At 67.1% G+C, this 110,292-nt stretch carries 114 protein-coding genes (1 of these 114 cut by a window edge); 56 read left to right on the top strand and 58 right to left on the bottom strand.

All coding sequences use genetic code 11. The features are described from left to right. The 6 genes from H7F16_RS04510 to H7F16_RS04535 form a co-directional block, all read left to right on the top strand. A protein-coding gene (locus H7F16_RS04510; protein WP_185796329.1) for a flagellar basal body P-ring protein FlgI crosses the window boundary here: on the top strand, nucleotides 1-60 show its final stretch. Its footprint begins 1,059 nt before the window's first position; the window shows 60 of its 1,119 coding nt (coding positions 1,060-1,119); its start codon lies beyond the left edge, outside the window; it ends in the stop codon at nucleotides 58-60. Continuing rightward, nucleotides 60-338 carry a rod-binding protein gene (locus tag H7F16_RS04515; protein ID WP_185796330.1) on the top strand — a complete coding sequence of 93 codons (279 nt, stop codon included), beginning with the start codon at nucleotides 60-62 and terminating at the stop codon, nucleotides 336-338. Before H7F16_RS04510 ends, H7F16_RS04515 begins: the two co-directional genes overlap by 1 nt. 6 nt (nucleotides 339-344) lie before the next feature. After that, nucleotides 345-4,424: a FlgK family flagellar hook-associated protein gene (locus H7F16_RS04520; RefSeq protein ID WP_185796331.1), complete on the top strand. Its 4,080-nt coding sequence runs from the start codon at nucleotides 345-347 to the stop codon at nucleotides 4,422-4,424. A gap of 12 nt (nucleotides 4,425-4,436) precedes the next feature. Next, on the top strand, nucleotides 4,437-5,702 hold the full coding sequence (gene flgL / locus H7F16_RS04525; RefSeq protein WP_185796332.1) for a flagellar hook-associated protein FlgL: 1,266 nt from the start codon (nucleotides 4,437-4,439) through the stop codon (nucleotides 5,700-5,702). A 31-nt stretch (nucleotides 5,703-5,733) separates the two neighbouring features. After that, complete coding sequence (locus H7F16_RS04530) at nucleotides 5,734-6,612, top strand: transglycosylase SLT domain-containing protein (RefSeq protein ID WP_185796333.1); 879 nt, start codon at nucleotides 5,734-5,736, stop codon at nucleotides 6,610-6,612. A 184-nt stretch (nucleotides 6,613-6,796) separates the two neighbouring features. Further along, the gene (locus H7F16_RS04535; RefSeq protein WP_185796334.1) at nucleotides 6,797-7,897 is read left to right on the top strand and encodes a sigma-54 interaction domain-containing protein; all 1,101 of its coding nucleotides are present in this window, start codon (nucleotides 6,797-6,799) and stop codon (nucleotides 7,895-7,897) included. A gap of 18 nt (nucleotides 7,898-7,915) precedes the next feature. Here the strand turns inward: H7F16_RS04535 and fliD are convergent, their stop codons facing one another. After that, complete coding sequence (fliD, locus tag H7F16_RS04540; RefSeq protein WP_185796335.1) at nucleotides 7,916-9,556, bottom strand: flagellar filament capping protein FliD; 1,641 nt, start codon at nucleotides 9,554-9,556, stop codon at nucleotides 7,916-7,918. Nucleotides 9,557-9,962: 406 nt separating this feature from the next. On the opposite strand from fliD, the gene H7F16_RS04545 reads away from it, so the two are divergent. Further along, nucleotides 9,963-11,420, top strand: coding sequence for a flagellin N-terminal helical domain-containing protein (locus tag H7F16_RS04545; RefSeq protein WP_185796336.1), 1,458 nt, complete (start codon nucleotides 9,963-9,965; stop codon nucleotides 11,418-11,420). A gap of 184 nt (nucleotides 11,421-11,604) precedes the next feature. Then, nucleotides 11,605-12,942 carry an RNA polymerase factor sigma-54 gene (gene rpoN / locus H7F16_RS04550; protein ID WP_185796337.1) on the top strand — a complete coding sequence of 446 codons (1,338 nt, stop codon included), beginning with the start codon at nucleotides 11,605-11,607 and terminating at the stop codon, nucleotides 12,940-12,942. 159 nt (nucleotides 12,943-13,101) lie between these two features. Here the strand turns inward: rpoN and H7F16_RS04555 are convergent, their stop codons facing one another. The 19 genes from H7F16_RS04555 to H7F16_RS04645 form a co-directional block, all read right to left on the bottom strand. Then, a complete protein-coding gene (locus H7F16_RS04555) occupies nucleotides 13,102-13,791 on the bottom strand; it encodes a PDZ domain-containing protein (protein ID WP_185796338.1) in 690 nt (229 codons plus the stop codon). A 4-nt stretch (nucleotides 13,792-13,795) separates the two neighbouring features. After that, complete coding sequence (locus H7F16_RS04560) at nucleotides 13,796-14,503, bottom strand: hypothetical protein (protein WP_185796339.1); 708 nt, start codon at nucleotides 14,501-14,503, stop codon at nucleotides 13,796-13,798. Nucleotides 14,504-14,554: 51 nt separating this feature from the next. Continuing rightward, nucleotides 14,555-14,746, bottom strand: coding sequence for a hypothetical protein (locus H7F16_RS04565; RefSeq protein WP_185796340.1), 192 nt, complete (start codon nucleotides 14,744-14,746; stop codon nucleotides 14,555-14,557). Continuing rightward, complete coding sequence (locus H7F16_RS04570; protein ID WP_185796341.1) at nucleotides 14,743-15,891, bottom strand: EscU/YscU/HrcU family type III secretion system export apparatus switch protein; 1,149 nt, start codon at nucleotides 15,889-15,891, stop codon at nucleotides 14,743-14,745. Before H7F16_RS04570 ends, H7F16_RS04565 begins: the two co-directional genes overlap by 4 nt. Then, nucleotides 15,878-16,696: a flagellar biosynthetic protein FliR gene (fliR, locus tag H7F16_RS04575; RefSeq protein WP_185796342.1), complete on the bottom strand. Its 819-nt coding sequence runs from the start codon at nucleotides 16,694-16,696 to the stop codon at nucleotides 15,878-15,880. Before fliR ends, H7F16_RS04570 begins: the two co-directional genes overlap by 14 nt. Then, nucleotides 16,696-16,962: a flagellar biosynthesis protein FliQ gene (gene fliQ, locus H7F16_RS04580; protein ID WP_185796343.1), complete on the bottom strand. Its 267-nt coding sequence runs from the start codon at nucleotides 16,960-16,962 to the stop codon at nucleotides 16,696-16,698. The genes fliR and fliQ overlap by 1 nt, the downstream gene beginning before the upstream one ends. Before the next feature lie 4 nt (nucleotides 16,963-16,966). Continuing rightward, nucleotides 16,967-17,704: a flagellar type III secretion system pore protein FliP gene (fliP, locus tag H7F16_RS04585; protein WP_185796344.1), complete on the bottom strand. Its 738-nt coding sequence runs from the start codon at nucleotides 17,702-17,704 to the stop codon at nucleotides 16,967-16,969. Further along, nucleotides 17,701-17,970 carry a flagellar biosynthetic protein FliO gene (locus H7F16_RS04590; protein WP_185796345.1) on the bottom strand — a complete coding sequence of 90 codons (270 nt, stop codon included), beginning with the start codon at nucleotides 17,968-17,970 and terminating at the stop codon, nucleotides 17,701-17,703. The genes fliP and H7F16_RS04590 overlap by 4 nt, the downstream gene beginning before the upstream one ends. A 177-nt stretch (nucleotides 17,971-18,147) precedes the next feature. Beyond that, on the bottom strand, nucleotides 18,148-18,429 hold the full coding sequence (gene fliN / locus H7F16_RS04595) for a flagellar motor switch protein FliN (protein ID WP_185796346.1): 282 nt from the start codon (nucleotides 18,427-18,429) through the stop codon (nucleotides 18,148-18,150). A gap of 4 nt (nucleotides 18,430-18,433) precedes the next feature. Then, complete coding sequence (gene fliM / locus H7F16_RS04600; protein WP_185796347.1) at nucleotides 18,434-19,405, bottom strand: flagellar motor switch protein FliM; 972 nt, start codon at nucleotides 19,403-19,405, stop codon at nucleotides 18,434-18,436. 11 nt (nucleotides 19,406-19,416) lie between these two features. Beyond that, nucleotides 19,417-19,995, bottom strand: coding sequence for a flagellar basal body-associated FliL family protein (locus H7F16_RS04605; protein ID WP_185796348.1), 579 nt, complete (start codon nucleotides 19,993-19,995; stop codon nucleotides 19,417-19,419). A gap of 10 nt (nucleotides 19,996-20,005) precedes the next feature. After that, the gene (locus tag H7F16_RS04610) at nucleotides 20,006-21,541 is read right to left on the bottom strand and encodes a flagellar hook-length control protein FliK (protein ID WP_185796349.1); all 1,536 of its coding nucleotides are present in this window, start codon (nucleotides 21,539-21,541) and stop codon (nucleotides 20,006-20,008) included. A 53-nt stretch (nucleotides 21,542-21,594) separates the two neighbouring features. After that, the gene (locus H7F16_RS04615; protein WP_185796350.1) at nucleotides 21,595-22,005 is read right to left on the bottom strand and encodes a hypothetical protein; all 411 of its coding nucleotides are present in this window, start codon (nucleotides 22,003-22,005) and stop codon (nucleotides 21,595-21,597) included. Next, the gene (locus tag H7F16_RS04620) at nucleotides 22,002-23,330 is read right to left on the bottom strand and encodes a FliI/YscN family ATPase (RefSeq protein WP_185796351.1); all 1,329 of its coding nucleotides are present in this window, start codon (nucleotides 23,328-23,330) and stop codon (nucleotides 22,002-22,004) included. Before H7F16_RS04620 ends, H7F16_RS04615 begins: the two co-directional genes overlap by 4 nt. Continuing rightward, nucleotides 23,327-24,043 (bottom strand): FliH/SctL family protein, encoded by a 717-nt coding sequence (locus tag H7F16_RS04625; RefSeq protein WP_185796352.1) that lies wholly within the window; start codon nucleotides 24,041-24,043, stop codon nucleotides 23,327-23,329. Before H7F16_RS04625 ends, H7F16_RS04620 begins: the two co-directional genes overlap by 4 nt. A 3-nt stretch (nucleotides 24,044-24,046) precedes the next feature. Continuing rightward, complete coding sequence (gene fliG / locus H7F16_RS04630; protein ID WP_241741316.1) at nucleotides 24,047-25,036, bottom strand: flagellar motor switch protein FliG; 990 nt, start codon at nucleotides 25,034-25,036, stop codon at nucleotides 24,047-24,049. A 96-nt stretch (nucleotides 25,037-25,132) separates the two neighbouring features. Then, a complete protein-coding gene (gene fliF / locus H7F16_RS04635) occupies nucleotides 25,133-26,857 on the bottom strand; it encodes a flagellar basal-body MS-ring/collar protein FliF (protein ID WP_185796354.1) in 1,725 nt (574 codons plus the stop codon). Nucleotides 26,858-26,861: 4 nt separating this feature from the next. Next, entirely contained in the window at nucleotides 26,862-27,161 is a 300-nt protein-coding gene (fliE, locus tag H7F16_RS04640; RefSeq protein ID WP_185796355.1) for a flagellar hook-basal body complex protein FliE, read from the bottom strand. A 9-nt stretch (nucleotides 27,162-27,170) separates the two neighbouring features. Further along, complete coding sequence (locus tag H7F16_RS04645; protein WP_185796356.1) at nucleotides 27,171-28,307, bottom strand: sigma 54-interacting transcriptional regulator; 1,137 nt, start codon at nucleotides 28,305-28,307, stop codon at nucleotides 27,171-27,173. A 397-nt stretch (nucleotides 28,308-28,704) separates the two neighbouring features. Here H7F16_RS04645 and H7F16_RS04650 point away from each other — a divergent pair, with 397 nt between their 5' ends. From H7F16_RS04650 to H7F16_RS04700, 11 genes are all read left to right on the top strand, one after another. After that, nucleotides 28,705-29,010: a hypothetical protein gene (locus tag H7F16_RS04650; RefSeq protein ID WP_185796357.1), complete on the top strand. Its 306-nt coding sequence runs from the start codon at nucleotides 28,705-28,707 to the stop codon at nucleotides 29,008-29,010. Between the two features lie 160 nt (nucleotides 29,011-29,170). After that, nucleotides 29,171-30,373 (top strand): chemotaxis protein CheA, encoded by a 1,203-nt coding sequence (locus tag H7F16_RS04655; RefSeq protein WP_185796358.1) that lies wholly within the window; start codon nucleotides 29,171-29,173, stop codon nucleotides 30,371-30,373. Beyond that, nucleotides 30,370-31,179, top strand: a complete 810-nt coding sequence (locus H7F16_RS04660) for a CheR family methyltransferase (RefSeq protein ID WP_185796359.1) — start codon at nucleotides 30,370-30,372, stop codon at nucleotides 31,177-31,179. The genes H7F16_RS04655 and H7F16_RS04660 overlap by 4 nt, the downstream gene beginning before the upstream one ends. Continuing rightward, nucleotides 31,179-32,288 carry a protein-glutamate methylesterase/protein-glutamine glutaminase gene (locus tag H7F16_RS04665; RefSeq protein WP_185796360.1) on the top strand — a complete coding sequence of 370 codons (1,110 nt, stop codon included), beginning with the start codon at nucleotides 31,179-31,181 and terminating at the stop codon, nucleotides 32,286-32,288. The genes H7F16_RS04660 and H7F16_RS04665 overlap by 1 nt, the downstream gene beginning before the upstream one ends. A gap of 20 nt (nucleotides 32,289-32,308) precedes the next feature. Further along, nucleotides 32,309-32,839 carry a chemotaxis protein CheW gene (locus H7F16_RS04670; RefSeq protein ID WP_185796361.1) on the top strand — a complete coding sequence of 177 codons (531 nt, stop codon included), beginning with the start codon at nucleotides 32,309-32,311 and terminating at the stop codon, nucleotides 32,837-32,839. Between the two features lie 26 nt (nucleotides 32,840-32,865). Next, complete coding sequence (locus H7F16_RS04675) at nucleotides 32,866-34,797, top strand: methyl-accepting chemotaxis protein (RefSeq protein WP_185796362.1); 1,932 nt, start codon at nucleotides 32,866-32,868, stop codon at nucleotides 34,795-34,797. Nucleotides 34,798-34,856: 59 nt separating this feature from the next. Then, nucleotides 34,857-35,261: a response regulator gene (locus tag H7F16_RS04680; RefSeq protein WP_185796363.1), complete on the top strand. Its 405-nt coding sequence runs from the start codon at nucleotides 34,857-34,859 to the stop codon at nucleotides 35,259-35,261. A gap of 51 nt (nucleotides 35,262-35,312) precedes the next feature. After that, the gene (locus H7F16_RS04685; RefSeq protein WP_185796364.1) at nucleotides 35,313-38,519 is read left to right on the top strand and encodes an Hpt domain-containing protein; all 3,207 of its coding nucleotides are present in this window, start codon (nucleotides 35,313-35,315) and stop codon (nucleotides 38,517-38,519) included. 164 nt (nucleotides 38,520-38,683) lie between these two features. Further along, a complete protein-coding gene (locus H7F16_RS04690; protein ID WP_185796365.1) occupies nucleotides 38,684-39,160 on the top strand; it encodes a hypothetical protein in 477 nt (158 codons plus the stop codon). Nucleotides 39,161-39,309: 149 nt separating this feature from the next. Then, nucleotides 39,310-39,714, top strand: coding sequence for a flagellar export chaperone FliS (locus H7F16_RS04695; protein WP_185796366.1), 405 nt, complete (start codon nucleotides 39,310-39,312; stop codon nucleotides 39,712-39,714). After that, on the top strand, nucleotides 39,711-40,010 hold the full coding sequence (locus tag H7F16_RS04700; RefSeq protein WP_185796367.1) for a hypothetical protein: 300 nt from the start codon (nucleotides 39,711-39,713) through the stop codon (nucleotides 40,008-40,010). The genes H7F16_RS04695 and H7F16_RS04700 overlap by 4 nt, the downstream gene beginning before the upstream one ends. A gap of 75 nt (nucleotides 40,011-40,085) precedes the next feature. Here the strand turns inward: H7F16_RS04700 and H7F16_RS04705 are convergent, their stop codons facing one another. Beyond that, nucleotides 40,086-40,259 (bottom strand): hypothetical protein, encoded by a 174-nt coding sequence (locus H7F16_RS04705; RefSeq protein WP_185796368.1) that lies wholly within the window; start codon nucleotides 40,257-40,259, stop codon nucleotides 40,086-40,088. A gap of 48 nt (nucleotides 40,260-40,307) precedes the next feature. After that, a complete protein-coding gene (locus tag H7F16_RS04710) occupies nucleotides 40,308-40,784 on the bottom strand; it encodes a hypothetical protein (RefSeq protein WP_185796369.1) in 477 nt (158 codons plus the stop codon). Nucleotides 40,785-40,909: 125 nt separating this feature from the next. Between H7F16_RS04710 and H7F16_RS04715 the strand changes: the two genes are divergently transcribed. Further along, complete coding sequence (locus tag H7F16_RS04715; RefSeq protein WP_241741174.1) at nucleotides 40,910-41,323, top strand: hypothetical protein; 414 nt, start codon at nucleotides 40,910-40,912, stop codon at nucleotides 41,321-41,323. Then, nucleotides 41,320-42,054, top strand: a complete 735-nt coding sequence (locus tag H7F16_RS04720; protein WP_185796371.1) for a sel1 repeat family protein — start codon at nucleotides 41,320-41,322, stop codon at nucleotides 42,052-42,054. Before H7F16_RS04715 ends, H7F16_RS04720 begins: the two co-directional genes overlap by 4 nt. Before the next feature lie 286 nt (nucleotides 42,055-42,340). Here H7F16_RS04720 and H7F16_RS04725 read toward each other — a convergent pair whose 3' ends face one another. Genes H7F16_RS04725 through H7F16_RS04745 form a run of 5 tightly spaced genes read right to left on the bottom strand, consistent with a single transcriptional unit; the run spans nucleotide 42,341 to nucleotide 45,552 of the window. Further along, complete coding sequence (locus tag H7F16_RS04725; RefSeq protein WP_185796372.1) at nucleotides 42,341-42,790, bottom strand: hypothetical protein; 450 nt, start codon at nucleotides 42,788-42,790, stop codon at nucleotides 42,341-42,343. A 46-nt stretch (nucleotides 42,791-42,836) separates the two neighbouring features. Beyond that, nucleotides 42,837-43,145 (bottom strand): flagellar biosynthesis anti-sigma factor FlgM, encoded by a 309-nt coding sequence (gene flgM / locus H7F16_RS04730; protein ID WP_241741176.1) that lies wholly within the window; start codon nucleotides 43,143-43,145, stop codon nucleotides 42,837-42,839. Nucleotides 43,146-43,181: 36 nt separating this feature from the next. Next, entirely contained in the window at nucleotides 43,182-43,886 is a 705-nt protein-coding gene (gene flgA / locus H7F16_RS04735; protein ID WP_338401960.1) for a flagellar basal body P-ring formation chaperone FlgA, read from the bottom strand. A gap of 2 nt (nucleotides 43,887-43,888) precedes the next feature. Next, nucleotides 43,889-44,977, bottom strand: coding sequence for a flagellar assembly protein T N-terminal domain-containing protein (locus H7F16_RS04740; RefSeq protein ID WP_185796373.1), 1,089 nt, complete (start codon nucleotides 44,975-44,977; stop codon nucleotides 43,889-43,891). After that, nucleotides 44,977-45,552 carry an LPP20 family lipoprotein gene (locus H7F16_RS04745; protein WP_185796374.1) on the bottom strand — a complete coding sequence of 192 codons (576 nt, stop codon included), beginning with the start codon at nucleotides 45,550-45,552 and terminating at the stop codon, nucleotides 44,977-44,979. The genes H7F16_RS04740 and H7F16_RS04745 overlap by 1 nt, the downstream gene beginning before the upstream one ends. Before the next feature lie 365 nt (nucleotides 45,553-45,917). On the opposite strand from H7F16_RS04745, the gene flhA reads away from it, so the two are divergent. The 3 genes from flhA to H7F16_RS04760 all read left to right on the top strand — a co-directional run bounded on the left by flhA (nucleotide 45,918) and on the right by H7F16_RS04760 (nucleotide 49,791). Next, nucleotides 45,918-48,026 carry a flagellar biosynthesis protein FlhA gene (gene flhA, locus H7F16_RS04750; protein WP_185796375.1) on the top strand — a complete coding sequence of 703 codons (2,109 nt, stop codon included), beginning with the start codon at nucleotides 45,918-45,920 and terminating at the stop codon, nucleotides 48,024-48,026. 3 nt (nucleotides 48,027-48,029) lie between these two features. Continuing rightward, entirely contained in the window at nucleotides 48,030-48,998 is a 969-nt protein-coding gene (locus tag H7F16_RS04755; RefSeq protein ID WP_185796376.1) for a hypothetical protein, read from the top strand. Between the two features lie 73 nt (nucleotides 48,999-49,071). Continuing rightward, nucleotides 49,072-49,791: a sigma-70 family RNA polymerase sigma factor gene (locus H7F16_RS04760; RefSeq protein WP_185796377.1), complete on the top strand. Its 720-nt coding sequence runs from the start codon at nucleotides 49,072-49,074 to the stop codon at nucleotides 49,789-49,791. Between the two features lie 15 nt (nucleotides 49,792-49,806). On the opposite strand, the gene H7F16_RS04765 is transcribed toward H7F16_RS04760, so the two are convergent. Beyond that, a complete protein-coding gene (locus tag H7F16_RS04765; protein ID WP_185796647.1) occupies nucleotides 49,807-50,616 on the bottom strand; it encodes a glycosyl transferase in 810 nt (269 codons plus the stop codon). Nucleotides 50,617-50,779: 163 nt separating this feature from the next. On the opposite strand from H7F16_RS04765, the gene H7F16_RS04770 reads away from it, so the two are divergent. Beyond that, nucleotides 50,780-51,967 (top strand): capsular polysaccharide export protein, LipB/KpsS family, encoded by a 1,188-nt coding sequence (locus tag H7F16_RS04770; RefSeq protein WP_185796378.1) that lies wholly within the window; start codon nucleotides 50,780-50,782, stop codon nucleotides 51,965-51,967. Here H7F16_RS04770 and H7F16_RS04775 read toward each other — a convergent pair. The 8 genes from H7F16_RS04775 to H7F16_RS04810 form a co-directional block, all read right to left on the bottom strand. Next, nucleotides 51,903-52,535: a sulfotransferase family 2 domain-containing protein gene (locus H7F16_RS04775; protein ID WP_185796379.1), complete on the bottom strand. Its 633-nt coding sequence runs from the start codon at nucleotides 52,533-52,535 to the stop codon at nucleotides 51,903-51,905. The genes H7F16_RS04770 and H7F16_RS04775 overlap by 65 nt on opposite strands. A 9-nt stretch (nucleotides 52,536-52,544) precedes the next feature. Continuing rightward, nucleotides 52,545-53,342 (bottom strand): sulfotransferase family 2 domain-containing protein, encoded by a 798-nt coding sequence (locus H7F16_RS04780; RefSeq protein WP_185796380.1) that lies wholly within the window; start codon nucleotides 53,340-53,342, stop codon nucleotides 52,545-52,547. Nucleotides 53,343-53,454: 112 nt separating this feature from the next. After that, nucleotides 53,455-53,754 carry a GIY-YIG nuclease family protein gene (locus H7F16_RS19820; protein WP_206682572.1) on the bottom strand — a complete coding sequence of 100 codons (300 nt, stop codon included), beginning with the start codon at nucleotides 53,752-53,754 and terminating at the stop codon, nucleotides 53,455-53,457. Between the two features lie 51 nt (nucleotides 53,755-53,805). Further along, nucleotides 53,806-54,123 carry an ArsR/SmtB family transcription factor gene (locus tag H7F16_RS19825; RefSeq protein WP_338401961.1) on the bottom strand — a complete coding sequence of 106 codons (318 nt, stop codon included), beginning with the start codon at nucleotides 54,121-54,123 and terminating at the stop codon, nucleotides 53,806-53,808. Further along, entirely contained in the window at nucleotides 54,120-54,323 is a 204-nt protein-coding gene (locus tag H7F16_RS04795) for a YgaP family membrane protein (RefSeq protein WP_185796381.1), read from the bottom strand. Before H7F16_RS04795 ends, H7F16_RS19825 begins: the two co-directional genes overlap by 4 nt. Nucleotides 54,324-54,413: 90 nt before the next feature. Then, nucleotides 54,414-55,697 (bottom strand): NAD(P)/FAD-dependent oxidoreductase, encoded by a 1,284-nt coding sequence (locus H7F16_RS04800; protein ID WP_185796382.1) that lies wholly within the window; start codon nucleotides 55,695-55,697, stop codon nucleotides 54,414-54,416. 20 nt (nucleotides 55,698-55,717) lie between these two features. After that, nucleotides 55,718-58,879, bottom strand: coding sequence for an efflux RND transporter permease subunit (locus H7F16_RS04805; protein WP_185796383.1), 3,162 nt, complete (start codon nucleotides 58,877-58,879; stop codon nucleotides 55,718-55,720). Then, complete coding sequence (locus tag H7F16_RS04810) at nucleotides 58,872-59,816, bottom strand: efflux RND transporter periplasmic adaptor subunit (RefSeq protein WP_422121105.1); 945 nt, start codon at nucleotides 59,814-59,816, stop codon at nucleotides 58,872-58,874. Before H7F16_RS04810 ends, H7F16_RS04805 begins: the two co-directional genes overlap by 8 nt. 254 nt (nucleotides 59,817-60,070) lie before the next feature. Between H7F16_RS04810 and H7F16_RS04815 the strand changes: the two genes are divergently transcribed. Together H7F16_RS04815 and H7F16_RS04820 are read left to right on the top strand one after the other, a co-directional pair. Then, on the top strand, nucleotides 60,071-61,327 hold the full coding sequence (locus H7F16_RS04815; RefSeq protein ID WP_185796385.1) for an imelysin family protein: 1,257 nt from the start codon (nucleotides 60,071-60,073) through the stop codon (nucleotides 61,325-61,327). After that, nucleotides 61,324-62,823 (top strand): di-heme oxidoreductase family protein, encoded by a 1,500-nt coding sequence (locus H7F16_RS04820; RefSeq protein ID WP_185796386.1) that lies wholly within the window; start codon nucleotides 61,324-61,326, stop codon nucleotides 62,821-62,823. The genes H7F16_RS04815 and H7F16_RS04820 overlap by 4 nt, the downstream gene beginning before the upstream one ends. Here H7F16_RS04820 and H7F16_RS04825 read toward each other — a convergent pair. Next, nucleotides 62,820-64,034 (bottom strand): hypothetical protein, encoded by a 1,215-nt coding sequence (locus H7F16_RS04825; RefSeq protein ID WP_185796387.1) that lies wholly within the window; start codon nucleotides 64,032-64,034, stop codon nucleotides 62,820-62,822. The genes H7F16_RS04820 and H7F16_RS04825 overlap by 4 nt on opposite strands. 99 nt (nucleotides 64,035-64,133) lie before the next feature. Here H7F16_RS04825 and zapE point away from each other — a divergent pair, with 99 nt between their 5' ends. After that, nucleotides 64,134-65,213, top strand: a complete 1,080-nt coding sequence (gene zapE / locus H7F16_RS04830; RefSeq protein ID WP_185796388.1) for a cell division protein ZapE — start codon at nucleotides 64,134-64,136, stop codon at nucleotides 65,211-65,213. Nucleotides 65,214-65,337: 124 nt separating this feature from the next. On the opposite strand, the gene H7F16_RS04835 is transcribed toward zapE, so the two are convergent. After that, nucleotides 65,338-66,102, bottom strand: a complete 765-nt coding sequence (locus H7F16_RS04835) for a TSUP family transporter (protein WP_185796389.1) — start codon at nucleotides 66,100-66,102, stop codon at nucleotides 65,338-65,340. 54 nt (nucleotides 66,103-66,156) lie between these two features. Continuing rightward, nucleotides 66,157-67,032, bottom strand: a complete 876-nt coding sequence (serB, locus tag H7F16_RS04840) for a phosphoserine phosphatase SerB (protein WP_185796390.1) — start codon at nucleotides 67,030-67,032, stop codon at nucleotides 66,157-66,159. A gap of 153 nt (nucleotides 67,033-67,185) precedes the next feature. Here serB and H7F16_RS04845 point away from each other — a divergent pair, with 153 nt between their 5' ends. From H7F16_RS04845 to H7F16_RS04855, 3 genes are all read left to right on the top strand, one after another. Then, nucleotides 67,186-68,343 (top strand): phosphoserine transaminase, encoded by a 1,158-nt coding sequence (locus H7F16_RS04845; protein ID WP_185796391.1) that lies wholly within the window; start codon nucleotides 67,186-67,188, stop codon nucleotides 68,341-68,343. A gap of 70 nt (nucleotides 68,344-68,413) precedes the next feature. After that, a complete protein-coding gene (gene serA, locus H7F16_RS04850) occupies nucleotides 68,414-70,009 on the top strand; it encodes a phosphoglycerate dehydrogenase (RefSeq protein ID WP_185796392.1) in 1,596 nt (531 codons plus the stop codon). Between the two features lie 141 nt (nucleotides 70,010-70,150). Next, nucleotides 70,151-70,885, top strand: coding sequence for a metallophosphoesterase (locus H7F16_RS04855; RefSeq protein ID WP_185796393.1), 735 nt, complete (start codon nucleotides 70,151-70,153; stop codon nucleotides 70,883-70,885). Here the strand turns inward: H7F16_RS04855 and H7F16_RS04860 are convergent. Then, on the bottom strand, nucleotides 70,851-71,072 hold the full coding sequence (locus H7F16_RS04860; protein ID WP_185796394.1) for a hypothetical protein: 222 nt from the start codon (nucleotides 71,070-71,072) through the stop codon (nucleotides 70,851-70,853). The genes H7F16_RS04855 and H7F16_RS04860 overlap by 35 nt on opposite strands. Nucleotides 71,073-71,150: 78 nt before the next feature. On the opposite strand from H7F16_RS04860, the gene H7F16_RS04865 reads away from it, so the two are divergent. Beyond that, nucleotides 71,151-71,711: a DUF2585 domain-containing protein gene (locus H7F16_RS04865; protein WP_185796395.1), complete on the top strand. Its 561-nt coding sequence runs from the start codon at nucleotides 71,151-71,153 to the stop codon at nucleotides 71,709-71,711. Here H7F16_RS04865 and H7F16_RS04870 read toward each other — a convergent pair. The 3 genes from H7F16_RS04870 to H7F16_RS04880 form a co-directional block, all read right to left on the bottom strand. Next, complete coding sequence (locus H7F16_RS04870) at nucleotides 71,708-73,012, bottom strand: MATE family efflux transporter (protein ID WP_185796396.1); 1,305 nt, start codon at nucleotides 73,010-73,012, stop codon at nucleotides 71,708-71,710. The genes H7F16_RS04865 and H7F16_RS04870 overlap by 4 nt on opposite strands. 281 nt (nucleotides 73,013-73,293) lie before the next feature. Beyond that, nucleotides 73,294-73,800 carry a hotdog domain-containing protein gene (locus H7F16_RS04875; RefSeq protein ID WP_185796397.1) on the bottom strand — a complete coding sequence of 169 codons (507 nt, stop codon included), beginning with the start codon at nucleotides 73,798-73,800 and terminating at the stop codon, nucleotides 73,294-73,296. Beyond that, nucleotides 73,797-74,231: a PaaI family thioesterase gene (locus tag H7F16_RS04880; protein ID WP_185796398.1), complete on the bottom strand. Its 435-nt coding sequence runs from the start codon at nucleotides 74,229-74,231 to the stop codon at nucleotides 73,797-73,799. Before H7F16_RS04880 ends, H7F16_RS04875 begins: the two co-directional genes overlap by 4 nt. A 211-nt stretch (nucleotides 74,232-74,442) precedes the next feature. Here H7F16_RS04880 and H7F16_RS04885 point away from each other — a divergent pair, with 211 nt between their 5' ends. From H7F16_RS04885 to H7F16_RS04920, 8 genes are all read left to right on the top strand, one after another. Then, complete coding sequence (locus H7F16_RS04885) at nucleotides 74,443-74,853, top strand: MerR family transcriptional regulator (RefSeq protein ID WP_185796399.1); 411 nt, start codon at nucleotides 74,443-74,445, stop codon at nucleotides 74,851-74,853. 8 nt (nucleotides 74,854-74,861) lie between these two features. Next, nucleotides 74,862-76,637: an acyl-CoA dehydrogenase gene (locus H7F16_RS04890; protein WP_185796400.1), complete on the top strand. Its 1,776-nt coding sequence runs from the start codon at nucleotides 74,862-74,864 to the stop codon at nucleotides 76,635-76,637. A gap of 58 nt (nucleotides 76,638-76,695) precedes the next feature. Next, entirely contained in the window at nucleotides 76,696-76,908 is a 213-nt protein-coding gene (locus H7F16_RS04895) for a hypothetical protein (RefSeq protein WP_185796401.1), read from the top strand. 273 nt (nucleotides 76,909-77,181) lie between these two features. Continuing rightward, on the top strand, nucleotides 77,182-77,817 hold the full coding sequence (locus tag H7F16_RS04900; protein ID WP_185796402.1) for a glutathione binding-like protein: 636 nt from the start codon (nucleotides 77,182-77,184) through the stop codon (nucleotides 77,815-77,817). 25 nt (nucleotides 77,818-77,842) lie between these two features. Further along, nucleotides 77,843-79,054, top strand: a complete 1,212-nt coding sequence (locus tag H7F16_RS04905; protein WP_185796403.1) for an acetyl-CoA C-acetyltransferase — start codon at nucleotides 77,843-77,845, stop codon at nucleotides 79,052-79,054. Then, on the top strand, nucleotides 79,054-79,527 hold the full coding sequence (locus H7F16_RS04910; protein ID WP_185796404.1) for a cupin domain-containing protein: 474 nt from the start codon (nucleotides 79,054-79,056) through the stop codon (nucleotides 79,525-79,527). The genes H7F16_RS04905 and H7F16_RS04910 overlap by 1 nt, the downstream gene beginning before the upstream one ends. Before the next feature lie 154 nt (nucleotides 79,528-79,681). Further along, a complete protein-coding gene (locus tag H7F16_RS04915) occupies nucleotides 79,682-80,143 on the top strand; it encodes a cupin domain-containing protein (protein ID WP_185796405.1) in 462 nt (153 codons plus the stop codon). A gap of 88 nt (nucleotides 80,144-80,231) precedes the next feature. Continuing rightward, a complete protein-coding gene (locus H7F16_RS04920) occupies nucleotides 80,232-82,406 on the top strand; it encodes a 3-hydroxyacyl-CoA dehydrogenase NAD-binding domain-containing protein (RefSeq protein WP_185796406.1) in 2,175 nt (724 codons plus the stop codon). On the opposite strand, the gene H7F16_RS04925 is transcribed toward H7F16_RS04920, so the two are convergent. The 6 genes from H7F16_RS04925 to H7F16_RS04950 all read right to left on the bottom strand — a co-directional run bounded on the left by H7F16_RS04925 (nucleotide 82,379) and on the right by H7F16_RS04950 (nucleotide 86,397). After that, nucleotides 82,379-82,945, bottom strand: a complete 567-nt coding sequence (locus H7F16_RS04925) for a Hint domain-containing protein (protein WP_185796407.1) — start codon at nucleotides 82,943-82,945, stop codon at nucleotides 82,379-82,381. The two genes, H7F16_RS04920 and H7F16_RS04925, sit on opposite strands and share 28 nt — an antisense overlap. Before the next feature lie 90 nt (nucleotides 82,946-83,035). Beyond that, nucleotides 83,036-83,692, bottom strand: a complete 657-nt coding sequence (locus tag H7F16_RS04930) for a sulfotransferase family 2 domain-containing protein (protein WP_185796408.1) — start codon at nucleotides 83,690-83,692, stop codon at nucleotides 83,036-83,038. 82 nt (nucleotides 83,693-83,774) lie between these two features. Continuing rightward, nucleotides 83,775-84,722, bottom strand: a complete 948-nt coding sequence (locus H7F16_RS04935; protein WP_185796409.1) for a 2-hydroxyacid dehydrogenase — start codon at nucleotides 84,720-84,722, stop codon at nucleotides 83,775-83,777. Next, a complete protein-coding gene (locus H7F16_RS04940) occupies nucleotides 84,722-85,057 on the bottom strand; it encodes a tRNA-binding protein (RefSeq protein WP_185796410.1) in 336 nt (111 codons plus the stop codon). Before H7F16_RS04940 ends, H7F16_RS04935 begins: the two co-directional genes overlap by 1 nt. Continuing rightward, complete coding sequence (gene proC, locus H7F16_RS04945; RefSeq protein WP_185796411.1) at nucleotides 85,054-85,863, bottom strand: pyrroline-5-carboxylate reductase; 810 nt, start codon at nucleotides 85,861-85,863, stop codon at nucleotides 85,054-85,056. Before proC ends, H7F16_RS04940 begins: the two co-directional genes overlap by 4 nt. Nucleotides 85,864-85,893: 30 nt before the next feature. Next, the gene (locus H7F16_RS04950; RefSeq protein WP_185796412.1) at nucleotides 85,894-86,397 is read right to left on the bottom strand and encodes a type III secretion system chaperone family protein; all 504 of its coding nucleotides are present in this window, start codon (nucleotides 86,395-86,397) and stop codon (nucleotides 85,894-85,896) included. A 440-nt stretch (nucleotides 86,398-86,837) separates the two neighbouring features. Here H7F16_RS04950 and H7F16_RS04955 point away from each other — a divergent pair, with 440 nt between their 5' ends. After that, nucleotides 86,838-89,384, top strand: coding sequence for a hybrid sensor histidine kinase/response regulator (locus tag H7F16_RS04955; RefSeq protein WP_185796413.1), 2,547 nt, complete (start codon nucleotides 86,838-86,840; stop codon nucleotides 89,382-89,384). A gap of 78 nt (nucleotides 89,385-89,462) precedes the next feature. Here H7F16_RS04955 and H7F16_RS04960 read toward each other — a convergent pair whose 3' ends face one another. Beyond that, complete coding sequence (locus H7F16_RS04960; protein WP_185796414.1) at nucleotides 89,463-89,741, bottom strand: accessory factor UbiK family protein; 279 nt, start codon at nucleotides 89,739-89,741, stop codon at nucleotides 89,463-89,465. Between the two features lie 254 nt (nucleotides 89,742-89,995). Here H7F16_RS04960 and lgt point away from each other — a divergent pair, with 254 nt between their 5' ends. From lgt to H7F16_RS04980, 4 genes are all read left to right on the top strand, one after another. Next, entirely contained in the window at nucleotides 89,996-90,883 is an 888-nt protein-coding gene (gene lgt, locus H7F16_RS04965; RefSeq protein WP_185796415.1) for a prolipoprotein diacylglyceryl transferase, read from the top strand. Continuing rightward, a complete protein-coding gene (locus tag H7F16_RS04970) occupies nucleotides 90,880-91,947 on the top strand; it encodes a class I SAM-dependent methyltransferase (protein WP_185796416.1) in 1,068 nt (355 codons plus the stop codon). Before lgt ends, H7F16_RS04970 begins: the two co-directional genes overlap by 4 nt. Continuing rightward, nucleotides 91,940-92,689 (top strand): peptidoglycan editing factor PgeF, encoded by a 750-nt coding sequence (gene pgeF, locus H7F16_RS04975; protein WP_185796417.1) that lies wholly within the window; start codon nucleotides 91,940-91,942, stop codon nucleotides 92,687-92,689. Before H7F16_RS04970 ends, pgeF begins: the two co-directional genes overlap by 8 nt. Nucleotides 92,690-92,897: 208 nt before the next feature. Further along, nucleotides 92,898-93,044 (top strand): hypothetical protein, encoded by a 147-nt coding sequence (locus tag H7F16_RS04980; protein ID WP_185796418.1) that lies wholly within the window; start codon nucleotides 92,898-92,900, stop codon nucleotides 93,042-93,044. A gap of 329 nt (nucleotides 93,045-93,373) precedes the next feature. Here the strand turns inward: H7F16_RS04980 and H7F16_RS04985 are convergent, their stop codons facing one another. Continuing rightward, on the bottom strand, nucleotides 93,374-93,874 hold the full coding sequence (locus H7F16_RS04985) for an Lrp/AsnC family transcriptional regulator (RefSeq protein WP_185796419.1): 501 nt from the start codon (nucleotides 93,872-93,874) through the stop codon (nucleotides 93,374-93,376). Nucleotides 93,875-94,128: 254 nt separating this feature from the next. Here H7F16_RS04985 and trxB point away from each other — a divergent pair, with 254 nt between their 5' ends. Together trxB and H7F16_RS04995 are read left to right on the top strand one after the other, a co-directional pair. Further along, on the top strand, nucleotides 94,129-95,067 hold the full coding sequence (trxB, locus tag H7F16_RS04990) for a thioredoxin-disulfide reductase (protein WP_185796420.1): 939 nt from the start codon (nucleotides 94,129-94,131) through the stop codon (nucleotides 95,065-95,067). Nucleotides 95,068-95,333: 266 nt separating this feature from the next. Further along, a complete protein-coding gene (locus H7F16_RS04995; protein ID WP_185796421.1) occupies nucleotides 95,334-97,040 on the top strand; it encodes a bifunctional sulfate adenylyltransferase/adenylylsulfate kinase in 1,707 nt (568 codons plus the stop codon). A gap of 116 nt (nucleotides 97,041-97,156) precedes the next feature. Here H7F16_RS04995 and H7F16_RS05000 read toward each other — a convergent pair whose 3' ends face one another. The 3 genes from H7F16_RS05000 to H7F16_RS05010 form a co-directional block, all read right to left on the bottom strand. Then, nucleotides 97,157-97,777, bottom strand: coding sequence for a YdeI/OmpD-associated family protein (locus tag H7F16_RS05000; protein WP_185796422.1), 621 nt, complete (start codon nucleotides 97,775-97,777; stop codon nucleotides 97,157-97,159). Between the two features lie 185 nt (nucleotides 97,778-97,962). Next, entirely contained in the window at nucleotides 97,963-98,190 is a 228-nt protein-coding gene (locus H7F16_RS05005) for a DUF1150 family protein (protein WP_185796423.1), read from the bottom strand. Nucleotides 98,191-98,197: 7 nt separating this feature from the next. After that, nucleotides 98,198-98,614: an Hsp20 family protein gene (locus H7F16_RS05010; protein WP_185796424.1), complete on the bottom strand. Its 417-nt coding sequence runs from the start codon at nucleotides 98,612-98,614 to the stop codon at nucleotides 98,198-98,200. A gap of 241 nt (nucleotides 98,615-98,855) precedes the next feature. Here H7F16_RS05010 and H7F16_RS05015 point away from each other — a divergent pair, with 241 nt between their 5' ends. From H7F16_RS05015 to H7F16_RS05025, 3 genes are all read left to right on the top strand, one after another. Beyond that, nucleotides 98,856-99,074 carry a YdcH family protein gene (locus tag H7F16_RS05015; protein ID WP_108436596.1) on the top strand — a complete coding sequence of 73 codons (219 nt, stop codon included), beginning with the start codon at nucleotides 98,856-98,858 and terminating at the stop codon, nucleotides 99,072-99,074. Between the two features lie 290 nt (nucleotides 99,075-99,364). Then, a complete protein-coding gene (purE, locus tag H7F16_RS05020) occupies nucleotides 99,365-99,850 on the top strand; it encodes a 5-(carboxyamino)imidazole ribonucleotide mutase (protein ID WP_185796425.1) in 486 nt (161 codons plus the stop codon). Then, nucleotides 99,843-100,910, top strand: a complete 1,068-nt coding sequence (locus tag H7F16_RS05025; RefSeq protein ID WP_185796426.1) for a 5-(carboxyamino)imidazole ribonucleotide synthase — start codon at nucleotides 99,843-99,845, stop codon at nucleotides 100,908-100,910. The genes purE and H7F16_RS05025 overlap by 8 nt, the downstream gene beginning before the upstream one ends. Before the next feature lie 130 nt (nucleotides 100,911-101,040). Here H7F16_RS05025 and H7F16_RS05030 read toward each other — a convergent pair whose 3' ends face one another. Next, a complete protein-coding gene (locus H7F16_RS05030) occupies nucleotides 101,041-101,763 on the bottom strand; it encodes an esterase/lipase family protein (protein WP_422121106.1) in 723 nt (240 codons plus the stop codon). A gap of 66 nt (nucleotides 101,764-101,829) precedes the next feature. Between H7F16_RS05030 and H7F16_RS05035 the strand changes: the two genes are divergently transcribed. Genes H7F16_RS05035 through H7F16_RS05045 form a run of 3 tightly spaced genes read left to right on the top strand, consistent with a single transcriptional unit; the run spans nucleotide 101,830 to nucleotide 103,237 of the window. Next, the gene (locus H7F16_RS05035; RefSeq protein ID WP_185796428.1) at nucleotides 101,830-102,276 is read left to right on the top strand and encodes an NUDIX domain-containing protein; all 447 of its coding nucleotides are present in this window, start codon (nucleotides 101,830-101,832) and stop codon (nucleotides 102,274-102,276) included. Beyond that, the gene (locus tag H7F16_RS05040; RefSeq protein WP_185796429.1) at nucleotides 102,273-102,764 is read left to right on the top strand and encodes a GreA/GreB family elongation factor; all 492 of its coding nucleotides are present in this window, start codon (nucleotides 102,273-102,275) and stop codon (nucleotides 102,762-102,764) included. The genes H7F16_RS05035 and H7F16_RS05040 overlap by 4 nt, the downstream gene beginning before the upstream one ends. Continuing rightward, nucleotides 102,761-103,237 carry a GNAT family N-acetyltransferase gene (locus tag H7F16_RS05045; protein ID WP_185796430.1) on the top strand — a complete coding sequence of 159 codons (477 nt, stop codon included), beginning with the start codon at nucleotides 102,761-102,763 and terminating at the stop codon, nucleotides 103,235-103,237. The genes H7F16_RS05040 and H7F16_RS05045 overlap by 4 nt, the downstream gene beginning before the upstream one ends. A 9-nt stretch (nucleotides 103,238-103,246) precedes the next feature. Here H7F16_RS05045 and H7F16_RS05050 read toward each other — a convergent pair whose 3' ends face one another. The 3 genes from H7F16_RS05050 to H7F16_RS05060 all read right to left on the bottom strand — a co-directional run bounded on the left by H7F16_RS05050 (nucleotide 103,247) and on the right by H7F16_RS05060 (nucleotide 106,784). Beyond that, nucleotides 103,247-104,137, bottom strand: coding sequence for a DMT family transporter (locus H7F16_RS05050; RefSeq protein ID WP_185796431.1), 891 nt, complete (start codon nucleotides 104,135-104,137; stop codon nucleotides 103,247-103,249). A 643-nt stretch (nucleotides 104,138-104,780) separates the two neighbouring features. Then, complete coding sequence (gene groL, locus H7F16_RS05055; RefSeq protein ID WP_185796432.1) at nucleotides 104,781-106,427, bottom strand: chaperonin GroEL; 1,647 nt, start codon at nucleotides 106,425-106,427, stop codon at nucleotides 104,781-104,783. A 69-nt stretch (nucleotides 106,428-106,496) separates the two neighbouring features. After that, nucleotides 106,497-106,784: a co-chaperone GroES gene (locus tag H7F16_RS05060; protein WP_185796433.1), complete on the bottom strand. Its 288-nt coding sequence runs from the start codon at nucleotides 106,782-106,784 to the stop codon at nucleotides 106,497-106,499. Between the two features lie 197 nt (nucleotides 106,785-106,981). Between H7F16_RS05060 and H7F16_RS05065 the strand changes: the two genes are divergently transcribed. The 3 genes from H7F16_RS05065 (at nucleotide 106,982) to H7F16_RS05075 (ending at nucleotide 110,191) form a co-directional block, all read left to right on the top strand. Beyond that, nucleotides 106,982-107,977 carry a TraB/GumN family protein gene (locus H7F16_RS05065; protein WP_185796434.1) on the top strand — a complete coding sequence of 332 codons (996 nt, stop codon included), beginning with the start codon at nucleotides 106,982-106,984 and terminating at the stop codon, nucleotides 107,975-107,977. A gap of 214 nt (nucleotides 107,978-108,191) precedes the next feature. After that, a complete protein-coding gene (locus H7F16_RS05070) occupies nucleotides 108,192-109,109 on the top strand; it encodes a manganese-dependent inorganic pyrophosphatase (protein WP_185796435.1) in 918 nt (305 codons plus the stop codon). Nucleotides 109,110-109,303: 194 nt separating this feature from the next. Continuing rightward, nucleotides 109,304-110,191, top strand: coding sequence for a TIGR01459 family HAD-type hydrolase (locus H7F16_RS05075; RefSeq protein ID WP_185796436.1), 888 nt, complete (start codon nucleotides 109,304-109,306; stop codon nucleotides 110,189-110,191). Nucleotides 110,192-110,292 lie beyond the last annotated feature (101 nt).

Raw genomic sequence — 110,292 nt, forward strand, 5'->3', positions numbered from 1 at the left:
GCCATCCTCGAATCCCTGCGCGAAGCGGGCGCGCTGCGCGCCGAACTCGTGGTGATCTGATGGATGTCAAAGCCGCCCCCGCGCTTTCGCTGAAACCCGAACCCGACAAGCCCGCCATGTTGCGGCAGGCGGCCGAGGGGTTCGAGGAACTCTTCCTCACCCAACTTCTCAAAGCCGCGCGCGCGGGCCATCTGGGAGAGGACATCATGGGTTCCTCGGCGGTCGACAGCACCCGCGACATGTTCGACGCCCAGATCGCGAAATCCTCGTCGGGTCGCACCGGTTTCGGCATCGCGGATGCGGTCGAACGGCAATTCCAGCGCTTCACGAAAGGCTGACGCCCCATGTCGAACATCATGGACATCGCCCGTTCCTCGATCGCCGCCTATCGCACGGCGCTCGGGATCACGGGCGAGAACATCGCCAACGTGAACACCGAAGGCTACCGCCGCCGCGATGTGACGACCAGCCAGATCGGCGGCGCACAGACCACGGTGACCACGCTTGCCACGGGCGGGCAGGGCGTGCAGGTCAACCAGATCCGCCGCGCCTTCGACCAGCTTCTCGCCGACCGCCTGCGCACCGCCACGGGCGACATGTCGGCCTCGACCGTCTCGGTCGACGCCGCCAAGGCCGTCGAGGCGCAGCTGCTTCCCAATTCCGGCGGCATCGACGCGGCGCTCGAGGATTTCTTCGCCGCGATGGGCAGCCTTGCCTCCTCGCCCGCCGATACCGCCCTGCGCCGCGTCGCCATCGAAAGCGGCAACACCCTCGCCTCGGCGTTCCAGAATGTCGCGGGCGGGCTGATGCGCCTGCGCGACGACACGATGGCCGAAGCCGGCATGGCCGCCGCCTCGCTGACCGACGATCTGAACGCGCTGAACGAACTCCAGCAGCGCTTCACCTCGAACACCGGCAGCGTCGGCGCGCTGAACCCGCTGCATGACGAACGCGACCGCCTGCTTGCCAGCATTGCCGACAAGGTCGGCATTTCCGTCGAACTCGACAAGATCGGCCGCGCCCGCATCACCCTTGGCACGGGCGGCGGCGGGCCCGAGCTTCTGGGCCTGAACGGTCCCGCCATCGTCACAGCCAGCGCCGACCCCGACCTTGCGCTGCAAATCAAGCTGAACGGCACGGTCCGCGAAACCCGCCTCATCGGCTCGGGCGCGCTTGGCGGCTACCGCGCCGCCCTCGGCGGCATCGACGATGCCTTGGCCGAGGTGGACAGCCTCGCCCGCAAGATGGCCGGAGAGATGAACGCCGTCCACCGCGTCGGCCTCGACATGACGGGTGCGCCGGGCGGCGACATGTTCTCGCTCGACGGCTGGACCGTCACCCGCGCCGCCGGAAACCAGGGCTTCGCCCGCGCCACCGTCACCCCCGACGGCCCCGACCTGACCGGCCCGATCACCCTGACCCGCGACGCCGCCGCAGGGGTCTGGAACGCAACCGATTCCGCCGGAAACCTGCTCGCCAGCGCCGACAAACTGCTCGTTCTGCCCAACCTCACCATCACGGTCGAGGGCGACCCCGCCAACGGCGACCGCTTCACCATCGACCCGACCTCGGGCAAGGCCGCGAACATGCGCTTCCTGCCGCAGATCCCCGCACGCCTCGCCGCCGCCGTGGCAAGCCTCGTCGCACCCGCGCCGGGCAACACCGGTTCGGGCAGCGTGGCAATGGCCCCCACCACCGTCGCGGCCCCCGCGCTTCCGCTTCTGCCCGACCTTCTGGCCACCGCCCCCGATGCCGCATCGGCCATCACGCTGCGCAACGCGGGCGTCGTGGGCTACATCCCCGCCGGAAGCACCGACTTCACCCTGGCAAGCCTTGGCCAGCAGGCCACCGCCGACCTGACCGCAGCGGCCAGTCCGGCGGCGCTGTCGGTCACCGCGGGCGGCGTCACCACCGCGTTCGACCTGACCACGCTTGCCGACGGCAGCGCCCGCCCCGCAGGCTGGACCCTTGCCGACATCGCCACCGCCCTGAACGACGGGCGTCTGGCAGGCCCCGCAGGCGAAACCCTCGCCAGCCTCGGCATCTCGGCCGCCGCCACGGGCAACACCCTGTCCCTGTCGCTGAACGCGGGCACCTTTGCCGCCGCCAGCCTCGACGGTGTGGCGGCCACCCTCTCGCCCCCGGCCCCGCAGGGCGGCACGCTGCAAATCTTCACGCGCGAGGGCCGCCAGATCGCGGGCACCCCCATGTCCGCCGCCGAAGTCGCCCTGCTCTTCACCCCGCAGAACGGCTTCCTGCCCGGCGCGCAATATGTGACCGACTACCTCAACGCGGCTGCGGGCACAGGCTACCGTGGCCTCACCCTCGACGCGACGCAAGGCAGCGGCCTCCAAGGGCTTGCCCTCTCGCCCTCGGCAATCACCGGCTGGACCGGCCTGACCCCGGCCCCCGCCGCAGCCCCGCAGGCCATCGCCATCGACACCGGCCTCGGCCTGCCCGTCAGCCTCACCCTGCCCGAAGGCGGCACGGCCAAGCGCCTTGCATCCATGATCGCCGACGCCATCCCCGGCATGCAGGCCACGGCGCAAACCTCGGTCGCGCTCACCGCCTCGGCCGACGGGCGCGTCAGCTTCAAACTCGCAGGGCTGAACATCCAGCCCTTCACCGTCACCGGAGACGTCGCGGGCGGCAGGCTCGACGCGCTGGCCCTTTCGGTCAACGCCCTGACCGGATCGACCGGCATCGCGGCCCAGCTCTCGCCCGACGGCACCCGCCTCATGCTCACACAGGACAGCGGCGAAGATATCCGCATCACCGCCCTGACCCATGCCGCAGGCGGCACCGTCACCCTGCAACGCGCCGATGTCCAAGGCGTGGCCCTCGGCAGCCCGACGATCCTCGGTGCAGGCGTCGAAAACGCCCGCGTCACCGGACAGGTGCTTCTCCACCGCGAGCAGGGCTTCTCGGTCACCATGCGCGGCCAGCGCAACGACAGCGCCGCCGATGCCACCGCAGGCGGCCTGATCGCATCGACCACTTCCGCCGCAGGCGCCGTCACCGCGCTGACCTTCGCGCTCGACCCTGCCTTCGACGCCGCAAGCCCCGCCCTCGCCGGACCGACCCGCTATTCCCTCACCCTCGGCGGGCGCAGCGTCACGCTCGACACCGCCACCTCCGGCGCGTCCAGCCCCGAACAGGTGGCCAGCGGTCTGGCCGCCCTTCTGCGCGACGGCATGCCACAGGCGGCGCTCACCGGCGGCGCGGTCACGCAATTGCCCAGCGACGGCGCGACCACGGTCGTCCGGCTCGACGGTCAGGACTACGTCCTGCGCATGCAGAACGGTGCCGTCAGCGTCAGCGGACCCGAGCAGGGCCGACTGTCCGCCACCTTCGGCCCCGACATGCGCCTGCGCCTTGCCGTCAACGGCGGCAGCACCGACGGCGGCATGATCTCGCTTCCCGCAGGGGCCAACGGCGCGCCCTTCGGCCTGTCTCCGGCGCAGGGGCCGACAGGCACGCTGAAAGGCCAGCCCGCCACCGGCCCCTTCCCCGCCACGCTTGACGTGGAAATCGCCGGAACCCGCCACAGCCTGACCGTCACCGCAGGCCCGAACGTCACCCTGCCCGCAGGCTTTCCGGGCTTTGCGGCACCCGATGCCACGGGTGCCATCACCCTGACCATCCCCGCAGGCGCGGGCGCGGTGCGCATCCTGCCGGGGGCCGATGCCGCGGGCTTCTCCAGCCTCGGCGCATCCACCACCGTCGCCGGCGCGACCCTGACCGCCACGGCATCGGACGGCACGCCGCTCGGCCTGACCACCGCCACCTCGGCACTGGCAGGCCAGCGCCTGCACCTCTCGAACCTCCCGCCCGAGGATCTGATCGTGGTGATGACAGGCTCGGGCGCGCTGCGCATGGCGGGCAGCGTCACCACCGGCCCCGCGCCGACGACCGTGCCCGATGTCGAACTGCGCGTCCTTGACGCCACCACCCGTCAGGTCGAACTGGTCGACCTCAGGACCGGCCATTCCATCGGCACCCGCACGCTCGACGCCAGCGGCGGCACGGTCGTGGGCGGGCTGTCCGTCTCGGTCTCGGGCAACCCCGCCACGGGCGATGCCTTCCGCCTGACAGCCAACCGCGACGGGCGCAACGACGGCCGCGCGCTCGATGCCATCCTTGCCCTGCGCTTCCCCGATGTGGCCTCGGGCAAGGGCGGCTTCGCCCGCATCCTGTCAGACCTGCAATCCGAAGTCGGCACCCGCGCCTCGGCGGCAGAAACCAAACTGCAATCCGACACGGCGATCCACGATACCGTCCGCCGCGCCGATGCCGCACAGGGCGCGGTCGACCTCGACCGCGAAGCCGCCCGCCTCCTCGAACTGCAACAGGCCTATCAGGCCTCGGCCCAGATCATGACCGTGGCGAAAGACCTCTTCGACACCCTCCTCCGCTCGCTCTGAAAGGGCTGATCCATGACCTCCATCGGCAACGCCCTGTTTGGCCGCATCGCAATGGAAAGCTTCAACCGCCTTTCGGGCGACATCAGCGACCTGCAAGCGCGCATCTCCTCGGGCAAGAACGACCCGCGCCCCTCGGTCGACCCGATGCGCGCGGCCAAACTCTCTGCCGTCACCGAACAGCGCGGCGCGATCGACCGCTTCACCGAAAACACCAGCCTTGCCGCCGACCGGCTGTCGCATGCCGACCTCGCCATGACCGAGGTGCAGAAGATCGCCACCTCCTACCAGCAGATCGCCCTCCGCGCCGCCTCGGACACCCTGACCGAGGAAGGCATCGCAGGCCTGCGCGCCGAAGCCCTCTCGCTGCGCACCGCCCTTCTGTCCGCCGCCAACAGCCGCGATACGATGGGCCTGCCCCTCTTTGCGGGTTTCGGCAGCGAACAGCCCTTCACCGACGGGCCGAACGGCGTCACCTACAACGGCGACGGCGGCCGTCCGACGCTGCGCCTCAACGAGACATCGACCCTCGCCACCGGCCTGAACGGGGCCGAGGTTTTCGGATCGGTCCCGAGCGAGGGCGAAAGCCGCAACATGTTCGACATGGTCGATGACCTCATCGCCACCCTGTCGCTGCCGCTGCAACCCAGCCGCCCCTTCCACAGCGTCAAGGAAAGCGCCCTCTTCACCCCCGTCGCGGGCCGCGACCCCTCGACCCTGTCCTTCACCCTCACCGGCCCTGCGGGCAAGGCGACGATCTCGGCCGAACTGGTCAAGGGCGCACCCGGTCCGCTGCTCGATGCGGTCAACGCCCAATCCATCGTCACGGGCATCACCGCCACCCTTGCCCCCGATGGCGAAAGCCTGATCCTCGCCTCCAAGGGCACGATCAGGATCGGTGACCTCGCGGGCAGCGCCACAGACCGCAAACCCCTCGCCACCCTCGCCCCCGCCGATGCCAATGGCGAGGTGCGGGGCACCATCCAGATGCTGCGCGACACCCGCCTTTCCGCCGACCGCATGGTCGGGGCCTTCAACGATGCCATCAGCCACATCGCCAGCCAGCACGCCGAAGTAGGCTCGCTCGCCGCTCTGGCCGACAGCCATGCCGAGGTGCTTTCGGCCCGCCGCCTGCGCATCGACCAAGCGGTCGCAGGGCTCGAAGACCTCGACGTCGCCGCCGCCATCACCAAGTTGCAGGGGCTGCTGCTCACCGAACAGGCCGCGCAGCAAAGCTTCGTCAAGATCAACGGCACCTCGCTTTTCGACTACCTGCGCTAGGCGGTTGGCGCGGCGCTTGCAAAGCGGTCCCATGCTGCGCCGTCTCGCCCTGCTTCTTCTGCTTCTGCTGCCATCCCTCGCCTCGGCGCAGGATTGCACCACGCTTGCCGCACAGGCAGGCGCCGCCGAAGGCCTGCCCGACGGGCTTCTTCCCGCCATCGCAATGGTTGAATCCGGTCACACCGATGCCAACGGCACCCGGGCCCCCTGGCCGTGGACGCTCAACCAGGGCGGCAAGTCCATGTTCTTCGACACCAAGGCCGAGGCGCTCGATTACCTGCAAAGCGCGGTGTCGAGCGGCGTCACCAACATCGACGTGGGCTGCATGCAACTGAACTGGAAATGGCACGCGGCGGCCTTTTCCTCGCTCGACCAGATGTTCGATCCCGTAGCCAACACCCGCTACGCCGCCCGCTTCATGCGCGAATTGCAATCCCGCCTCGGCTCGTGGGAGGTGGCGACCGCCGCCTATCACTCGACCGACCCCGCCCGCGGTCAGGACTATCTGCAAAAGGTCATCGCGGCGCAGGGCGCCTTGCCGCCCGGCCCGCAGGGCGAAACCACGCTCCTTGCCTCGGCCCCGATCCAGCTCGACGGCATCCTCGCCTTTTCCGGCAACCCGCTGGTGCAACTCGCCGCCGCCGAGGCCGCCGCCCTGCCAGACGCGGGCGGGGACATGGCTGACCCGTCCGCCGACCCGTCCGCCGCTCCTGCCGCTGCGCTGATCGCCACCGCCGATGCCGCCCCCCCGTCGCGTCCGGCGGCCCATCTGGCACCGCCGCCCGACCTGCCCCTTGTCGCGGCGGCCACCCGTTCCACCCTGTTTACGGCCGAGAATCTCCCCCTCCGCCTGCGCGGCAACTGGGCGGAAATCGAAGCCATGCGGAAAATTCTTATCGATACACCCTGACCAAAGGCAGCAGGTTCATCGAAAGACACATCCCTTAGCAACGAAACACCCATCCCAAAGTCTGTGTCACATCCCGACAAAGGGTTCTCTCCCCTCCGTTCCGTTAACTAAAACCCTCCCTCGGTAACCATAATTTTCACTTCAGAGTGCTAAAACGAAAATGTGAAGACAGGGAGAGATTGTCATGACCAGTGAATGGCTTGCCCGCGACGTAGCCGCTCGCCCGCTGCCCGTTGCCCCGGAAACCATCGACCGCATCATCGTCGGTGACTCTGCCCCCATCCGCCAGCTCAAGCGTCTGATCGCCGCCGTCGCCGTCAGCGATGCCGCCGTGGTCGTCACCGGACCGACCGGCGCGGGCAAGGAACTCGTGGCCGAAGCCCTGCACCGCGCATCGGGCCGTTCGGGCCCGCTCGTCGCAGTGAACTGCGCCGCCATCCCTGCCGAACTGCTTGAATCCGAACTTTTCGGCCACGAGAAAGGCGCCTTCACCGGGGCCGACCGCGCCCGCATCGGCCGCATCGAACAGGCCAACGGCGGCACGCTCTTTCTGGACGAGATCGGCGACATGCCCCCCGCCCTGCAAGCCAAACTGCTGCGCGTTCTGGAAACCCGCCGCGTGCAGCGCCTCGGCTCCAACTGCGACACGCCGGTCGATTTCCGCCTTGTGACCGCGACGCACCGCGACCTGTGCCAGGCCATCGAACGCGGCGATTTCCGCTCGGACCTCTACTACCGCATCAACGTCTTTACGCTTTGCGTGCCCAGCCTTGCCGAACGCACCTGCGACATCCCGATGATCCTTGCACGGATGATCTCGGACCACCTGTGCCAGAACCCCGCCGCCGATGCGCCGCACTTCGACCTGTCGGCCATCCGCGCCCTCGCCGCCCACAGCTGGCCGGGCAACATCCGCGAGCTGAAGAACGTGCTGCAACGCGCCTTCGTCATGCTTCCCGGCCGCATGGTCACCGCGCGCCACGTGCGCGACAACCTGCTCGGCATGGCGATGCCCGATCCCGAAGGCGACGATTACGCCCTGCCCGAAGCCGCTCCTCTGGGCGGCGACATGCCCGATCCCTCGGCCTTTCACGAAGCCCTCGGCAAACTGGGCGACATCGACCTGCGCGGCTACATCCGCGACATCGAAGTCGCCATGATCGAAGCCGCCCTCGACAAGCGCTGCGGCAATGTCGCACAGGCCGCCGACATGCTGCGCCTGCGCCGCACCACGCTGATCGAAAAGATGAAGAAGTTCGGCATCCGCCGCGGCCTCGACGCCTGAACCGTCAGGCGTCGGGGATCACCCCGACTTGTTCCACTGCGCGACAAGGTTGGTCAGGTAGTTCCCCGTGCTTTTCATGGTCGAGATCGAAGCCTCCATCGCCGTGAACCGCGACAGGTAACGCTTTTCCAGCTTGGCCGCCCGCACGTCAAGCTCGGCCAGCTTCGTATTCGCCTCGGTGATGCGGCTGCCCAACTGGTCCTCGCGCGTCCCGATCCCGCCGCCGGTCAGCGCCGCCGTCATCAGCCCGTCGATCGACGACAGGAAACTGCGCCCGAACAACACCTTGGTTTCGGTCACATCGGCAGGTGCGTTGACGATCAACCCCGAAAGCGGCCCGTCCAGCACCGCAAATTGCTTGCGCCCGTCCGAAAGCGTCATGCCCAGCGTGCGGTATCCGTCCAGCGTGGCGCTGCCCGTGTCGGGGTTCACCACCAGATCATAGGCCCCCGATTTCGCCTCGGCCCCCACAAGCCCCCGCACCTCGACCCCTGCGGTCGAAGCGCCGAGCCGGTTGGCAAAGACCGCGTCGAACTTCGCGGGGTCCGCCTTGAACGCCGTCTCGAAATCCAGCGCCTTCAGCTTCAGCGTCCCGTCCCGCTGCGTCGTGACCCCAAGGTCCGACAGATAGACCGGCTGCGCGCCGAACCCCGTGATCGGGGCCGCGATCAGGCGCGAAAGCTGCTGCTTCATCGCCTCGATCACCTGATCCCCCGCCAGCGCACCGGCGGTCGACCCGTTGACCGACCGCGCCGACACCTCGTTCAGCTTGGCCCGCGTCGCGTTCACCTGCTCGACAAGATAGCTCAGGTTGCCTCGCGCCGTCTCGATATCGCGGCTGAAACCGATGGTCGTCTTGGTCCCCGCAGGCGCGCTGATATCAAGCGTGGCACCGGGGATCAGATCGTCGATCGTGTTGCCGGGACGGAACACGGCGATTCCGTCGACCTCCAGCACCGCATCCTGCGCGGCCTGAATCTGCACCGTGTCATTGGTCAGCGTCGTGTCAAAGGCCGAAAGCCCCGCCACAGTCTCGCTCGCCGTGAAACGCAGCGCCGATCCTGCCCCCGCCTCGCTGACGACCCCAAGCGAGAAGGTGCCGTTCCCCTTGTCGATCACCCGCGCCGAAACCCCGTCAAGCGCATCCAGCGTCTCGGCAAGCTGGCTCAGGGTGACACCGTCGGGGATCGTCATGGTGTTGACGGTGCTGTCGGGGTTCACGGCAAAACTCTTCCCCCCGTTCGCATCCTCGAACCAGGCTCCGGTCTCCATCTGCAACTGCCCCGCACCGACAAGCGTGTCGGCGCTGGCAAACCCCTTGAACTCCAGCACCTGCCGCGATGCGGTCTGCACCACGCCGATGCTGCGGGTCGTGTTCACGATCTTGCCGGGGTCGGTCACCGTGACCGCCACCCCCGAATGCCCCGAGGTCGCCTTCAGGATCGGCGTCGAGTTCAGCGCCGTAAGCGCCCCCTGCAACGATTGGAACTGCGCCCGCACCTGCCCCAGCGTGGAAATCGACAGGTTCGCCGTGTCGATCTTGCCTTGCTGCGACTTCTGCTGCGGCGTGATCTCGGCCGCCACCAGCGAAGCCGTCAGACCGGTCAGGCTCAACCCCGATCCGTTCTTGTTCAAAGTGCTGAGGATATCGACGGCCATGAAGGGCGCTCCTTTGTCCCGTCCAATTACGACCCGAACCCCGTTCCCTTTAGCGTTCCGGCCCCCATCCCAAGGCAAATCGCATGCCAGCCCGCGCGCGCCCGCGTGAAAGGGCGCCGCCCCGCCGCCTTGCCCGCCGGATGACAGGCCCCGCAACAGCCGCCGCACCCAAGCTGCCCGCCCCCGCCCCGTGGCGGCAACAGGCCCCCAACCGCGCGGAAACGGGCCGCCCGGATCGCGCCTTTTGCCCGAAAACCCGCAGCCGTCCGCAACAGGACCCGGCCTAACCCATTGAATCCTATCGCTCTTGGGTGAATCTTTGCCACCCCGCTAAACATCCCCCAATCGGGTCGTTGTGATTGCCAGGCGCTTAGCGGCGCAAACGGTAACTCAGGAGGCTGACACCATGACGACGATCAATACCAACATCGGGGCCATCGCCGCTCAGGCGAACATGTCCAAGGTCAACGACGACTTCAACCAGGCCATGACGCGCCTCTCCTCGGGCCTGCGCATCAACGCAGCCAAGGACGACGCCGCCGGCATGGCCATCGCCGAAAAGATGACCGCACAGGTCATGGGCATCAACCAGGCGGTCCGCAACGCGACCGACGGCAAGAACCTGCTCGACACGACGGAAAGCGCGCATGTCGAAGTTTCGAACATGCTCCAGCGCATGCGCGAACTGGCCGTCCAGTCGGCCAACGACACGAACACCGGTTCGGACCGTGGCAACATCACCGCTGAATCGCGCCAGCTCGTGGCCGAAATCAACCGCATCGCCGAAAACACCACCTTCAACGGCATGAAGGTCATGGACGGCTCGTTCAACGGCAAGCAGTTCCAGATCGGTGCCGACCTCGGCCAGACGCTGAACATCTCGATCGACTCGGCCGCCGCAACCTCGATCGGCGCCTACAAGGTCAAGTCCGAAGTGCTGACCAGCACCACCGGCGGCACCGCGGGCAGCGAAAACCTGATCATCTCGGGCCATGCCGGCAACACCGAAATCGACACCTCGGCCAACATGTCGGCCAAGGATCTCGCCGCCAAGGTCAACGCGGCTTCCGCCCAGACCGGCGTGCAGGCTTCGGCCGTCTCCAAGGCCAAACTCTCGGGCCTGAGCGATGAGGCCAAGATCTCGTTCAAGGTGAACGGCGCGTCGATCGGCACCGTCGCCATCTCGAACAAGAACGACCTGCGTTCGCTCCGCGATGCGATCAACACCAAGACCACCTCGACCGGTGTGACCGCTTCGATGGGCTCGACCAACGGCGAAATCGTCCTGACCGACTCGACCGGCAAGAACATCGAAATCAGCGACTACGCCTCGACCGACTCGGCCGGCGGCGCGGGTGCCGACCTCGACATGACCGGCCTGAACACCGACGGCACCGCCGCTTCGGGCCCCGAAACGCTCGACTCGACCAACGCTGCGGCAACCGTGACCGGTCAGGTGACCTTCACCTCGACGCAGACCTTCTCGGTCAACTCCTCGGCCCCGACGGACGGCTTCTTCTCCAACAACGCCAATGCCGCCGAACTGAGCCAGGTCGCTGAAATCGACCTCTCGACCGCCGAAGGCGCCTCCGAAGCCATCACCGTGATCGACGTCGCGCTGCAAAAGATCAGCCAGGCGCGCGGCAACCTCGGTGCCATGTCGAACCGCCTCGACTCGACGATCTCGAACCTGACCAACATCTCGGTCTCGGTCCAGGCCGCCAAATCGCAGGTCGTCGACGCCGACTTCGCGGCCGAATCGACCCAGCTCGCCCGTGGCCAGATCCTGTCGCAGGCCGCCACCGCGATGCTCGCGCAAGCGAACTCCTCGAAGCAGAACGTGATGTCCCTGCTCCGCGGCTGACGTAAAGCCGACATACGAAAGATAGCCCCGGCGTCCAAACGCCGGGGTTACCATATTTTCCAATGACTTAGCCGGTCAAAAACCCGCGTTCCCGTCGGGTTCTCCGCATTTTAGGGGTGTCAAACGGTTATTTTGCATGCCGCGCCCCGCCTTGGCAGTTTGCACGCCAAGGGAGAATCCTCACATGCAACTTTTCGCAAGCCAGACCGTCGGACAGCGTCAATCGCTCGTCGTCACTGCCCAACTCCAGCAGGCGATCCAGCTTCTGCAAATGGGCAATTCCGACCTGCAATCCTTCATCGAAGGACAGGCGGAAGAGAACCCTTTCCTCGAACTCGGCCTTCCCAGGGCCCCCGCCCCGCGCGAGATGTCCCTGCCCTCGCAGGCCCGCGCCGGCGGCGATGACGACTGGGACCGCATCGGCCAGCTCGCCGCCGACCCCGGCCCCTCGCTCTATGCCCATGCCAGCGCCGAAGTGGCGCGGCTCGACCTGTCCTCCGCCGACCGGATGCTCGCGGGCCTGTTCCTCGACGCGCTCGAACCTTCGGGCTGGCTCGGCCAGCCGGTCAGCGCCATCGCCGAACGCGCAGGCGTCGACGAAGAACACGCCACCCATCTGCTGCGGATCCTGCAACGCATCGAACCCGCTGGCCTTTTCGCGCGCAACCTTGCCGAATGCCTGCGCCTGCAAGCGGCCGAACAGGGGCTTCTGACCCCCGCCTTCGACAAGCTTCTGGCCAACCTGCCCATGCTCGCAAGCGCCGACCTGCGCGGCCTGACCCGCGCCTGCGGCGTCGATCTCGACACGCTGAAGGCCATGCTGCGCCAGATCCGCAGCCTGAACCCCAAACCGGGCGCAACCTTCGACGCCGCCCCCTCGCCGCAGCGCCCGCCGGATCTGATCGTCACCGCCAGCGCCGAAGGCTGGCGCGTCGATCTCAACCGCTCGACCCTGCCCAGCGTCGTCGTCCGCGCCGATGCCGCCCGCGACATGGGCACCCGTCGCACCGAGGCGAACGCCTATGTCGCCGAACGCCTCTCGGTCGCCCGCTGGCTGGCCCGCGCCGTCGAACACCGCAACCAGACCACGCTCAAGGTCGGGGCGGAAGTGGTGCGCCGTCAGGCCGATTTCCTTCAGGGCGGCCTGTCCCGGATGCACCCGATGATCCTGCGCGAGGTGGCCGAAGCCATCGGCGTGCATGAAAGCACCGTCAGCCGCGTCTGCGCGGGCATCCTCATCGCCACGCCGCAGGGCACCTTCCCGCTGAAAAGCTTTTTCAGCGCCGCCCTCGGCAGCAGCACCGGCGACGCGCCCGGCTCGGCCTCGGCCGTCCGCCACCGCATCGGCAAGATGATCGCCGCCGAAAATCCCGAAGACCCGCTGTCCGATGACACCATCGCCCGCATCATCAAGGACGAGGATGGCATCCACCTCGCCCGCCGCACGGTCGCCAAATACCGCGACCAGCTGCGCATCCCCTCGTCCGTCGACCGCCGCCGCCGCGCGGTGATGAACGGCTAGGCACAGCGCGCGGGGCAAGGCACTTCCGCCCCCTCCGCCCCCTCCGGCCCTTGCGCAGGCTGAACACGGGGCAAAAGCGCCCCTGCGTTCAGCCTTGTCCAAATACTCTCAGGGGGGGGGTCGCGCCTGCGCGACGGGGGGCGGAACGCCCCCCTTTTCTCAGACCGTCACAGGCTCGGCGCTGCGGGGTTTTGCGGCAAAGAGGTAATGGTCCTCGGGCTGCAAGCGCAGATAGGTGGCATGGGCCTCGGCCTCGCTGCGCGCGGCCAGAACCGCGCCGAACCCCAGACCCCGCGCGCGGCGGTCCATACGCAGATACAGCGCGAAGGCATGGCGCAGATGCACCGCCCCCGCCGCCTGCACGACCAGCGCCAGCAGCGGATGCACGATGCCCCCCGCCACCACGGCCGCAACCAGCATGGCAAAGGGCAGCCATAGCCGCATCTGCGCCAGCCAAAGCTGCGGCGCGATCAGCGCAAGGCTCGGCAGCGACAGCGGGTAAAGGTCATAGCTGCCATCCGCCGCACGCAGCACCTCCCAGTTGCGCAAAAGCGCAGGGTCGATCCGGCGCCGCGCTCCGTCCTCGGGCAGGGCGGGCACAGCCTCCCACAGGCCCAGATCGGCGCGCGTGGCCAGAACCGTCAGTTCGGCCGCGCCACGCTGGAAGGTCAGCGCAACGGGCTTGCCGCCGCCCTCGGCCATGCGCCGCGCAAGCAGCGCCGCATCGCCCTGAAAGGCCCGCCCGTTGATCGCCGCCAGCACATCGCCCGCCCGCAGGCCAAGGGCGCGCCCGCCGCTTGCCGCAGGCAGGTCTTTCAGGCGCAGGGTCAAAGGCGTGGTCTCGGTCATGGTCTCACGGGTAAACGAAAGGATCGGGTTCGGCGGGCTTTGCGGGCCGCGCCGCGGGTCTGGCTGCGGGCTTCGGGGCCGCCGCAGGCGCTTGCGTCGGGGCAGGCGTCGCCACCCGATCCGCCGCCATGCCCTGCGCCAGAGTCTGCAACTCTTCCAGCAGCGCCTTCACCTCGGGGCTTTCGGTGGCCGCCCCCGCCGCAGGTCCGGCCGCCAGCGCCGCCAGCACCTCGGCCTTGGCCGCGTCGACATCTTCCTTCACGCCCTCGCGGATCGTGGTGGCGACCTCGGCCCCCATCGGTTGCTGCGACCGGCCCAGCTTGGCCAGATCGCGCCCGACCTGCGCGGTCATCTCGTCCAGTTTCGCGGCGATCTTGCCCTCGCGCTCTTCGGTGGTGTCGAGCAATTCCTTGAACCGCGTCACCTGCTCGACCAGCAGTTCCGCCGCCGTGGCCTGCACCTCGCCCGCCTCGCGCAGATCGGCGACCGACCTGAACCAGACCAGCCCGCCAAGCGCCAGCCCCAGCAGCGCGCCGACAGCCGCCCCGCCGGCAAGCGCGGCCGACCGTTTCTGTCCCCGCGCCACGCCCTCGGCAAAGCTGCGATGCGCCGCCGACAGGCGCGAGATGTCCTCGGCCGCGAAATTCGCCGCCTCTGCCGCGTCGAGCGCGCGTTTGACGGCTTCTGTGATCTGGTCGGGCTCGGTTGCCATGCCATGCTCCTGATGGGTCGGTTTTCCTTGGCAAGTTCCATGCCAAGCGGCCTAGCGCCGCCGCTGCACCCATGCGGCAATCTGGAAGCGAAAGGCCGCGCACCCGGTGCCCAGCGCGCAGATGCCCAGCACCGCCCGCTCGGCCCAGCCCCGCGCCGGATCGGTCGCGGCCAGCAGGAAATAGACCCCCGCCCCGCCGAACACCGCGCTCGAGACCGCCTCGCCCGCCGTCATGCGTTTCATGCCAGTCCCTCCGCCCGTCCGAATTCGTCAAAACGCAGGCCTTCGGGCAGGTCGACCTCGGGCAGCGACGACCCTTCGCCCCGCTCCAGCCGGTAGACATGCGCCAGAATGGCCGCCACCGCGCCGAACAACTGCTCGTCGATCTCGGCCCCGATATCGCCCGTGAAATAAAGCGCCCGCGCAAGGATCGGCACCTGCAACGGCGCCAGCCCCACCTTGCGCCCCCGCGCCATCACCTCATGCGCCATCGGCCCCTTGCCCATGGCAAGGATGACCGGCGCCCGCGTCTCGCCCGGCACGTAGCGGATCGCCACCGCGAAATGCGTCGGGTTGGTGATGATCGCCGTGGCGCGCGGCACATCGTCAAGCGCGCGGCGCTGCTTGGCGGCGCGGCGGCTCGCCTCCATCTGCAACTGCCGCATCCGGCCCTTGACCTCGGGCGAGCCGTTCTGCTCCTTGCCCTCTTCCTTGACCTCTTGCAGCGTCATCATCATCTTCTTGCGCATCGACAGGATCTGCCAGGCAAGGTCCGCCGCCCCGATCGCCGCAAGCCCCAGCGTCAGCGCCGAAACCAGCTTCAGGATCGCCCCGCCCAGCACCGACAGCGCCGTGCCCGCCGACTGGCTCCACAGCCGCCCCAGTTGCGGCAGCATGCCCTGCACCACCAGCCAGCCGATTCCGCACAGCACCGCGACCTTGACCACCGCCTTGGCCAGCTCGACCAGCGCATTGACCGAAACCATCCGCCCCAGCCCCGCCGCCGGATTGATCCGGCCGGGGTTGAAACCCATCGCCTTGGGCGACCAGTGCAATCCCCCCAGCACAACCTGCAAGCCGATGATCGCGGCCATCAGCGGCAGGGCCACCGCCACGGCCGCGCCCAGAATGTGCCAGAACGCCTCGGCGATACGGATATTGGTCAGATCGCCCAGCGCCTCGGCCCGACCCAGACGGAAGTAATCCGCCCAGACCGGCACGAATTGCGGCAAGACCTTCGGCCCCATCGACAAAAGCCCCGTCGCCACCGCAAAGCCCGCAAAGACCATCGCCTCTTTCGAGGTCAGGACCTGCCCTTCCTCGCGCGCGTCGTCCTTGCGTTTCTGCGTCGGCTCCTGTGAGCGTTCGGCGCCTTCATCTTCCGCCATCGTCGCCCTCCAGCATCTGGCCAACCGCGGCGATGCCTTCGGTCACCACATCGTCAAGCGCCGATCCGGTCACGGGGGCGGTCACGTAAAGCAGGACCAGCGTCGCCGCCATGGTGATCGGAAAGCCGAAAGAGAACAGGTTCAGCGACGGGGCCGAACGCGTGACGATCCCCACCGCGATGTTGAGAAGCAGCAGGCAGGCCACCACCGGCAGCATCGCCCCCATGCCCAGCGCGAACATCCGGCTTCCCGCCGTCAGCCCGGTCGCGACGATGCGGGTGAAATCGACAGGCGCGCCGGGCGGCACGGACTGGTAGCTTTCCAGCACGATCCGGATCGCCGCCAGATGCCCGTCCGCCCCGAGGAACAGCATCAGCATGAACAGGCCGAACAGCTGCGCCACCACCGGCGTCTGCCCGCCCGCCGCCGGGTCGAACTGCGCGGCGAAGCCAAGCCCCGCCGTCGCCGCGATCCGGTCACCTGCCAGCGCCGCCGCCCCGAACAGGATGGTCAGCACCATGCCCGCCACCAGCCCCAGCGTGATCTCGGTGAACAGGATGCGCAGCGCGCCCAATCCGGCCATCGCTTCGGGCGCGGGCAGGGCAACGCCCCCCGCGATCCCGCCTGCCATCACCGGAAGCGCCATCACCACCACCGCCATCAGCCGCACCTGCACCGGCACGAACCGCCCCCCGAACCCCGGCGAGGCGATCAGGAACGACCCGATCCGCAACATGGCAAAGCCATATTGCGCCAGCCACCCCGTGACCGCGCCAAGCTCCAATCCGGGCAGCATCGGCTCCATCAGTGAATCGCCGCGATGGTCTGGAACACGTAGGCGAAGTAATCCGTCATCCGCGTCAGCATGAAGCCCGAAGCCAGCGCCAGCGTCCCCATCGTGATGGCAAGCTTGGGCACAAAGGACAGCGTCTGTTCGTTGATCGACGTCGCCGCCTGCAACACCCCGATCACAAGCCCCACGACCAGCGCCACGCCCAGCACGGGGCCGGCCACCACCAGAATGTTCCAATAGGCGATCTGCAAATTCTCGATATTGCTGTCGAAATCCATCGCCTCAGCCCCCCAGCCCGTAGGTGGCCGCCAACGACCCCACCGTCAGCGCCCAGCCATCGACCAGCACGAAAAGAAGCAGCTTCAGCGGCAGCGACACCAGCATGGGCGACAGCATCATCATGCCCAGCGCCATCAGGATCGAGGCCACGACCATGTCGATCACCAGAAACGGCAGATAGATCAGGAACCCGATCTGGAACGCCGTCTTCAGCTCTGACGTCATATAGGCCGGCAGCAGGACCGGCAGCGGTACGGCATCGTTGTTCGCATAGGGCGCGTCCCCCGCCAGATGCTGGAACATCAGCAGATCGTTCTGCCGCGTGTTCTCGATCAGAAAGCCCTTCACGATATGGCTTGCCGCATCAAAGGCCGGCTGCGCCTCCATCTGCCCGTCAAGATAGGGCGACAACGCCTGGTCATAGACCTGCGTAAAGGTGGGCTGCATGATGAAAAAGGTCAGGAACAGCGCCAGCGCCACCAGCACCTGGTTGGGCGGGGTCTGCTGCGTGCCAAGGGCCTGACGCAGGATCGACAGCACGATGATGATGCGGGTGAACGCCGTCATCCCGAGCAGGATCGACGGCAGCACCGTCAGCGCCGTCATCAGCGCCACGATCTGCAAGGACAGCGAATAGCTCGTGCCCTCCGGCCCCTCGGTCAGGCTGATCGCGGGCAGGCCCTGCGCATGGGCGGCAAGCGGCAGCAGCAACAAAAGCGCGGCAAGCAACAGGCGTTTCATGCCACGCCCTCCCGCTTCGGCAGGGGCTGCATCACAGGGGCCGCCCCCTTGGCCTTCAGCACCAGGAACTCCTGCCCGTCGACCGCAAGGATCATCGCCCGATCCGTCGGAGACAGCGCCGCCGATTCCACCAGCCTCACCCGCCGGTCGCCCGCGATGCGGCGGGACATCCCGCCCTTGTTGATCTGCACCACCAGCCAGCCAAGGCCAAGCACGGCCATGAACAGGCCAAGGGTGATAAGTTGGTCAGGTCTGATCGCGTCCAAGTGTCGGCACTCCGGCAATTACACCGGATGCGTGCAAAGCCCGTGCCGCGACGCCGATTTCTGACACAGAAATCGGAACGAAATCTGACCCAGATTTCGTGCGCCCCCCTTGGCAGCGGGGAGAAGGCGGAATTCGCGTCGGATTCCGGCGCGATTGCCGCGCCGGAAATCGCCCCCTCAGACGGTCTCGGCCCGCTTTTCCGGGTCGATGATCTGCCCGAAGCGGATGCCGAAGCGTTCGCCCACCATCACCACCTCGCCCTTGGCGATCAGCGTGCCGTTGACCAGCACATCCAGCGGGTCCCCCGCCAGCCGGTCCAGCTCGATCACCGAACCCTCGTTCAGGCGCAGCAGGTCGCGGATCGTCAGCTCCGCCCGCCCGACCTCGACCGTCAGCTTGACGCCCACGTTTTCCAGCAGCCGCAGCCCGTCATGGCCGCCCTTCAATGCCTCGTTCATATCCTTACCCCTTGATCTGTTTCGTGATGCTCAGCGCCGCCTTGCCCGCCACATCGCCCGGCACGGCCTCGAAATAGGCCTTGCCGCCGATCAGAAGCTGCACCGTATCGGCCAGCTTGGCGGGGATCACGTCGCCCTCTTTCAGCGCGGTCAACTGGCGCAGCGCGATTTCCGGCTCGCAAAGCCGCGCCTGCACCTCGAGCGGAATCGACATCACCGCCCGCTCCAGCCGGTCGCGCCATGACTGGTCGTCGTCGAGGAAGTCCGACTGCATCCGGCTGCGCAACTGGCTCGCGATCGGCTTCAGCGTCTGGAGCGGATAGAGAATGTCGAAACTCGCGGGTTCCGCATCGGGCAACTGCACCATGAAGGAACAGTTCACCACCATGTCGTCACCATCGACGAAGGCCGCGAATTGCATGTTCTCCTCGCGGCTGACCACGTTGAAGGTCAGCCCCATCAGATCGCGCCACGCCAGTTGCAGCGCCGAATTCAGACGGTCGGTCACGATCTCGATCACCCGCTGTTCGGTCGCGGTGAATTCGTTGCGGTGGCTTTTCACATAGCGCACCTGCCCGCCGTAATAGGCATCGGTCAGCAGACTGATGAAGGGCGGCGGAATCACGATCAGATGGTTGCCGCGCAGCTCCTCGATCTTGGTATTCGTCAGGCTGACGAAATTGTCCTGGCTGTTGCGGTAATCGTCAAAGCTCCGCGTCTCGGCCGGAAAGGCCGAAATCCGCGGCTGTATCCGCAGCATCGGCAGAAAGACCGACCGCGCGATGCGGCAGAAGCGTTCGTTGATCATCCGCAACGCATGGTAATCGCCCATCAGCGACAGGTCGTTCGACCCGAAGACATAGGGACGGACCTCGGCACCGCTGAGCGATGTCTCCATATCCCCCGGCGCATCCATCAGCCCGCCCACAAGGGCGGCGACTTCACCTGCGGAAAGCTTGCGCGGCTTGGCGGCCATCTTCACGGCCCTTACTGCAACACGAAGGACGGGAAGAACACGTCCTCGACACCGCCGAAACCCTCGGCCTTCTCGAGCCGCGCGTTGATCGCCTCCTTCAGCGCATCGGCCAGATGGCCGCGCCCTTCGGGGCCTGCGATATCCTCTTCGGAAAAGGTCGACAGCACCGCCAGCATGTCCGATTGCAGCGCCAGCTTGTGGGTTTCCACATTCTTGATCACCGACTCGTCATATTGCGTCGAAACCCCGATCTCGACCTGCAGGAACCGCCGCGACTCGCGCAGGTTCGAGGTGATGGGATCGGGAAAGGTGAAATAGCTGGTCTGGAACAATTCCTCTTCCGGCACGGGCTTGGGCACCTTGTGCAAGGCCCCCTCCTCGCCATGCGCGGCGGCGTCGCCCTCGGCGGGTGCGGCGGCTTCGGGGTCGATCAGCTTGAGCATGTCCTGCGCCGGCGACAGCGGATTGGCGAAATAGAACCAGCCCCCGCCGAAACCCGCGCCCAGCAGCACCACCGCGAAAAGCAGCGTTTTCAACAGGCGCAGCACGCCCCCCTTGCGCTTCGGCGCGTCGATCGCTTCCATCGTCATCTTTCGTTCCTCAGGCCATCAGGTTGACAAGACCCGCCCCCGCGCTGCGCGGGATGGCGATGCTGCCCCCCTCGCTGCGTCGGGTTTGGGCCAGAAATTCCGTTGCGCGCGGCCCCCTCGGGGCTTGGCGTTCATCACGCGGCTGGCGGCTCTCCGCGCTTTGCCCGCCCAGGTCGACTCCGGCCCGCGACAGGCTTTCCGACAGCCGGTGCTGGCTTTCGGTGAACAGCTTCGCCGCTTCCGGCGTGGCGGTCACGATCTTGACCTGCGCCTGCCCGTCCGACAGCTCCAGCTTGATCCGCAGCGGCCCCAGCTTTTCGGGGCTCAGCGACAGTTCGATCTCTTGCCCGTCATCCGACAGGTCGGCCGCGATACGGTCGGCCAGCACCTGCTCCCAACCCGGAAGGTCGGTGCGCAGCGGCGGCGCGGCCAGCCGCAGCTCGGGCAGAGCGGCGCTTGCCACCTGCGCCTGAAGCTGCGCCGCTCCGGTCGCGGGGTCCAAGGTCGCATCCACGGCGATTTCGGGCTTCCGCGCCTTGCCCTCGGGCGTCACCTCGGCGCGCGCAGCCACCGTCACGACCTGCAAGGCCGCATCCTGAACCGGCATCCGAAGGGCATCGGCGGGTTTGTCCTTGGCCGCAGCCTCCTTCGGCGCTTCGGCGGCCAAAGCTGCCGCAGGCAGGGCGGCGGGCAGGGTGGCAAAGGCTTCGATCTTCACCTGCACCGCGCGTTCGGCCATCGCGGGCGCGGCTTGCGCCAGTTCCAGCGCGGGGGCCATCACAGCCTGCGCCAAGGCACTGTCGAGCGCCTGCGCCACTTCGGCATGGTCCAGCGCTTCGGGCGCGGTCTCGTCCTCATCCGCGCGGGCGTCGCTGGCGGGTTCGGCCACCTCGGCGGCAACGGGCAGCGGCACCGCAGGAACCGCAACGGTCAAAGCTTCCAGCGGCGCGGGCAGCGCATCTTCGGCCTCCGGCGCGGTATCGGCTTCTGCCGTGGCAGGCTCGATCGCCGCGCCATCAGCCGACCCGTCGCCCGCGCCAACCGCAAGCTGCGGCTCGGGCAGAATGTCTTGCGCGCCCGGGGGCGGTTCCGCCCCGTCCTCCGCCGCCTGCCCCTGTTGCGCGGCAGGCTCCGGCAGGGCCACGGCCTCGCCCTGCCCCCCCGCCCCGCCGCCAAGGCGCGCCGCGTCACCCGCCACGGGCACCACATCGGCAACAGCCCCCCCCGCCGCCAGCGCAGCGCCAAGGGCAGAGCCACCCATCAATCCGGCAAGCAGGGCCTTGGTCGCCGCCGCAGCCCCGCCAGCGGCAACCCCGCCAACCGAAGCCTTAACAGCCACATCCCCGCCAACCACATCCCCGAAAGGCGCAGTCTCCGCAGGTGCCGCAGCCGTGACCTTTGCGGCATCGGCACTGTCTGGCGCATCGCCCAGCGCCTTTGCCAGATCGCCCGCAAAATCACCGCCACCCGCCGCCACCGCAGCAGGCTGCACCGCACCCGCGACGGGTTCGGTCATGGCCAAGGCGGGAAGGATCACAGGCGTCATAGGATCGGGTTCCTGAAAGAGGTCTCGCCCCCTGTTGCAACTTCGGTGCCAAGTCAGCGGCGACGCGGCGGCATTGCGGCATCGCGCAGGGCTTGCCGCGCCTCGGCCTCGCCCTGCCGCGCGGCTTTCGCCTTGTCGGTCAGCAGCGAAAGGCGGTGTTCCTCTTTGGCCAGCTTCGCCTGCGCCTCGGCCAAAGCCTGCGCCAGCGCCGCCTCGCGCGCACACTGGCGGTCGATCTCGGTCAGGATCTGCCCCACCATCCCGCGCTCGGCCCGCAGCGTCGCCATGCTTTGCACCGCCCCCTGCGACACCCGCCGCTCGGCCAGTGCCGCCGCCAGCCGCTCGGCCGTCCGCGCGGCCTCGGCCTTCTGCACCGCCACCTCGCGCACCTCGCCAAGGGTCAGCGCCATCCGCGCCCGTTCCTTCAGCGCCATCAGCGACAGGGTTTTCGACCGTTCGTTCACATACCACCCCGTGCCAGCGCAACCAGCGCGTCACGGCTCTCGGCGAAGGGGGCCGCCTCATGCGCGCCTTGCCGGATGAACCCCTCGATCTGCGGCCAAAGCCGGATCGCCTCGTCAAGGTCGGTGTCCTGACCGGGCACATAGCCGCCCATCAGCATCAGGTCGCGGTTGTCCATGTAAAGCGAGATCATCCGCCGCAGCTTCTGCGCCGCCGCCCTGTGTTCGGGGTCGGTGATGTCGCCCATCACGCGGCTGGCCGATTGCGGCAGGTCCACCGCCGGATAGATGCCCATCTGCGTCTGCCGCCGCGACAGCACCATATGCCCGTCAAGGATCGCCCGCGCCGTATCGACCACCGGATCGTTCGTCGTGTCATCGCCGTCGGCCAGCACCGTGTAGATCGCGGTGATCGCCCCTTCGCCCGGCAAGCCCGGCCCGGTGCGTTCGATCAGCCCCGGTATCAGCGACACCACCGAAGGCGGATAGCCCTTGGCCGTCGGCTGCTCGCCCAGCGCCAGACCGATCTCGCGCTGCGCATGGGCGACACGGGTCAGGCTGTCCATGATCAGCAGAACCTGCTTGCCCTGCGCCCTGAAATGCTCGGCAATCGCCGTGGCCCGCCGCGCCGCGCGCAGGCGCAGCAGGGGCGAGCGGTCGGCGGGAACGGCGACCATGCAGATCCGCCTCGCCGCCTCGCCCTGCATGACCGACCGCACAAAGGCGCCGACTTCCCGCGCCCGTTCCCCGATCAGCCCCACCACGATCACATCGGCGGTGGTGAAACGCGCCATCATCTCCATCAGCACCGATTTGCCGACACCCGACCCCGCGATGATCCCGATCCGCTGCCCCTGCCCGATGGTCAGCGCGGCATTCAGGATGCGCACGCCCACATCCAGCGGCTTGTCGACAGGCGTCCGCGCAAGCGGGTTCATCTGCCGCCCCGCAAGGGGCCAGACCGCGTCGCAGCGCGGGCTTGGCAGCCCGTCGAGCGGATGCCCCTCGGCATCGACCACGCGCCCCAGCAGGGCATCGCCCACCTCGGCCATCTGGCCGCCACCGATCACCCGCACCCGCGCTCCGGCGATCACCGCCGCGCCGGGCTGGTTCAGGAACAGCATCACATGCCCGCGCGCAAAGCCGATCACCTCGCCCTGCACGCAATCGCCCGTCTCGGTGTCAATCTCGCACATCGTGCCGGGGCTGGCGGGAAAGCCCGTCGCCTCCATGATCAACCCGTCATAGCGCAGCACCCGCCCCTCGACACGCGGGGCAACCACGGCATGGCGCGACACATCCGCGACCAGTTGCGAAAGCAGGCTCATGCCGCCCCCCCGATCAGATCCGACAGCACGATCCCCTCGGCGCGCACGACCACATCGCCGCGATGCAGGCGCGCATCGGCAGCGACCGTGGCCCCGTTCAGCTCCGACCCCGGCAGATAGGGCGTGATCGCCGCAAGGTCATCGGGATGCAAAGCCACCGTCACCGCCCGCACGCCCTGCGCCACACGGTCGGCCAAAGCCTCGATCCGCCTGACGAAAGGCGCGGGAAGCGCGTCGATCACCTGCCCCGCGCGGGCCGAGGCCATGTCCCGCACCGCCGCCGTCAGCGCCGCCGAAAGTTCGGCCCCGCCTTCGGCCCCCGTCACCCCCAACCGCGCCACAAGCGCGACAAAGGCATCCCGCGCCGCGACGACACCCGCCTCGGCCTCGGCCAGCCCCTGCGCGCGGCCCTCGTTCAGGCCCTTGGTCAGCCCCGCCGCATGCCCTTCGGCAAAGGCCGCAGCCCGCGCCTCGGCCAGAATTTCCTCGGGCGAGGGCGGCACGATCTCCGGCTCGGCGACGATCTCGGCCTCAATCGGCGCATCTTCCTCGACCACCGCAGGCTCGATCCGCGCAAGCGCCTCCATCCGCACCGCGCGGAAACTGCCGTCCACGGGGCCACGCGCCGCGCCCGAAAATCCCTTGCCGGCATTGGCGCGGATCAGCGCCATCACCTCGGCCGTGCCCATCGTCTGCGCCCGTGCTTCGGCCATCGCTTACACCATCTGCTCGCCGCCGCGTCCGGCCAGCACGATCGTCCCCTCGTCCGACAGGCGCCGCGCCGTGGCGACGATGCCCTTCTGCGCCTCTTGCACATCGGTCAGGCGCACGGGGCCCATCGCCTCCATCTCGTCGCGCAGGTTCGCCGCCGCACGGGTCGACATGCAGCCCAGCAGCTTGTCGCGCAGAACCTCGTCGGCCCCCTTCAGCGCCAGCACCAACTGGTCGTTGTCGACGTTGCGCAGCAGCGTCTGCAAACTGCGGTCGTCCGATTTCACCAGATTGTCGAAGATGAACATATTCTCCTGAATCGCCATCATCAGGTCTTTGTCGTCCTTGCGGACATCGCGCAGGATCCGCTGCTCGGTTGCGGTCTTGGTAAAGTTCATGATCCGCGCCGCCGCCTTCACGCCTCCGATCTGGCTGGCCCGCGTGGTCGAGCTTGCCTTGAACTTGCGCTGCATCACCTGCTCCAGATCGCGCAGCGCCTCGGGCTGGATCGTGTTCAACTCGGCGATACGGCGCACGATATCGGGCTGCACCCCTTCGGGCAGCATGGTCAGCACTTCCGCCGCCAGCCCGTATTCCAGACAGGCGATCACCAGCGCGATGATCTGCGGATGCTCGTCGATGATCAGCTCCGCAATCGACCGCGCATCCATCCAGTCGAGAATCTCGATGGGCCGCTCGGCCGACGACGGGTTGATCCGGCTGATGATCGACTGCGCCTTGTCCTCGCCCAAAGCCTCGGTCATCACCGACCGGATATAGACCGGCGCGCCATGCCCCAGCCCCGTCTCGCCCGACAGCCCCACCAGAAACTCCTCGACCACATCTTCCAGCGAGGCCTGGTCGACATCGCCGATGGCATACATGGCCGCGCCAAGGTTCTGCACCTCGACAGGCGACAGGTTCTTCAGCACGGCCGCAGCCGCCCGTTCCCCGAACAGCAGCATCAGCACGGCGGCCTTCTGCAACTTGGTCATCTCGACCGAGGCACGCGGACGCGACGCCGCATCGGCGCCAACGGGGCGCGCGGCAGGATTGGGGGCAGGACGGGGCGCAGGCATGGTCAAACCCTCTCAGGAAGCCGTGGTGTCAAGTTCGTCTTTCATCATCCGCTGCAAGACGGATGCGATGCGGGCGGGGTCCTCGGCGGCGATCTGGCGCAGCACGGCGAATTTCTCCTCGCGCGTCGCACTCGACCCGAGCGCCGCCTGCGTCAGCTTCGACCGCCGCGCCTCGAGCCGCGCCTGCACATCGTCAAGGCTGTCGCCCTCGGCCACCTCCACCCCTTGCACCCCGCCAAGCGACACTGTCGCCTGACCGTTCGGCAAGGCTTCCGCCGCCATCGGGCTGCGCGTCAGAAGCGGACGGATGATGCCCAGCGCCACAATCGCGATCAGTGCGATCATGCCGAACTGGCGGCTTGCATCGGGCAGCCACGACCAGTCGGTCGGCGCATCGGCGATGATCGCCTCTTCCATGAAGGGTTGCGCCATCACGACCACGCTGTCGCCGCGGGTCGCGTCAAAGCCGATGGCACTTTGCGCCAGCCGTTCCAGATCCGCCTTCAGCGCCTCGGGCAGGGCCGGCGGAACGGGTTCGCCCTCGGCCACAGCGGCCTGCGGCAGCGCGCGCATCAGGATCGCGGCGCTCACCTTGCGGATCACCGCCGTGGCGGGCTGCGTGGTCTGCACCGTGCGGCTGACCTCGAAGCTGCGCGTCGTGCCTGCGGTCCGGTTCGTCGGCACCGGCTTGGCCCCGTTGACCGGCTGGTTCACCGGCGCCGTCTGCGCCGGCTGAAGCTGCCCCTGATTGGGCGGCGCATTCGACACGGCACCCGGAATCCCCCGCGCGCCGGAATCGGTGCTTTCGGTCTCTTCCGTCTGCTCGGTCTTGATCGCCGATCCGTTCGGGTCCACCCGCTCCTCGGTGATCGAGCTTTGGGTGAAATCCATATCCACCGTCACCTGTACCGAAAGGTTCCCCGCGCCCGCGATCGGGGTCAGCAGCGACTCGATGCGCTGGCGATACAGCTTCTCGACCTCGAGCCGCTGCTGCAACTGGCGGTCCGTCACCAGCGAAGCCGCATCGTCCGACCCGCGCGACAAAAGCCGCCCCATCTGGTCAACCACCGTCACATCGCCCCGCGCCATTCCGGGCACGCTCGAGGACACAAGGTTCACCACCGCCTCGACCTGCGCCTGTTCCATCACGCGCCCTGCGGCAAGTTGCAGGAACACCGACGCGCGCGGCGGTTCCTGGTCACGCAGGAAGGCCGATTTCTCGGGCAGGGCCAGATGCACCCGCGCGCCCTGCACGCTTGCAATCTCGGTGATCGACCGCGCCAGTTCCATTTCTTGCACCTGCCGCAGCCGGGCCGCCTCGACCGACCGGCTCGCGCCCATCGGCAGATCGGCCAGCACCGTATCGCCATCGGGCATCGCCTCGGGCAGGCCCTGGCTTGCAAGCTGCATCTTCGCGCGGTGGAAATCGGCGGTCGCCACTTCGACCTCGCCGGTCAGCTGGTTCACCGTGGCGTCGATCTGCGCCGCCGTCAGCGCCTCGTAGACGCGGCTCTTCTCGGCCTCGGGCAGGCCCGGATACAGCACCATCCGCGACGGTTCGCGCAGCAGCAGCCATCCGGCCAGCGCAAGGCCGGTCGCCACCATGATCATCACGGCAGGCATGGCACGGCGCAGCGCGGGCTGGTCGCCCATGCGCATCACATTGCTCAGCGCGTTGCGCGCCTGCGCCACCAGCGGATTCGCCGCCAGCGATTGGGGAGAGGGGGTCATAGCCATCTGGTCACACCGGCATGTTCATGATGTCGCGGTAGGCGCTCAGCGCCTTGTTCCGCACGTTCAGCGCGAACTGGAAGCCAAGCGAGGAAATCTGCTGGTCCACCATCACGCTGGCAAGATCGCTGGTCTTGCCCAATTCAAAGGCCTTGGCCGATTCCGCCGCCTTGTTCTGCGACGCCGCAAGGTCCTCGACCGCGTTGCCCACCCGCTCGGCAAAGCCTGCGCCGGCAGATTGGGACGGTTCGGGCCTGTGGATCTGCGTCGGCTGGAACGGCTGAAAGCCGCTGATAGGTCCGATTGCCATGTCCTACCCTCAGACCGCGCGGGCCAGCGCCAGCATCGCACTCGGCGCGCTGGCGTTGATCAACAGGTCGGCGGCTTCGATCACGCCACCGTCCTGCATGACAAGGGCGCGCTGGATCACGTTCTCCAGCTCGCGCACATTGCCCGGCCAGTCATGGGCCATCAGCGTGGCGATGGCCTCGGCCGACAGCATCGGCAGCGCCGTGCCCTCGGGCGTGTGGCGGCGCACCATCGCGGCGGCCAGCACCGGAATGTCGTCGGGCCGCTCGCACAGCGCGCGCGTCGCCAGCGGGAACACGTTCAGACGGTAGAACAGGTCCTCGCGGAACCGCCGCGCCCGCACCTCTTCCGGCATGTCGCGGTTCGACGTGGCGATGATGCGGATATCCACCGCCACCTCGGTCTGCGACCCGATCGGGGTCAGGCTGCGTTCCTGCAACACGCGCAAAAGCTTCGACTGCAGGCCCATCGGCATCTCGGACACCTCGTCCAGCATCAGCGTCCCGCCCTCGGCCGCACGGATGATGCCCTTGTTGGCGGTCGAGGCACCGGTAAAGGCACCCTTCTCGTGGCCGAACAGAATGGCCTCCAGCATGTTTTCCGGAATCGCCGCGCAGTTGATGGCGACAAAGGGCGCATTCGCACGGCGGCTCGCGGCATGGACCTGACGGGCCAGCACTTCCTTGCCCGATCCGGTCGGCCCGTTGATGAAAACCGTCACATCCGTCCGTGCCACGCGCGCGGCAAGGTCGATCAACTGCCCCGTCGCAGGGTCCGCCGCCACCATCGCCTGCACCTGCCCGCCGATGATATCGGCCAGCATCAGCAACCCGCTGTCACGCAGCGCCACGGTCGCGGTTTTCGGCAGCGCCACGCGCAGCATCCGCCCGCCCATCTCGGACAGCAGCCCGAAAGCCGCAGCCCCTTCGGTCACCACGATCACGCATTTCGCACCGCAGCCCCGCGCCAGATCGGTCAGGCCACGCGGCCCGCCCAGACGCTGCTCTTCCACAGCCGACGCCACCAGAACCTGCGCGGCCTTCACAGGCTTCGCACCACGCTCCACCGCGACCCGCCGCCGACCCAGCAACTGCGCCAGCGCGCAAGCGGCTTCAAAGTTATCGTCGATCAGGTGGATCATCGTCATGTCAGGCGTCCTTGCTACAAACTGTCGTCGCAAGGAAAGAAGCACGTTGCGTGCCAGTGGTGCCGTGCTGCGCGATTTTTTTTCCAACACCCCCTAAAACAGGGCTCGAACCTGCCGATACGCTGCCCAAGGGCGGAAAACCGACAGCAGAATACCGGCACTTGCCCCCGCAGCCGTCGCCCGAACGGTTTTCTGACAGGACGGCTGGGCGTATCACGCACCTGCCTTCGCAATCCGACCCATCCGCGTCTGCCCATCCTTCGGGCAGGCCGCGCGACCAATGGTTGTATCGCCCCGACGGGATGCCACGCACCCATCCCAAAGTCTGTATCACATTCCGCGCAATCCCGCCGTTCCATTGGTCGAACACCCGACAACCTCTGGGGGCACGCAATCCATGCTATCAAAAACCTATCACCTGAAGTTCCCGTCACTCGACGCCGCACAGATCGCGGCGCCCTTCGTGATCGAGGCTTTGGGCAACGCCATTCCGTCCTGCAACCTGTCGGGTCTGAACGTGCTCATCAGCAAGGAAGGCGATGTCTCGATCAACGTCTTCTTCCCCTCGGTCAATGACCTCAAGACCTTCGAGAAGAAGCACGGCGGCTTCCTCGACACGATGAAAAAGACCTTCCTGTTCAAGTCCACGGGCTTCGACGGCGTCTGCATCTTCAACTTCGACCGGAACGAAGACGCGGCCTGACGGCCCCGCCTGAACCGGGGCCGCACCGCGTGGCCCAGCTTTTGCAGAACACTCCCAGACCGGGAAAAGGGAACGACGGGATGACCTTCCGCGACAAAGCCGTGCTGTCTGCCGCCCCCCCGCCCGCGCCCCGCCGCGCGGCGTCGAAAGGGGTGTGTCCATGAGTGCCGCAGTCGAAACCCAATCCGCCGATACCGGCCTGATGCGCGTCTCGTCCGACAAGATCAGCCGCCTGATGGACCTTGTGGGCGAGCTGTCGCTCTCGGTGTCGGAAACCGTGCAATCCCCCGATCTGAACGGCCTTGTGCTGTCGAACTTCGACACCGCCGTCCACCGCCTCAACATGATCGTGCGCGAGGTGCAGGACGCCGCGACCGACCTGCGCCTCGTGCCCATCGACGACGTGTTCCGCCGCCTGCGCCGCATGGTGCGCGAACTGGAACGCCAGACCGGCAAATCCATCGACATGGTGATCGAGGGCGGCGACACCGCCATCGACAAGCTTGTCGCCGACAAACTCTACGACCCGCTGCTGCACGTCGTGCGCAACTCGGCCGACCACGGGCTCGAACCCTCGGACGAACGTGTCGCGAGCGGCAAACCCGCACAGGGGCGCATCACCCTCTCGGCCGCGCAGGTGGGGTCCGAGGTGCAGATCATCGTCGCCGACGATGGCCGCGGCCTCTCGCGCGACCGCATCCTCAGGAAAGCGCGCGAAAAGGGCTTCTTCGGCCCTGACGAGGAACCCGAACCCTCGGCCCTCTGGAAATGCATCTTCGAACCCGGCTTCTCGACCGCCGAAACCGTCTCGAACCTGTCGGGCCGCGGCGTGGGGATGGATGTGCTCAACTCCACCATGACCGCCCTGCGCGGCCGCATCGCCGTCGACAGCACCGCCGGCGCGGGCACCCGCGTCGCCCTGCACATCCCCGTGTCGCTCGCCTTCCTCGACTGCATCATCCTGCGGCTGGGCCAACAGCTCTTTGCCGTGCCGATCGACGTGGTCTCGGAAATCGCCCGCCCCGCCCCCGGCGAGCTTCTGGGCATCTCTGCCGAAGGCGGCTCCGAGATGTTCCGCCTGCGCGGCAAGCATATCCCGATCTGCCGCCTCGACCATTTCTACGGCGCCCCGACCCGTGGCGACGCCGACTCGCCCAGCAGCGTCCTCGTGGTGTTCAACACCTCCAGCGGCGCCATCGCGGTGCCGGTCGATGAAATCCTCGACCGCCAGCAGGTGGTGATGAAACCGCTGGTCGGACGCCTCTCGCGCGTGCGCGCCAGCTGGGGCTGCGCCCTTCTCGGCACGGGCGAAGTCGCCCTCGTCCTCGACTGCGAGCGTCTCGGCGCAGGGGTGACGGCATGACCATGTCCGAAACGCAGGGCTGCGAACAGATCCGCGGCTGGCTCAGCCAGCGCTGCGGCATCCATTACCCCGAACACAAGATGGAACTCCTGCGCCAGCGCCTGTCGCGCGTGCAGCGCGCCTATACGGTGGCCACGCTGTCCGACCTCGCCCGCAAGCTCTCGACCGACGCCTCGCACGAATTGCAGCTTGCGGTCATGCATGCGGCCTCGACCAACCACACCTATTTCTTCCGCGAGATCGAGGTGCTGCAACAGTTCCGCACCCGCATCCTGCCCGTCCTCGCCCAGCGCGACGAAATCCGCATCTGGTCCGCCGCCTGCTCGACCGGAGACGAAGCCTATACCCTCGCCATCATGATCGCCGAGGATTACGGCCTGAACGCGCTCCGGCGCACGGCGATCCTCGGCACCGACATTTCCGCCCCCGTGGTGGAACAGGCCGAAGCGGGCCTCTTTGCCGAACAGCGTCTCGAACGCGTCCCCGCCGACCTGCGCCGCAAGTATTTCGAACCGGCAGGCCTTGCCCAGTTCCGCATCCGTCAGGAACTGCGCGATTGCTGCACCTTCCGGCAGATGAACCTCAAGACCACGCCCTATCCGTTCCGCAAGGCGTTCCAGACGGTGTTCTGCCGCAACATCCTTTACTACTTCGAACAGGCCGACCAGCTCGCCACGCTCAACGCCATCAGCGATGTCACCGAACCCGGCGGCTGGCTGGTGACCTCGGTGACCGAGAACATCCGCGACCTGAACACCCGCTGGCAGCCCGTCGACAACGGCATCCACCGCAAGGGGGGCAACTGATGGTGCGCTCCTCTGCCCCGCGCGTGGTCAAGGTGCTGATCGTCGACGACTCGGCGATGGTGCGCAAAGTGCTGACGATGGGCCTGTCCTCCGACCGGTTCATCCAGGTCGTCGGCGCGGCATCGAACCCCGACACCGCATGGAAGATGATCCAGGACCTGCGCCCCGACGTCATCACCCTCGATGTCGAAATGCCCGAAATGGACGGCATCAGCTTCCTGCGCGCCTTCCTGCCCAAGGCCCGCATCCCCACGGTGATGATCTCGGCCCATACCCGCGACGGCGCGCAGACCTCGATCGACGCGATGGAGGCGGGTGCCGTCGACATCATTCCCAAGCCGGCGCTCGCGGGGCTTGCCAGCGGCCTGCCCGCCATGATGGCCGACATCTGCGCCCGCGTCCGCGCCGCAGCCGATGCCCATGTCATGCTGGGCCGCACCCACCCCTCCGCGCCGCGCGCGCCCCTCGCCGCCCGGCCTTCCGCCCCGCGCGCGCCCCGCGCCGCCGCCGGGCCGGAAATCCTTGCGCTGGGCTCCTCGACCGGCGGCGTGCAGGCGCTCGGCGCGATCCTTCCCATGTTCCCCGCCGATTGCCCGCCCATCGTCATCGTCCAGCACATGCCCGAGGCCTTCACCGGCCCCTTCGCCAACCGCCTCGACGGCACCTGCACCGTCACCGTCCGCGAGGCGCAGGATGGCGACACCGTCGAACCCGGCTGCGTCCTCATCGCCCCCGGCGGCAAGCGGCACATGGAGATCGTGCCGAACGGGCGCGGCTACCGCATCCGCCTTGTCGAAGGCCCCGCCGTCTGCTTCTCGCGCCCCTCGGTCGACGTGCTGTTCAACTCGGTCGCCCGCCTTGCCGGACCCAACGCCGTGGCCGCCATCCTGACCGGCATGGGCCGCGACGGCTCGGCAGGCCTTCTGGCGATCCGTCAGGCCGGAGGCCGCACGCTGGCGCAGGACGAGGAAACCTCGGTCGTCTACGGCATGCCGATGGCCGCATGGGAAAACGGCGCCGCCGAAGTCGCCCTTCCGCTCGAAGACATTCCCGCCCGCATGCTCGCCATGCTCGCCCAACGCCCCCACCGCACCGAATTGCGCGCCTGACGCCGAAAATGGAGATTAGCATGTCAGACCAGACCACAGACGAGACGAAGCTCCGCAACGCCGGGCTTTCCCTCAACGACACCGACAACATCGACGAGATGTATCTGACCTTCGCCCTCGCGAACGAGGAATACGGCGTCGGAATCGCGGGCGTCACCGAAATCGTCGGAATGCAGCGCATCATGTCCGTGCCCGACGTGCCCCATTACATCAAGGGCGTCATCAACCTGCGCGGCAAGGTCATCCCGCTGATGGACGTGCGCCTGCGCTTCGGCATGCCCGAACGCGCCTATGACGAACGCACCGTCGTCATCGTCATGGACGTGGCCGATGCGCCCATCGGCCTTATCGTCGACGGCGTCTCCGAGGTGCTGGAAATCCCGCCCGCGCAGGTGGACCGGCACACCCAGTTCGGCCGCTCGGCCAGCCGCCCCGTCATTTCCGGCATCGGTCGCATCGGCGACCGCGTGGCCGTGCTGCTCGATACCTCGGTTCTAGTCTCCGACACCGACATCGCGGTGGCGCACGACCTTTCCGTCGCCGCCGAATGACGCGGCTTTTTGCAAAGGTTTAACCCATGACCCGCAGAATTCCGCCGTCCCAGACCAACCGGACCCGTCCCCGCACGGACCCGCTCGCCGACCTTGAACCTGAACCGGTCACCGCCACGGCTGACCAGACCAACATAGACCCGCCGCTCCCGACCGCGCTCGAAGCCGGCTACCAAAGGACCGAAGACATGGCACAAGAACCCACAGCCGACGCCCATATCTGGGACAAGATGTCCGCATTCGAGACACTCGACATCCTGTCCAATCCGGTGATGCTGGCCGACCATGACATGGTGATCCGCCACGTCAACGAAGCCGGCTACCAGATGTTCGAACGGATCGAGGCCGAGATCCGCCGCGACCTGCCCAACTTCCGCGCCCGCGACGTGATCGGCAAGAATATCGACGTCTTTCATAAAAACCCGCATTACCAGCGCGGCCTGATGAGCGGCATGGTCAAACCCCATGACGGCAAATTCACCATCGGCGGCCGCCACCTCGCCTTCCGCGCCACGCCCAAATTCACCAAGGGCACCGAAATCGGCTGCATCTTCGTCGAATGGCAGGACCGGACCGAGGTCATCAAGGCCAATACACAGGTCGAACGGCTGATGTCCGACATCCGCAAGATGGCCGAAGATCATTCGCGCGGCGAAATCGACCAGTTCATTTCCGAAGACGGCTACGAACCCGCCTTCGCCACCGTGGTCCGCGAGATGAACGCGATGGTCGTCGAACATATCGAGACCAAGAAAAAGGTCGTGGCCTGCCTTGCCGAAATCGCGCAGGGCAATTTCTCGGCCCAACTCGAACAATTCCCCGGCAAGAAAGCCTTCCTCAACGCCGCCGTCGAAGCGATGCGCAGCAACCTCACCTCGGTGATCGGTGAAATCGAACGCCTGTCGAACGCCATCGTCGATGGCAACCTCGATGCCCAAAGCGACCGCAGCCTGTTCACCGGCGATTTCATCCGCATCATGAACGCCTTCGAATCGGCCTTCACCGGCCTGAACGGCGCCTTCAACCTGATCACCCAGCAGGTGACGCAGGTCGCCACCACGGTCGAGCAAATGAGCCAGTCGTCGCAGGCGCTGGCCACCAACAGCCAGATCCAGTCCTCCTCGGTGGACGAGGTTTCCGCCTCGGCCGAAGAGACCGACGTGCAGGTGAAATCCAACGCCGCCGCCGCGACCAAGGCAAGCCAGCTCGTCACGGGCGCAAGCGAGGTCGCCGAAATCGGCAAGGGCAAGATCAACGAGATGGTCACCGCAATGCAGGGCATCCGCGCCTCGTCGCAAGACATCGCCAAGATCATCAAGGTCATCGACGAAATCGCCTTCCAGACCAACCTTCTCGCCCTCAACGCCGCGGTCGAGGCCGCGCGCGCCGGTCAGCATGGCCGCGGTTTCGCCGTCGTGGCGCAGGAAGTGCGCAACCTCGCCGGACGCTCGGCCAAGGCCGCCCGCGAAACCTCCGAGCTGATCGAGGACGCGGCGACCCGCGTGCAATCGGGCGTCAAGATCGCCGATGAAACCAGCCGCGCCTTCGTCACCATCGCCGATGACATCGAAAAGGTTAAAACCCTCGTCACCGACATCGCGACCGCCTCCGACGAACAGGCCCGCGGCGTGGCGCAGATCAACATCGCCATCGGCGAAATCGCCAAATCCGCGCTCTCGACCAGCCAGCAGGCCGAAGAACTCGCCGCCTCGTCGAACGAGATGCAGGCCGCGACCGAAAGCATGCGGTCGGAAATGTCGCGCTTCCGTCTGCGCAAGACCGAATCCCGCGGCCTTCCGGGCCTCTCGCTCGAAGGCGTGCCGGCCGAGCTGATGGCGCAGATCCAGTCGATGATCGCAGGCCAGATGGGCGGCGGCCGCGCCCCCGCTCCGGCCCGCGCCCTGGCCGGTGGCAACCGCAACAGCGACCGCGACCAGCGCGGTTTCGGCAACTTCTGATCCCCCCGGCCGCCGCGCCGCAAACGCGGCGGCCCCCATATTTCAAACGGAGTATCCCCATGCCTTTCAACGTGATGATCGTCGATGACGCCGCGATGATGCGCCTTTACATCGCCAGCTTCATCAAAACCCTGCCCGACTTCAAAGTGGTGGCGCAGGCCGCCAACGGTCAGGAAGCCCTCGACAAGCTCGGCACGATTCCCGATGTCGACCTGATCCTGCTCGATATCGAGATGCCGGTGATGGACGGTCTGGAATTCCTGCGCCACGCCAAGCTCAAGACCCGCGCCAAGATCTGCATGCTGTCCTCGGTCGCCGTGTCGGGTTCGGCCCATGCCGCCAAGGCCCGCGAACTGGGCGCCGATGGCGTCGTGTCCAAACCCTCGGGCACCGTCTCGCACGACCTCGAAGAGAAAACCGGCGACGAACTCGCCCGAACGATGCGGACGCTCGTGGCGGCCTGACCGCCACTTTCTCCCCCTAACGGCTGATCCCGCAGCGGAAAGAAGAACGCGATGTCTGACGAGATGGACGAAATCTGGGCGCTTTACGCCGATGACGGTGCGCAGGCGCTCGACGCGATGGAAACCGCGCTCATGGCCCTTGGCGACGGCTCGGGCACGGCCCAGGACCGCGACCGCCACGTGGGCGCGCTGTTCCGCGCCGTGCATACCTTCAAGGGCAACTCCCGCGTTCTGGGCCTCGCCGTCGTGGAAAGCCGCGCCCACCACTCCGAAGACCTGATCGGCCTCGTCCGCGATCAGGGCGTTCCGTGGGATGCCGAGATCAAGGATATCCTGCTGCTTGCCGCCGACACGCTTCGGCTGATGCTGGAAGAGACCGCCGCCACCCGCGCCGACGTCGACCCCGCCTCCTCCGAAGGGCTGATGGCGCAACTCCTCGACAAGATCGCCCGTTGCAGCGGCCATGCGCCCGAGGCTCCGGCACCGGCCGCCACAGCCGAAGCCGTTACCGCTGCGGAACCCGTGGCGGAACCCGTGGCAGAACCGGCAGCCGAAGCCGTCACGGAACCCGCCCCCGAAGCGGTGGCCGAACCCGCCCCCGCCGCAAGAAAGACCAAGCCCCGCAAACCCGCCGATCCGCCCCATCAACCCGTTCCAGAAGCGGCCCCCGAACCTGTCGCCGCACCCGTCGCCGCACCCGTCGCCGCAGCGCCCGCGCCTTCGGCACCCGAAACCCCGGCCCCGCCCGCCGCCCGCGCGCGCAGGCTGGCCGACGACCCGACCTACCGCGACATCTTCAAAGGCATGAGCGGGGATGCCCGCGCCAAGCTCCAGTCGCTTTACGACAGCTACACGGCCGACCCCGAAGCCGCCCCCAAAGCGCGGCGCGAGGCGGACGGGCTTTGCCACGCCGCCCGCCAGATGGGGCTCGACGACTGGGTCACCGCCCTGCAAAGCTACCTGACCGCCGACCAGACCGACGAGGCTCTGGCCCAGCTCCTCCTGCGGCTCGACGACCTGAACGATCAGGAATTCGGCACCCCCGCCGCCGCCGCCCTGCCCGAATCGGGCAATTTCTTCGACGCCATCCGCGGCTTCCTGTCCGACATCGCCAGCATGGGCACCGATTTCTCGCTGGGTGACGCGCCCGATCAGGCCCGCATCGCCAGCGCCATCGCCACGCTGCAAGCCGCCGCGGCACCCCACGGGTTCCTGCGCCTGTCGGAATCGGCCGCGCAACTGGCCCGCGCCAGAAACGCCACCGAATACCGCAGCGCCGAACTGCGCCTTTACGAAGAACTCTCCGCCGTCGAGGCCGTGATGCCCGACGCCGCCCTTGCCGCCGGAATCTCGCCGCGCGAACTGGTGCAAAGCTGGAGCGCGGAACACGTTTTCGAAACGCTCGCCAGCCTCGAAGCCACGCTTGACCGCCTGCGCGCGCCCTCGTCCGACCGCGACAAGGACCACGCGCTGCTCGACCACCTCCTGCGCCTCGTCCATCACGCCTGCGCCCATTACCGCATCGACACCGCGGGCCAACTGGCCATGTCGCTGATCGACCTGTTCAGCCGCGTGCAGGCCACAGGCATCGCGCCCGACGCCATCCTCACCCACATCGCCCGCGGCTTCATCGACACCATCGAACTGGTGTTCGACGCGCTCTACCAGGGCGAAACCCCCGACACGCAAAACCTCGAAAAGCTGTTCGAGGAAGCCGCCAACGTCTGCTTCGTGCAAGACGGGCTGATGACCGCCTCGGCCATCGAACGCCGCCTCGGCCTGCCCAAGGAATTTCACCGCGTGCTGTCGCCCGAAAGCGTGCGCGCGGCCTCGGAAGCCATCGAAAGCGGCCAGCGCTTCTACATCATCCGCGCCGACATCAACACCGACGAAACCCTTGCCGAGGCGTTCATCGTCTGGCTGTCCTCGGGCCTTGCCAAGCCGATCACCAACGTCACCGTGTTCAAGGGCGAAGACACGCTCTTCGACTTCCTCGTTGCAACCACCCTCGATGATGCAAGCCTCGGGGAATCGCTGACACGCATCGACCCGTCGGCCCGCAAGCTGCGCCTGCAACGCACCCTCACCGTCCTGGTCGAGGCCGATGGCGACACCGGCACCGCCCCGACCGATACCGACACCGCCCCGCAGCCCATGCAAAGCGGCGTCACGCCGGAAATGCTCGAATCCATCGGCGAGATCGCGGCCAGCCAGTCGATGATCAGCCACATGCTGACCGAACTTGCCGAAGAAGACCTGATGGACACGATCGACGGCCTTCTGCGCAGCCACGGGCAGGATTGGAAGCGCGCGCGCGCGCAGGTCCGCAACCTGATCGGCGATTTCGCCACCCGCCTTCAGGAAGTCACCCAGATGGAGGCGCAGCTCGTCGGCCAACTGACCCAGCTTCAGGAAGAAACCGTCGAAATCCGCAGCCGCGCCATTTCCTCGGTGACCCGCCCGCTCGAAACCTTCGTGCAGGCCTACTCCCGCCGCAACCGCCGCGAAGCGCAGTTCTCCTGCTCGGGCGACGAACTCACGCTCGACATCACCATCCTCGAAACCCTGCGCAAGATGCTGCGCAGCCTGTTCGTCATGCGTCTCGACCTCGGTCCCGATGCGCCGCAGTCGATCCACATCGCCTTCCACCGCGATGAAGAGCGCGTTCTCGCCATCATCGAGGACGACGGCGCCGTGATCGACGGCTCGCCCGTGCTGGAAGAGATCCAGACCACCCTTGCCCGCAGCGGGGGCGAGATCCGCCGCGTCGCCCTTCCGGGCAAGGGCATGCGCTTCCACATCTCGATGCCGCTCGCGATGGTTGTCCTCGACGGCATGGTCGTGGCGGTGCAGGGCGTGCGCTATGTCGTCCCCGTCGACGCCATCCGCATGATCCTGCAACCCGAAACCGACCTGCAATTCACCGTCTCGGCCGCCGAAGGGCAAAAGATGCTCCGCATCGCCGATGACGAGATCGTCGCCGTCCACCCGCTGGCACAGAACGGCAGCGACTCGGCGCAGAACCGCGGTGTCTATGTCGTCCTCGGCGCGCAGGGCCGCAGCGTCGCGGTTCCGGTCGACGAGCTGATCGGCCAGCAACTGGTTCTGCTGCGCCCCCTGCGCGGCGTTCTCTCCAAGGTCCAGAACATGACCGGCATCGCCCTGCTTGCGGGCGGCGACGTCGGAATGGTGGTTTCGGCCAACATGCTCTGCGCCGCCTCGCGCGAAGCCGTCCGCAACCCATCCTTGCGGATGTAGCACCCCCATACCCGTCTGGCGCTGGCCGTGGCATCCGTATCGGTCAGCGCCTGCGCGGTTGATTTGCAACGAAATCGAACCGATTCAGGGGCTGTAAAACAACCCCGAGTCGTGCCGTCCGCAGCGCACAACCGGGACCACATGGCTCAGGAGGGCCACCCGACATGTTGACCAGTGCGCCCCGCGTTCCTGCCCCTCTGTCCGCCGCTCCGGCCTGCGCCCTGTCACCGGCCGAAGCTGCCAGCCTCGTCGCAGCCGTGCTGTCCGACCGCCCCGACCTTTTCGCCGAAGCCGCCCGCCTTGCCGGCATCACCGCCGATTGCGCCGATGCCGCGACCTTCTGGCTGCTGCCGGTCAACGCCCCCGATATCCTGATCCTCGACCTGCCCGTGGCCGGCATCACCGACCGCCGCCTTGCGCTGCTCGTGCGCCAGCTCTGCCGCATCTGCCCCGATCTCGTCATCATCCTCGCCGACCCGCAGGGCACCCATGCCGCCCTGCCGCGCGACATCGAACTCGTCCCCTCGCCCGAGGCGCTGGCCGAAGCCTTCGGCGAAGCGCGCCACCTCCTCTCGCCGCGGACCAGCCTCCAGCCGCTGTTCTACCACCGCCCGCCCAAACGCATGCACCTCTTCCGCTGAAGCCCGCTTCGGCGGTTGGCGGGGGCGGGTCGCGACTGGCGTTCGATCTGCCCCCGTTTCTTCCCCCCAGCGCTAAAACAGGGGCCCGTCCGGTCGTTCTTTCCTTCAACCAGCCGCAGCAAGCGGCGGCTCAGGAAAGGCGGGCAGACATGACGTTTCTCAGCGCAAGGGCACAATATCGCCGCACCGACCAGAACGAAGGTCTGTCGGTCGAAAGCCCGCACGGCGTGATCCTCGTCACCTTGCGCGAACTGGAACGCTCGCTGCGCGCCCTCGCCGCGGCAGAACCCGACCGCACCTACCCCAAGCTGCATCTCGACCGCGCCTTCACCGCCATCTACATCCTGCAATCGAGCCTCGATTTCGACCGTGGCGGCGACATCGCCATGCACCTGTTCCGCGTCTACGAATTTGCCCGCCTGCGCGTGGCCGAAGCCTTCCGCAAGGAAGCCTCGCCCCAACTGGCCGAAGCCGCGACCCACGTCGCCTCGCTTCTTGCGGCATGGGTGGAAATGGGCGCAAACCAGCCCGCCGTCGCCGGTGGCCGCGCATGACCATGATCGAAGGCCCCGCAGCCCTCGGCCTTGCCGTGATCGGCGGGCGCCTCGAACGCGCGATGAGCCGCTCGGACATGGTCGAGGTTCTCATCGTCGCGGCCGAGCTTGACCGCATGGTCCGCAACCTCGGCCCCGTCGCCTCGACCGATCAGGACCGCGCCGCACTGGTCCGCGCGCATGACCTCGTGCTGCGCACCCTCGCCACGCTCGAGGACGAAATGCTGCGCGGCGCGCAGGACCGCCGCCGCGACACCCGCTTGCGCCTCGCCTACAACCAGACCCAAGCCGCCTGACCCCCCGAAAATCCGGAACGCCGAAAAGGCGGATGCATCGCTGCTCCGCCCGTCTTCCGCCTTCGGTTTCAGTCTTTATGCAGCCTGATCGCCCGACTTGCGCCGCGAGAGCAGGCGAAGCACCGGAAAGGACCGCGCCTTCACCGGCTCTCCGGCCTCGTCGCACCAGACGCATTCGATCCGCATTTTCGACAGCTCCGCTCCGGCAACCGGACCCCAGGCTTCGGTGATGTTCAATTCGGGCTTCATCGGCACACTCCTTGGCAACTGGCCTGATCCTGCAAGTCCCGTGCCGCGCTACTGCGTCACCAGCCCCGTAATCAGCACTTCCTCGACCGGCTCGGGCAATTCCGCCGTCCCGATCACCCCGTTCACCGCATCGCGCAGCGGCGCGGGCAGGCGCTCCAGCAAGACCGCAGGCTCCGCCCCCTTGACCACCTCGGCCTGCGCCGCCACCAGCAGCGCCGCCATCACGGCGGCCTTCTTGGTCTTGACCGCCTCTTGCAGCACGACCAGCTCTTCCAGCGACCCGCGCACCGAAACCCCCAGCGTCAGCATCACCCGCACGGGCTGCTCGGCCACGGCCACGGCCAACTGGTCCTCGAGCGGCACATAGACCAGCATCCCCTTCTCCTCGGGCGCGGCCTCTTCGGGCTTGGGCGCGAAAGCGGGGGGCGGCACGGGGCGCAGCACCAGATAGGCGCCCACCCCGAACCCGCCGCCCAGCGACAGGAACCCAAGGGCAGACCAGATGATGACCATGCGCTTCGACATGCCCCGCCCCTGCAAGCGCCGTTCCACCCGCACGCTGCAAGCGCGGCTAAACAACCGCTGCATCCGGTCGTTCCCAAGGGAAATGCCTCACGCCACAAAAGGAAGCCGCCCCGATGAAGGAAAGGATGTCCCGCGCCCTCGTGCCGGTCATCTCGCGGCTGCCGATGGTCCTGCGCCAGCGCATCGACGCCAAGGAGAGACCCGCCACCCCCCGCGCCCCGACCGAGGCGCAGGATTTCGATCTCGTCCGCCACGAAACCCACCTGCGCAACCGCAGCCAGGTCGAACGTTTCCTGCCCGACATCCTCGGCCGCGCGCTGGCCCGCGTCTGGATCGACCAGACCTTCCGCTTCCGCTTCGAGACCGACCCCAAGGGAACGCTCTCCGACTATGGTGTCCACCTGCCCGAAACGATCTCGATCGACTTCGTCACCGAAGGCACGATCCGCCCGCAGGTCGTGGTCTATGAACGCATCGGCCCCGGCACCCCACGCCGCCGCCTGCTCTATCTGCAACTCGTGATGATGGCCGGAAAATGATCCGCACCCCCCTGCGCGCCCGAACCCTCGCCCTCATGCTTTCCACCGCCTTCGCGGCGGCGGCGGCGACGCAGGCGCAGGCGGAAACGGCCGCCGCCCCCGCAAATGAAACCACCGCAAACGTCACCGCCGGCGACACCACAGGCGACACGGCGGCCCAAGCCGCCCCCTCTACCTTTGCCCGCGCCATCGCCGCCGCCCGCGCGGGCGATACGGCCACCGCCGCCGCCCTCTTCCTGCCGCTCGCCCGGTCCGGCGATGCCGTGGCGCAATTCAACCTCGCGCTCCTCTACTACGACGGGCGCGGCCTGCCGCAGAACCACGCCGAGGCGCTTTACTGGGCATGGCGCGCCCGCCTCGCGGGCCGCACCGAGGCGCTGGCCCTCATCACCCGCATGGCCGACGCCGCCACCCCCGACCTGCGCAGCGCCATCGCCACCCGCATCGAAGCCGACCTTCACCCCCGCGTCACCGCAGGCGAAGGCCGCGCCATGCTCGAACTCTCCTTCGTGCTGACCGACATCCTGCCCGAACCCGACCTGACGGGCGCCTATGTCTGGCAAGCCCTCTCCGCCGCATTCGAGACCCCGAACGCGATCCGCGCCCGCGACGCCACCTTCGCACGGCTCGACCCAAAGGACCGCCCCGCCGCACAACAACGCGCGCTGGAAACCCTCAAGTCGCTCTGCGACACGGGCCTCGGCGATCCCGTCTGCACCGCATTGTTCTAGGTTCCCTAGGCACCAACGGCTTCAATCCGCATCCCGACGCAGGGGCCGCAGCGCGCCGGCCAAAGCCCGCATCCCGCCCCGCCCGCTGCATCACAGATCGCAAACACCGGACCTCGGGGCGAAAAGCCCATGAAAAGCGCCGCTTCCTCTTGCCCCAAATATCCTGCGGGGGAGTCCATCGGCCCGCCGATGGACGGGGGCGCAAAGCCCCCCGAAACGGCAGCCAAACGGGCAACATCTGCCCGCCAGCCCCCCGATTTTTCGCAGAAAAATCGTCCTTCGCGGCTCAGTGCCGCCGGAAGGCCACGATGGTCTCGGCCGCATCCCGCGTCATGCCAAGCTCGCGGCCGATCTCCTCGGCCTCGACACCGCTCTGCGCCAGCGCGATGGCCTGTTCGATCATCCGCTCGCCCGCCAGCCATTCGACATCCGACTTCAGGCCAAGGATCTCGGCCTTCAGATCGGCCAGCGCATCGGCCTGCGCCCTCGTCTGCGCGCTCAGCAGGTCCTCGACCCGCGCCGCCAGATGGTCGGCCACGATCATCGGATGCGCCGCATCGGCCCGAACGGCACCGAACCCCGCCTCATGCCCTGCCTCGGGGCCCGCCGCAGGCATACCCGCAGGCACTGGCGCAACCGCCATCCCCCCCCGCGCCCGCCGCTTCAGGCCCAGCCCGACAAGGGACGTTCCGGCCAGCAGCGTGGCAAAGATCGCGGAAGTGGCGGCAAGGCTCATGGAAAGGCTCCGGTTCGTTCAGTTCTCAACGGCTCTTAAGCAAGTTTCAGGCCACCAGATCGATGAAATCCTGAAAAAGACTCTCGGTGATCTTTTCCAGATCGATCGGGTATTTTCCCTCCGAGATCGCCTCCTTGATCTTGGCGACGATCTCCAGATCGATGGGCGGCCCGCCTTTCAGCTCTTCCGGCAGCGCCGTCGCCGTCGCACTCAGCGCCAGCGTGTCGCCGGCAGCCTGCGCCACGGCCCCCGCAGCGGCGGCACCGCCCGCGCTGCCCTGAACCGGCGCACCAAGGTCTTCCCCCGGACGCATGATCCGCGGGCGATTGCTGGACGAGGAAATGAGATCTACCATCTGGGACCCTCCGTTTAGCCCCTTAACGGCACGCTTTCAGCGCATGTTAGTCTGTGCGGTCACAATATTCGGCCCCGTGACCAAGGCCTTCACCTCGCGCCGGCTCGACAGGTTCATCACCCGGATCACATCGCCAAGCGCGCCGTTCTCCAGCGCCTCGGCGGGGGCCGATACGCTCAGCCCTCCGGCGCTGGCGGTCAGCGACAGGGGGTTGCCCTTCTCGACCAGCCACACGGGTTCGAGCTGCCGCGCCAGCACCGGCTGACCCTCGCCAAGCCCCACCTTGGCCCGCCGCCCGATCACCATCGCCGGATCGGTGAAAATGCCGTCCACCGCCCGCTCGGGCATGGGCGCAAGGCCGATGTCACCGGCCCCGATCATCGCGCCCCGCGCCAGACTATGCGTCAAGGTCACCACCTTCGGCCCCAACGCTGCCTCCGGCGCATCCGGCTTCGCGCGCGCCGCAGGCTGCGCCCCGGTCCGCACCGACCGCAGCCAGACGGGGGCGGCGCAGCGCAGGTCGGCCGTGGCCCAGCTTCCCGCGCGCGGGCTGACCGCAGGCGCAGCCGCGCAGGGCGGAAAGCGCCGCACCGGATCGGCAAAGCCCGGCACCGCCTGCCCCGCCGCCACCATCGCCTCGCGCACCATGCGCCCGACCTCCGCCCCGGGTATCCCCTCGGGCCATCCCCCGGCCCCGGCGGGCAGGGCCGTCAGCACCAGAACCAGCGGCCAGCGCAGCACCCTCAGACTCCCGTCTCGAAAAAGCGCACGGGCCGCCCCGCAAAGGCCTTTGCCGGACGGTTCGGGTCAAGCGGGCGCAGCGTCACGCCCTCGGCCCCCAAGGCCACCACTTCCAGCATCTCGGTCGACCCGTCCGCATCCGCGGTAAAGGCGATCGCCCCTTTGGTCAGCCCCTGCCGCCGCCCCACGGGCGCGCTGATCTCGTGGCCGGACACCGCCATATAGGCCAGCACCGGCTTGCAGGTCTCGACATCCAGCAGGGCCGTCATGGCGCGGTCCAGCCCCGCCGTCAGCTTGCCCGCCATCTGCCTCCGGTCCGGCTCGACCAGCACCGCAAGGCGCCCCAGCGGCGACACGCCGGGCAGGGCCACGCTGCGTTCCACCGCCTGCCGCGTCTCCTCGCCGCTGCCACCCACCAGCCGCATCTCGAGGGACAGCCGCAACTCCGGCCGCCGCCCCGATCCGCCCATGTCCAGCCGGATCGCCGGCACGAAACCATGCTCCCCCGGCCCCAGCCGCACCGACCCCTTGGTCAGCACCATGTAATCCACCGTCTCGCGCCTCGCATCGGCGCGCGTCATGGCGCGGTCCGTCACGCGCACCAGCTCCACCGAAGGGTGCCGCTCCACCTGCCGCACCAGATCGTTCGCCACCTCCTGCGCCAGCGGCGCGGCCCATGCGGGGGCATAGGGCGAAACCTCGATCTCGGGCGCAAAGGCCGTGATCACCAGCTTGCGCCGCGCATCGCAGGCGGCATCCGGCCCCAGCCCGACCCGCGCCTGCAACACCACCTCCCAGGTATCCCCGTTCCGCGTGGCCGAGATCAGGCGATGCTCCTTCACCCGCCCCACGGGCCGCACGATCAACAGGTCCGACGTCACGACCGACCGGTCCACCGCCGTATGCGCCCGCACATCCGCCCCGCCGGACAAGGCCGCCATCAGCAGCGCATCGGCGACCGCGCGGCGCTTGGCGCTCGCGGCATCCTCGGCCCCCGACTGCACGGCAAAGCCCTTGGCCTCGATCCACAGATCCTCCGCCCGCAGCGGAGCGGCAGCCAGCAGCACCAGCGCAACCAGAAGCCGCAGCATCAGATACGCCCCTTCAGCGCGCGCACGATATAGGCCACCGTGTCGCGGTCGAGTTCCATCTCGACCTCGTAGCTGTCGCTTCCCTTGGCGGTCACGCGCAACGTTCTGGCCCCGCGCAGCGTGCCCTGCACCACCGCATTCAGGCTGTCATCGGCCACCACCGCATCATGCACCGTGGTATCGGCCGAAATCCGCACCCCGTGCACCTGCTCGGTCAGATCGCGCAGCGCATCCACCCGCGCGGCACGAATGGCCATCAGCCGCTTCTCGTTCTTGGTCTTGCCCGGCTGGCCGGAAATCTGCGCGAAACCCAAGCCTTTCAGCGACGGCACCTGCGCCGCGGCAAACATCATCGGCGCGCCTCCCCCCGCCGGTGCCGATACGGGCGCCGATACGGGTGCCGATACGGGCGCCGGCGCGGCCAGCCTGTCGGCGGCGTCCAGATCATCCTTGATCGCCGCAAGCTGCGCGGTTTGCTCCCGCGCATCCAAAGGCAGGGCCGATTTCGCCGAAGGCGGTGTCGTGGCGCAACCCGCAAGGGCGGCAAGGGAAAGGCAAAGGGTCAGCGCGCGCATGGCGGTCTCCGCAAGAAAAGGATCACCCCCGCGCTGCAAACCGCGTGCCAAGCCCCTCACCGCCAAGCCCCGCGCCGCCAAGCCCCCCGCGCCCCGCACAGCGGCAACCCCGCCCCGCCCTGCCGCTTCATCCTTGCCAAAATACTCTCGGGGGGAAGGGGCGCCCGCGCCCCGCGGGGGGCAGACAGCCCCCCGTGCCACGGCCGCCAACCCCGCGCCGCCCGCAGACCCCCCCGTCCCTATGGCCACCCCGCCACCACGCGCCCCGCTTGGCACGCCGATTGCACAACCCGCCCCGACAGACACAGCCGACAGGCCAGGCACAGCATGACACCGACCCGAAACCACATCAGCGGACAGCACGCATGACCACCGGCGCGATCCCCCAGCGCGGCGGCCTTCTGGGCCAGCTCGGCGGGCTGGCCCTGCCCGTGGGCGTGCTCGTCATCATCGCCATGATGGTGATGCCGCTTCCCGTGGTGCTGCTCGACCTCTTCTTCGTGTCGAACATCCTTCTGTCGCTCGTGATCCTGATGGTCGCGCTCTACAGCTACCGCCCGCTTGATTTCTCCAGCTTTCCCAGCCTCTTGCTGATCGCCACCATCTTCCGCCTCGCGCTCAACGTGGCCTCGACCCGCATCGTGCTGACCCAGGGCCACACCGGCCATGACGCGGCGGGCAAGGTCATCAAGGCCTTCGGTGAATTCGTCATCGCGGGGAATTTCGTCGTCGGCCTTCTCGTCTTCATCATCCTCGTCATCATCAACATCGTCGTCATCACCAAGGGCGCGGGCCGCGTGTCCGAGGTTTCCGCCCGCTTCACCCTCGACGCCATGCCCGGCAAGCAGATGGCCATCGACGCCGACCTGAACGCCGGTCTTTTGACACCCGATCAAGCCCGCACCCGCCGCGCCGAGGTGGGGGCCGAGGCCGATTTCTACGGCTCGATGGACGGTGCCGGAAAATTCGTCAAAGGCGACGCGATGGCGGGCATCCTGATCCTTGCCATCAACATCATCGGCGGCATCCTGATCGGCACGCTGCAACACGGCCTCTCGATGGGGCAGGCGGCGCAGACCTATGTCCTGCTTTCCATCGGCGACGGTCTCGTGGCGCAGATCCCGGCACTCCTGCTGTCCATCGCCACCGCCATCATCGTCACCCGCGTCTCCTCCAGCCATGACATGGGCGGGCTGATCGCGCGGCAAATCCACCTGCGCGCGGCATGGATGCCCGTGGCCGCCGTCCTTGCCATCATCGGCGTCGTCCCCGGCATGCCGTCCGGCGTGTTCCTCTTCGCCGCCGCCGCCGCCGCGGGCATCGCATGGTTCGGCCGCAAGGACCTCAACCCCGCCGATCCCGAAGCCCCCGGCAGCGATGTGATCGAAGCCGAAGGCAGCGCCAAACCCTCCGAAGGCATCACCGCCGAGGATGTGGCCGACCACGCCCCCGTCAGCCTGCAAATCGGCTACGGCCTGATCCCGCTTGCGGGCGAAGGCGGCGGCGCGCTCGTCACCCGCATCACCGCCATCCGGCGCGAGGTGTCCAAGGCGATGGGCTTCGTCGTCCCCGGCGTGCGCATCCGCGACGACCTGACCCTGCCGCCCAACCAGTATCGCATTCGCGTGGGGCAGGTGATCCGGGGCGAGGATGTCGTCTACCCCGACCGCAAACTCGCCATCCCCGGCAGCGGTTCGGCGCGCAAGCTCAAGGGCATCGAGGTCAAGGACCCCTCCTTCGGTCTCGACGCCGTCTGGATCCTGCCCCACCAGCTGGCCGAGGCCGAGGCCGACGATCACGTCGTCGTCGAACCCGAATCCGTCATCGCGACGCACCTGTCGCAACTGCTCTACAAACACGCCGCCGACCTGATCGGCCCCGATGATGTGCAGGTGCTGCTCGACACGCTCGCCCGCGTCTCGCCCACGCTGGTGAATGCCGTGGTCCCGAAACTCGTGGCGCTGCACACGGTCACGGGCGTCCTGCGCACGCTCCTGTCCGAACGCATCCCGATCGGTGACCTGCGCCGCATCCTCGAAGGTCTGGCCGAACTGTCGGGCCGCAACCTTTCCGCCCCCGACATGGCCGAGGCGCTGCGCCCCATGCTCGTGCCGCTCCTGCTGCAACAGATGACCCCGATCAACACGCCCCTGCCGCTGGTGACCCTCGATCCCGAACTCGAGCAACTCCTGATCCGCGCCCGCCGCTCCGGCGACGAGGGTCTGGTGATCGACGCGGGCCTTGCCCAGACGCTGGTCAAATCCCTCTCCGACGCCTTCGAGGATGCCACAGGTGCCGGCAAACAGGCCGTGCTGATCGTGGCCACCCAACTGCGCCGCAGCCTTGCCGCCTTCCTGCGCCCGCACCTTCCCGATGCCATCGTTCTCGGCATCGCCGAACTTCCCGAAACCCGCAAAGTCGAGGTCGTGGCCTCTATCGGCGGGCAAAGCCAACTGCCGAAAATGGGGGGCTGATCCATGACCGTCATTACCGTCCGCGCCGCAACCAGCCAAAAGGCGATGGAGGAAATCCTCCGCCGCCTCGGCCCCGATGCGCTCATCCTCTCGACCCGCAAGATCGACGGCCAATACGAGCTGCGCGCCTCGGGCGAAGGCGACGATCTCGACCCGCCCGATACCGAAGCGGCGGCGTCCCCCATACCGCCCGCCCGCCCCGCCCTGCGCGCCACGCGCAGCCCGCAGCACCCCGCGCAAGGGGCCGCGTCCTTCGAACGCAGCTTCCAGGCCGCGACCCTCGCGCCCCGCAAGGCCGCGCCCCGCAAGGCCGCACCCGATGATCCCCATGCCGATCTCGCGCGGCGCCTGTTCTTTCCCGAAGGTCTCGTCGAACCCGTCGCCCCGCGCACGGTCATCATCGGCCCGCCCGGTTCGGGCAAGTCGATGGTCGCCGCCCGTCTTGCCGCGCGCATCCTGCAAGCCGACCGCCGCCTGCAACCGCGCCTCATCGCCCCCGCACCCGGCCTTTTGCTGCACGAAGACCGCCTGCGCGGCTGGGCGCGGCTCATGGGTCTGCGGCTTGACCGCCCCACCATCCACGATGCGCTGCTGTCGGCCGAAGCCGACCCCGCCTTCCCCGAGATCTTCGATCTGTCCGACGCCGCCGATCACACGCCCGACCTCGCCGCGCGGCTGATCGACAGCGACGATGCCGAACTGCTGCTCTGCATCCCTGCGGGCACCCACCCCGCCCTGACGGCACGGCTCTGCCGCGACTGGGCCGCCTATCAGCCCACCGTCTGCCTGACCCGCCTCGACCTGTGGGAGCCGGAAATCCCCGAACTCGAAGCCATCGCCGATGCCGGTCTGAAACTCTCGCATGTCAGCGCGGGCACCGGCCTGATCGACACGCTGCGCCGCCCCGTCCCTGCCGACCTGCACCACTGGTCCGGCGCATGGGCCGTCCAACAGGGGATCGCCGCCGAATGACCCGCCGAATGATCCGCTGCATGACCCGTTTTTCCGTTCCCGCCTGTGTAACCAGCACGAAAGGGCAAATCTGATGCTCGCCAAACGCTATCCCGAACAGGAAGGCCCCTCGCCCGACAAGCTCGTGCGCAGCCATATGGACCTCGTGCGCAAGATCGCGTGGCACATGCACAGCCGCGTCGGCCGCATGGCCGAGGTCGAGGATATGCTGCAAGTCGGCTACATGGGTCTTGTCGATGCCGCCCAGCGTTACACCCCGCGTCAGGGGGCAAGCTTCGCCTCCTACGCCGCGATCCGCATCCGCGGCTCGATCATCGACTACCTGCGCGCCTCCTCCTCGCTTTGCCGCGCGACCATCGTCATGCAGCAAAAGAAACGCGCCTCGGTGCTGAAGCTCGAACAGCAATTGCAACGCGCGCCGGAAAAGCACGAAATCGCCGCCGACATGGGCATCACCGTTTCGGAACTCGAAGATTGGGAAACGCAATTCGGCGCGTCCTCGATCAAATCGCTGGACGAGGTCTACTCCGACCACTCGATGCTGTTCTCGGATTCGAACCGCACGGTCGAAGACAAGATGCAGGCCGACCAGATGCGCCAGATGCTGCGCCGCGCCTTGGGCGAATTGCCCGAACGCGAGGCGATGGTCCTGCAACTCTACTTCGTCGAAGAGCTGAACGTCTACGAAATCGCCGATATCCTCGGGGTGACCACGGGCCGCGTGTCGCAGATCAAGAAAGCCGCCGTCACCCGCCTGCGCGATGCCATCCGCGCGATGGAAGACGACGACTGACCAAGGCGCGCCCCCTCACTCGCGCCAGTGGTCCGCCACCCAGGGCGCCGGCGCGACATAGTGCTTCAAGCGGTTGAACAAGCGCGCCTCGCGCCATTTGCCCAACTCGGTTTTCAGGTGCTGCGCGGGCGTGCGCCCTTGTGTTCCCTCGTCCTTCCAGCCGCCGCTGATCGCATGTTCGGGGTGGAACCCGCCCGGAAAGATCACGATCCGCGTGCCCGCTTCCAGCTTCGGCGCCTTCCAGTAGTTCAGCGGAAAGACCGGCGTGCAATGCCGCCGGAAATGCCGCACCCATGCGGCGGGAAACAGCTTCACCCCGCCCGGCGCGTTGCGCGTCACGTAACGCTGCTCGAAACGGTATTCGTCGGCCACAGCCTGCGGATCGGCCTTGAACTTCTCTTGCAGCGGCACCAGCTTTCCCACCGGAAAGCGGAACACGCTGGTCTGTCCCAGACGCTCGAACGGGTTGGTCACATTGCGCGACAAAACGATGTCGTCAGGCGCGCCAAAGGTAAAGAAATCGTCCAGCGATCCCGTCACCACCACGTCAAGGTCCATGAACAGCACGGGCCCCGTCAAATCGCCAAGCACCGGCCCCCACAACCGCGCCTTGGGCCAGATGCCCCGCGTGTTGACCGGCATCGCCACATCAAGCGGCGGAAGCGGCAGGCAACGCACCTCTCTGCGCACGCCCTCGGGGTTGTCGGTGAAACAGGTCATCGTAAAGGGCGGCGTGATGTTGCGGGCCACCATCGCGTAAAGCCGGTTGATGAAACGGGGGCCGTACTTCGTGCCCCAGTTTATGCAGATCACCTGTTTTTCCATAAGCGGATGCTTGGCCTTCGCTGCGACGGTCACGCGCCATGCCCCGCCGCATCAGGCGTCAGGTCTCGGTCACGGCCGGTATCGTTAGTAAAAGTTAAAGACACCGGCCCTTCAAGGCAAGAAACCGCCTTGAGCGGACCGGCAGACGCGGTAATCTTGGTTAATGGCACATTACCGCAAGCTCGGCACCCCCGCCCTCGCCGCATTCGAACCTGTTCTGGGCGACCGGCTGGAAAGTGTTCCTGTCAGCCTGCCCGCCCTTCTGCGCGGCCTCTCGCGCAGGCTCGGTCCGCTTGGTGCCCTGCGCCTGTGCCTGCGCGCGCTGCGTAACGGGGCAGCCCCGCCCGACATCCGCGCCCTTGTCGCGGGGAACCTCACCCGCAAGCAGATCCGCCTTCCCGCCCTTTTCGGCCTGCGCCCCGTCGCCGCGACCTATCTCCATCTCAAAGGTGCCGAAGCGGCACTCCTGCGCGACCTGCTGCGCCTCGACACCCAAGCCGGCCGCATCGACATCATCTTCAACGGCTCGGTCTACCCTGAATCCGTCCTTGCCGCCGTGGCCGACCCTTCGGCCCGCGTTCTGGTCGAAGCGGGCTTTCTGCCCCGCACCCTCCAGATCGACCCGACGGGACTGAACGGCGCGAATTCCGTGCCGCGCGACCCCGCCTTCTATCTGGACAGCGACACCGACTTTGCCGCCGCAGGCCTGCCCGAAACCATCGGCCGCCGCGCCGCGAAATCGCAGCACGCGCCCGTCACGCTGCCGCCCGACTTTGTGTTCGTTCCGTTTCAGGTGCCATCCGACATGCAGATCACCCTGCATTCGCCGTGGCTGCGCGACATGGGCCATTTCCTCGCGGTCCTGCGCGACACCGCCGACCGCAACCCCCATCAGACCTTCGTGGTCAAGGAACACCCCAGTTTCCGCGCCTCGGTCATCGGCCTCTTTCCGCCCCACCCGCGCATCCTCTTTGCCAACGGCAACGAAACCGCCAGCCTCATCGCCGCCGCCCGCGCCGTGCTGACCATAAACTCCACCGTCGGGATCGAGGCGCTGCAAGCCGCGAAACCCGTCATCACCCTTGGCACCGCCTGCTACGCCATCGCGGGCCTGACCCTGCAAGCGCATGACCCCGCCACGCTCGACGCCGCCTTGGCGCGGCACGACTGGCGACCCGACGAAAGACTGCGGCGCCAGTTCCTCGGCTTCCTGAAGAACGTCTACCTCGTTCCGGGAACCCTCGCCCAACCGCCCGCCGATCTGGCGCAGGCCATCGCCGCGCGCCTTACAGGGGCGCTGTCTGCATGGCATATCCCAGGCGACGAAAATCCTCGGCGCAGGCACGGTTGATCAGCCCAAGCGCCTCGGGCGTCAGATAGTGGCTGCGGTCCTTCTTGGCCGAGCTGTTGCGATTTCCATGGGCGGGCAGGGCCAGCGGTATGCCCAGCCGGTCGAACAGCGCCGCCAGCTCCCCGGCCAAGGCCTCGAACCGCACGATATGGTCAACCAGCATACGCCCGTCACGGTCCAGCAAGAACGGCATCTGCGACATCTGCCGCGCGTTCAGGAATTCGGTGAACCCCTGCCCCGCCGTGCGCTTGTGGCGGTGGTGCAGCGGGTTCTGCCGGATGAATTCATAGGACGAGATCAACCTGTCATAGGGGTTGCGCACCACCGCAAAGCGCCGCGCCGCATCGAACACCGCCGCCCCCATCACCCGCCGGTGCCAGGCCGCCGTCGCATGGCCGGGAATATAGGCCGCCCGCGCGTCCTGCGGCAGCGCCAGCTTCGCCGCCAGACGCCGGCCCAGCGTCTTGCGGCCCGCCGCCTTGTAGGGCAGCAGCAAGTCCTCGATCGCCCCTCCCGCCGTTTTCGGGATGTGAATGAAGATCAGGTCAAGTTCGGGATAATAGGGCATCGTCGCACCTCAGCCGGGCTGGGCCGTTTGGCGGTCAAGCGGGCTGTCATAGCCAAGCAACCGGCAATCGTCGGGATAGATGCGCCCGATCAGCGCCACCGCCTCGGCGTCCAGCAGCGCCGAGGGCCGCGCCGCCGTCCGGTTGCGATGGGGGATAGCGGCCAGCCGCCCGGTCATGGCCTGCGGCACGCCAAGCGCCTCGAACGCCTGCGGCAGGTCGCTGCCCATCGTTTCAAGCCGGATCATCCGGTCATAGGTCACCTTGTCCAAGGCCAGCAGAACCGACTGCTGCTCGAAATGCGAATCGAACCCCACGCCATTGCGGGCAAGCCCCGCAAGCATGGCCGCAAAGGAAATGCGTTTCTGCATGTGGACATTGGCCCGTTCGATATGCGGCCATGCCATAGGCCCCCCAAGCACCTGCCGCAGCTTGCCGTAGCGATAGCTCGGCCGATCGAACCGCTTGGCATAGCGGTTGAGCTTGCTGAACCAGTTCGACAGCGCCCGCTCGTAGGGGCTGCGCACATTGCACAGCAAATGCCAGCCCGCATGGGCGGCATAGAATGCGGGCAATTGCGCAGGCGCCACGAAATGCAGCCGCAGCCCCGCCGCCGCGGCGCTTCCGTCGGCCTGCGCCTGCCGCAGCACGGCCCGCACCGCTCCCTCGGGCACGGCCAATCCGGCCATGAGCAGATAGGACAGCAACAGCGACGTCGACCCCGTCTTGGGCGGCGTCGTATGAAGCACGCGCGCAGGGGCGAATTCGATCACCGGAACCCGCAGGCCCGGCACATCCGTCTTGGTCATTCTGGGTCCGAACTCCGGCCTTTGCGTTCTCTTCCGCATAGCGGAATTAGCAAAGATTAACCACACCCGGCCTCGTCCGGAAAATATCCGTCTCCGTCTCCGTCTCTGGCGCCTAGCCCAGCCCCTGCGCCACCAGCGCCAGACGCCGCCGCAAGGCCCGGTCGCGTTTAAGATACCACTCGCGGCTCATCGCCTCGGCCCGCGACGGCAGACGCTCGGCATAAAGCACCGCCCAGACCCGTCCGCGCGTCGATTTGGCGCCCGTTCCGGCATTGTGCCGCGCCACGCGCTGCCCAAGGTCCAGCGTCCAGCCCACATAGGTCCGGTATCCCCCCGCCCCGTCGGACCCGAGGACATAGACGAACCCGAACTCTTGCGCCCCGAACTCTTGCCCGCCCACCCCCTGCGCCACGCGATCCCCCCGGCAACCTGCCGCCAGCGTTCGGCCAAGCACCGCGCAGGGTCAAGCCCCCGCCGCCCCCGCGCAATAGGCCGCGCGCAGGGCCGCGATCACAGCGGCCACGCGCCCGTCCGCAAAACCGTAAAGCACATGCTTTCCCTCGCGCCGCGCCCGCACGAAGCCTTCCGACCGCAGCCGCATCAGTTGCTGCGACACCGCCGCCTGCGGTTCGGCCAAAGCCTCCGACAGCGCGCCCACATTCATCTCGCCACCCAGCAGGTGGCAAAGAATCTGCAACCGCCCGGTATGGGACAGCGCCTTGAGAACCGTGACCACCTCGCGGGCGGCCACGGCATCTCCGGCCGGATCGAACCCGGTCACTTGAAGGCGCAGCCGGGCTTTGCCCCCAAGGCGCGGAACACCGTCACCGCAGGGCAGAACCCCGTGACCGAGGACTGGATCAGGTTCACCCCGATGAACAGCGTGAACAGCACGAACCACTGCGACACCCAGGCCGTCAGCGCCACCGAAAGCAGCACCATCACACCCGCAAACATCAATACCGAACGGTCGATCGTCATGGTCATTCTCCTTGTTATCAAAACGGGGCAACCATCGCCCCGCAGGGTTCTCAAAACGGGGCGACCACCGCCCCGAATGGCGGCGGGGCGTCAGCCCTCGACCGTTTCCTTCAGCTTGTCGATGCCAAGCGTCCTCAGCGCGAGCGTCTCGTAGAACGGCTCGGAAACCCCCTTGCGCAGCTTGCGGATGAAGTATTTCTCGAAGCCGATCTTGGCCACATGCACCCATTTGCCCGACGACGACCAATTGACATTGCGCGGCGGAATCTGTGGCTGGGCCACAAAGGCCACGCCCCCGTCGCCGAAATCGGCCAGACAGACGGCATTCCACGTGCCGACCCGATCCGCCGCCTTGCCCTGCACGATATTGGCGATGTTATGCGCCGTGGCCGTCACCATGCTTTCGATCATGAAGCCGGTTTTCGGCACCCCCACCGGAACCGGCGTCGGCCCCATCGGCGGGATCGCCACGCAAACGCCCACGGCAAAGACGTTGGGGTATTTCGGGTTCTGCTGGTGCTTGTCGACAATGGTGAACCCGCGCGGATTGCTCAGCCCCTCGATCCCCGCCACGGGTCTGATGCCACGAAAGGCGGGCAGCATCATCGAAAAGGCAAAGGGCAGCTCGCGTTCGGCCTTGACCGCCCCGTCCTCGCCGATCTCGTGGACGAACATCCTGCCCGCCTCGACCCGCGCCACCTTGGCCGAGGTGATCCACTTGATGTGCTTGGCGCGCATCTCCGATTCCAGCAGCCCCTTGGTATCGCCCACCCCGTCCAGCCCCAGATGCCCGATATAGGGCTCTGCGGTGACAAAGGTCATCGGCACCCGGTCCCGCACCTTGGCCCGCCTGAGCGCGGTCTCGAGGATGAACAGGAATTCATAGGCCGGCCCGAAACAGCTTGCCCCCTGCACCGCGCCGATGACCACGGGGCCGGGGTTGCGGATCAGCTCCTCCACCGCCTTCGCGGCTTTCTCGGCATGGTCGATGTGGCAGATCGACTGGGTAAAACCCTCGGGCCCCAAGCATTCGATCTCGTCAAAGGCAAGCTCCGGCCCCGTGGCGATCACAAGGTAATCGTAGGACAGGCTCTGCCCGTCGACCAGCGCGATGCGGTTCTCCGCCGCGTGCAGCCGTTCCGCCGCGACGGGGACGAAGCCGATCCCCTTCTTCTCCATCACGGGGGCCAGATCGACCGTGATCTCCCCGCGCTGGCGCCAGCCCACCGCGATCCACGGGTTCGACGGCACGAAATGGTATTTCGCGTCCTTCGTCACCACGGTGACCCTGTCCTCCTTGCGCAGCCGGTCGCGCAGTTCATAGGCCATGATGGCCCCGCCCAACCCCGCGCCCAATACAACGACATGTGCCATAGCCCGTCCTCCCTTGAAGGTTACGTCCTGAAGACCCGATAGATCGCGGGGATGACCAACACCGTCAGCAGCGTCGATGTCAGCAGCCCGAACAGAAGCGAGATGGCGAGCCCCTGAAAGATCGGGTCCGCCAGAATGACCGCCGCCCCGATCATCGCCGCAACGGCCGTCAGGAATATCGGCTTGAACCGGATCGTCCCCGCGCGGATCAGGCTTTCCACCGTCACCGCCCCCTCGCTGCGGATGAAATCCACCAGCAGAATGGAATTCCTGACGATGATCCCCGCCAGCGCGATGAAGCCGATCATCGACGTGGCCGAAAACGGCGCGCCGAACAGCCAATGGCCGAACATGATGCCAAGGAATGTCAGCGGCACGGGCGTCAGCACCACGAGCGGCAGCTTGAACGACCCGAATTGCGCGACGACCAGAATGTAAATCCCCAGCAGCGCCACACCAAAGGCCGCCCCCATGTCGCGGAACGTGACCCAGGTCACTTCCCATTCGCCATCCCACAGCAGCGTGGGGCGGCTTTCGTCCTCGGGCTGGCCATGCAGCGCGATCGCGGGCGCGCCGGCCTGCCCCTCAAGCGCCTTGTCCACGGCCAGCATCCCGTAAAGCGGCGCCTCGAAATCGCCCGCCAGTTCCGCCGTGACCATTTCCGCCTCGCGCCCGTTGTGGCGGAAGATCGGGAAGGACGCGGCCTCCCCGGTCACCTTCACCACATCGCCAAGCTCCACCACGCCCCGCGCACCGGGCAGGGTGTTTGCGGGGATCGGCGTGGTCAGGAAGGTCTCGTCCATCACCCGCGCGCCCTTGGGCCGCTGCACCACCAGCGGGATCGGATAGCGCCCGTCCCCGCGATGCGAATAGCCCACCACCTGCCCGCCGTTCAGCGCGGCGATGGTGTCGAACACGTCCTGTTCCTGCACCCCGAAGAATTCCAGATCGTCGCTCGACACCCGCGCCCGCAACCGCCGCGCCTGTGTGCCGTAGCTGTTGTCGACATCGACGATAAAGGGCACCGACCGGAAAGCGTTCTCGACCATCAGCGCGGTCGCGCGGCGCGTCGCGGCATCGGGTCCGTAAACCTCGGCCAGCAGCGTCGCCATCACCGGCGGGCCGGGGGGCGGCTCGACCACCTTGACCGAAATCCCCCCGTCCAGCCCCAGCGCCGCGATCTTCTGCCGTATATCCAGCGCGATCTGGTGGCTCGTGCGGTCCCGCGCGCCCTTGGGCAACAGGTTCACCGCCACCTCGCCAAGGTTCGGGTCGGCGCGCAGATAGGAATGCCGCACCAGCCCGTTGAAATTCGCAGGCGAGGCCGTCGCCGCATGGGTCTGGACCGAGGTCACCTCGGGCATCTCCAGCACGATCCCCGCGATCTCTTGCGCCACGCGGTCCGTCGCCTCGACCGCCGCCCCTTCGGGCATGTCGATCATCACCGACAGTTCCGACTTGTTGTCAAAGGGCAACAGCTTGACCGTCACATCCTGCGTGTAAAGCAAGCCGAGCGAGCCGAAAGACAAGGCCGCCGAGGCCAGCAGGAACCCGAGGCTCCGCCCCTTGCTGCCAAGGATCGGCCGCGCCACCGCACCATAGGCGCGCTCCATCCAGCCCGCATGGCCGCCATGCGCCATCCTGGCCTTGCCCGCGATCTTCACCATCAGCCACGGCGTGATGATGACCGCGACAAAGAACGACAGGATCATCGCCGCCGAGGCATTGGCCGGAATGGGCGACATGTAGGGCCCCATCAGCCCGCTCACGAACAGCATCGGCAAAAGCGCCGCCACCACCGTCAGCGTGGCCACGATGGTCGGATTGCCCACTTCGGCCACCGCATCTATGGCCGCCTGCGCACGGGGGCGCGCATCGCCCATGCCCCAGTGCCGCGCGATGTTCTCGATCACCACGATGGCATCATCCACCAGAATCCCGATAGAGAAGATCAGCGCGAACAGGCTCACGCGGTTCAGCGTGTAGCCCATGATCCAGCTCGCAAAGAGCGTGAGCAGGATCGTCACCGGAATGACGATGGCCACCACCACCCCCTCGCGCCAGCCGATCGCCAGCAGCACCAGAAGGATAATCGACACCGTCGCCAACCCCAGATGGAACAACAGCTCGTTGGCCTTCTCGTTCGCCGTCTCGCCATAGTCGCGCGTCACGGTCAGGCTGACATCGCCGGGAATGATCCGCCCTTCCTGCGCCTCGATCCGGCGCAGCGCGGCCTCGGCCACCACGACCGCATTGGCCCCCGCCCGCTTTGCCACCGCCAAAGTCACCGCAGGGCTGCGCTGCAATCCGCCCGCAGACTTGACGATATTCGCGACAATCGCCTCGCCCGTATCCGGAACATAGGTCACATCGGCCACATCTGACACATAGACCGGTCGCCCGTCCCGCGTCGTCAACAGCAGGTTCGCCACCTCGGCAGGGGCCGTCAGCGTCTCGCCCGCCACCAGATCGACCTGATCGCCGCCGTCGCGCAGCTTGCCTGTCGTCAGCGTCCGGTTGGCCTGCGCCACCTTTCCCGCCAGTTGCTGCAACGTCACACCGTATAGCGCCAGACGGTCGGGATCGGGCGCGATGCGGATCGCCTCATGCGCCTCGCCCACCAGATAGGTCAGGCCCACATCCTCGGTCTTGGCCACCTCGGCCTGCAAGGCCCGCGCGATGCGGGTCAGGTCATTCGCCCCCACCCCGCTTCCCGCCTTGCCCGACAGGGTCACAGCAAGAATCGCCACATCGTCGATCCCGCGCCCCACGATCAGCGGCTCGGCAATCCCCACCGGTATCCGGTCGAGGTTCGCCCTCACCTTGTCATGCACCCGCAAGACCGCATCTTCCGACCGCGTCCCCACCGCAAAGCGCACCATCACCAGCGCGCCATCGTCGCGCGTCTGCGAATAGACATGCTCGACGCCCGCGATGCCCTTGACGATCACCTCCAACGGCTCGGTCACCAGCTTCACCGCGTCCTCGGCCTTCAGGCCGGGGGCGGCGATGTGGATATCCACCATCGGCACCGAAATCTGCGGCTCTTCCTCGCGCGGCAGCGCGCCCAGCGCGACCAGCCCCGCCGCCAGCGCCGCCAGAATGAACAGCGGCGTCAGCGACGAAGCGATGAAGGCCCGCGTCAACCGCCCCGCAAGGCCAAGGGGGGACGCCTCACTCATCGCCGCCTCCGGCCTTGGGCGCTTGGGTCATGACCACGTCACCGGCGACAAGCCCCGTCAGAATCTCGACCTGCCCGACCTCGCGCGTTCCGGGCACGACCACGCGCATTTCCGCGCCCGCAGCCCCTTCGACCGCCACAAAGTCCAACCCGTCGCGCGTGACGATCGCCGCTTGCGGCACCACCAGCGCGGCATGATGGCCCACGGGCAAACGCACCAGCACCCGCGCGTCGACGAACCCGTCGGGCAGGTCCGGCACCTCGACATCCGCCACCACCCGCCCGTTCTCGATCAGCGGGTAGATCTTGACAAGCTTCCCGCCCGCCATCCCCTCGATCCGGATCGCGTCGCCCTCGTGCAGCGCGCCGGCCAGCCGCTCGGGCACCGCCAGCCGCAGGAAACTGCCGCCGACCGCCAGCGTGGCCACGGCCTCGCCCGCCATCACCACCGCCCCGCGCGACAGCGGCACATCCAGAACACGGCCCGCCGCAGGGGCCAGCACCACGCCCTCGGTCTGGCTTTGCCGCGTCACCTGCGCCTGCGCCTCGATGGCGGCAAGCTGTCCGGCCAACACATCGGCCTGCGTGCGCAGCGCATCCAGCCGCTGCGCCGTCGTCACCCCCTGCTTCAGCAATTCCTCGCCGCGCCTAACCTCCGAGGTCGCATTGGCAAGCTGCGCCGCGACTGCCGCCTTTTGCGACTCCAGCGCCGAAAGCTGGAACGCCAGCTTGTCATCGACGATCCGCGCAAGGGGTTGCCCCTCGGTCACCGTGTCGCCCTCGCCCACCTGCAAGTCGACCAGCACCCCGCCGATCCGCGCCCGCGCAGGCACACGGTCACGCGCCTCGATCCGCGCATAGACCGCTTTCCAATCCGTCACCTCGACAGGCTGCACCGTCAGGCTTTCCGCCCGCGCCACCCCGCCCAGAACCGCCATAAACGGGACCAGAAGAACCGAAAGGAATAGTCTGTGCGTCATGCGTGCCCCCTGTGCTGCGGCTCTTTATATATTAATATATGAATATGTAAATATCAATGATCCCGCATCACCGATCCAGCCTAGGCCAAAGAACGGGGAAAATATGTGATCCAAATCAATAACCTGCGTCAGTCCCGCAGGCAGTTTCGCAAGCCGCCTTTACAACCTACTATTTTTGTCGGAAATACAGAATACCCTACCCCGAGGATCTCATGCACCGCGCCCTTCCCCTGTTTCTCGCCCTTCTCCCCGCGCCCATTGCCGCCGCGGGCACCGCCGCAACCCCCGCCGCCGTTGTGGAAACCTATGCCGACATCGCCGAGGCCACCTTTGCCGACAGCCTCGCCGCCGCGCGCGATCTGCAAACCGCCGTCGATGCGCTGCTTGCCGCACCCGCAGCCGAAACGCTGGCCCAAGCCCGCGCCGCATGGGTCGCCGCCCGCATCCCCTACCAGCAATCCGAGGTGTTCCGCTTCGGCAACCCCGCCGTCGACGACTGGGAAGGCCGCGTCAACGCATGGCCCCTCGACGAAGGGCTGATCGACTATGTCGCCACCCCGCCCGATGCCGCCAACCCGCTTGCCACGCTGAACGTCATCGCCACCCCGCGCTTCACCCTTTCGGGCACCGCCGTCGATGCCACCCGCATCACCCCCGCCCTGATCGCGGACACCCTGCACGAGGCGGGCGGATCCGAAGCCAACGTCGCCTCGGGCTATCACGCCATCGAATTCCTGCTCTGGGGACAGGACCTCAACGGCACGCGGGCGGGCGCGGGCGACAGGCCGCACACCGACTATCTGCAAACCGCAGCCTGCACCCACGGCCATTGCGACCGCCGCGCCGCCTATCTTTCGGCCGCAACGCGCCTGCTCGTTGCCGACCTTGCCGAAATGGCCGCGCAATGGTCCGCCACGGGTGCCGCCCGCCGCGCGCTGACGACCGCCCCCGAAGCCGCCCTTGGCGCGATGGTCACAGGCATGGGCAGCCTGTCCTACGGCGAACTCGCGGGCGAGCGGATGAAACTCGGCCTCATGCTCAACGACCCCGAGGAAGAACAGGACTGCTTCTCAGACACCACCGCCAACAGCCACTATTTCAACGGCCTCGGCGTGCAGAACGTCTACCTCGGCCGCTATCTTCGCCGCGACGGCACCACCCTCTCCGGCCCCGCGCTGGCCGATCTGGTCGCCGCCGCCGACCCTGCCACCGACAGCCGCCTGCGCGCTGAACTCGACGCCTCGCTCTCCGCCCTCGACGCGCTGCGCCTGTCTGCGGCCTCCGGCGTGGCCTATGACCAGTTGCTCGCCCCGGACAATGCCGATGGTGCCGCCCTGATCCGGTCCGCAATCGGCGCGCTCGTCACCCAGACCGACACGCTGGCGCGGGCGGCGGGGGCCCTCGGCCTTGACCGCATCGCCTTCGAGGGGTCCGACAGCCTCGACACGCCGGACGCCGTGTTCCAATGATCCGCGCCGCCGCCCTGCTGCTGTCGCTCCTGCTCGCCCGACCCGCGCTGGCAGAGGGCGGCGCGCCCCTGCCGCGCACAGCCGCCGAAACCGCCCGCATCCAAGCCATCCTTGCAGCGCCAACCGGTTTCACCGCGCCCGAACCCTTCGAATCCCTGCCCGCAGGTGCTGCTTCGGTCCGGCGCAGGGCCACGGCCGATGCCTTCAGCCAGCCTTCGGGCAACATGTCCTTCGCCCGCCAGATGCAGTTCCAGCTCGGCAACGCGCTCTTCACCAAGACATGGGTCGCAGCCCCCGCCTCGACCCGCGCCTCCGACGGTCTTGGCCCCCTCTTCAACGCCCGCGCCTGTCAGGATTGCCACATCAAGGACGGGCGCGGCCATGCCCCGAACGGCGCGGGCGACCTTTCGATGCTGCTCCGCCTCTCGCTTCCCGGCGGCACGGGGCCGGCCGAAATCGCCGACTGGCTCGCCACCCGCCCCGATCCGGTCTACGGCGGCCAGTTGCAGGATTTCGCCACCTCCGGCCAAACCGCCGAAGGCAAGATCTCCGTCACCTATACCGAAATTCCCGTCACCCTTGCCGATGGCACCACCGTCAGCCTGCGCGCTCCGGCCTACGCCATCGCCGACCCGGCCTACGGCCCACCCGACCCCGCGCTGATGCTCTCGCCCCGTGTCGCGCCGCAGATGATCGGCCTCGGCCTGCTCGAGGCCATTCCCGCCTCCGACATCCTGTCACGCGAAGACCCGGACGATGCCGACCACGACGGCATCTCGGGCCGCGCCGCGCGTCTGCCGCAGGCGGATGGCGCGGCACGCGCGCCCCTGCTGGGCCGCTTCGGCCTCAAGGGCGGGGCGGCCACCATCCGCGACCAGACCGCCGCCGCCTTTTCCGGCGACATGGGCCTGTCCTCGGCGCTCCACCCCGATCCTGCGGGCGATTGCACCGCCGCGCAAACCGCCTGCCACGCCGCACCCGACGGCCAAGACCCCGATACCCGCGACGGGGTCGAGGTCGGCTCCGAAAGCCTCGACCTCGTCACCTTCTACGCCCGCAACCTCGGTGTGCCCGACCGCCCGCTGGCAGGCGATCCGACCGTGCTGCAAGGCAAACGCATCTTCCACGAAAGCGGCTGCCCCGCCTGCCACACGCCCAAACACGTGACGGCCCGCCTGACCGGACAACCCGAACAAAGCTTCCAGCTTGTCTGGCCCTACACCGATCTTCTGCTGCACGACATGGGCGCGGGTCTGGCCGATGGCCGCCCCGAAGGCCGCGCCACCGGATCGGAATGGAAGACCCCGCCGCTCTGGGGCATCGGCCTGACCCCGCAGGTCACGGGCCACGCCTCCTACCTGCACGACGGCCGCGCCAGATCGCTGCTCGAAGCCATCCTCTGGCACGGCGGCGAGGGACAGGCCGCCCGCGACCGCGTCACGACCCTGCCCGCCCCCGACCGCAAGGCGCTGATCGCCTTTCTGGAAAGCCTCTAGAAGATCGGCGTCACTTCCGAACCGGCCGCCAGACGCTTGCACCATTCATGCACGTCGCCCGCGATCCGGTCGCCGATATCGGGATACCCCGCCATCGCCGCCCGCGCCGACAGATCGCGCGGCTGGTCAAAGCCTACCCCGCTTGCGTCGAACACGGTCCAGTCGGTCCCGTTCACGCTGACCTCGGCATGTTCCGGCGTGCCGCGCACGGTCCAGCCCATGCCGTAAAGGTCATAGTGATACTGCCCCTCGGGCAGCGGCACCTCGCGCTCGTGGATCATGTGCATCCGCACATATTCCATCACCACGTTGCGGGTCTTTTTCAGCACTTCGGCAATGATCTCGGGCCAACCCTCCTCAAGCCCGTTCTCAAGCACCGTCCACGCCCCCTCGGACCCGGCCGGACGAAAGCCCAGCGCATCCAGCGCATCCGACCGTGCGATGTCATGCACCGTCTCGCCGATCCGCAGCCGCGCCATCGGGCTGAACTCGGTCACGGGCAGCACCGGCACGTCGACCGCTTCCGCCAGATCACCGGCCTGCGCCTGAATGCCCTGCTGCGCCAGAATCCCCTCGGCAATCGGCGTCAGCATCAGCCGCCCGCCCTTGGCCTCGGCCAGTCCGGCGATGCGCAGCGCCATGGCCTCGGTGCTTTGCGGCACATCGCCCGCCGCGAAGCGCAGCAGCCCACGCAACACCGGCGAGGCCGCGGCGTCATCCACCTCGACCACATCCTCGATCAGCTTCAGCGTCCGCCGCGCCACCATCCGCAGCGCCAAGGCCCCGCTTTCCACCTTGTCGGCCAGCACGTCGGCCACAAGCTGCAACTGCCCGATCACCCCCTGCGACAGGGCGCGCGGCACATCATCCATCACCCCCATCAGGCCGATGGACCTGCCCGCCGCGTCCCGCAACGGAAAGCCCGCCCAGAACTGCACACCGGCAAGCCCCATCGCGCTGAACTCGGCCCCCGCATCGCCCGACCGCTCGCCCGAATGCAGCGACGGCGGCAGATCGGTCACGCCCTCGCGCTCGGGGTAGAACACCACCCGCGCGCCCGTCGCGTCGGCAAGACGGATGCACACCCATTGCGCGCCCGAAATCGCCCGCGCCAATGCCGCCACGGCGGCAAAATCGGCGGCCGCCAGCACGCGCGGCAAGGCATTCTCGACCTCGACCGGTTTCAACCCGTATATCTGCGCCACGGCCATGCCGGTCTCCTTCTCGCTCTTCCCCCCCAAGAACGGCACAAGCGGCACGACCTTTAGGCGGACGCTTCCAGAAGCAGCCAAAGCACGGTATACAACGGTATGCGACAGACCCTGACCCAGATCTTCGAAGCCCGCGTCAGCGCCGGAACCCTCCGCGCCGATCCCGCGCAGCACGCGGTTCTGGCCGATCTCGAACCCCTGCGCGCCTGGCTCGAAGCCAATGCCGAACGCCGCGTGGGCCTTTTCGCGGGCCTCTTCGCCAAGCCGCTGACACCGCCGAACGGCCTGTATCTCTGGGGCGGCGTCGGGCGCGGCAAGTCGATGGTCATGGACCTCTTTACCGAAGCGACCGACATCCGCGCCAAGCGCCGCGTGCATTTCCACGCCTTCATGCAATCCGTCCACAAAGGCATGCACGAAGCGCGCAAGACCGGCACCGAAGACCCCCTCGCCCCCGTGGCCGAGGCGATCATCAAGGACACCCGCCTTCTCGCCTTTGACGAAATGCAGATCACCGACATCACCGATGCGATGGTCGTGGGGCGCCTGTTCGAAAAACTCCTGCAGGCAGGCGTGGTCATCGTCACCACCTCGAACCGCCCGCCCGAAGACCTTTACAAGAACGGCCTCAACCGTGCGCTGTTCCTGCCCTTCATCGACCTGCTGAACCGCCGCTTCACCGTCCGCCACCTGCAAAGCCCGACCGACTACCGCCAGCACCGGCTTGCGGGCGCGCAGGTCTATTTCCACCCCGCAGGCAAGGTCCGCCCGCAGATCGATTCGATCTGGTCCGACCTGACCGGCGGGGCAGCGGGCGAACCCCTCCGCCTGCCGGTGAACGGGCGCGAGGTGACCGTGCCCCGCTTCGCCAACGGCGTGGCCCGCGCCAGCTTCTGGGACCTTTGCGCCCAGCCTCTCGGGCCGGGCGACTACCTCGCCATCGCCGCCGCCGCCCGCGTGCTGATCCTCGAAGACATCCCGCAACTCTCCTCGTCGAACTACAACGAGGCGAAACGCTTCGTCACCCTGATCGACGCGCTCTACGAGGCAAAGGTCCGGCTCATCTGCTCGGCCGCCGATCTGCCCGAACGTCTCTACCTCGAAGGCACCGGAGCGTTCGAATTCGAACGCACCGCCTCGCGTCTGCGCGAGATGCAGGGCGCCGACTGGGCCGCCTGAACCTCGCCCGAATTTTCGCAGAAGATTTACCCCCGATTTCCTTCGCAAACGGAAATCCCTGACAAAACGTTACTTCCGCCGTGCAAACCCGTGCATCAGCTGTGCATCGGCGCCCCGCCCGCCTTCAGCCCGCCCAGACCTGCCACAAAAGCCGCAGCGCCATCCCCGTCGAGGTGGCGACCAGCAGCGGCTTGATCAGTCTCGCCCCGATCCGCATTGCAAGGCGCGACCCGATCGCAGCCCCCAGAACCTGCGCCGCGGCCATCGCGAACCCCACCGCCCACCATGTCGCCCCCGAGGGGATGAAAACCGTCAAGCTCCCGATATTGCTTGCGAAATTCAGCAGTTTCGTATGCGCCGTGGCCTTCAGCACCCCGAACCCCGCCAGCATGACGAAACCCAGCATGAAGAACGACCCCGTCCCCGGCCCGAAAAAGCCGTCATAGGCCGCAATCAGCGGCACCGCCGTCAGCGCAAAGACCGCAGGCTTCACCCGCTCGGCCTTGTCCTTGTCGGTAAGTCCCGGTTTGAACGCGAAAAAAGCCGCCACCGCCACCAGCACCACGGGCATGACCATCCGCAACACCTGCGCCGGAATCAGATGCGCCACCAGCGCGCCCACGGCCCCCGCGACCGCCGAAATCGCCGCCATTCCCGCCTGGTCGCGCAACCGCACATGGCCCGCCCGCGCATAGCTAAGGGTTGCGGTCGCAGCCCCGAACGTGCCCTGCAACTTGTTGGTGGCCAGGGTTTCCAGCGGCGACGCCCCCGCCAGCAGCAAGGCCGGAACCGCAATCAGCCCCCCGCCCCCCGCGATGGAATCGACAAAACCCGCCACAAAGGCTGCAAGGACCAGCAGCATCGCCACATGGGGAAGAACCTCGAACATGACCGCTCCGTTTATCGCGCCTTAACCCCTATGCCGCATTCTGCGCGGATGAGGTCAAGAGACGAAGTCCTCGCGGGAATAGCCCTGAATGAACAGCAACGCCGTCAGATCGCCGTGGTTTATGCGAATGTCGCATTCCGCCGCCACCACGGGTTTGGCATGCAGCGCCACACCCGCGCCCGCACGTTTCAGCATTCCCAGATCGTTCGCCCCGTCGCCAACGGCCAGAACCTGATCCTCGCGCAGCTTTAACCTTTCGGTAATATCTACCAGCGCATCCACCTTGGCCTGCTTGCCAAGGATCGGCTCGGCCACGGTTCCGGTCAGAACGTCCCCTTCGGAAATCAATGTGTTGGCCCGGTTTTCGTCAAAGCCCAACACCCCCGCGATCTCACGCGTGAACGCGGTGAACCCGCCCGACACCAGCGCCGCATAGGCCCCGTTGGCGCGCATCGTCGCCACCAGTTCGCGCCCCCCCGGCATCAGCGTGATCCGGTCGCGGATCACCCGCTCGATCACCGCGACGGGCAGGCCCGCCAGCAGCCCCACCCGCTCGCGCAGCGCGGCCTCAAAGTCCAGCTCGCCATTCATCGCCCGCCGCGTGATTTCGGCCACCCTCGGCCCCACCCCCGCCTCGTCGGCCAGTTCGTCGATGCATTCCTGCTCGATCATGGTGCTGTCCATATCCGCCAGAAGCACCCGCTTCCTGCGCCCCTCGGCCGGCTGCACCACCATGTCGATGCCCAGCGCCTGCAACCCGTCCCACGCCTCCCACCGGCCCGAAGGCATTGACTCCACGGGAAATTCCGCAGCCACGCCGGGGTCCAGCCAAACCGCATCCCCCCCGCCCCAGGCATTCCGCAGGGATTCGACCGTGGCACGGTCAAGGATCGGGCGGGCGGGGTCGGTCAGAAGCGTGACGATGAACATGGCAAAGTTTCCGATAGTGGAATCCGGCGTCGCTTTTCCGCGACGATGCGGCGCTTTACGACGATTTTCCCGCTTGTGCCACCCCGCCCGCCCCGTTAATTCCGGCGGCGGGACACCCTTCCCCACCGAAGGGCAAATATCTGGAAGGATACCATGACCGACCTGACCGCACCGGCACTGCGCCCGGCAAACCCGCGCTTTTCCTCCGGCCCCTGCGCCAAGATCCCCGGCTTCTCGCTCGACCTGCTTGCCGACGCCCCGCTTGGCCGCTCGCACCGCGCCGCCGTCGGCAAATCGAAGCTGAAAGAAGCGATCGACCTCACCCGCGAAATCCTGAACGTCCCCGAAGGTTACCGCATCGGCATCGTCCCCGGCTCCGACACCGGCGCGGTCGAAATGGCAATGTGGTCCCTCCTCGGCGCCCGCCCCGTCGAAATGCTGGCGTGGGAGAGCTTCGGCGAAGGCTGGGTCACCGATGTCGTGAAACAGCTCAAACTCGACGCCACGGTGAAAAAAGCCCCCTACGGCCAGATCGTCGACCTTGCGACCGTCGATTTCGACCGCGATGTCGTCTTTACATGGAACGGCACCACCTCGGGCGCACGCCTTCCCGACGGCGCGGCCATTCCCGATACGCGCCAAGGGCTTACCATCTGCGACGCCACCTCTGCCGCCTTCGCGATGGACCTGCCCTGGTCGAAACTCGACGTCACCACCTTCTCCTGGCAAAAGGTGCTTGGGGGCGAAGGCGCGCATGGCGTGCTGGTCCTTTCCCCCCGCGCGGTGGAACGGCTGGAAAGCTACACCCCCGCATGGCCCCTGCCCAAGATTTTCCGCCTCACCGCCAAGGGCAAGCTGATCGAGGGCATCTTCACCGGCGAAACCATCAACACCCCCTCGATGCTTGCGGTCGAAGATTACCTCGTCGCGCTGAAATGGGCCAAATCCATCGGCGGCCTGCCCGCCCTGATCGCCCGCGCCGAGGCGAATGCCAAAACCGTCTGGGACTTCTGCGCCGCCAACCCCTGGATCGCCAATCTGGCCGAGACGCCGGAAATCGCCTCCACGACCTCGGTCTGCCTCAAGTTCACCGACCCGCGCATCACCGATGGCGAGGCTTTCGCCAAGGCGGTCGCCAAACGGCTGGAAAAGGCGGGCGTGGCCTATGACATCGGCGCCTACCGCGATGCGCCCGCAGGCTTGCGCATCTGGTGCGGCTCGACGGTCGAACAGGCCGATGTCGCCGCCCTGATGCCCTGGATCGCCCACGCGTTCGAGGCCGAAATCGCCGCACAGGCCCAGGCGGCCTAAGGTGCGCAGCAAGCGCGCACCCTGCGGGGTGCGCGCTCTCCCCCAAACATCCATCTGACAGGAGCCCCCAATGGCCCCCCGCGTTCTCGTATCCGACGAACTCTCCGAAACCGCCGTCCAGATCTTCCGCGACCGCGGGGTCGAGGTGGACTACCTGCCGAAACTCGGCAAGGACAAGGACGAGTTGGCAAAGCTGATCGGCCAGTATGACGGCCTCGCCATCCGCTCGGCGACCAAGGTCACCGAGAAACTCCTCAGCCTTGCGACCAACCTCAAGGTCGTCGGCCGCGCCGGCATCGGCGTCGACAACGTCGACATTCCGGCGGCGTCGAAAAAGGGCGTCATCGTGATGAACACGCCCTTCGGCAACTCCATCACCACCGCCGAACATGCCATCGCCATGATGTTCGCCGTGGCACGGCAGATCCCCGAAGCCAACGCCTCCACCCATGCGGGCAAGTGGGAGAAATCGAAATTCATGGGGGTCGAGCTGTTCAACAAGACCCTCGGCGTGATCGGCGCGGGCAACATCGGCGGCATCGTCTGTGACCGCGCCGTGGGCCTCAAGATGAAGGTCGTCGCCTACGATCCCTTCCTGTCCGACGAACGCGCCCGCCAACTCGGCGTGACCAAGGTCGAACTCGACGACCTGCTCGCGCGGGCCGATTTCATCACCCTCCACGTGCCGCTCACCGACAAGACGCGCAACATCCTCTCGGCCGAGAACATCGCCAAGACGAAGCGCGGCGTGCGCATCATCAACTGCGCCCGCGGCGGGCTGATCGACGAGGCGGCGCTGAAAGCGGCCCTCGAAACGGGCCATGTCGCAGGTGCCGCGCTCGACGTGTTCGAAACCGAACCCGCCACCGAAAACCCGCTCTTCAACCTGCCGAACGTGGTCTGCACCCCGCACCTCGGCGCCTCGACCACCGAAGCGCAGGAAAACGTGGCGCTTCAGGTCGCCGAACAGATGGCCGACTACCTGCTCACGGGGGCCGTGCAGAACGCGCTCAACATGCCCAACGTCACGGCCGAGGAAGCCGCCGTCATGGGCCCGTGGGTCAAACTCGCCTCGCACCTCGGCGCCTTCATCGGCCAGATGACCGACGAGCCGATCAAGGCGATCAACATCCTCTACGACGGCGCCGTGGCCGACATGAACCTCGCCGCGCTGAACCAGTCGGTCATCGCCGGCGTGATGAAGGCGCACAACCCCGATGTGAACCTCGTCTCCGCCCCCATCGTGGCCAAGGAACGCGGCATCCAGATCTCGACCACCCGTCAGGACAAGACCGGCACCTTCGACGCCTACATCAAGGTCACGATGGTCACCGACAGCCGCGAACGCTCGGTCGCGGGCACCTGCTTCTCTGACGGCAAGCCGCGCTTCATCCAGATCAAGGGCATCAACATCGACGCCGAAATCGGCCAGCACATGCTCTACACCACGAACGAGGACGTTCCGGGCATCATCGGCCTTCTCGGCATGACGATGGGCAAGAACGGCGTGAACATCGCGAACTTCACCCTTGGCCGCTCGGGCGTGGGTCAGGACGCCATCGCCATCCTCTACCTCGACCAGCCGATCGACCCCAAAGTGGTCGAGACGCTGGAATCCACCGGCATGTTCCAACAGGTCAAACCGCTGGAATTCGACGTCGCCTGAAACGGCAGGCCCCAAGCAAACGGGGGGGCCCAAGAAACTTGGGGGCGGGGTCATCCTCGCCCCTTTCCCTTTCAGCCTTGCTCAAATACTCCACGGGGGGTGCGGGGGGTGTGAAACCCCCCGCTTCCGCAGGAAGACGCAATGATCACCTACGCCATCGGCGACATCCACGGCCATATCGACCTGCTCCGCCGCGCGCATGACCGGATCGCGGCCGACCGCGCCCGCCACGGCACGGGCGACGCGCCGGTGATCCACCTCGGCGACCTTGTCGACCGCGGCCCCGACTGCCGCGGCGTGGTGCAATTCCTGATCGACGGCATGGCGGCGGGCCAACCCTGGCAGGTGCTCAAGGGCAATCACGACCGCATGTTCACGGGCTTCCTGTCCGACATGCATCACCATGACGAAGGATTGCGGGGCGAATTGTCATGGCTGCATCCGCGGCTCGGCGGGGCTGCGACACTCGCCTCCTACGGGGTGCGCCATCCCGCCGACCGCCCGCTAGCCCCGGTCCATGCCGACGCCGTCGCCGCCGTTCCGCAGGCGCATATCGATTTCATCGACAGCCGCCCGACATGGCTGCAACGGGGCGAGGTGGTCTATGTCCACGCCGGCATCCGCCCCGGCGTGCCGATGCCCGAACAGCGCGAGACCGATCTCGTCTGGATCCGCGCGGGCTTCCTCGATGACCCCCGCGACCACGGCTTTCTGGTGGTCCACGGCCACACCGCGCTCGACCATGCCACCCATTACGGCAACCGCGTGAACATCGATTCCAGCGCCGCCTATGGCGGCCCGCTCACCGCCATCGTGCTGGAAGGGCGCGAGGCTTTCGTGCTTACCGATCAGGGTCGCGTGCCGCTAACGCCTTGAGCCGCCAAAGCGAATGCACCAGCGTTCCGGCAAAGAACACAAGCGCGATCCCGAACACCTCGACCAGCCCCGGCCCCTTGGGCACGCCCCGCACCGCGACAAGCACGCCCACCGCAAGCAGGCCCAGCACGGAAAACACCGCGCGGAACTGCAATTCACCCTTGCTTGGCCCGTATTTTCCCGCCATCCGCACCTCCCCTTTCCGTCCAACCTATAGCGCAACGGGCAATTGCCAAGCCGCCTGCTCCGTGCTTCCTTGGCCCGCATGATCCGGTCACAGCGCTTTCCCTATCTTCTCACCGCCGCCGTCATCGGCTTGGCCGCCCTGACGCTGCTGCTCATGGGCCGCGTGCCGATCTGCACCTGCGGCTATGTCAAACTCTGGCATGGCGTGGTGTTCTCGTCCGAGAACTCGCAGCATCTGACCGACTGGTACACCTTCAGCCACATCATCCACGGCCTGCTGTTCTATGCCGCACTCTGGCTTCTTGCCCGCCGCCTCCCGTTCGGCTGGCGCCTCGCCCTCGCCACGGTGGTCGAAGCGGCCTGGGAACTGCTCGAGAACTCGCCCCTCATCATCGACCGCTACCGCGCCGTGACCATCTCGCTCGACTACTATGGCGACAGCGTCCTCAACTCGACCGCCGACATCGCGGCGATGATCGCGGGCTTCCTTCTCGCCCGCCGCCTGCCGCTCTGGGCCAGCGTCGCCCTCATCCTCGGCTTCGAGGCGATGACGACATGGCTCATCCGCGACGGCCTCGCGCTCAACATCCTCATGCTCGTCTACCCGCTCGAAAGCGTCCGCCTCTGGCAGGCGGGCTAGCTGGCTTTCGCGGCGGCGGCGGGAAAGGCCCGCGCCATCGTGACCCCGCGCGTGGCGTTCAGCACCATCAGCCCCGCCCATAGCCCGTGATTGCCAAGCCACGGCACCAGCGCCACAAGCGCAAGGGCATAGACCCCGACCGAAAAGGTCATCGCCCGCCGCATCTCGCGCGTCAGCGTGGCGCCGATGAAGATACCGTCATAGATCCACGCCGCCACCCCGATCACCGGGGCGATCACGACCCAGGGCAGAAATGCCCGCGCCTCGGCCCGCACGCCGGGCGCTGTCGCCATCAGGTCGATGATCCACGGCCCCGCCATGGCAAAGGCCAGCCCCATCGCAAGCGCCCCGCCGAATCCCCAACCCATGCAAAGCCTTGATGCCCGCCGCACCATCGCCGGCGCTTTCGCCCCCACCGCCTGCCCGACAAGGCTCTCGGCGGCAAAGGCAAAACCGTCCAGCGCATAGGCGGTGATCGACAGGAATTGCAGCAGCACCTGATTGGCCGCAAGGGTGCCGTCGCCGAAACGCGCACCCAGAAAGACAAAGGCGGTAAAGGACAGTTGCAGCAGCACCGACCGCACCATGATATCGCCGTTCACCGCCACCATCACCCGCAGCGCCGCCGCATCCCGTAGCCGCGCCACGGCAGGCCGCAGCCAGGGCAGCACCCCGTCGCGGCACAGCCACAGCCCGAAGACCAGCCCCGACCATTCGGCGATCAGCGTGGCCCCCGCCACGCCGCCCACCCCCCAGCCCAGCCCCAGCACGAACCACAGGTCGAGCAGGATGTTCACCCCGTTGATCCACAGCTGCAACACCAGCACCGCCCGCGTCCGCTCAAGCCCGATCAGCCATCCCGTCAGCGCATAGGCCCCGATGGTCGCAGGCGCCCCCCAGATGCGGATCGCCAGATAGTGCCGCGCCATCGCCTCGACCTCGGCCCCGGCAGGCGCCACGCGGAAGGCCAGGAATGCGATCGCCCCCTGCGCCAGCACAAAGACCGCCCCCGCCGCAAAGGCCACCGCCAGCGCCCGCAACAGAATGGCCGCCCGCTCGTCCATCTGCCCCGCCCCATGCGCCTGTGCCGCAAGCCCCGAGGTGCCCATCCGCAGAAATCCGAAAACCCAATAGACCGTGGCAAGCACCACAGCCCCGAGGCCCACCGCCCCGATGGGCGCCGCCTGCCCCAACTGCCCGACGACCCCCGTATCCACCGCGCCAAGCAGCGGAACCGTGGCATTGGACAGCACGATGGGTGCTGCAATCTTCAGAAGACGGCTGTGGCTCAGGTCGGTCATTGCGGCACCTAACTTCATGTCACGGCCGCTGTCACGGGGCCTTTTCACGGGGCCTTTTCACTGGGTCATGTCACGGGGTCTTGTCACGCATGCACCCTGTGCCCGACGGCGGCGGGGGGCTTTCTGCCCCCCACGCCGCGCGTGCCGCGCGCCTCCCCCCGAGGATATTTCCGGCAAGAGGAACGGGACAGGACAAACAGCCCGCTTCCTCTTGCCGGAAATATCCTCGGGGGTGAATTGGCCGCAGGCCAAGAGGGGGCAGACAGCCCCCTTCCTGCCCGTCAAACCCCGTCTTGCGGCATCAGGAAATGCCCCGTCGCCTGCGCGAACAGCCGCGCCCGGTTGTCCTGCCATGCCTCGACATGCACGCTGGCATAGCGCCGGCCCGAGCGGTTCACCCTTGCCCGCGCATAGGCGTCGCGCGGCAGGCCCGAGCGCAGGTAATCCACGGTAAAGTCGATGGTCTTCGGCAGGCGCGGCGGGTGGGCGGCGATGGCCGCAGGGTCCAGCCGCCCGGCCTCCATCTCTTCCCAAAGCGTCACCCAGGACAGTTCGATGATCGCCACCACCTCGAGAAAGGCCGCAATCGCCCCGCCATGCAGCGCGGGCAGCATGGGGTTGCCGATCAGCTTCTCGTCAAAGGGCAGGATCGCCGTCAGCTCGTCTCCGCGCCGGTCGAAGCGGATGCCCAGATACTGGATATAGGGCACGCCCGACCACAGCTGCGTCAGCGCCGCATCGCGCCGCTGCTTGATGACCTGCACGGGCTCGGGCTTCTCGCGCATCACAAGGCCCCCTTGGGAAGGTCGAGCGTGAAGGCCCCCGTCGCCGCCGCCACGGGGCGGCTTTCATCCTCGTCCGTCGCGGTCACCCGCACAAAGGCCACGGTGCGCGTGGTGTGGTAGCACTCGGCCCGCGCCGTGATGGTCTGGCCCGGCGTGGCGGGGCGGAAGTAATCCACCCGCAAATCCAGCGTGGCGGTCGAAACCGGCGCCACAGGGTGCGACATCACCGCCGCCCCGCTCGCCGTGTCCATCAGCGCCGAGACCGCCCCGCCATGCATGACCCCCGTCGCGGGATCGCCGATGAAACGCGCGTCATAGGGCATGGTCATTTCCACACGGCCCTCGCCGAAGCTGACAAGCCGCATCCCGAGCGCGCGCGAATGCGGCAGGGCTTCGATGAAGCGGCGGGCGATGTCGATGGGTCGGTCACTCATGCCCCCATAATCCCGCGCCCCGCCCGATGTGCAAGGGGCGATCCGCCCTGATCACGGCCACGCCACCTGACGCGACGTTATGTTTACCTTAACGTCAAGCACTGCGCTATACTTGGCGCATCGACCCTCCGACTCTGCCAGCCGCCACCCGAACCCCGCCCCCCCGATTTCGCCCGCCCGATTTCGCCCCCCGACCCTGCACAGGCCCCCCATGACCGGACCCGCCCCGAAAGACGCCCTCCTGACCATCCGCGAGATGTGCGAAGCCTTTGACGTCACCCCCCGCACCCTGCGCTTCTACGAGGCCAAGGAACTTCTCTTCCCGCAGCGGCGCGGCACGGCGCGCTTTTTCACCTATCGCGACCGCGCAAGGCTGAAACTGATCCTGCGCGGCAAGCGGTTCGGCTTCAGCCTCGAAGACATCCGCCAATTGCTGGAGATGTATGACCGCGACCCCGGCCAGCAGGAAGCCCAGCTTGCCCGCACCTACGACCTCGCCTGCGGGCGCCTCGCGCAGATGGAGCGCCAGAGGGCGGAACTCGACGAGGCGATCGCCGAGTTGAAAGACCAGATGGACTGGGGCGCCCGAACCCTCGCCGCCCTGCGCCGCGCCGCCGAATAGGAAGACCGATGCCCCGCTACTCCGCCCCGATCAAAGACCTGCAATTCGTGCTGCACGACGTGCTGGACGTGACGCGCGCGGATATTCCGGGCTATGCCGACCTTGACCCCGCCTTTACCGCGGCCGTCTTGTCCGAAGCCGGACGTCTCGCCTCGGACGTCCTCGCCCCGCTCAATGCCACGGGCGACCGCATCGGCTGCACGCTGGAAAACGGCACCGTCCGCACCCCCCCCGGTTTCGCCGGGGCTTTCGCACAGCTGCGGCAGGGCGGCTGGCCCGCGCTCGATTGCGACCCCGCCTATGGCGGGCAGGGTCTGCCCTATCTGATGGGCACCGCCGTGGGGGAAATCTTCGTCGGCGCCAACATGGCGCTGAACATGTACCAGGGCCTGACCCACGGCGCCTATTCCGCCATCCACGCCCACGGAACGGCAGAACAGAAGGCGACCTACCTGCCGCGCCTCGTCTCGGGCGAATGGTCCGGCACGATGAACCTGACCGAACCGCAATGCGGCACCGACCTCGGCCTGATCCGCAGCCGCGCCGAAGCGCAACCCGACGGCAGCTACCGCATCACCGGAACCAAGATCTTCATCTCGGCGGGCGAACATGACCTTGCCGAAAACATCATCCACCTCGTCCTTGCCCGCGCCGCGGGCGGGCCCGAGGGGACCAAGGGCCTGTCGCTGTTCATCGTTCCGAAATTCCTCGTGACCGAAGCCGGCGGCCTTGGCCCGCGCAACCGCGTGGTGGCCAGCCGGATCGAGCGGAAGATGGGCATCCACGCCAACGCCACCTGCCAGATGGAGTATGACGGCGCGACCGGCTTCCTGATGGGCGGGCTGCACAAGGGCATGCGCGCCATGTTCACCATGATGAACGAGGCCCGCATCGGCGTCGGCGTCCAAGGCTATGCCGTGGCCGAAGCCGCCCTGCAGAATGCCGCCGCCTATGCGCGCGACCGCCTTCAGGGCCGCGCCGCATCGGTCCCTGCCAATCCCTCGGGCCCGGCCGATCCGCTGATCGTCCACCCCGATATCCGCCGCAGCCTGATGGACCAGCGCGCCTTTACCGAAGGCGCACGCGCCTTCACGCTTTGGGCCGCCAGCCTGATCGACCGCGCCACCCGCACAGGCGACACGGAAGCCGAGGCGCTGGTCTCGCTCCTGACCCCCGTCATCAAGGGATTCCAGACCGACAAGGGGTTCGACTCGACCGTCGCCGCGCAGCAGATCTTTGGCGGGCACGGCTATGTCGAGGAGAGCGGCATGTCCCAATTCGTCCGCGATGCGCGCATCGCCATGATCTACGAAGGCACCAACGGCATCCAGGCGCTCGATCTGGTGGGGCGCAAACTGGGGGCCGACGGCGGCAAGGCGATCATGGCCTTCTTCGAACTGGTCACGACCTTCTGCTCCGAAAACGGGACAGACCCCCGCATGCTCCCCTTTGCCACCCCGCTCAAGGCCGCCTGCAAAGACCTGCAGACGGCCGCGATGCATTTTTTGCAAACCGCGCCGAAATCACCCGACACCGCCCTCGCCGGAGCGACCGATTTCCTGCATCTCATGGGCCATGTCTGCTTTGGCCTGATCTGGGCGCGCATGGCCCGCGCGGCGCTGGCGGCGCTGGACAGGGGCCACCCCGACGCGGCCTTCCTTGATGCGAAACTTGCAACGGCGCGCTTCTACATGGCCCGCCACCTGCCCGCGACCGCCCTTCACCTTGCCCGCATCACCTCGGGCGCCGATCCTGTGATGGCGCTTCCCGCCGAAGCGTTCTAGCCTGCCTCACCACGAATTTTCTGCGAAAATTCCCACCCTTCCCGATGCCGAGTGATCCATGCCCAAACGCTTCCGCCTGACCCGCCGCTTCCCCGTCGCCATGACCGAGGACGGCTACCGCAAACTCAAACGCTTCGCGACCGAGGCCGGGCTGGACGAGGGCGAGGCGCTGTCCTTTCTTTTCGAGAATTTCGACAGCGTCATGGACAAGGACACGCTTACCCACCGCCTGCGCCTGTTCAATTCGGAACTCGAGGACCGCAAGCGATGAGAATCGGGGAAAGGCAAGGAAGATGAGTATTTGGGCAAGGATGAAAGGCGCGGCATCGCCCCTGCGGTCCGCCCCGCCTGACCGCCGACACTTGTCCGCCACGGCCAGACGGGGCTTCACCCTTGACGGTCATCGGCTCTCCAGCCTGTACCGTGCCGTCTGTCTGCGCTGAAAAGGTTAACAAATCACCAAGGCTGACCCCCTTCATCCTTGCGAAAAATACTCTGGGGGTCCGGGGGCAACGCCCCCGGGGCCGGCCACACCAACCGGAGGGTGAAAATGAAACTCTACTGCTTCGGCGAAAGCGGCAATGCCTACAAGGTCGCGCTGGCGCTGGCCCTGACCGATACCCCGTGGCAGCCCGTTTTCGTCGATTTCTTCAACGGCGAAACGCGGCAGGCGGCGTTCCGCACCCTCAACCCGATGGGCGAGGTTCCCGTCCTCGACACCGGAACCCGCATCCTGACGCAATCGGGGGTGATCCTGACGGAAATCGCCGCGATGACCGGAAAGCTCGGCGGCTCCGGCCCCGCGCAGCAGGCCGAGATCCTGCGCTGGCTCTTCTGGGACAATCACAAGCTCTCGACCCAGATCGGCACCTGCCGTTTCCTGTCGAACTTCCTCCCGCCCGAAAAGCGCCCCGAGGGCGTGATCCCCTTCCTGCAAGGGCGGCTCAAGGCGGCCTATGCGGTTCTCGACGCGCATCTGTCCGGCCGTGACTGGATCGTGGGCGATGGCCCCAGCATCGCCGACCTCTCCTGCTGCGGGTATCTTTACTACCCCGAGCCCTTCGGTTTCACCCGCGCCGACTGGCCCCATATCGACCGCTGGCTCGACCGCATCGCGGCCCTGCCCGGCTGGAAGCGGCCCTACGCGCTGATGCCCGGAAACCCCTCGGACCGCGCCTGACCTGTCCCGACCGAAAGAACCCGCCATGCAAGACGCCTTCATCTATGACGCGATCCGCTCGCCCCGTGGCAAGGGCCGCCCGGACGGTGCCTTGCACGAGGTGACCGCCGTCGCCCTGTCGGCGCGCATGCTCGATACGCTGTCCGCGCGCAACGGCCTTGCCGGCGGCGCGGTCGAGGATGTGATCTGGGGCAACGTCACGCAGGTCGGCGAACAGGGCGGCTGCCTCGCCCGTTCTGCCGTGCTGCTGTCGGGCCTGCACCCGTCGATCCCGGGCCTATCGGTCAACCGCTTCTGCGCCAGCGGGATGGAGGCGGTGAACCTCGCCGCCAACCAGATCAGGGGCGGGGCGGGCGCGGCCTATATCGCGGGCGGGGTCGAGATGATGTCCCGCGTGGCGATGGGGTCGGACGGGGCGGCCATTGCCGTCGATCCCGCGCTTGCCATGTCCACCTGCTTCGTCCCGCAGGGCATATCGGCCGACCTCATCGCCACCGAATACGGCTTCACCCGCGAACAGGCCGACGCGCTGGCCGTCGAAAGCCAGCGCCGCGCCGCCGCCGCATGGGCCGCAGGGCATTTCGACCGCTCGGTCGTTCCGGTGACCGACCAGAACGGCCTGACGATCCTTGCGCGCGATGAATACATGCGCCCCGCGACCGACATGGCCAGCCTTGCCGCCCTGAAACCCGCCTTTCGCGACATGGGCGAGGGGATGCCCGGTTTCGACCGCGTCGCCCTGATGAAATACCCCCATCTCGAACGGATCGAGCATATCCACCACGCCGGAAACTCAAGCGGCATCGTCGATGGCGCGGCGGCCCTGCTTGTCGGCAATGCGGAATTCGGCCGCGCCTATGACTTGCGCCCCCGCGCGCGCATCCTTGCCACCGCCAAGATCGGCTCCGATCCCACGATCATGCTGACAGGCCCCGTTCCCGTGACCGAAAAGATCCTGCGCGAAGCGGGTATGACCATCGCGGACATCGACCTGTTCGAGGTGAACGAAGCCTTCGCCAGCGTCGTACTGCGCTTTCTGCAAGCCTTCGAGGTCGACCCCGCCCGCGTGAACCCCAACGGCGGCGCCATCGCGATGGGCCATCCACTGGGTGCCACGGGGGCAATCATCATCGGCACGCTGCTCGACGAACTCGAGCGGACGGGCAAGACCACCGGCCTCGCCACGCTCTGCATCGCGTCGGGCATGGGGGCCGCAACCATCATCGAGAGGATATGATGCCGAAACTCGACCTGACACGCGTTCCGGTGAAAACCGGATCCATCTACCCCGCCCCCTATGCCGCCATGATGGCGGGCCGCTCGTCGCTGCGTCTGGGCGAGGCCGGAGGCCTGACCCAGTTCGGCGTGAACCTCGTCACGCTGGAACCGGGCGCGATGTCCTCCTTGCGCCACTGGCACAGGGCCGAGGACGAGTTCGTCATGGTGACCGAAGGCACCTGCATCATGGTCACCGATGCCGGCGAAGAGGAAATGCAGGCCGGAGATTGCGCCGCCTTTCCCGCAGGGCTGGCCGATGGGCACCACTTCCTCAACCGCACCGACCGCGTGGCGCGGTTTCTCGTCATCGGCAGCAAGGCAAAGCACGAGGTCGCCACCTATTCCGATGTCGATCTGGTGGTCGAGATCAAGGACGGCACCGCCGCCTTCCGCCACAAGGACGGGCGCGACTATCGGGGGCCCGAGGGATGAGTGCCCCAGTCATCTCTGCCCGCGCCCTCTCTACTCACGCCCTCACTTCCCGCGCCCCCACAGCCCGCGCCCGCCCGTTGCGCAGGCCCGCACCGTACGGCCGCGACCGCAAAGGCACGGGGGCCGCGCTGCCGGCCGGAAAGGACATCTGCTGATGCCGCGCATCCCCCTTCCCGACTGGCAGGACGAACCTGATCCGCAGCACCCCGTCCTTGGCGGCGGCAGCGGCCCCTACCGCTACCGGCTGCTCTCCGACCCCGGACAGCTCACCCAGTTCGGAGCGTTCATCGAGGAACTGCCCCCCGGCAGCCGGTCAAGTTTCCGGCACTGGCACGAAACCGAGGACGAGATGATCCTTGTCCTTCAGGGCAGCGTCACGCTGGTCGAGGACAGCGAAACCGTCCTGACCGCGGGTGAGGCAGCCGCATGGCCTGCGGGCCATCCCGTCGGCCACAGCCTGCACAACCACACCGAGGCGCCGGTCCGCTACCTTGTGATCGGCACGCGCAACCGCACCGACCGCATCCACTACCCCGACCACGACCTGATGACCGAAAAGGACGGCCCCGCCCGCCGGTATTTCCATGCCGACGGCAGACCAAGGGAAAAGCGGTAAACTGCCCCAACGCCTGACCGCCCACGCCCCATACCTGACCGCCCGCCCCTGCCCCCGCAATCCTGACACCCCGCCACAGGAGAGACCCATGCCCGATTTCACCCTCACGACCGCACCGGATGGCGTCGCGACCATCACTTGGGACGTGGCGGGCAAGTCGATGAACGTGCTGTCTCTGGCGGGCATCGCCGAACTCGACGGGCTGATCGACCATGCCCTGTCAGACCCCGCGATCCGCGGCATCATCCTCACCTCGGCCAAGCCCGATTTCGCGGGCGGCATGGACCTCAGGGTCATCGCGCAGATGCAGGCGGGCGGGGCGCAGGCGGTGTTTGACGGCGTGATGTCCATGCACGCGCTCTTGCGCAAGATCGAACGCGCGGGGATGGACCCAAAGACGCTGCGGGGTGGCAAGCCCATCGTCGCGGCCCTGCCCGGCACGGCGCTCGGGATCGGCCTCGAACTTCCCCTCGCCTGCCACCGCATCATCGCAGCCGACACCCCGCGCGCCAAAATCGGCCTGCCCGAGATCAAGGTCGGCATCTTCCCCGGAGCGGGCGGCACCACACGCCTGACACGCAAACTCGGCGCGATGGCCGCCGCCCCCTTTCTGCTCGAAGGGAAACTGTCAGACCCGAACTCCGCCAGATCCGGCGGGCTTGTCGACGAGGTCGTCCCCCCCGAAACCCTGCTCGCCCGCGCGCGCGACTGGGTGCTTGCGGCCAGCGATGCCGATCTGGTCAAACCCTGGGACGCCAAGGGCTACAAGATGCCCGGCGGCACACCCTACCACCCTGCGGGTTTCATGACCTTCGTCGGCGCCTCTGCGATGGTCACGGGGCAGACGATGGGTGTCTACCCTGCCGCCCGCGCCATGCTCTCGGCGGTCTACGAAGGGGCGCTCGTCCCCTTTGACACCGCGCTGAAGATCGAGGCCCGCTGGTTCACGCAAATCCTGATGGACCCGACTTCAAGCGCCATGATCCGCACGCTGTTCATCAACAAAGAGGCACTGGAAAAGGGCGCGAACCGCCCCGCGCTTCCCGACAGCCCCGTGCGCCACCTCGGCGTGATCGGCGCAGGTATGATGGGGGCGGGCATCGCCCATGTCGCGGCCCTTGCGGGCATCACCGTCACCCTTGTCGATGCAACGCAGGAGGCCGCCGAAAAGGGGCGCGCCCATTCGGAAACCCTGCTCGAAAAATCAGTCCGGCGCCGCAAGATGACACCCGGTAAAATGGCCGAAACGCTGGCCCGCATCACCCCGACCACCGATTACACCGCGCTCGGGACCTGCGACCTGATCGTCGAAGCCGTGTTCGAAGACCCCGCCGTCAAGGCCGAAGTCACCCGCCGCGCCGAGGCGGCATCGGGCGCGATCTTCGCCACCAATACCTCTACCCTGCCCATCACGGCGCTGGCGCGCGCCTCGCTGCGTCCCGACCGCTTCCTCGGCATCCATTTCTTCAGCCCCGTCGACAAGATGGCGCTGGTCGAAATCATCCGTGGCAAGGACACGGCAGCCGAAGCCGTTGCCAAGGCGCTCGACTTCGTGCGCCAGCTGCGCAAGACGCCCATCGTCGTCAATGACGCCCGTTTCTTCTACGCCAACCGCTGCATCATCCCCTACCTCAACGAAGGCATGCGCCTTGTCGCCGAAGGCGTCACCCCCGCCCTGATCGAGAACGCCGCCCGCATGCTGGGCATGCCGCTCGGGCCGCTGCAACTGATCGACGAAACCTCGCTCGATCTCGGGGTAAGGATCGCCCGCGCCACCCGCGCCGCGATGGGCGATGCCTATCCCGACGGCGATGTCGACGCGGTCCTGTTCCGCATGGCCGACCTTGGCCGCATGGGGAAAAAGGCAAAGGCAGGCTTCTACGCCTATGACGACACGGGCAAGCGGCTTGGCCTCTGGTCGGGCCTCGGCACCGAATTCCCGCTGGCAAACCCGCAGCCCGATCTGGCGACCGTGCAGAAGCGCCTGCTTTACGTGCAGGTTCTGGAAGCCATCCGCGCGCTGGAACAGGGCGTTCTGACAGACATCCGCGAAGGCGATGTGGGCGCCATCCTTGGCTGGGGCTTCGCCCCGTGGAGCGGTGGCCCCTTTTCCTGGGCCGACCGCATCGGCGCGGGGGCCGTGGCGGAAACGGCGCAGGCGCTGGCCGATGCCCACGGTCCCCGCTTCGCGCCCCCTGACCTCTTGGTCGACATGGCCGCCAAGGGCGAAACCTTCTACCGCCGCTTCGCCAAGGCAGCCTGAGCAAGCCCGCGCCCCGCATCAAGGGCGATGCGCAGCGCCATGATCTCGCGCGCCTCGGGCACTCCGGGCGACAAAGGTCCCGCACCCGCACCCGCACCCGCCTCACCCGAATCCGGCCCGGTCCCGCCACTGGCGAAATGCAGCCCCGCGGCCACCACGACCTGCGGTCGGTCGAACCACAGCCGAACCACCGCCCGCCCGTCCGGCGCCACCCGACCCGCGCCGCGCCAATGTTCAAGCGCGCGCGCAGGCAACAGCATCACACCGCCATCCAAGCCAAGGGCGATCCGCTGGTCTGCGGGCAGGATCATGCCCACCGCATTGCCCAGCGCCCCCGCAGGCAGCGCAAGCGGCCAGAACGCCGGCTCCATCCCCGCCCCAAGGCAAGACCGCGCCACCCCGCGCAAGACCGCAAGCCCGCCGAGCGTGACGATTGCCTCGCCCGCGCGCAGCGCACCCGCCGCACGCCATCCGCGCGCCGTGGCGACAGGCAAACCCGCCTCGACCCCTTCGACCGCATATGCCGGACCGCGCTCCACCGCGCCGATACCTCCACCGGAACCACGGCAAAGCCCTGCCCCGCCCGACAGGCATCCACGCGCCCGAAAGGCGGCAAAGCGGCGAAGGTTTCAGCGAATGCCGTTAAAATCGTAGCCGAACCGCGCGATATCCTCGGCACAAAGTGCGGCCACCAGCGCCGCATCGGCATCGCTATAGGCTGGCCGCCAATCCGTCACCCGCTCCGAGGCATTGGCCCGCGCCACAGGGGTGATGCGAAATCCAAGATGCGCCTCGAACGGTGCAAGTTCTTCGTCAAGCCGTTCAAGCCGGACGTAAAGCGATGCACGCTCCACCCCGCCCGCGTCGCGCATATAGGCCCCGTAGGGCCAAAGGCTGACAGCCGTGCGCGTATGCGGATGGTTCAGGAAGCCCGAGAAACCGTTGGCCTTGGCCAGCCCCACGGCCGGATGGGCAAAGCCCTGCCCCCGCAGCCAGTGGTAATAGCTCACCATCCGGTCCCAGGGGTTGCGCACCAGCGTCAGGGTAAAGAACCCCTCCAGATCCGCAGGCAGCAAGCCGCCCAGATCGGCCAGTGTCGAATGCTTCCACAGCCGCCCCGCCGCCTTGAGCGCCTTTTGCCGCCCGCGCCGCGCCACAGCCTTGGGCGTGTCGCCCACCAGAATGTCATCCGCCATCGCCCGCGCCTCGAGCGCCAGCGCCAGCGCCGTGCCACCCGTCTTGGGAATGTGGATAAAGGCGTAACGCCGCCCGCGCGACAGGATCACCGACCAGCCCCCCGCCGCGCCGAAGAATTTTCGCCGAAAATTCTTCCGAAAATTCTTCGCCGAAGAATTTTCCGCCCCACGGTCACACCCGGTTCGGCATGTCGCGCCCGTCGAGATGCGCGATCAGGTTGTCCACCGCCATCAGCCCCATGTTCTCGCGCACCTCCAGGCAGGCGGTGCCCAGATGGGGCAGCAGCGTCACATTCTCCATTCCGATCAGGGCAGGCGGAACCTTGGGCTCGAACTCGTAGACGTCCAGCCCCGCGCCAGCGATCCGCCCTGCCTGCAAGGCCGCGATCAGGGCGCTTTCATCCACCACATCGCCGCGCGCGATGTTGATGAAATAGCCCGAAGGTTTCATCGCGCCGAAAGCATCCGCCCCGATCAGATGATGCGTCGCGGCCCCGCCCGGAACGGCGACCACGACGAAATCCGCAGCCATCGCCTGATCCAGCGGCACCTGCCGCGCCGGAACCCCGGCGTCCCCGACGGTCGAGCGGTTGTGGAACAGCACCTCCATCCCGAAACCGTAATGGCAGCGCCGCGCGATCGCCTTGCCGATCCGGCCCATCCCGATGATGCCGACGGTCTTGCCCGTCACATGCATCCCCAGCATCTGCGTCGGTCCCCAGCCCTGCCATTGGCCCGCCCGCAACAGGCGCTCGCCCTCGCCCAGACGCCGCGCGGTCATCAGGATCAGCGACAGGGCGATATCGGCCGTGGCATCGGTCACAGCACCCGGCGTATTGGTCACCGCGACCCCTGCCGCCTTTGCGGCCGCAACGTCGATATGGTTGTAGCCGACCCCGAAATTGGCCAGCAGCCTTGCCCTTGGCGCCGGAACATCGGCAAAGACATCGGCCTGAAAGCGGTCGCCCAATGTGGGCAGGACGACATCGTAATCGCGCAGCGCCGCGCGCAGTTCTGCCGCGTCCAGCACCGCCGCGCTGTCGCGCAGGGTCACATCGAACCGCGCCTTCGCCGCCGCCAATACCTTGTCCGGCATGGGCCGTGTGATGAGCAAGCGCATCAGAACAACCTCCCGCCCAAGGGCACCTCGTGCCCCGGCCCGATCAGCACCACCTCGCCCGCCGCATCCGGCACGCCCAGCACCAGCACCTCGGACATGACCTTGCCGATCTGGCGCGGGGGGAAGTTGACGACGGCCAGCACCTGCCGGCCCACCAGCCCCTCGGGGGTGTAATGCGCGGTGATCTGGGCAGACGAGCGTTTCTCGCCGATCTCGCCGCCGAAATCGACCCAAAGCTTTATGGCGGGTTTCCGCGCCTCGGGGAAGGGTTCGGCGCGGGTGATGCGGCCCAGGCGGATGTCGACCTTGGCGAAATCGTCATAGGTGATGGTCATTTCCCCAACTCCCGCCCGCGATCCGCCGCCGCCCTGACCGCCCGCCGCATAAGGGGCGGAAGCCCGCTCGCGTCATCCATCAGCACCGCCAGCGCCGCCGCCGTGGTTCCGCCCGGCGAGGTTACGTTGACCCGCAACTGCGCCGCGCTGTCCGGCGAACGATGCGCCAATTCCCCCGCCCCGCAGACGGTTGCCCGCGCAAGCTGCATGGCGGTCGCCTCCGGCAGGCCCTCGGCCACGCCCGCCGCCGCCATCGCCTCGATCAGATGGAACACATAGGCGGGGCCGGAACCGGACACCGCCGTCACGGCGTCGATCTGGTGTTCGCCCTCGAGCACCACGGTTTCCCCCACCGCCGCCATCAGCGCCACGGCCAGCGCCATGCCCGCATCGGTCACATGGCCGTTGCGGCACAGGGCCGTGATCCCGCGGTTCACCATCGCGGGCGTGTTGGGCATCGTCCGCACGATCGGCGTGCGCGCACCCAAGGCCGCCTCGAAGGCCGCAATCGTCGTTCCTGCGGCGATCGAGACGAACAAGGTCGTCCCGTTGCCCAAGGCGACAAGCGACGGCAGCGCCGCCCCCATCATCTGCGGCTTCACCGCCAGCAGCGCCACGGCGGGCTTTTCGGGAACCCCCTCGTTCAGATGCACTCCCGAGGCGCGCAGCCACTCTGTCGGGTTCGGCTCGATCACCCAGACCGATGTCGCGGGAACGCCCGCCGCAAGCCACCCCGTCAGAAGGGCAGACCCCATCTTGCCGCAGCCCAAAAGCACCAGCCCGTCACGGGCCACCTGATCCAGCATGAAATTCCCCGATTTGCTTCGGGGCAAAGACTAGGCGCGGCCGTAGGCCTCGGCAATGGCGACCTTCATGGCGTCGGCGGGGGCATGGTCGGCCCAGGCGACAAGCTGGAACGCCGGATAGAACCGCTCGGCCGCCATCACCGCGCTGGCGATCAGCCGGTCGATCTGGTCGGGATTGGCGCTTTGCCCGCCCGACAGCACAAGACCATAGCGCCAGACCATCAGTTTCTGGTCGTCCCAATAGGTGAAAGCCCCGGTCCAGACCATGTCGTTGGCGCGGTTCAACACCTCGTAAAGCTGCCCCATCCGCTCGGTCGGAGGCTCCATTTCAAAGGTGCAGATCAGCCGCAACGTCTCGTCCTGCCGCGACCATGCGAGGGTCAGCGCATAGGTCCGCCACTGTCCCTCGACCGTCATGGCGATCTGGTCGTCGGTGACGCGGTCGAATTCCCATTCATGATGCTCGGCCAGCGTTTCGACGATGTCGATCGGGTGCAGGTCGTCCACGTTCAGGAAATCTTCGGTCAACGACATCGCCCGGCCTCATGATAGCGCCACGTGCAGGCTATGACCCACAAGAGGCTGTTGGTCCGGCAAGTTTCAGCGTTCGCCGGACTTGATCCATACTAGATATGGTGGGCCTGATGCGAAAGCCTGTAAAGTGTTTTCTGCGCCAATCTTCTGTGGACAGTTTCCGTTCACCAAAATGAACGCCTCGTGACCGACTTTTCCTGCGGTCACGGTGCCGGCCGGATGGCGGACTCCTGACATGCTCACCCCTTACGCGCGCCAACGCTCCTGACGCGGGCCGGCAGGGCCTTTTTGCCACGTTGCGCGATCAAGGCAAAGCCCCGAGGATGCGCGGCGCAGATGTATGCCTCATCCCCTTGTCAGCCGACCCTGTGCCAAAGAAGTGCTGCACGCTGCGAACGACCACGATAAACCCGCCACATCTCTTACGATTGCACCGTGTAATGCCTTATCAGGATCCGCAGACCGCCCCGGCCGCAGGCAAGCCCGAAACAGGCGAAGCCTATGTGTTCCGCGACTTCGAACGGTCGCGCATTCTGGCGATACGCCGGGCCTTGGCCGACGATCCGGCGCTTTACACCTTCTGGTTCCTTGCCGTCGTCGCGATCTGGACGGTGCTGATGTCGGCGGCGGCCGGATTGCACGGGCAGAACCTGCTGGCCGTCAACGTCACGCCGCATGTGGCGCAATATACGCTGATCCTCGGCATCTTCTTCTATCCCCGCCGTCTGGCATGGGTGCCGCTGCTCGCCTATGGCTCGGTGTTCCTCTATCCCTTCTACCAGCCCTTCACCAATTCCACACCGTGGAACGACATTCACGGCTTGACATGGACGGTCGTGGCGATGCTCTTCGCGATCAGCCTCGGCGCGGGGCTGGTGCTGAGCTGGTGCTACGACCTGTCGTTCCGCGCCGCGCGGCTTCGGATGCGGGCCCATTCGGCCGACCTGTTCCTGTGCTTCGCGTCCTTCGTGTTCTTCGCCGTGATCGGGGCCATCCAGATCAGCCTGTCCCTGCGCTACGCGGCCACGCTTGATCCTGCCCTGCGCGCCGCCCTCGGGTTCGGGCCGGACTATGTCGAACTGTCCGTCATCCGCATGTTGCGGGGCTGCGTCGTGGTCGCGGCCTTCCTTCTGGCCGCGCTCGAGTTTCCGCGCCGCAACCAGATCTTGCCCACCTTCGCCGTGATGCTGCTGTTTCCGCTGATGGCCGCCGTTCAGGCCCGGGGCTACGTGCTTTACCCGATGATCGACGTGGTCGTGCTGGGCATGGTTCTCGTCATCGCGCTGCCCTTGCGTGTCGCCCTGTTCGGCTGCATCGGAGGCTTTGCCATCTATGCCGCCCTGACCGGCGCCTTCCTGCGCGACATGTTGCCCGCCGACCCGCACGAGGTCCTGCTGGAGCGCTACTCGCTCATGGCGCTGACCATGCTGCTGCTCGGCATGGCGGTCAAAAGCCACACCGACAACCTGATCTCGCAGAAAGACGCCGCCATCCGCAAACTCGACCGCGCGCGCGATTTCGCGGGCGTGGGCCTTTTCGCCCTGAACCGCGCGACGGGGCGCTTCCGGCTGGACGATGCCGCGCAGCGGATGCTCTCGCTGCCCGCCGAAGGCCCGATCGACGACCTGCGCGATGCCCTCTCGGTCGATGACGCCGCCGCCCTGATGCGCGGCATGATGCCCGGCGCGGCCCCCTCGCGCGATCTGGTCATGCACGCCACGACAGGCCGCGTCCTGCACAGCTTTCTCTGGACCGAACCGTCCCCCGCAGGCGATCCGGTCTCTTTCGGCATCCTTCTCGACGTGACCGAATCCGAGAACCGCGAAACCCGGCTCAAGGAAACGCTCGAGGAGCTGTCGAACCGTCAGGAACGGCAACGCCAGCTTTTCTCGATCGTCTCGCACGAATTGCGCACCCCCGCCTCGGTCATGTCGATCCTGATCGACGACCTGCCCGACACCGACGACCGCACCCGCCTGCACCGGCAAATGCGCGAGGCGGCGGACCAGTTGCTTTCGGTGCTGGGCGACATGCGCCAGACGGTGAACCCCGAAAAGAACCTGCCCGTCAAACGCGTGTCCTATGTGCCGGCCGAACTGGCCGAATCCCTGCGCAACGCCCTCAGCCTGACGGCGCGCGACCATGACATTTCCCTGTCGCTGTCGCTGGGGGCGGGTGCGGCCAAGCCGCGCGTCGGCGATGTGATGCGGCTGCGGCAGGCGCTGTCGAACCTGATGCGCAACGCGCTGATCCACAGCAAAGGCACACAGGTGCGCCTGTCCTTCTCGGCGCAGCCACCGATGGTCGCGGGCGCACCGCCCGTCAGCCAATGGCAGGTCGAGGATGACGGCATCGGCATCGCGGCCGATCAGGTCGACCGCCTGTTCCTGCCCTTCGAGCGCGGCACCGACGACCCGCGCCGCCTGCCCGATGGCAGTGGCCTTGGCCTTTACATCGCCCGCCAGTCCATCGAAATGCTGGGCGGCACGCTGCAATTCTACCAGCCGCAGCGGGGCGGGGCGGGGTATGTGCTGCGCCTGCCCGAACCGCTCGCCGAAGCCGCGCAGGAACCGTCGGCCACGGCACCCGCCACAGCCCCGCTTGCACCGGATCATGTCTGGAGTGTCGTCCTTGCGGAGGACAACGCCCTTGTCGCGGATGTGACGAAGGCCCGGCTCGAACGTCTGCACGCCAAGGTCCGCGTCGCACCCGATGGCCGCGCCGCGCTCGAGATGATCGCCGAACGCCAGCCCGATCTGGTCATCACCGATCTGTTCATGCCGGAACTCGACGGCGACGACCTGATCCGCCGCCTGCGCCAGCAGGGCTATACCAGACCCATCATCGGCCTGACCGCCGCCGTCGTGGGAGAGGAGATGAACCGCTTCCACGCGGCAGGGGCCAATATCGTGATGCAGAAGCCGCTCGATTTCGCCGAAGTGCTGCGCATGATGCGCGAAGGCTTCCCCGACGCGCCGACCTTCTGAACAGGCCGCCGCCTCGGGGGGCGTCGAGCCCCCTCTCGGCGGCCCTGCCGGCGCGGGTCGGCGCCGGTCGCCTTAGGCTCAGGCGTCTTTCTTCCTGGCCGCTTTCGGCGCATCGGCAAGCCGTGCTTCCAGTGCCGCAAGCCGGGCTTCCAGCGCCGCATTTTCCTCGCGGGCCTTTACGGCCATCGCGCGCACCGCATCGAATTCTTCGCGCGTCACGAAATCGCGGTCGGCCATCCAGCGGTCGATGAACCCTTTCATCGCCGTCTCGGCCTCGGTCTTGGCGCCCTGGGCCACGCCCATCGCATTGGTCATAAGCTGCGACATGTCATCGAAGAACTTGTTGCGAGTCTGCATGGGCGCACCCTTTCCTTGGCTTGCCCCTATATGGCCCCGCCGCCGCGCCGCGACAAGCCCGCGCCTTGCCGCAGGGCAAATCCCCCCCGTCGCGGCCTGCCCCCCGCGGTCGCAAGGCGAGTATTTGGGCAAGGCTGAACAGGCACCGCCAGCGCCGTCCCCAAAAGCCGTCCCCAAAGCCCTCCACGGTCAGGTGAGTTGACTTCCCGCCCTGCAGCCCGGAAAACCCTGCCATCCCGCGCAAAGGCCCGACCATGTCCTACATTCCCTTTCCGGATATCTCGCCCGAGATATTCTCGATCCAGTACGAAGGCATGACATTCGCCCTGCGCTGGTATGCGCTCGCCTATATCGCGGGGCTGCTGATCGGCTGGAAGCTGATCGCACGGCTTGTGACGACGCAGCGCCTGTGGTCCGGCCCCGCCCCCGTCACCGCCGACCAGGCCGAGCGGTTGCTGACCTGGATCATCCTTGGCGTGATCATCGGCGGCCGCACCGGCTATGTGCTTTTCTACCAGCCCGGCTTCTTCCTCGAGAACCCCGCCCATGTCCTGCGCGTCTGGGAGGGCGGCATGTCCTTTCACGGCGGCTTTCTGGGCGTGGTCGTGGCAGGCATCCTGTTCTGCCGGCGCGAGGGCATTCCCATGCTCACCCTTGCCGATCTGCTTGCCGTCGCCGCACCTGCGGGGCTGATGCTGGGGCGCATCGCCAATTTCATCAACGCCGAGCTTTGGGGCCGTCCGACCACGCTGCCTTGGGGCGTCGCCTTCCCCGGCGAGGCCGCGCAAACCTGCGAGGGCGTGCTGACCGTCTGCGCCCGCCATCCCTCGCAGCTTTACGAGGCGGCGCTCGAGGGCCTGCTTCTGGGCGTCATCCTGCTCTGGGGCGCATGGCGCGGCGGCTGGCTGCAACGTCCGGGGCGGCTTCTGGGCGTGTTCCTCGCAGGCTATGGCATCGCCCGCTTCCTTGTCGAATTCGTCCGCCAGCCCGATGCGCAATTCGTGACCCCGGACAACCCCCTCGGCCTTGCGCTGCACGCGGGAGGCTACGGGCTGACGATGGGGCAACTGCTGTCGCTGCCGATGATCGCGCTTGGCCTGTGGTTCACCCTGCGGGCCTTGGGCAAGGCACAGCCCGCATGACCCCGCTTGCCGATCTGCTTGTCCGCCGCATCACGGCGACGGGGCCGATCACGCTGGCCGACTACATGGCCGAATGCCTGTTGCATCCCGCGCATGGCTATTACGCCACCCGCGACCCCTTCGGAGCCAGCGGCGATTTCACCACCGCGCCCGAAATCAGCCAGATGTTCGGCGAGCTTCTCGGCCTGTCGCTGGCGCAGGCGTGGCTCGACCAGGGCGCGCCCGCCCGCTTTACCCTGGCCGAGCTTGGCCCCGGTCGCGGCACGCTGATGGCCGATGTCCTGCGCGCCACCCGCGCCGTGCCGGGCTTTCACGCGGCGGCACAGGTCACGCTGGTCGAAGCCTCGGCCAGCCTGCGCGAGGTGCAGCGCCGCACCCTCGGCACGGTCGCGGTCGCATGGGCCGATACGGTCGATGCCCTGCCCGATGCCCCGCTTTTCCTGCTTGCCAACGAATTCCTCGACGCGCTGCCCATCCGCCAGTTCACCCGCACGCCCGGGGGCTGGGCCGAAACCGTGGTCGGCGTGACCGGCGGGGCATTGACCCTCGGCCGTGCCGCGCCCGCCGACCTCGGACCCCTGCGCCACCGGCTTGCCGATACGAAACCCGGCGACGTGGTCGAGGTGATGCCCGCCGCCGGCGCCATCGCCTCGCGCCTTGGCGGATTGATCGAGACCCGCGGCGGGGCGGCCATCTTCGTCGACTACGGCGATTGGCGCAGCCTTGGCGACACGTTCCAGGCGCTCAGGGATCACCGCTTCACCGACCCTCTCGCCACCCCCGGCGAGGCCGACTTGACCGCCCATGTCGATTTCGAGGCCATCGCCCGCGCCGCCGCCCCCGCCCGCGCCAGCCGCATGATGACCCAGGGCGAGCTTCTCTCGCGCCTCGGCATCGCGCAGCGCAGCGCCCGACTGGCGCAGGCGCTGACCGGTCCCGCGCTTGAATCGCATCTTTCCGCCACGCGCCGCTTGACCGACCCGTCGGAAATGGGTTCGCTATTCAAGGCGCTCGCCCTGCATCCCTCACGCCACCCGCCGCCACCCGGATTTGACCTTGCTTGAAATCATCACCACCGATGCGATTCCCGTCCGGCACGGCTTCTTCACCCGCAAGGGCGGGGCATCCTCGGGCATATTCGCCGGGCTGAACTGCGGGCCCGGCTCGTCCGACCTGTCCGAGGTGGTGGCGATCAACCGCGCCCGCGTGGCCGATGCGCTCGGCGTGGCGCAGGACCATCTCTTGTCGGTGAACCAGATCCATTCGCCCGATGTGCTGCATGTCACGGCCCCCTTGGCCGACCGTCCCCGCGCGGATGCGATGGTTACCACCACCCCCGGCCTTGCGCTGGGCATCCTCACCGCCGATTGCCAGCCCGTGCTGTTCTGCGACGCAAAGGCAGGCGTGATCGGCGCGGCCCACGCCGGATGGCGCGGCACCCGCGACGGCGTGCTCGAAGCCACCGTTGCCGCGATGGAAAGCCTCGGCGCGAAACGGGCCGACATCTCTGCCGTGATCGGCCCCACCATCAGCCAGCGCAATTACGAGGTCGGCCCCGAATTCTTCGAGGCCTTTACCGACGACGACCCCGCCAATGCCCGCTTCTTCGCCAATGGCACGGGCGACCGGATGCTTTTCGACCTGCCGGCCTTCGGCCTGTCGCGGCTGCGCGCGGCAGGGGTGGGCCATGCCGAATGGACGCGGCACTGCACCTATGCCGACCCTGCGCGATTCTTTTCCTTCCGCCGCACCACCCACGCGGCCGAGGCCGATTACGGCCGCCTGATCTCGGCCATCCGCCTCTGACGCGGAATTGTCGCAATTCCGGCAACGATCCCCGGGCCTGCACCGCTCATTGTCAACAAAACAAGACCGCCACCGCCCGGGGGCGCAGCCACAATTGCGGCCCGCCCCGCCGATTCATGTCCAGATGATGCACAATCAGGGCCAAATCCCCGCCGCAAATTCCCGCCAGATTGGCCCCATCAAACGCCTGCCACTTGGGGAGCGAACCATGAAAAAAGACCGCCGCTGGCTGAAATCCGTGATCGCCGCCAGCCTCGAGCCGCAAATCGCCCTGCCGTGGCAGCGCGGCAACCGCAAAAAGCCCGCCGCGATGAAGCCGGCGGCGACCAAAGCTTCGGCCATTGCTGCCCGCTGACCGAAGCGCGCGGGGCCCCGGTGGCCCCGCTCACCATCTTTGATTCGCCGCACGATCCGGCCGATTGGCCCCCCGTTTGCGACAATCCGGCCGAGCGGCCCCAAATCCGCCACCTTTCCCGCGCCAATCGCGGCCAAAGTTTGACGCAAGACACGCAGCCCGCCATATTACGAACATGGTCGACCCGAAGAAGTGTAGGCAATTGCGCTTCGGTCCCGGGTCCGGTCTTGCTTCGGTAAAGCGGCCCCCGGCGTGTTCCTCTGCGCGCCACTCGGGGCCGCTTATCACTTTGGGGGTCAGGCAGATCGCGGCGCGGCGCGCGCGCCCTCTCAGGCCGATTTCGCCAGCCGCGCTTCCAGCACGTCAAAGGGAACGCCCGGCTCATCCTTGGCGCAGCGGATCACAAGGCTGGTCTTGACCGTCGCCACATTCTCGGCTTTCAGCAATTCGCCCGTCAGAAAGCTCTGGAACGACGACAGGTCAGGCGCCACGCATTTCAGGATGAAATCGATCTCGCCATTCAGCATATGGCACTCGCGCACAAGCGGCCAGTTGCGGCAGCGTTCCTCAAAGATCGCCAGATCCGCCTCGGCCTGACTTTGCAGCCGCACCATCGCAAAGACCTGCACCTCGAACCCCAGCTCGCGCGCGTCGATATCGGCATGGTAGCCGCGCACGTATCCCGCCTCCTCCAGCGTCCTGACCCGCCGCAGGCAGGGGGGCGCGGAAATCCCCACGCGGCTGGCAAGTTCGACGTTCGTCATCCGCCCGTCGGCTTGCAGCTCGGCAAGAATCTGGCGGTCAATCGGGTCGAGCTTCGATCCGGCCATGTCGGTCCCCTTTGCTCCGGTCGTTGCGCCGGAATTTTCGACTATGTAGGCCCGACCCGCCTTTTGCGCAATAATGTTTCAACGCCGCGCAAGAAAAAGACCCGCCTCCCCTGCCGCCCGCGCGCGGTTCCCCTGTTCATCCTTGCCCAAATACTCTGGGGGTTCGGGGGTGAAACCCCCGATGCTTGGGCCTTTCCCCCGTCCGTGCTTGTGCATATATCAACCCCCTGACAGACGGACAGCAGGGGAACATCATGGGCGAGACGCGGCACACCAAGGTTCTGATCATCGGCTCCGGCCCCGCAGGCTATACCGCCGCCGTCTACGCCTCGCGCGCGATGCTCGAACCCATCCTCGTGCAGGGCCTGCAACCCGGCGGCCAGCTCACCATCACGACCGAGGTCGAGAACTGGCCCGGCGACACCCATGTGCAAGGCCCCGACCTGATGGTCCGCATGGAAGAGCATGCCCGCGCGATGGGGGCCGAGATCATCACCGATTACATCACCTCGCTCTACCTGCAAAACCGCCCCTTCACCGCCCAATCCGACAGCGGCACCGTCTACACCGCCGATGCCGTGATCCTTGCCACCGGGGCGCAGGCGAAATGGCTCGGCCTGCCCTCCGAGGAGAAATTCAAGGGCTTCGGCGTTTCCGCCTGCGCCACCTGCGACGGGTTCTTCTATCGCGGCAAAGAGGTGGTCGTGATCGGCGGCGGCAATACGGCCGTGGAAGAGGCGCTGTTCCTGACCAACTTCGCCTCCAAGGTCACCGTGATCCACCGCCGCGACAGCTTCCGCGCCGAAAAGATCATGCAGGACCGTCTGTTCAAACACCCCAAGGTGCAGGTCCTCTGGAACAACACCGTCGACGAGGTTCTGGGCGACAGCTCCCCCCTCGGCGTCACCGCCGTCCGCGCCCGCAATGTCCAGACCGGCGAGATCACCGACATCCCCTGCGCGGGCTTCTTCGTCGCCATCGGCCATGCCCCCGCCTCGGAACTGGTCAAGGACCAGCTCGAACTGCACAACGGCGGCTACGTAAAGGTCGAGGCAGGCTCCACCCGCACCTCGATCCCCGGCGTCTTTGCCGCGGGCGACCTGACCGACCACGTCTACCGTCAGGCCGTCACCTCGGCCGGCATGGGCTGCATGGCCGCGCTGGATGCGGAAAAATTCCTCGCAGGGCACTAGGCGACAGGTTTCCTGCCGCAAATCCGCGCGGCTTCTTGAAAACTTTCACCTGTCCCCCACCCGGTCAGGCCGGCTCCGGCGGGCAGGGCAAACGGCCTTTCTTCCTCCCGTGCTGCGGAACGGCATTCCGGCGGCGGCCGAAAGCGCGGCATTTCCGCCCTTTTTCGGCCCCCTATACCCTTGTTTGCTGGAAATCCTTCCGCCAAAGCGATAAGCCCCGCCGCGACTGCGGGTTGCCCCGCATATTCCGCAAACCCCGAGGCCCCATGACCCTTTCGCACCACGCCCCGATCCCCGAGCTTTATGTTTCGGCCGACAGCGCCCAGAAACTGAAGATCGAAGCCGCCACCCTTCCGTCGTGGGATCTTACCGCGCGTCAGGTCTGCGACCTCGAACTGCTGATGAACGGCGGCTTCTTCCCGCTGCGCGGCTTCCAGTCCGAGGCCGATTACAACGGCACCGTCGAGAACATGCGCACCGCCGACGGCACGCTCTGGCCGATCCCGGTCACCCTCGACGTGTCGGAAAAATTCGCCGAAACCGTCGCCGCCGGACAGGACATCGCCCTGCGCGACCAAGAAGGCGTGATCCTCGCCATCCTGTCGATTTCCGACAAATGGGTGCCGAACAAGTCCAAGGAAGCCGAACATGTCTTCGGCGCCGACGATCTTGCCCACCCCGCCGTGAACTACCTGCACAACGTGGCCGGCCCCGTCTATCTCGGCGGCGCGATCACCGGCATCCAGCAGCCCGTGCATTACGACTTCAAGGCCCGCCGCGACACGCCCAACGAACTGCGCGCCTTCTTCCGCAAGATGGGCTGGCGCCGCATCGTCGCCTTCCAGACCCGCAACCCGCTGCACCGCGCGCATCAGGAACTGACCTTCCGCGCCGCGAAAGAGGCGGAAGCCAACCTCCTCATCCACCCCGTCGTCGGCATGACCAAGCCGGGCGATGTCGACCACTTCACCCGCGTGCGCTGCTATGAAGCCGTGCTTGACCAATACCCCGCCTCGACCACGCATCTGTCGCTCTTGAACCTTGCCATGCGCATGGGCGGCCCGCGCGAGGCGCTCTGGCACGCGATCATCCGCAAGAACCACGGCCTGACCCATTTCATCGTGGGCCGCGACCACGCCGGTCCGGGCAAGAATTCGGCCGGCAAGGATTTCTACGACCCCTACGCCGCGCAGACGCTGGTGGCCGAGCACCAGAAAGAAATCGGCATCGAGATGGTCGATTTCAAACAGATGGTCTACGTTCAGGAAAAGTCGCAATACTACCCCGTCGACGAGGTTCCCGAAGGTTCGACCGTGCTCGACATTTCCGGCACCGAACTGCGCCGCCGCCTGCGCGAAGGGCTGGAAATCCCCGACTGGTTCAGCTTCCCGCAGGTCGTGACCGAACTCCGCCGCACCTCGCCCCCGCGGGCCAAACAGGGCTTCACCGTGTTCTTCACGGGCCTGTCCGGCTCGGGCAAATCGACCATCGCCAACGCGCTCATGGTCAAGCTGATGGAGATGGGCGGCCGCCCCGTGACGCTGCTTGACGGTGATGTGGTGCGCAAGCATCTGTCCTCGGAACTCGGCTTCTCGAAAGAGCACCGCGACATCAACATCAAGCGCATCGGCTATGTGGCGTCTGAAATCACCAAGAACGGCGGCATCGCCATCTGCGCGCCGATCGCCCCCTACACCGCGACCCGCCGCGCCGTGCGCGAAATGATCGAAGCGTTCGGCGCCTTCATCGAGGTGCATGTGGCAACCTCGATCGAGGAATGCGAACGCCGCGACCGCAAGGGCCTCTACAAACTCGCCCGCGAAGGCAAGATCAAGGAATTCACCGGCATCTCCGACCCCTACGAGGCACCGACCAAGGCCGAGCTTGTGGTCGATACCGAAGGCACCGACGTGGATTACTGCGCCCAGCAGGTGATCCTGAAACTGGAAAGCATGGGCCTCATCAAGGCCTGAGCCTTGGCGTGACCCAATGGAAAAGCCCCGCTCCGGCGGGGCTTTTTCGTTCTGCTCACAGAGTGGCCGCAGAATGTGGGCGCAAGGTGGGGGCGAAAAACGGCGGCAGGAATCCTCTACCGCTCCTGCGCCCCCTTGCCCGCCAGAATCCTGCTCCGGAACCCCGCAATCCGGCGGATGCGCGTTTGCGCCGCTTTGGCCCCCGCAAGGTTGATGACGTAACTCCGCTGCCGCCCCGGTGTCAGCGCATGAAAGGCTTCGGCCAGCTCCGGGTCGGCCTCCAGCGATTCGGCCAATTCCGCGGGCAGGTCCACCTCGCCCGCCTCGCGCGGGGCGCGGCGGCCCGCTTCGGCATGGGCCTTGGCCTCGGCCAGATAGGCGGCAACCGTCGCCGCCATCGCCGCCACCTGCCCATTCTCCGTGAACTTGATCGAGTCGGGATGCCGCGTGTTCGGCCCCTGCCGTTCCATCACGCCCGCAGGGTCGGCCATCAGGGCGGCTTCAAAGAAATTCAGCCGGAAATCCCCGTTCAACGCCCCGATCAGCGCCACGTTGCGCCCGCCCGCCATATAGCAGGGATGGCCCCATTTCGCCGTCTCGACCAACCCCGCCCCAAGGCACAGGCGGCGCAGCGCCTCCAGCCCCGCCGCCCATTTCCGCGTCACGCAGGCATCGCTGTCGAACCGCGCACAACGCCCGCACCCGCGGGCAAAATAGTCGTCGGGATCGGTGATCATCGCGGAGCCTCCCAGCCTGCAAGCCTGCAAGCCTAGCCGACAGCCGCGCGGGTGCCAATCAGGCGTCAGTCCGGCCAGCATCCCGCGCCCGTTTCCCGCCCGATCCATGTGGCAAAGGCCGATCCGGCCGCCCCGCGACAGCGCTCACCGTGGCAGCATGCGCCCCGCCAGCGGGACCGCCCCTGTCAATGCACGTTCACCGGCGCCATGTCATTGGCCCGCGCCAGCGCAAAGGCCATCGCCCGATCCCTGACCAGCGCCAAACGGTCGCCGTCCACGTCATGCAGCGCATAGATCGTGGTCAGCCTGCCCGCATGGGCCTGCACCTCGGCGGGCAGGTCCGCCACCGCGACGGGGCGCACATAGACGATCTTGCCTTCGCCCTCGGGCAATCCTGCGAATTTCGTATCCATCTTTCCCTCACTTCCGACGAGAACTGATCGCGATGGTCTGAACCACCGTTTCCGGCACCGACCGGCGCAGGTCGATATGCAGCAGGCCATGCTCCATGCTCGCCCCCGCCACCTCGACCCCGTCAGCCAGCACAAAGCTGCGCTGGAAGGCGCGGGCCGCGATGCCGCGATGCAGGAACACCCGCTCGGCCCCGTCATCGCCCTGACGGCCACGGATCACCAATTGCCGGTCCTCGACCGTGATCGACAGGTCCTCCTCGCGGAACCCCGCCACCGCAAGCGTGATGCGATAGGCGTTTTCCGACGTGGCCTCGATGTTGAACGGAGGATAGCCTTCCGCGGTCTTGGCGGTGCGTTCCACCAGCCGTTCCAACTGCTCGAACCCCAACAGGAACGGGTGCGTGCCAAAGCTCAGTTTCGTCATAGGTCATGCCCTTAAGCCAAGCGACATTCGGCAAGGGCCCCGTCATGGCGGCCCCCGCTACCGTGAATATGGGGCGGCGTCCGCAGCCCTGCAAGACCCGACGAAACAGGCAAATTTCGTCGCTTTTCGCGGCTTCGCGGGGCAGAAATCTTCCCCGAATCCTCTTGGTGCCCTATACTCTCTCCCAGCAAACAGAAACGACTCAGGCCGCCAAGGTCTGGGCAACAGGTCCGCAGGTTCCATGAACGCGCCCAGCGAGATGAACTTCGAAGACATGCTCCGCATCCGGCTCGAGGTGCTGCGGCGCGAGCATCGTGATCTGGACGAGGCTATTTTTGCCCTCGAAACCGGCGGTCGCCCCGACCAGCTGACCCTGCGCCGCCTGAAAAAGCAGAAGCTGGCGCTGAAAGACCAGATCGTGAAACTGGAAGACCAGCTCATCCCCGACATCATCGCCTGACGGCGGCCCCTCGCGCCCGCCGCGCCCCACCTGCCGCGCCCAGCCCGCCGCGCCCTGTTCCCCGCCTCGCCCCGCGCGGTATCGCCGCCCCGCGCCTTGTCGCTTCCTCTTGCCGGAAATATCCTCGGGGGGTGGCGCGCAGCGCCAAGGGGGGCAGACAGCCCCCCTGCGACGGTGGCGCCTGAAAAGCCCGCCCAAATCCCGCCCCCGCATCCGCGCGGCAACCCTTGCGCTTGCCCTGACGGCCCAATCCTCTATACCCGACCGCAACCGCAGGAACGGGGGCAGGCATGGCCGCAAGCGTTGGAATCATCATGGGGTCGCAGTCCGACTGGCCGACCATGAAAGAAGCCGCCCTGATCCTCGACGCGCTCGGCATTCCGTACGAGGCGAAGATCGTCTCGGCCCACCGCACCCCTGACCGTCTGTGGACCTACGGCAAGACCGCCGCCGAACGCGGCTTGCAGGTCATCATCGCGGGCGCGGGTGGCGCAGCCCACCTGCCCGGCATGATGGCATCGAAGACCCGCATCCCCGTCATCGGCGTGCCCGTGCAGACCAAGGCGCTCTCGGGGGTCGACAGCCTCTATTCCATCGTCCAGATGCCCAAGGGCTACCCCGTGGCCACGATGGCCATCGGCGCCGCAGGGGCGGCCAATGCGGGCCTTCTGGCCGCAGGCATCCTCGCGCTGCAAGACCCCGCCCTCGCCGCCCGTCTCGACGCATGGCGCGACGCCCTTTCCGCCTCCATCCCTGACGAGCCCAAAGATGACTGACATGCTTCCCGCCGGTTCCACCATCGGCATCCTCGGCGGCGGGCAACTGGGCCGGATGCTTTCGGTCGCGGCCTCGCGCCTCGGCTATCTGACGCATATCTTCGAACCGGCCGCCAACCCTCCGGCGGAACATGTCGCCCATCGCCTGACGACCGCCTTCTATGACGACCTCGATGCGCTGGCCCGTTTCGCCGCCTCGGTCGATGTCATCACCTATGAATTCGAGAACATTCCCACCGCAGCACTTGATGTGCTGGAAAAGACCCATCCCATCCGCCCCAACCGCCGCGCGCTGGCCATCAGCCAGGAACGGATCGCCGAGAAAGATTTCCTCACCGGCCTCGGGCTGACCACGGCACCCTATGCCCGCGTGCAAACGCTGGCCGACCTGACAGCCGCAATCGACCGCATCGGCACCCCCGCCATCCTCAAGACCACGCGTCTGGGCTATGATGGCAAAGGTCAGGCCCGCATCATGTCGCGCGTCGATGCCGAAGCGGCGCATGCCGCGATGGGCGGGGCCGAAGCCGTGCTCGAAGGCTTCATCGACTTCACGCACGAGGTCAGCGTCATCGCCGCCCGCGGCCTCGACGGCTCGGTCGCCTGCTATGATCCGGGCGAGAACGTCCACAGGAACGGCATCCTCTCGACCACGACCATCCCCGCCCGCCTCAGCGCCTCGCAGCGCACCGACGCCATCCTGATCGCCGCCCGCATCCTGAACGCGCTCGATTACGTGGGGGTCATGGGGGTCGAGCTGTTCGTTACCCCCGCAGGGCTGATCGTCAACGAAATCGCCCCGCGCGTCCACAATTCGGGCCACTGGACGCAGAACGGCTGCGCGGTCGACCAGTTCGAACAGCACATCCGCGCCGTGACGGGCTGGCCGCTGGGCGACGGGTCGCGCCATTCCGATGTGGTGATGGAAAACCTGATCGGCGACGACATCCTGCGCGTGCCCGCCATCGCCCGCGAAAAGAACGCAGCCCTCCACCTCTACGGCAAGGCCGAGGCGCGGGCAGGCCGCAAGATGGGCCACGTCAACCGCGTGGTCGGCTAGGCCGCCGGGCCTTGCGGCAAAGGCCGCTCGCTGCCACCCGCGCCGAACCGGCGCAGGCCATCCCGACCGGCGCGCCCAGACCTGCGCGCCCCCACCGGCGCGCACTAGCCTTGGCCGCCCTGCGCTTGCGTCAGTCCTTGCCCTCGATCAGCTCCTCGACCGCGCCGCCATAGCCCAGATCGGGGTCGAACCGTCCGCGCTCGAGAAAGGTCAGGACTTCGGCAATGACCAGCGGGTTGAACATCAGAAAGGTATGGGTGACCGGCAGCACGATATGGTCGGTCATCCCCGCCACCCGCGTGCTTTCCACGCTGACCTTGCCGTCATCCGGTCCGGGGATCACCTCGGAATAGACGGGGTTGAGCGAGCGGTCCCCCGCGATCACGCCAAGTTCGTAATCCGGCAGCGGCAATCCTGCGGGCACCGATGCCGGATCGGTCCCCAGTTCCATCCCCGCAGGCCCGTTGACCCAGGCAAACAGCCCGATCCCCGAAAAGGCATCCACCAGTTCCGACCCGCCGTTGGGCGGGGCCAGCATCACCACCCGCCCCATCCGCTTCGGCCGGTTCCCGGCCAACCAGGCCCGCGCCAATATCCCGCCCATCGAATGGGTGACGAAATCCACGCGGGCATCGCCGCAACGCGCCACGGCCTCTCCCACACGCGGCACCAGATCCTCGATCCGCGCCTCGGTCGAGGGATAGCCCTCGTTCACCACCGAATAGCCCTTTGCCTCAAGCGCCGCCTGCATCGCCAGAAGCGAATCCTCGCTGCGCGCCAGGCCGTGCAGCAGCACCACGCACTCGGCCCGCAGGGGTGTGGCAAGCATCAGGAACAGGAAAATCCAGCGCATCATGCGCCAACCCTAGCCCCTTCGCAGCCAATGGACAAATCACGCCCCCTCGCGCACCTTCACGGCATGAGCTATCGCCCCACCCGCCTTGCCACCCGCGCGCTGATCCTGCATCAGGACCGTCTTTTGCTGGTCAACGCCTATGGCGGCACCAAGTCCGACCTCTGGTGCGCCCCCGGCGGCGGCGTGAACCCCGGCACCTCGCTGCCCGAAAACCTGATGCGCGAGGTGTATGAGGAAACAGGCCTCACCATCGCCGTCGGCGCTCCGGTGCTGGTCAACGAATTCCACGACCCCGCGCGCGGCTTCCATCAGGTGGAAATCTTCTTCCGCTGCACCATCACCGGCGGCGCGATCGACCAGGGCTGGCAAGACCCCGAAGGCGTCGTCACCCGCCGCGCCTTCTTTTCCCGTCATGATCTGGCGACGATCCGCGTCAAGCCCGACAGCATCGCGCAGGCTGCATGGGATGATGCCATGCTTTACGACCCGCTCGAACGGATCGTGCCATGAGCCGCGCCTTCGTCAAAGAGGGCGACGGCGCGCTCGACCCGCTGCCCGACCTGCCCGTCTCGGCCCACCCGAACCACGTCACGCCTGCGGGCCTTGCCGCTTTGCAAGCCCGCCTGCACGAGGCACAGTCGCGGCTCTCCGCCCTCAAGGCTCGCCCCGACCGGCTCGACAAACTGCCCGAAGCGGCGGCGGAACGCGACATCCGCTACATCGAAGCCCGCCTGCGCACCGCCATCCTGACCGATCCTGCAGGCTTTCCCCTGACCGAGGTTGCCTTCGGCCTTGTCGTCACCGTCGCCGACGCCGATGGGCATGAAACCCGCTTCCAGATCACGGGCGAGGACGAGGCCAACGCCGCCTTGGGCCGGATCACCCCGCAATCCCCCCTCGCCCGCGCGCTGCTGGGCGCGGCGGTCGGCGATGTGGTGAAATGGAAGAAACCTTCGGGTATCGTCGAGCTGGAAATCCTGTCGATAGACCATCCATGATCCGCGACCTGCACCCCGAATCCGACCTTGCCGCCGTGGCCGCCTTCCTTGACGAGTCCGCCGATTACTGGCTTCTGGCCGATGGTCATGCCCCCGGCCCGACCGCCGCCGCCGAATTCTTCACCGATTGCCCGCCGAACTGCGACCCCGCCGCCTCGCGCCGCCTCGGGCTTTTCGTAGGCGGGCGGCTGTCCGGACTTGCCGAACTCGCCTTCGGCTTTCCAGTGGCGGGCGACGCCTTTCTCGGCCTGATGATCCTCGCCCCGCGCATGCGCGGCCAGGGGCAGGGCCAAAGGCTGCTGGCCCATGTCGAATCCCTTGCCCGCGCCGCAAAGGCGCCCGCCCTCTACCTTGGCGTGATCGAAGCAAATCCCCGTGGCCGCGCCTTTTGGGACCGCCACGGCTTTCGCCCGACCGGAGTCACCCGCACCGACGCGCGCAACACCTTCCACCGCCTCGTCAAGGCACTCTAGCGGCTTGCCTCAGCCCCGGCTGACCGTCGCCCAAAGCACACCCCCCAGCGCCACGGGAAAGCCGATCAGGTGATAAAAGGCGATCTTCTCGCCAAGAAACACCACAGCCAGCCCCGCGCCAAAGACCGGCATCAGATGCAGGAAGAACACCGACCGCGAAGGCCCGATCCGCGCCACCGCCGCGTTGTAACTCAGCAAGGCGACGACCGAGGCGAAAACCCCCGTATAGGCCACCGCACCCAGCCCCGCCGCCGTCAGCGGCACATGCAGGCCCCGCGACACCTCCCACAGGTGAAAGGGCAGCATGAACCCCGCCCCGCCCAGCGCGATGAAAAAGGTCAGCCCCACCGCCGACAACCCCTTGGGCCTGAACTTCAGCAGCACCGAATACAGGCCCCAGACCACCAGCGCCGCCAGAATCCACGCATCCCCCACATTGAAATGCAGGTCCAGCAGCCGCGCCGGTTCACCCCGCGCGATGATAAAGGCGACGCCGCAGAAACTGACCCCGATCCCCGCCGCCTGCCGCAGGCCCAGCCGCTCGCGCAGCACGATCCAGGCGATGATGACCACAAAGACGGGCATGGTGGCCGACACGAGCAGCGCGTTGATCGCTTCGGTCGAATGCAGCCCGATATAGGTCATCGACTGGAACATCCCCGCCGACAGCACCGCCATCGCCGCGACCAGCGGCAGATGCGCCCGCACCTCGGCCCAGTCGGCCCGCAGCCGCCGCCATTCAAAGGGCAGCAGGATCACCGCCGCCAGCGCCCAGCGCCAGAAGGTCAGGCCAAAGGGCGGCACATCGGCACGTATCGCGCGCCCCAGCACCCAGTTGCCCGCCCAACACAGCGAAGCAAGGGCCGCAAGCCCCGCAGCAATGGCAAAATTCTTGTTCATGGCCAAAGGCTAAGCCGCCCCGACCCAAAGGGCAATCCGCCAACCCCGCGATTTCTGACGCAGAAATCGCGCCGGAATTTGGCGCAAATTCCGCGCGCCCGACACTTGCCCCCGATTTTTGTGTCAAAAATCGTCGCGATATCTGCGTCAGATTTCGCCGCGCGGCCCAAAAGAAACGCGCCCGACCCTCGCCTCCGATTTTTGCGCCAAAAATCGTCGCGAAATCTGCATCAGATTTCGCCGCCCGGCCCAAAAGAAACGCGCCCGACCCTCGCCCACGATTTTTGCGTCAAAATTCGTCGCGATATCTGCGTCAGATTTCGCCGCCCGGCCCAAAAGAAACGCGCCCGACCCTCGCCTCCGATTTTTGCGTCAAAATTCGTCGCGATATCTGCGTCAGATTTCGCCGCCCGGCCCAAAAGAAACGCGCCCGACCCTCGCCTCCGATTTTTGCGCCAAAGATCGTCGCGATATCTGCGTCAGATTTCGCCGCCCGGCCCAAAAGAAACGCGCCCGACCCTCGCCCCCGATTTTTGCGTCAAAAATCGTCGCGAAATCTGCGTCAGATTTCGCCGCCCGGCCCAAAAGAAAAAGGGGCGCAGCTTTCGCCACGCCCCCCGTTTCTGCCGGATGGCAGGGATGATTACATCATCCCGTCCATGCCGCCCATTCCGCCCATGCCGCCGCCGGCACCCGCGCCGGCCTTGTCGGCCGGACGGTCAGCGATCATGCACTCGGTGGTGATCAGCAGCGAGGCGACCGAAGCCGCATCTTCCAGAGCGGTGCGAACCACCTTGGCCGGGTCGATGACGCCGAACTTGAACATGTCGCCATATTCTTCGGTCTGGGCGTTGAAGCCGAACGACTTGTCGTTCGATTCCCGAACCTTGCCAGCCACGACCGAACCGTCCACGCCCGCGTTCTGGGCGATCTGACGAAGCGGCGCTTCCAGCGCGCGGCGCACGATGTTGATGCCGTTGGTCTGGTCGGCATTCGCGCCGACAAGACCTTCAAGCACTTTGCCAGCCTGGATCAGGGCCACGCCGCCGCCGACGACGATGCCTTCCTGAACCGCAGCGCGGGTCGCGTTCAGCGCGTCGTCAACACGGTCCTTGCGCTCTTTGACTTCGACTTCGGTCATGCCGCCGACCTTGATCACGGCAACACCGCCAGCCAGCTTGGCCACGCGCTCTTGCAGCTTCTCGCGGTCGTAGTCGCTGGTGGTTTCCTCGATCTGGGTGCGGATCTGGGCCACACGCGCCGCGATCTCGGCCTTGTCACCGGCACCGTCGACGATGGTCGTGTTGTCCTTGTTGATCGACACTTTCTTGGCGCGGCCAAGCATGTCGATCGTCACCGACTCGAGCTTCATGCCAAGGTCGTCCGAGATGACCTGACCACCGGTCAGGATCGCGATGTCCTGCAGCATGGCCTTGCGACGGTCGCCGAAGCCCGGAGCCTTGACGGCAGCGATCTTCAAGCCGCCACGCAGCTTGTTGACGACCAGCGTGGCCAGAGCCTCGCCTTCGACGTCTTCGGCCACGATGATCAGCGGGCGCTGCGACTGGATCACGGCTTCCAGCAGCGGAACCATCGGCTGCAGCGACGAGAGTTTCTTCTCGTGCAGCAGGATGAACGCGTCTTCGAGTTCCGCGATCATCTTGTCGGCATTGGTCACGAAATAGGGCGACAGGTAGCCACGGTCGAACTGCATGCCTTCGACGACGGTGGTTTCCGTCTCGAGACCCTTGTTCTCTTCGACGGTGATGACACCCTCGTTGCCGACCTTCTGCATCGCGTCAGCGATCTGGCGGCCGATTTCGGCTTCGCCGTTGGCCGAGATGGTGCCGACCTGCGCGACTTCGGCGGTGTCCTTGACCGGACGCGCCGCAGCCTTGATCGCCTCGACGACCTTGGCGGTCGCCATGTCGATCCCGCGCTTCAGGTCCATCGGGTTCATGCCGGCGGCAACGGCCTTCATGCCCTCTTTGACGATGGCTTGGGCCAGAACGGTGGCGGTGGTGGTGCCGTCACCCGCTTCGTCGTTGGTGCGGGAAGCGACTTCCTTCACCATCTGCGCGCCCATGTTCTCGAACTTGTCGGCCAGTTCGATTTCCTTGGCGACCGAAACACCGTCCTTGGTGATGCGCGGCGCGCCAAAGGACTTTTCGATCACCACGTTGCGGCCTTTGGGGCCGAGCGTGACTTTGACGGCATCGGCAAGGATGTTCACGCCGCGCAGCATGCGGTCGCGGGCATCGGTATCAAAACGAACGTCTTTCGCACCCATGGGGGAGACTCCTCTGAATTTCTGTTTGCAAGATCACGGGTGCGCCGCAGGGGCACACCGCAAGCGTCCTCAGGCGATGATGCCGAGGATGTCGCTTTCTTTCATGATCAGCAGTTCCTGACCGTCGAGCGTCACTTCGGTGCCCGACCATTTGCCGAACAGGATGCGGTCGCCAGCTTTCACCGACGGTGCGATCAGCTCGCCCGAATCCTTGCGCGCGCCTGCACCGACAGCGACGATCTCGCCCTCGGCGGGCTTTTCTTTCGCGGTGTCGGGGATGATCAGACCGCCCTTGGTCTTGTCTTCGCCTTGAATGCGCTTGACGAGCACGCGGTCATGCAGCGGTTTGAATGCCATCTGAGAACACTCCCTAGGTTCCAGGTTGAATACGATTAGCACTCATATTGGACGAGTGCTAACGACGCCTCAGATAGGCCCGCCCGCCGCCCGTGTCAAGAACTCGGCCGCCGCTAAAGTTGCGCGCGGGTGCCGCCGCGCCCCTTGGCAGCCCGCCCCCGCGATGCCACCTTTGCCCTGCCCCCAAGGATATGCCGATGAACCCGCTGAAACGCCTCGCCCTGCTGGCCCTGTGCCTTCCCGCCGCCGCTCAGGCCGAATGTCGGGGTGCCAATCTGTTCACCGCGCTGCCGCCTGCGGAACAGGCGGAAATCCGCGCCGCGACCGATGCCGCCCCCTTCGCGCGCGGCCTGCTCTGGCAAGCGACACGCGGGGACGAATCGATCACCCTGCTCGGCACCTACCATTTCGACGACCCGCGCCATGATGCCATCATGGCCCGCGTCACCCCGCTGCTCGACGCCGCCACGACCCTGCTGGTCGAGGCAGGCCCCGCCGAGGAAGCCGCCCTCAAATCCGACCTTGCAAAGAACCCCGCCCTGATGGTCTCGACCAACGGGCCGACCCTGCCCGAATCCCTTCCCGCCAAGGAATGGGAGGCGCTTTCCGCCGCGATGAATGCCCGCGGCATGCCCGCCTTCATGGCCGCCAAGCTGCGCCCCTGGTATGTGACGATGCTGCTCGCCCTGCCGCCCTGCGCTATGGCCGATCAGGCAGCACTTGCCTCAGGCGGTCTCGACCAGCGGCTGATCCGCCACGCCACGGACCGCGCCCTTCCCGTCGCGGCACTCGAACCGCATGACACGGTCTTGCGCATGTTCGACACCATGCCACCCGCCGACCAGCTGGCGATGATCCGCTCCGCCCTCGCAACCGAGGCGCAGGCCGAGGATTACTCCGCCACCCTTGCCACAGCCTATTTCGACGAGGACGCCCGCCTGATCTGGGAACTCAGCCGCCACTTGGCGCTGAAGCTGCCGGACTACGGCCCCGAACAGGTCGCCCGCGACTTCGACGCGATGGAAACCGCGCTGATGACCTCGCGCAACCGCGCATGGAGTCCCGTCCTGCAAGCCGCCGGCGCCAAGGGCCCCGTCTTCGCCGCCTTCGGCGCGCTGCACCTGTCGGGGGAAAACGGCGTGCTGGCGCTGTTGCAGGCCGATGGCTGGAAGATCGAACGCCTGCCGCTCTGACGTCTTCCGCAAAGCATTCGCAAACCGGTCTTTCCGCGAAACCTCCCCCACCCGATCTTTCGCGGAAAGATCGCCCGACGGATTCTTCGCAGAAAAATCCGTGCCCGCCCCGTTAGCTGCCGCGTCAGAAAAAGCCGCACTTGCCCCGTGGTGACAAACGCCGCGCCGCAGCATATACAGCGCGCCAAAGTTCACCCTCGCACAGGCACCTCCCATGACCACGCTCGTCTTCGGCCACAAATCCCCCGACACCGATTCCACCGGCTCGCCCATCATCTGGGCCTGGTATCTGACCCAATCCGGCACCCCCGCAAAACCCGTCCTTCTGGGCGAGCCGAACACCGAAGCCGCCTTCGTCCTCAAGCACTGGGACCTTGCCAAGCCCGAGATCATCGCCGACGTCTCGGCCGATGACACCGTCGTCATCGTCGACACCAACAACCCCGCCGAACTGCCCCCCTCGATCAATGACGCCAAGATCACCGGCATCATCGACCATCACATGCTGGTCGGCGGCATCAAGACCAAGACCCCGATCGACATCACCATCCGCCCGCTCGCCTGCACCGCCACCATCATGCACGACCTGATGGGCGACGCCGTGGCCAAGGCTCCGCGCGGCATCAAGGGCGCGATGCTGTCCTGCATCCTTTCCGACACGCTGGAGTTCCGCTCGCCCACCACCACGCCGCATGACCGCGCCGTGGCCGAGAAACTCGCCGCCGATCTGGGCGTGAACCTGAACGACCTCGCCACCAGGATGTTCGAGGCCAAGTCCGACGTTTCCGCCTTCTCCGACGCCGAACTGCTGCGCATGGACTCCAAGGAATACACCGTCGCGGGCAAGGAGTTGCGCGTCTCGGTCCTCGAAACCACCGCACCCAAGGTCGTGCTCGACCGCAAGGCCAGCCTGATGGCCTCGATGGAGGGCGTCGCGAAAGAGGACGGGGCCGATCAGGTTCTGCTCTTCGTCGTCGATATCATCAAGGAAGAGGCCACGCTGCTGGTCCCCAACGATCTGGTGAAGCAACTGGCCGAAGCCTCGTTCGGCGCCAAGGTCACCGGTGACACCGTCGTCCTTCCGGGCATCATGAGCCGCAAGAAGCAGATCATCCCCGCGCTCAAGCTCTGACAGGCCCGAACGCCGCGCCAAGGCCCCCGCAAGGGGGCCTTTTTCATGCGCCCGAACTCACAAACGCCAGCCCCTTTCCATCGCCCCGCCCTGTCAGGGCAAGGGAAACGGGGGCGCGGCCATTTGGAACCACCGCCCGCATTCCCTCTTTCCTCCCGCTGCGCTATCACTCCGCGCAAGCCAAGGAGAACCCCATGACCGACCTGATCGACAGCCTCGCCAGCATTTCCGACCGCTACGATGCCGTCTTCTGCGACCTCTGGGGCTGCCTGCACAACGGCAAGACGGCCTTCCCCGCCGCGGTCGAGGCTCTGCGCGCCTTCAAGGCCCGTGGCGGCACCGTGCTTCTGCTCACCAACTCGCCCCGCCCCAAATCCAGCGTGGCGGCCCAGCTTCTCGGCATGAACGTGCCTGCCGACTGCTGGCATGACATCGTCTCATCCGGCGACGCCGCGCAATATGCGCTGTTTTCCGGCGCGGTCGGCACGCGCGTCCACCACATCGGCGCACCGAAGGACCTGACCTTCTTCTCCGACATCTCGCCCGACCTCGCCCCCCTCGCCGCCAGGACGAACATCACCCGCGTCCCCTTGGCCGAGGCCGAGGGCGTCGTCTGCACCGGCCTTGCCGATGACCTGACCGAAACGCCCGACGACTATCGCGCCACCCTGCTTGCGATGAAGGCGAACGGCCTGCCCATGCTGTGCGCCAACCCCGACCTCATCGTCGACCTCGGCGACCGCCGCCTCTATTGCGCAGGCGCACTGGCCGCCGCCTATGAACAGATGGGCGGCACCGCCCTTTACTTCGGCAAGCCCCACCCGCCGATCTACGACCTTGCCCGCCGCCGCCTTGCCCTGCTGAACGACTCGCCCGACCCGCGCATCCTGTGCATCGGCGACGGGGTGAACACCGATGTGCAGGGCGGGCTGTCCGAAGGGCTCGACACGCTTTTCGTCACAGGGGGAATCGCCGCAGACGAATTCGGCCCCGATGCCGCCTCGCCCGATCCGGCGCTGCTGGCCGCGTGGCTGGGCGCGAAACAGCAGTATTCGACCTTTGCCATCCCTTTCCTGCGCTGATCCAGCAACATAATTACGTCAAATAGTCGCAAGGCGAATATTTATTACCCAACCGATTGCGCCGCGCCGCAGCATCGGCTATGGTCCTGCCAAGCCCAAGC

Source organism: Paragemmobacter straminiformis (assembly GCF_014243445.1).
In the GTDB taxonomy this organism is placed as follows: Bacteria; Pseudomonadota; Alphaproteobacteria; order Rhodobacterales; family Rhodobacteraceae; genus Paragemmobacter; species Paragemmobacter straminiformis.

Excerpts from the sequence above, each read along its gene's own strand:
- H7F16_RS04515 (WP_185796330.1), top strand. The coding sequence starts at position 60 with ATGGATGTCAAAGCCGCCCCCGCGCTTTCGCTGAAACCCGAACCCGAC.
- H7F16_RS04520 (WP_185796331.1), top strand. The coding sequence starts at position 345 with ATGTCGAACATCATGGACATCGCCCGTTCCTCGATCGCCGCCTATCGC.
- flgL (WP_185796332.1), top strand. The coding sequence starts at position 4,437 with ATGACCTCCATCGGCAACGCCCTGTTTGGCCGCATCGCAATGGAAAGC.
- H7F16_RS04530 (WP_185796333.1), top strand. The coding sequence starts at position 5,734 with ATGCTGCGCCGTCTCGCCCTGCTTCTTCTGCTTCTGCTGCCATCCCTC.
- H7F16_RS04535 (WP_185796334.1), top strand. The coding sequence starts at position 6,797 with ATGACCAGTGAATGGCTTGCCCGCGACGTAGCCGCTCGCCCGCTGCCC.
- fliD (WP_185796335.1), bottom strand. The coding sequence starts at position 9,556 with ATGGCCGTCGATATCCTCAGCACTTTGAACAAGAACGGATCGGGGTTG.
- H7F16_RS04545 (WP_185796336.1), top strand. The coding sequence starts at position 9,963 with ATGACGACGATCAATACCAACATCGGGGCCATCGCCGCTCAGGCGAAC.
- rpoN (WP_185796337.1), top strand. The coding sequence starts at position 11,605 with ATGCAACTTTTCGCAAGCCAGACCGTCGGACAGCGTCAATCGCTCGTC.
- H7F16_RS04555 (WP_185796338.1), bottom strand. The coding sequence starts at position 13,791 with ATGACCGAGACCACGCCTTTGACCCTGCGCCTGAAAGACCTGCCTGCG.
- H7F16_RS04560 (WP_185796339.1), bottom strand. The coding sequence starts at position 14,503 with ATGGCAACCGAGCCCGACCAGATCACAGAAGCCGTCAAACGCGCGCTC.
- H7F16_RS04565 (WP_185796340.1), bottom strand. The coding sequence starts at position 14,746 with ATGAAACGCATGACGGCGGGCGAGGCGGTCTCGAGCGCGGTGTTCGGC.
- H7F16_RS04570 (WP_185796341.1), bottom strand. The coding sequence starts at position 15,891 with ATGGCGGAAGATGAAGGCGCCGAACGCTCACAGGAGCCGACGCAGAAA.
- fliR (WP_185796342.1), bottom strand. The coding sequence starts at position 16,696 with ATGGAGCCGATGCTGCCCGGATTGGAGCTTGGCGCGGTCACGGGGTGG.
- fliQ (WP_185796343.1), bottom strand. The coding sequence starts at position 16,962 with ATGGATTTCGACAGCAATATCGAGAATTTGCAGATCGCCTATTGGAAC.
- fliP (WP_185796344.1), bottom strand. The coding sequence starts at position 17,704 with ATGAAACGCCTGTTGCTTGCCGCGCTTTTGTTGCTGCTGCCGCTTGCC.
- fliN (WP_185796346.1), bottom strand. The coding sequence starts at position 18,429 with ATGAACGAGGCATTGAAGGGCGGCCATGACGGGCTGCGGCTGCTGGAA.
- fliM (WP_185796347.1), bottom strand. The coding sequence starts at position 19,405 with ATGGCCGCCAAGCCGCGCAAGCTTTCCGCAGGTGAAGTCGCCGCCCTT.
- H7F16_RS04605 (WP_185796348.1), bottom strand. The coding sequence starts at position 19,995 with ATGACGATGGAAGCGATCGACGCGCCGAAGCGCAAGGGGGGCGTGCTG.
- H7F16_RS04610 (WP_185796349.1), bottom strand. The coding sequence starts at position 21,541 with ATGACGCCTGTGATCCTTCCCGCCTTGGCCATGACCGAACCCGTCGCG.
- H7F16_RS04620 (WP_185796351.1), bottom strand. The coding sequence starts at position 23,330 with ATGAGCCTGCTTTCGCAACTGGTCGCGGATGTGTCGCGCCATGCCGTG.
- H7F16_RS04625 (WP_185796352.1), bottom strand. The coding sequence starts at position 24,043 with ATGGCCGAAGCACGGGCGCAGACGATGGGCACGGCCGAGGTGATGGCG.
- fliG (WP_241741316.1), bottom strand. The coding sequence starts at position 25,036 with ATGACCAAGTTGCAGAAGGCCGCCGTGCTGATGCTGCTGTTCGGGGAA.
- fliF (WP_185796354.1), bottom strand. The coding sequence starts at position 26,857 with ATGGCTATGACCCCCTCTCCCCAATCGCTGGCGGCGAATCCGCTGGTG.
- fliE (WP_185796355.1), bottom strand. The coding sequence starts at position 27,161 with ATGGCAATCGGACCTATCAGCGGCTTTCAGCCGTTCCAGCCGACGCAG.
- H7F16_RS04645 (WP_185796356.1), bottom strand. The coding sequence starts at position 28,307 with ATGACGATGATCCACCTGATCGACGATAACTTTGAAGCCGCTTGCGCG.
- H7F16_RS04650 (WP_185796357.1), top strand. The coding sequence starts at position 28,705 with ATGCTATCAAAAACCTATCACCTGAAGTTCCCGTCACTCGACGCCGCA.
- H7F16_RS04655 (WP_185796358.1), top strand. The coding sequence starts at position 29,171 with ATGAGTGCCGCAGTCGAAACCCAATCCGCCGATACCGGCCTGATGCGC.
- H7F16_RS04660 (WP_185796359.1), top strand. The coding sequence starts at position 30,370 with ATGACCATGTCCGAAACGCAGGGCTGCGAACAGATCCGCGGCTGGCTC.
- H7F16_RS04665 (WP_185796360.1), top strand. The coding sequence starts at position 31,179 with ATGGTGCGCTCCTCTGCCCCGCGCGTGGTCAAGGTGCTGATCGTCGAC.
- H7F16_RS04670 (WP_185796361.1), top strand. The coding sequence starts at position 32,309 with ATGTCAGACCAGACCACAGACGAGACGAAGCTCCGCAACGCCGGGCTT.
- H7F16_RS04675 (WP_185796362.1), top strand. The coding sequence starts at position 32,866 with ATGACCCGCAGAATTCCGCCGTCCCAGACCAACCGGACCCGTCCCCGC.
- H7F16_RS04680 (WP_185796363.1), top strand. The coding sequence starts at position 34,857 with ATGCCTTTCAACGTGATGATCGTCGATGACGCCGCGATGATGCGCCTT.
- H7F16_RS04685 (WP_185796364.1), top strand. The coding sequence starts at position 35,313 with ATGTCTGACGAGATGGACGAAATCTGGGCGCTTTACGCCGATGACGGT.
- H7F16_RS04690 (WP_185796365.1), top strand. The coding sequence starts at position 38,684 with ATGTTGACCAGTGCGCCCCGCGTTCCTGCCCCTCTGTCCGCCGCTCCG.
- H7F16_RS04695 (WP_185796366.1), top strand. The coding sequence starts at position 39,310 with ATGACGTTTCTCAGCGCAAGGGCACAATATCGCCGCACCGACCAGAAC.
- H7F16_RS04700 (WP_185796367.1), top strand. The coding sequence starts at position 39,711 with ATGACCATGATCGAAGGCCCCGCAGCCCTCGGCCTTGCCGTGATCGGC.
- H7F16_RS04705 (WP_185796368.1), bottom strand. The coding sequence starts at position 40,259 with ATGAAGCCCGAATTGAACATCACCGAAGCCTGGGGTCCGGTTGCCGGA.
- H7F16_RS04710 (WP_185796369.1), bottom strand. The coding sequence starts at position 40,784 with ATGTCGAAGCGCATGGTCATCATCTGGTCTGCCCTTGGGTTCCTGTCG.
- H7F16_RS04715 (WP_241741174.1), top strand. The coding sequence starts at position 40,910 with ATGTCCCGCGCCCTCGTGCCGGTCATCTCGCGGCTGCCGATGGTCCTG.
- H7F16_RS04720 (WP_185796371.1), top strand. The coding sequence starts at position 41,320 with ATGATCCGCACCCCCCTGCGCGCCCGAACCCTCGCCCTCATGCTTTCC.
- H7F16_RS04725 (WP_185796372.1), bottom strand. The coding sequence starts at position 42,790 with ATGAGCCTTGCCGCCACTTCCGCGATCTTTGCCACGCTGCTGGCCGGA.
- flgM (WP_241741176.1), bottom strand. The coding sequence starts at position 43,145 with ATGGTAGATCTCATTTCCTCGTCCAGCAATCGCCCGCGGATCATGCGT.
- H7F16_RS04740 (WP_185796373.1), bottom strand. The coding sequence starts at position 44,977 with ATGCTGCGGCTTCTGGTTGCGCTGGTGCTGCTGGCTGCCGCTCCGCTG.
- H7F16_RS04745 (WP_185796374.1), bottom strand. The coding sequence starts at position 45,552 with ATGCGCGCGCTGACCCTTTGCCTTTCCCTTGCCGCCCTTGCGGGTTGC.
- flhA (WP_185796375.1), top strand. The coding sequence starts at position 45,918 with ATGACCACCGGCGCGATCCCCCAGCGCGGCGGCCTTCTGGGCCAGCTC.
- H7F16_RS04755 (WP_185796376.1), top strand. The coding sequence starts at position 48,030 with ATGACCGTCATTACCGTCCGCGCCGCAACCAGCCAAAAGGCGATGGAG.
- H7F16_RS04760 (WP_185796377.1), top strand. The coding sequence starts at position 49,072 with ATGCTCGCCAAACGCTATCCCGAACAGGAAGGCCCCTCGCCCGACAAG.
- H7F16_RS04765 (WP_185796647.1), bottom strand. The coding sequence starts at position 50,616 with ATGGAAAAACAGGTGATCTGCATAAACTGGGGCACGAAGTACGGCCCC.
- H7F16_RS04770 (WP_185796378.1), top strand. The coding sequence starts at position 50,780 with ATGGCACATTACCGCAAGCTCGGCACCCCCGCCCTCGCCGCATTCGAA.
- H7F16_RS04775 (WP_185796379.1), bottom strand. The coding sequence starts at position 52,535 with ATGCCCTATTATCCCGAACTTGACCTGATCTTCATTCACATCCCGAAA.
- H7F16_RS04780 (WP_185796380.1), bottom strand. The coding sequence starts at position 53,342 with ATGACCAAGACGGATGTGCCGGGCCTGCGGGTTCCGGTGATCGAATTC.
- H7F16_RS04795 (WP_185796381.1), bottom strand. The coding sequence starts at position 54,323 with ATGACGATCGACCGTTCGGTATTGATGTTTGCGGGTGTGATGGTGCTG.
- H7F16_RS04800 (WP_185796382.1), bottom strand. The coding sequence starts at position 55,697 with ATGGCACATGTCGTTGTATTGGGCGCGGGGTTGGGCGGGGCCATCATG.
- H7F16_RS04805 (WP_185796383.1), bottom strand. The coding sequence starts at position 58,879 with ATGAGTGAGGCGTCCCCCCTTGGCCTTGCGGGGCGGTTGACGCGGGCC.
- H7F16_RS04810 (WP_422121105.1), bottom strand. The coding sequence starts at position 59,816 with ATGGCGGTTCTGGGCGGGGTGGCGCGGGCGGAAAGCCTGACGGTGCAG.
- H7F16_RS04815 (WP_185796385.1), top strand. The coding sequence starts at position 60,071 with ATGCACCGCGCCCTTCCCCTGTTTCTCGCCCTTCTCCCCGCGCCCATT.
- H7F16_RS04820 (WP_185796386.1), top strand. The coding sequence starts at position 61,324 with ATGATCCGCGCCGCCGCCCTGCTGCTGTCGCTCCTGCTCGCCCGACCC.
- H7F16_RS04825 (WP_185796387.1), bottom strand. The coding sequence starts at position 64,034 with ATGGCCGTGGCGCAGATATACGGGTTGAAACCGGTCGAGGTCGAGAAT.
- zapE (WP_185796388.1), top strand. The coding sequence starts at position 64,134 with ATGCGACAGACCCTGACCCAGATCTTCGAAGCCCGCGTCAGCGCCGGA.
- H7F16_RS04835 (WP_185796389.1), bottom strand. The coding sequence starts at position 66,102 with ATGTTCGAGGTTCTTCCCCATGTGGCGATGCTGCTGGTCCTTGCAGCC.
- serB (WP_185796390.1), bottom strand. The coding sequence starts at position 67,032 with ATGTTCATCGTCACGCTTCTGACCGACCCCGCCCGCCCGATCCTTGAC.
- H7F16_RS04845 (WP_185796391.1), top strand. The coding sequence starts at position 67,186 with ATGACCGACCTGACCGCACCGGCACTGCGCCCGGCAAACCCGCGCTTT.
- serA (WP_185796392.1), top strand. The coding sequence starts at position 68,414 with ATGGCCCCCCGCGTTCTCGTATCCGACGAACTCTCCGAAACCGCCGTC.
- H7F16_RS04855 (WP_185796393.1), top strand. The coding sequence starts at position 70,151 with ATGATCACCTACGCCATCGGCGACATCCACGGCCATATCGACCTGCTC.
- H7F16_RS04860 (WP_185796394.1), bottom strand. The coding sequence starts at position 71,072 with ATGGCGGGAAAATACGGGCCAAGCAAGGGTGAATTGCAGTTCCGCGCG.
- H7F16_RS04865 (WP_185796395.1), top strand. The coding sequence starts at position 71,151 with ATGATCCGGTCACAGCGCTTTCCCTATCTTCTCACCGCCGCCGTCATC.
- H7F16_RS04870 (WP_185796396.1), bottom strand. The coding sequence starts at position 73,012 with ATGACCGACCTGAGCCACAGCCGTCTTCTGAAGATTGCAGCACCCATC.
- H7F16_RS04880 (WP_185796398.1), bottom strand. The coding sequence starts at position 74,231 with ATGAGTGACCGACCCATCGACATCGCCCGCCGCTTCATCGAAGCCCTG.
- H7F16_RS04885 (WP_185796399.1), top strand. The coding sequence starts at position 74,443 with ATGACCGGACCCGCCCCGAAAGACGCCCTCCTGACCATCCGCGAGATG.
- H7F16_RS04890 (WP_185796400.1), top strand. The coding sequence starts at position 74,862 with ATGCCCCGCTACTCCGCCCCGATCAAAGACCTGCAATTCGTGCTGCAC.
- H7F16_RS04895 (WP_185796401.1), top strand. The coding sequence starts at position 76,696 with ATGCCCAAACGCTTCCGCCTGACCCGCCGCTTCCCCGTCGCCATGACC.
- H7F16_RS04905 (WP_185796403.1), top strand. The coding sequence starts at position 77,843 with ATGCAAGACGCCTTCATCTATGACGCGATCCGCTCGCCCCGTGGCAAG.
- H7F16_RS04910 (WP_185796404.1), top strand. The coding sequence starts at position 79,054 with ATGCCGAAACTCGACCTGACACGCGTTCCGGTGAAAACCGGATCCATC.
- H7F16_RS04915 (WP_185796405.1), top strand. The coding sequence starts at position 79,682 with ATGCCGCGCATCCCCCTTCCCGACTGGCAGGACGAACCTGATCCGCAG.
- H7F16_RS04920 (WP_185796406.1), top strand. The coding sequence starts at position 80,232 with ATGCCCGATTTCACCCTCACGACCGCACCGGATGGCGTCGCGACCATC.
- H7F16_RS04935 (WP_185796409.1), bottom strand. The coding sequence starts at position 84,722 with ATGCGCTTGCTCATCACACGGCCCATGCCGGACAAGGTATTGGCGGCG.
- H7F16_RS04940 (WP_185796410.1), bottom strand. The coding sequence starts at position 85,057 with ATGACCATCACCTATGACGATTTCGCCAAGGTCGACATCCGCCTGGGC.
- proC (WP_185796411.1), bottom strand. The coding sequence starts at position 85,863 with ATGCTGGATCAGGTGGCCCGTGACGGGCTGGTGCTTTTGGGCTGCGGC.
- H7F16_RS04950 (WP_185796412.1), bottom strand. The coding sequence starts at position 86,397 with ATGTCGTTGACCGAAGATTTCCTGAACGTGGACGACCTGCACCCGATC.
- H7F16_RS04955 (WP_185796413.1), top strand. The coding sequence starts at position 86,838 with ATGCCTTATCAGGATCCGCAGACCGCCCCGGCCGCAGGCAAGCCCGAA.
- H7F16_RS04960 (WP_185796414.1), bottom strand. The coding sequence starts at position 89,741 with ATGCAGACTCGCAACAAGTTCTTCGATGACATGTCGCAGCTTATGACC.
- lgt (WP_185796415.1), top strand. The coding sequence starts at position 89,996 with ATGTCCTACATTCCCTTTCCGGATATCTCGCCCGAGATATTCTCGATC.
- H7F16_RS04970 (WP_185796416.1), top strand. The coding sequence starts at position 90,880 with ATGACCCCGCTTGCCGATCTGCTTGTCCGCCGCATCACGGCGACGGGG.
- H7F16_RS04980 (WP_185796418.1), top strand. The coding sequence starts at position 92,898 with ATGAAAAAAGACCGCCGCTGGCTGAAATCCGTGATCGCCGCCAGCCTC.
- H7F16_RS04985 (WP_185796419.1), bottom strand. The coding sequence starts at position 93,874 with ATGGCCGGATCGAAGCTCGACCCGATTGACCGCCAGATTCTTGCCGAG.
- trxB (WP_185796420.1), top strand. The coding sequence starts at position 94,129 with ATGGGCGAGACGCGGCACACCAAGGTTCTGATCATCGGCTCCGGCCCC.
- H7F16_RS04995 (WP_185796421.1), top strand. The coding sequence starts at position 95,334 with ATGACCCTTTCGCACCACGCCCCGATCCCCGAGCTTTATGTTTCGGCC.
- H7F16_RS05000 (WP_185796422.1), bottom strand. The coding sequence starts at position 97,777 with ATGATCACCGATCCCGACGACTATTTTGCCCGCGGGTGCGGGCGTTGT.
- H7F16_RS05005 (WP_185796423.1), bottom strand. The coding sequence starts at position 98,190 with ATGGATACGAAATTCGCAGGATTGCCCGAGGGCGAAGGCAAGATCGTC.
- H7F16_RS05010 (WP_185796424.1), bottom strand. The coding sequence starts at position 98,614 with ATGACGAAACTGAGCTTTGGCACGCACCCGTTCCTGTTGGGGTTCGAG.
- H7F16_RS05015 (WP_108436596.1), top strand. The coding sequence starts at position 98,856 with ATGAACGCGCCCAGCGAGATGAACTTCGAAGACATGCTCCGCATCCGG.
- purE (WP_185796425.1), top strand. The coding sequence starts at position 99,365 with ATGGCCGCAAGCGTTGGAATCATCATGGGGTCGCAGTCCGACTGGCCG.
- H7F16_RS05025 (WP_185796426.1), top strand. The coding sequence starts at position 99,843 with ATGACTGACATGCTTCCCGCCGGTTCCACCATCGGCATCCTCGGCGGC.
- H7F16_RS05030 (WP_422121106.1), bottom strand. The coding sequence starts at position 101,763 with ATGCGCTGGATTTTCCTGTTCCTGATGCTTGCCACACCCCTGCGGGCC.
- H7F16_RS05035 (WP_185796428.1), top strand. The coding sequence starts at position 101,830 with ATGAGCTATCGCCCCACCCGCCTTGCCACCCGCGCGCTGATCCTGCAT.
- H7F16_RS05040 (WP_185796429.1), top strand. The coding sequence starts at position 102,273 with ATGAGCCGCGCCTTCGTCAAAGAGGGCGACGGCGCGCTCGACCCGCTG.
- H7F16_RS05045 (WP_185796430.1), top strand. The coding sequence starts at position 102,761 with ATGATCCGCGACCTGCACCCCGAATCCGACCTTGCCGCCGTGGCCGCC.
- H7F16_RS05050 (WP_185796431.1), bottom strand. The coding sequence starts at position 104,137 with ATGAACAAGAATTTTGCCATTGCTGCGGGGCTTGCGGCCCTTGCTTCG.
- groL (WP_185796432.1), bottom strand. The coding sequence starts at position 106,427 with ATGGGTGCGAAAGACGTTCGTTTTGATACCGATGCCCGCGACCGCATG.
- H7F16_RS05060 (WP_185796433.1), bottom strand. The coding sequence starts at position 106,784 with ATGGCATTCAAACCGCTGCATGACCGCGTGCTCGTCAAGCGCATTCAA.
- H7F16_RS05065 (WP_185796434.1), top strand. The coding sequence starts at position 106,982 with ATGAACCCGCTGAAACGCCTCGCCCTGCTGGCCCTGTGCCTTCCCGCC.
- H7F16_RS05070 (WP_185796435.1), top strand. The coding sequence starts at position 108,192 with ATGACCACGCTCGTCTTCGGCCACAAATCCCCCGACACCGATTCCACC.
- H7F16_RS05075 (WP_185796436.1), top strand. The coding sequence starts at position 109,304 with ATGACCGACCTGATCGACAGCCTCGCCAGCATTTCCGACCGCTACGAT.